We start from the raw sequence: 115343 nt of genomic DNA on the forward strand, positions 1-115343 counted from the left end.
TTAGTAGTTCTATACACTCCATTACCAACAACATCTCCCGCTGTATATTGTTCACCTGTACCAACATACCATGTATTTGAGTTTCTTGGATCTACAGTTATAGATGTTACCGATAAATTACCTGGTACATTTTGAACTCTCTGCCATTGTGAGTTGGCATTCGTTATATCATTATTCACCCATAATCCTCCACTTACACCTCCAGCAAATACTCTTCTATTTGAAGCATCATTAGGATCAAACATTATTGCTCTTGTTCTTCCTCCTACATTATTTGGTCCTCTTTCAACCCAAGCATTATTATCATCTCCTGGATTTCTTTTAGCTAATCTTTTAGCCATTAACTCCTCTCTAAGCTTTGTAAGACCTTGATCTTCTAATTTACCTGTTGCAGGGTTAATTGTTAACTCCCACATTTGTTCGAAGTATTTGTTTGGTGGAAGTCCGTTTAGTTTTCTCTTTTTCTTATCCCAAGTTAATGTTTCTGCATAGGGATTGTTTTTTAAAAAGTTTTCGTGAATTTGCCTATCTGTTTCAATCTTCTTTTGGTTGTTAAAAGATTTGAACTCTTTGTAGCCTACAGTAGAAACTAAAGCCAATGACAAACCACCAATTAAAAGTTTTAGATTACTTTTCATTGTAAAGGGTTTAAAATTTGATTAATTCTTAAGGAAATACTTAAAGAAAACTAAATATTTTCTTAAATTTTTACTTACATAATGGCCGAATATACAAAAAGCAACAATGTCTTAACCTTACCCCTTTATTTTTTTAACATATATCAATACTCTATGTTAAATTAAATAATTCTCAACATTACCCCAGTAAAACCAACAACTTTACAACCAAAAACAACTTTATCATTTTTATCAATTTTATCACTAAATAAATTAAACTTTTTCAACCTAAAAACACATATTAACACAATATACACAAAGAAAACACCTTAATACTATACATTGTTTAATTAAAAAAAAGAATAGGCTGCCTATACTATAGACAACCTACCTATTTTAACAAAACGTTAACAATTTATTTCACAATAAATCTCTGTGAGCTACTTTCAATATCATTCTTTAATTTGATGATATAAACTCCAGGACTTAATGTTCTTGTATTTATTAATCCATTTTTTATTGCTCCTTCTTTTAACGTTTGTCCTAAAGAATTTACAATAGCAAACCTTGTGTTTTCTATAGCTTTAGAAGATAAAATTCTTAAAGCAGTTCCTCTCAACACTGGGTTTGGCGCCAATGTTAAAGCAGACAATATATTCTCATCTTCATCCCCCAATACATCTTGCCTTGTACCAAATGCAATTACTGTCCTAGAACTACTCGAACAAGACGTTTCATAAATTTTAACATTAGAGAATGTAGAGTTATTACCAGAACCTCCATCATTATCATTTATAAAAACTAATCTATCCATTGTACCTGTATAAGAATCACCAACAGGAATTACATAAGTCTGAGTTCCGCTGGTATAATTATCAAAATTAGTGACTCCATAATTTTGAGTTCCATATACCTTGAAATATCTTGAAGAAGTTAAATTGTTATCATTTTCAAAACCTACTCCATGAATTTCACCTTCAGATGTACTACTAAATTCAAATTCAATTACAGTATTCGGAGTTACCGTATAGTTAAAATCAATAAACTTCCATGTGTTATTCGTTAACGTTAACGTAGCACCTCCAGAACCAATAGAGAAATTACCTGCTGAATCTTGATTTGAGAACGAACTAATCGTATAATCATTAAAATTTAATGTATCACATCCTGGATCTGGATTCCCAGTACCAGCTGTTAACGAAAGATTATCAATTGCTATATCACTAGACCAGCTTGTTCCAGTAGTTCCTACAAAACGTAAACTTACATTTCCACCAACGTAAGTATTCAAGTTTACAGACACATTATTCCATTGATTTCCTTTACTTCCTGAATCTGTCCAAACATTTATCCAATTTGTACCATTAGTTGAAGCTTGAAGGGCTAATGATCCTACACTCGTTCCAAACATATGATTACTAAATGAGAACGTAGCAGAAGTTACCGCCGTAAGATCAAAACAAGGGCTTTCTAAAATCGCTGTAGCATTAGATCCAATTTGTCCTGTACTACCATTAGTTGAAGCTTCTAAAAACATATAGAAATTACCATCTGTAGCTGAACTTGGTCCAGTACCGTTTGATGGCGTACCATTTGCATCTCTTACCCAGTTTCCGTCATCACCTGCAGCTTGAGTCCATCCATCATTAGCTTCGAAACTCTCACTGTAAGGTAAAGCTTGGCATGATGGCGCACTTGCTGTTGTAAAAGTTACTGATGAACTGTATGCTGAATTTGTATTTGTACTATTACATTTACTACGTACCTGTACCTCATATTGTGTAGATGCTGATAAACCAGTTAACGCAATAGAAGCACTAGTAACATTATTAGTTGTCCATGACGACGTACCAACTTGACGATACCTAACATCATATGTTGCTCCACCTACAGTATTCCAAGAAACCGTAGCACCATTAGTAGACACTGCAGAAGTAGTAACTCCTGTTGGTACTGTAGCAGTACATGAAACAGGACCTGTAATTGTAAAATTACTATTAGAAATATCAAAAAAGATATGATTACTTCCTTTTACCATAATTCTATTTTGTGTTCCTACTGCATTAGGCACTGTTATATTGTGTGAACCGTCATTTGTAACACCACTAGCTAAAACAGTTGTATAGGTATCTCCTCCATCTGTAGACAATAAGATATCTACTGTAGCTGCATTAACTCCATTTCCTGTAGTCCCTGCAACATTCCATGTCACTGTTTCTACACTTCCACTAGCTAAGCTTACTCCTGTATTTGGTGAAGTCACTACAAATGGCCCTGCAGAGGCATTTACGGTTACTCTCATGTCATCACTATCATTTGTTCCTCCTCCAGCTCTGTTATCCCTAACTGTGAGTCTAAAGTTTAAGTTTCTACTTACATTAGGCACCGCTTCCCATCTCCAAGATGTAGCACCTGTTTTTACTGTTTCTAATCTTGGAAAATACCTAGACGTATTTGCTGATGGTGGATAAGATCTGAATGCTACTCCTGAAGTTGCGTTTACACTTGGATTGGTAGTACTTGCATTATTTTCATCAATTTGTTCCCAACAATACGATAACACATCTCCACTATCCGCATCTGTAGCAGAACCTGTTAGCACAAAAGGAGTACCTCTTGGTATTGTATAATTACTACCTGCATTAGCCACTGGAACATTATTCCCCGTGTTTGTATTTGTTTGACAACTTGTTGTTTTAATATAATCTGTAATTTGTTCGATTGTAGCTGCATGAAAATAAGGGTCACTATTTTGCTGTACATCTGTTGAACCTGTAATTCCAGCATACCCCATTATTGTAGATCCACTTCCTGGCTCCATCTGTACATTCGTTCCTTCGTTTCCACCATGTGTCCAAGTATGATTTCCTCCAAATTGATGGCCAATTTCATGAGCTACATAATCCACATCAAATACTTCTCCTTCAGGAATGGAAGTAGCACTAAATCCACTACCTTTTCTACCATTTACACAGACACATCCAATACAACCTGCATTTCCATTATTTGAAGCTCTATGAAATAAATGCCCTATATCATAATTTGCTTCTCCAATTCTATTTGTTAATGTTGTTTGAAGTTGAGAGTTTAAACTACCTGTATAAGGATCGCTATTAGCATTCGTATAAATAACTCTGTCTGTATTAGCAACCACTACCATAGTTACATTAAAATCCGATTCATATAAACCGTTCACTCTTGTCATTGTAGTATTAATAGCTGCCAAGGTTTGCGCTACTGTTCCTCCATGATAAGAACCATATTCTCCTGTTGTAGAAACTGCTATACGATATGTTCTCAAAATACCATCATCTGCATTTCTGTGTGCTGCTGTATGTTTATGTTCTACTTTTTTTGAGCTAGGATCAGTAGTACAATTCATACCACCAATACGCTTCGGTTTATCTGCTCTATTGTATATGGAATATGTTTTCAAATCATTAGAATACGGCTCTATAAAAACAGTAGACTTATCCAATCCTAAGCGCATACTATGTAGTCCCTTTGGAGAAAGACTAAAACGAATTCTATCTGCAGGGTTATCAACACTAACACCAGCATAAGATTTAATTCCAGGATATTTTGCGGCTAAATCTGGATGTAAAACAGAAGCTTCAAAAACACGGAAGTTTTCTAGAACACCTTCTGCATTTGGAAAAGAAATGATTACGTTAGATTTTCTAGCCACACCTCTTTCCGGAGCTACAGATAAAGCACTTTTTAATGCTTCTAAATCTAATTCATAAATTTCTTTACTTGGTAAGTTTTTTGCTTGGGCTGATTTACTAGCTATCGTAGTAAAACCACTTCGTTTCGACCAAAAATTACTGTTTTGAGAAAACACCATCGAACTAGCCAAAAGAATGGCAGGGAGTAGTTTAAATTTCATTTTGAAAGGTTTATTAATGTTTTTGCTAATTTAACAAATCAAATGATTTTTGTTTAATTTTTTAACATTAATATACCTTTTTTATCAAAAACATAACGAATAACCCAATATATACACAAAAAACATCCACCTCTAATAAATAAATTGACTTTTTTATTATTATCAAAAAAAAGCGCTTCAAAATTGAAGCGCTTTTGTATTAATTTGTCTTTTATTTTTTACTGCATTTTCCTATTTGTGATATACATTCCATATCCTACTGATGCTACTATTTTGATTAGCCAAAAACTTACCCATTTTCCATTTGCAAAATGCTTTTGATGTATAGCCTCAAAATCTCTATTGGTAACTGCCTCCCAATTACCAAACATCAGAGAGAATAGTGTAAAAAAAATAAAAAATGGCAATGCTACTTTTAACATATTAATCCAAAATAGTTTTTGTTTAAATTTATCTAGTAATGACATTATTTTAATTTTTCATTGTTATGATGACGATCGTGATCTCGCTTTGTTTTTACATCTAATTTTTTATCAAAAGCTTCTTGTAAGTTAACTCCTGTTTGATTTGCTAAACATAATACTACAAAAACAACATCTGCTAACTCTTCACCTAAATCTTTCTGTTTGTCACTCTCTTTTTCACTTTGTTCACCATACCTACGAGCAATAATTCTCGCTACTTCACCTACCTCTTCTGTTAACTGAGCCATATTGGTCAGTTCATTAAAATAACGTACTCCATGATTTTTAATCCAATCATCTACTTGTTTTTGTGCGTCTTGTATATTCATATGTATTTTAGAAAAGTTTTCTTTTCAAAAATAATATTCTTATCACAAAAAGTAATGCTATTTTATTGCTTTATAAAACGAAAGCTACTATTACTTTCGTCTTTAATAATATAAGTTCCTGAAGAAAGGTTAGAAATATCCATAGTTTCAATTGTTGGATTTTCTATAGTTTTTGTTAAAACTTCTTCACCAGTTATTGAATATACTTTAATATCACTTCCTAGTTCAAAGTTTGTTACATATAAAGTTTCACTTGTAGGATTTGGATATACAACAACTTTCTTTTCATCTTTTTTTACATCTTCTACACTCAAAACTTTTTCTAAAGGATTGAAAAAATTACCTGATAATGTAAACATGTATATTACGCGTAATGTAGTTGCAAAATACTGTGTAGAAGTAACATTTTTATTCGTACTATATGCTCCATTCACTGTATTCTGATCACTAGAATATAATAACGAAGAAGCAAAAGAACCTGTAAATACAGGATCATTATAGTTATGAATTACTGATCCATCTTGATTATAACCTGCTTTTATATTTTGTATTCCTCCTTTAGTACTTATAAAGTTTCCACATTTTTTAAGATAATCTAAAGCTTCTGTTTTTCCATACCAAACATAATCTGTTGCTATTCTCCATGGTGTTCTTGCTGCGTCAAAATAGAACGACTTCCCTGAATTGTACGCCCATCCTACTATATCGGAATAAGAACCGTCTGCTTTACACCAATCAGAAACTAAGCAATCTACAGCATTATTTACTGATAAATTATCACTCATAATATCATATGATTTTTGAGCAACATTATTCCAATACTGTACATCATTTGTAAATTCTCCATATACTCTAAAATAACCAGGAGAAAAATATGAAGGATTTGTATTATTTGAACCTCCCCAAGCATCTCCAGGTTTTAAGACATAAGTATTGGCCTCAACTTCATGTTGTTTCATAATTGCTATTAAATCTTTAGCATCTTTGTGGTAATCTATACCTCCTGTATTACCAAATCTGTATCCTGCTACTATTAACGCAAATGCTGCGTCTAATTCTGCATCCGTAGCTCCATTTTGTCCATTTACAGTGTTACAACCTTCAATTTTCCAGTTCATAACACCATTAGCATTTGTATGACTTAAGTAATATTTCCATAACCCATCAAATAACTCCTTGTCATAAGCAAAAGCTGACAATAACATTCCATAAGCAATTCCTTCTGAAACTGTAAAATTTGGATCATCAAATTTTACTCTAGCTCTACCACCTCCACAACTGGTATCTACAAAAGCATTTTTCCATTGTATGTAAGCATCTTTGAGATCAGCATCTTGTGCATTATTCGGCATAGTACCAAAAGGATAAGTTGCATTAACAAATGCTATGTCCGCATTTTGAGCGAAAAGACAAGTAATTCCTAATAAGAAATATAAGGTTAAGGTTTTCATTTTAGTTTTGGGATTATAATTAATACACTTATAACTCTGTTTTTATGTAAAAATTATACTCCCAAAACTATTTTTTTAGCCTTTGGCAGTTTTAGATTTATTCTTTAAAATCAATAGAAAAACACCACTTAACAAAGATAATCCGAAGATAATATACCACGTATTATCAAAACCTAGTTTATCTACTAAATGCATCCCTGAAAAATGTCCAAAAACATGGGCTAAAGAAAAAGCTATAGCATACCAAGACATATACTGTCCTTGGTTTCCTTTTTTAGATCTTTCCATCGCATATGCATTAGAAAATGGGAACATAATCATTTCTCCTATTGTCATTAAAAACATTCCGACAACAAGAATACCGATCCAATTAGTCATATTCAACACAATAAAACTTAAGGTTACTAAAAGACCTCCCATAAGCATTAAAACGACTTTAGTACGTTTAGAATCTTCTAACCATTTTACTAAAGGCATTTCTAATACAAAAATGATAAACCCGTTAGCTCCTAGAAGTAAACCTATTTCAAGTTCAGAAAGATGATGCGCTTCTTTGTAATATAATGGTATGGTAGAAAAATATTGTAAAAACACTACTCCAAACAATAACATAGCGGCTAAAAATATCCAATATAATTTATCTGAATATACAGAAACAGGATGTTCATTCTTCACTTCATCTAAAACTCTAGTTTTCTTTGGGTTTAACACATTGATCAACAAAATAGTTGCTAAAATACATGTTACTCCATCCACCCAAAATAAACCTTGATACCCTAAAGTAGTAATAATTACACCTCCTAAAGCTGGACCTGCAGAAAACCCTAGATTAATTGCCAAACGAATTAATGTTACTGATCTCGTTTTATTTTCTGGCTTACTATATGAACTTAAAGCTACATACATTGCTGGACGGAAGGTATCTGCTACCATCATTAGTACAAAAATAGCACTACAGAATCCTACCAATGTGGTTACAAACTGTAATAGCACGAAGAGAACACCTGTTAGAAACAAACTAACTAACATCACTTTGTAGTAGCCTATTCTATCTGTTAGGTACCCTCCCAATCTAGACCCTATAACGGATCCTAAACCAAAAAACACCATAATTAATCCTACATCTGATAATGTAAAACCTAAACTTTGAGTTAGGTATAATGATAAAAATGGTATTACCATTGTTCCTGCTCTGTTAATGAGCGTAATTAAAGACAACCACCATACTTCTCTCGAAAGTCCTTTAAAGGTGGCCAGATAATTGTTAATTAACTTTTCCATAATTGTTTGATTTTAGTTGTTATTAAAAATAAAAAGTCCGGCTGGTAAGCCGGACTTTAAGCAATTGTATATTTTTATATCAAAATAAAATTTACACATAAAAAGCCCGACTAAACGATGGTCTAACCACCGACGTCCATTGCTTATATGTACAAATGTTTTTCATTTAATTTCTTAATTATTCTACAAACATATATAAAATATGAATAGGTTGTATATTAAATAATTGTTTATTATTGTTTTAATGTAAATTTGTTGATTATACATTCAATCAAAGTAAATTGAAATGAAAAAAACTATTATTCTTTTATTAATTAGCTCATTATTAACCTGTAATTCTCAAGGCAAGAAAAAGCCACTAGGAAAATCAGATTTCCAACGTGAAATGAATGCTAAGTTTAAAGATGCTTCAACTTCTCCATTAACAAAGAAAGGGTTGAAAAAATTTAAAGGATTGGATTTTTATCCGATTCAAGAAAAATTTAAAGTGAGCGCAAAACTTACTAAAACTCCTAAAGGAAAGATCTTCAATTTTCCAACTACAACCTCAAGAATTGCAAAATATAAACAATACGGCATAGTTAATTTCACCATAGATGGAAAGGAATTTAAGCTAGATATTTATAAAGACCCTAATCCTAAGTTAGCCTATACCAATCATTTGTTTCTTCCTTTTTTTGATGAAACTAGCGGAAAAACATCTTATGCTGGTGGTCGATTTATTGATGTATTAACTACAGATGAACAAAAAGATGGTACTATTATTATAGATTTTAATAAAGCTTATAATCCTTATTGTGCCTATAGTGATCGTTATTCTTGCCCAATTACACCTAGAGACAACTTTATAGCCATAGCTATTGAAGCTGGTGTTATGGCTTATAAAAAGGAGTAAAAGGATTAACCTTTAAGAAGATGTTACTTTTCTGTATACAACCTTTCATTTTACTGTTAAGCAACTTCTCTTTAAAAACCACTTCCGCTTCGATCTAAAAACCTATTTAACAAAACATAAACTTCAAATTATTCATAAAAAACACCTCTTCGTTTTCTTAATACTTATTTAATTCTAAAAGAATTTTGTACTCATATTTCAAGACTAGTTTTATGGTTTTTAACCTTAATAATTTCAATCATGAAAAAAATCGCAAAACTTTTAGCTTTAACTATCTTTTCGGGTGCTTTTATCATAAGCTGTACTACTGAAAATAACTCTTCTGAAACTATTGGTTTAGAAGCACAACAAGAACATATTTTTTCTGGTAAAAAAACAATCAATAATCATACTTTAGTTTATAAAGTAACCGCAGAAAATGAGTTTAATTTTACGGCAACTGTTCAAATTGATCATTTAGAGCTACAGGCTGTTATAAATTACAAAAATCAATCTATTGATTTTGATGGGAAAGACGCAGTATTAACTCTACATCAAAAAGAGACATTATTAGATTTAGGAGCAGAAATATCTAGTTATTTATTCAAAGGGGAAGAGTCTACAGACAAATTTTCTATGGCAGAGTATACTTTATTACGCTTATTAGAGTATTGGGCAAAATCTCCTGTAGGATTTCCTCATAAAAAAAGAAGTGTAACTTCTGAAGTAGACCCTAAACAAGCTTTAAAAAGTAGAGATGAAGGTATTACTTGTATTAGAAAGAACACTTATGTTACTGCTGAATATGATGATGACCGTGGAAATATTCGTGAATCTATTTTAGTAAATGGTAATGATTGTATCGGTAGATGTGGATCTGGATGCGGATCTTTTTTTACAATTGCTAGCGCATGGACTAAAGATTGTTTAGATCATGATAGATGCGGTAGAGTAAATGGAAGTAGTTTTAATCCTTTTGATAGCGAATGTGGTGACGAATATAGAGAAGCTGCTGATGATTATTTATTTGGGGTAATCAGAGGTTGTAGAGGATAAAAAATTTAAATATAAACGGGCGTAGTCTATTAGATTTACTACGCTCGTTTACAATATTTATTCTTTCTATTTATGCATTAAAGGATAGTTCTTCTGAAATATCTTGCTCAATAGCTTTTTCTAAACTAGCTAATAACTCTTTACGTACTTTAAGCTTTGTGTTTTTGTGCGCTGTTTTATTAATCTTACCGAATAATTGCGCTACTTTAACAGCAGTATTTAATACATATTTTTGAGGTACAACTTTATCTAAAAATCCAGCTTGAACAGCATCTTCTGGTGAATACATCTCTGCATTATTTACACTTCTTTCAAAAAATACGGGAGCTAATTTTCCTTTAGCTATTTCAATTCCTGCATTGTGCATAGTCATCCCAATCATCACTTCATTTAATCCAATTTTAAATTCTCCTTCAGCGCCCAATCTATAATCAGCTGATAATAATAAAAATGCGCCTTTTGCTACTGCATGACCTCCACAAGCCATTATTACTGGATAAGGAAATGATAATAAGCGTAATGAAAGTTTAGATCCTTTCGTTACTAATTCTTTTGCTGCCTCAGCAGATTGTGTCATTACTTTTAAATCATAACCACCAGATAAAATTCCATCTTGACCTGTAATAATTACCACTCTTTCCTCTTGCTCAGCTTTATCTAAACAAGCATTTAACTCCTCAATAACCTCATGTGAAATTGCGTTTACCTTTCCATTTGTAATTTTAATAAGTGCATAATTTTCTTCTGCATTATACTGTACTACATTACTCATATTATATATTTTACTAAATAAATTCCTAAAAAAACTGCAATAAAGCCTACTATAAAACTTGCTATAGTATATAATCCAAATGAAACAAAATCTCCTGACTTTAAGAACACATGATTCTCATGGGCAAATGTTGAAAACGTTGTGAATCCTCCACAAAATCCTGTTGCCAATAATAAAATATGGTTTTCAGATATCGCTTCATTTTTAGCTGCTAACCCTAAGATAAATCCAATACATAAACTTCCTAAAATATTCGCTAAAAATGTACCTACAGGAATTGAAGATGATGGAGTATTGAAAGTTTTACCTAATAAAAAACGTAAAACACTTCCAAAACCTCCTCCAATAAAAACTAAAAGTAATTGTTTCATTTACCCACGAAAATAAGAAAACCTCACAGTATTTGTGAAGTTTTCTTTATTTATATTCTTTTGTCTTCGATAAACTCAGACACCACCGCGATAGACTCCGACTCAGCAACGCTTTGGCAGACTCAGGTAACTCTTTAGTAAGCTTAAGCCACTAAAATTATATAAAGTTACTCTACCAAATAATAAATATCAGTTTGAATATCTTGCTCTTTTACTTTTGCAGGATCGTTTACATACATTTCATATAAAGGATACTTAGTGCTTAGTTTATTTTCTGCAATGTAATTTCCTATTTTTGTATGTGCTTCATAATCTCCAACTCCATAAGCTCCACACTTTGTAACCGAAACATACTTACCTCCTGCTACTTTTATTTTATCCATTCCTTCTCCCGCTTTGATATCTTTAGTTAGGAATAAGCCTATATGAAATTCTGCTTCATTATTTTTTTCATCCCATTTATAATACAAAGCTCCTGGAACAAAATCTCCTTCTCCTAATCCTGATTGCGCTGCATAAGCCCCTACTTTAGGCATAGTTTCTTCGAAGGTTTTCTGCATAGCATCCATGTCTATTTTCATTTTAAAGGGAAAGCCTATAAATGACTTTTCTTCATTTTCTACTACTTTAATTTTTCCTATGCTATAAGGATCCGGAGTTGATGTGATCACTCCATCTAGATTATCTAATCCTTTTTCTATCATAGGTCCTAACATGCCGTCCCAACCTCCAGAAAGTGCTGAGAAAATTTTGAAGAAAAACGGAGCTTTATCATCCTTCATTGTCCAAGTAATTTTTGTCCCACCTTCTGCTTTTTCAAAATCCCATAAAATTTCACTAGGCTCATTATCTCCAAATGTCATCTCTTGCTGGATAGATTTATTAGGTTCTACAGCTACTGTTTTCATTGCACCTGGCCCATCTTTACTCGTCCAGCTATCACTTGCTCCTACCCCAACAGTTTTATCTCCATAAGTTACTACAATTGTAGAGTCTTCATCATGCCAAGGCCCCCATTTCTCCCACGTTTTTAAATCGTTTACCGTATTAAACACTTTAGTTATAGGTTGTTTTATGACTTTAGATCGTGCTACATTATAATCAGAAGGCTGCATCGTTACATACAATAGCCCAATAAGCAATAATACCAATAAGAATAAAAGGGTATATTTTATGAATTTCATAGTTAAATAGATTAATTGTTAGATTTTAAATATAGGAAATATATTGAAAATGAAGTGGGAAGTGGGAAGTGGGAAGTGGGAAGTGGGAAGTTAAATGTTTTTATGTTTTCTCTTAAATACAAAAAAGACGAAAAACTTTCGTCTTTCGTCTTTCGTCTTTTCTTTATAATCTTTTACTTTTGATCTTTATCGAACTATAACTCTACATCCTCAGCATCCGTCCAGTTCCACTTTCCTACAATAGTTCCTTTTTGAACCGTTACGATTCCTGGATTTGCTCTGATTACAGTTTTTATAGCAGTACCATCGCAACTTCCAAATGTATATGGTAAGTTATATTTTTCTTTAAATGCTTTTAATGCATCATCATCATACATAATACCATCTGCTGTCAACACGTAAATTTCGTATCCTTTGCTTTTAGCATCAGCTGCAACTTTAGAAACTAAAGGGATTCCTTCTTCGTCTGCTTTATCAATTGTATTAATTAAAATCAACATTGCCTTATCTTTAGCTAACATCTCTTCTAATTTATCTCCTTCATCAGTATCAATCATAAAATCATGAATTGGAGGCACTTCTCCATCTCCTTGATACTTCATACCTTCTGCAATATTTGTTCCTACTGAATATGCTCTAAAATCAATTATTGGCAAATGGTTCAATACGTGAAATACGATTAATAGTGAAACGAATATTGAAGCATAGGTTGTAATCGATGCGATCTTTTTTGATGGAATTGCTTTTATATATTTTAAACCAGCAATTAGTATTCCTATAATACCAATAAAGATTACATTTTTATAAAAGGTTTGCTTCGGTGTAATTTTAATTGCATCTCCAAAACAACCACAATCTGTAACTTTATTATAGGTATAAGAATACCATGTTAGGAACAAGAACACCAAGGTTATTGCAAACAAACTCCAAACCGTAAATTTAGGCTTATACCCTACTAAAAGCATGATACCTAAAACGGTTTCTGCAACCACTAAAAGTATAGCAAAAACCATAGCCATAGGCGTTAAAAACTCTAGATCTAAAACTGCTTCACTAAAATATTCTTCCAATTTAAACTTAGTTCCCATTGGGTCTACTAACTTTACAAAACCAGAATAAATAAATAACAGTCCAACAATAACTCTTGAAACGTGGGTAAGTATTTTTAACATAATAATTGGGATTTTATGGTAATTTTTATTCACTCAGATGAATCATAGCAAATATTGAATAATTTATCATATCCTGATAATTTGCATCGATTCCTTCCGAGACTAATGTCTTTCCTTTATTATCTTCTATTTGTTTTACACGTAATAGCTTTTGTAAAATTAAATCTGTTAATGAAGACACCCTCATATCTCTCCAAGCTTCACCATAATCGTGATTCTTATTCTCCATTAATTCCTTAGTTAATTTTACGTATTTATCATATAAAACTGTTGCTTCTTCAGTAGTTAAATCAGGCTGATCTACAATTCCTAAATCTAACTGAATTAGCGCCATGATAGAATAGTTGATAATTCCGATAAATTCAGATTTCTCTCCTTCATCTACCTTTCTTACATCATTTTCTTGTAACTGGCGAATACGTTGCGCCTTTATGAAAATTTGATCGGTTAGCGATGGTAATCTTAAAATTCTCCAAGCGCTACCGTAGTCTGTCATTTTATTTATAAATAGTGTTCGGCATTCAGCAATAACCGAATCGTATTGTTCTGAGGTGTTGTGCATTTATATGTATTCAGAAAAAACTACGTAAAAATAGCAAATCAATTAAGTTTTCAGTTATTTTTACACAGAAATTTATACCAACAACCTTCAATAAGGTATCAATGACAATTAATTGCAAAGGAACTCTAATTGATTTATCTACCCCAAAAGTAATGGGTATTTTAAATATTACCCCAGATTCTTTTTTTGATGGCGGGAAATACAAGAACGATACAGACATTCTAAATCAGACTGAAAAAATGCTTTCTGAAGGTGCTACTTTTATTGATATTGGCGCCTATTCATCTAGACCTGGAGCACAGCATATTTCTGAAGATGAAGAATTACGTAGAGTTATTCCTATTGTTGAATTACTAGTTCAAAAATTTCCTGATATAATTATTTCTATAGATACGTTTAGAAGTACAATTGCTAAAGAAACTGTTCAAGCTGGCGCAGCTATAATTAATGATATTTCTGGTGGCAATATGGATAAAAAAATGTTTGAAACTGTAGCTCAACTTCAAGTTCCTTACATTTTAATGCATATGCAAGGGACTCCTCAGAATATGCAACAAAAACCCACATATACAAACATTATTACTGAGCTCATCTCATTTTTTGCTGAAAAAATCTTCCAATTACGCCAATTGCGATTAAATGATGTTATTATTGATGTAGGTTTTGGTTTTGGAAAAACTATAGCTCATAATTATGAGTTATTACAAAAACTTTCTTTGTTCAAAAATCTGGATGTACCTGTTCTTACCGGGGTTTCTAGAAAATCAATGTTATACAAATTGTTAGAAAGTTCTCCTAAAGAAGCATTAAATGCAACTACAGTCGCTAACACTATTGCTTTATTAAACGGAACACAAATCCTTAGAGTTCATGATGTAAAAGAAGCTGTAGAAGCAATAAAAATCACCAACATGGTAAAACAATAAGTTTTAAAATGGGCAAGAAAAAGATTAAAAGAAGATTCTATATTTTTAGCTTTCTCTTATTAATCTTTCTATGTAAAGGTCCTATTTATAGATACCTTATTAATTACACTATAATTGACTCTAGAAAGAACAACTTTTTAACAAACCAAAAATTAATTTTAGAAATAGAAGAATTCACTAATAATGAATCTTTAGATATTGACGAGATTATACGAATATCAAATTCTTTTACTGCCAAAAAACTAGCTTTTACCTTCTCTAAAGCTCCTAAAAATGCTAATAAATTTGTTGATCACAAAAAAGCAAATTGTATTGGTTATGCTGCATTATTTAATGCTGTTGGAAACTATCTGTTAGCAAAGAACAACTTAACTGATTCTTATGAATTTAACCATCTAGTAGGTCAGCTTCACCTTTTCAGTATAAACATTCATCTAATTATTAATCATCCTTTTTTTAAAGACCATGATTTCAATGCTATTAAAAATCTAAAAACACAAGAAATTATATATGTAGACCCAAGTTTATACGATTATTTAGGTATTAAATGGGTCTCTTCAAGGCAGTAGTTTATCACCCTATTTTTACTACATCAAGAATACTCGGCATCATTCTTGATTACTTTTTTCCAAACCAAAAATTGCAGGTAACCAAACCAATTATTAATTATTAAAACTACTTAATCATGAAAAGAAAACGTCTTTCAGAAATTAATGCCGGCTCTATGGCAGACATCGCATTTTTATTACTCATCTTTTTTCTTGTAACGACCACTATGGATATAGATAAAGGTATTTTTAGGAAAATGGCTCAAAAGGATGAAAATCCGAGTACATTAGAACTTAATAATAGAAATGTTTTGGAAATCAACATTAATCGAAATAATGAAATTTTGGTTGGAGACGACCTAATTAGCATTAAAGAATTAAGCGCTATTACACAAAATTTTATTGATAATGGTGGCGGAAAAGATACTAAGGGTAATGTGTGTGATTGGTGTAAAGGACAGAAAAAAAATAATCTATCTGATCATCCAACTAAAGCTTTAATTACGATTACTGCTGATAGGAACGCTAAATATGAAACTTATGTTGCAGTACTCGATCGTGTACATTATGCTTATACTAAGCTACGAAACACATTGGCATTACAGTTATACAGAAAAACATATGTAGAACTTGAAGAAAAATTTAAAAAAACTAGATCTAATCAGATTTTAGAAAAAGTAAAATTGATTCGTAGTAAATACCCCATGTTAATTGGAGATATTGAAACTACAATGGCTAGTAAATAAATTTAAATCACTTAACTCATTTATACTATAAACCTAGTTACATCTCTGTAACTAGGTTTTAATTTTCTCACAAATTTAAATACATTAAAATGCGCAAACACCTGAGATAAAAAATGGATCTCCATCTAAATCTATAGTAATTCCACAACCTCTACTACAGGGAGGACAATCACGATCCGAATCACATTGAAGTAATTGTGGTTGACACCCAAAAAAGCCTCCTTGAATATTCTTCTGCTCGTTTTTAGAAATCACTTTGCCTAAGTTCAAAATTTGTTTTTTCATAATAGTAAGGTTTAATTAAAAATTATAATAGTTACTTCAAAATACAAAATTCTAACTTAGCATGTACTTTCTCATCTATATACTATCACATTATTAGTTTCTTTATCTGTTATGATAACTAAATTAAACAACTAAATAATTAGTATTTTTACCCAAATACTAATTTCTAAATGTTAGATTTTTTAAATTTTTCTTTTTTAGATGTACTCGATATCATTTTAGTTGCGGTATTACTATACTACACTTATAAGTTATTGAAGGGTACTGTAGCTATTAATATTGTAATTGGTATTACACTTATTTTTTTAATATGGAAAGCTACGCAAGCCTTACATATGGAAATGTTAAGTGGTATTTTAGGATACTTATTATCAGGTGGGGTTATTGCCTTAATTATCGTTTTCCAACAAGAAATACGAAAGTTTCTACTCATGATTGGAACTAACAATTTTACTAATAAAAGAGGTTTTTTAAATCAATTAAAATTTTTACAATCTGAGATCAATACAGATACGGACACAGATACTATAATCAAATCATGTAAAAAATTATCTGTTTCTAAAACTGGAGCTTTGCTTGTTATAGAGCGAACTAATAAACTCGATTTTTTAGTGACTACTGGTGATCAAATGAATGCACAAATTAATGATGCCATTATCCAAAGTATTTTTTATAAAAATAGCCCTTTACATGATGGCGCTACCATTATCAGAGATAATTATATTATTGCAACACGTGTAATTTTACCTGTGTCTGAAAATACTAAAATACCTGCCAGATTTGGTTTACGTCATAGAGCTGCTATAGGTATTTCAGAAAGAACAGATGCTGTTTGTATAATAGTTTCTGAAGAAACAGGAGAAATTTCTTATATCAAAGATGGAGGATTTGTACTTCATAAAAATTTAGAAGAATTATCTGATAAGTTAAAACAGGATTTATCTAACTAACATAAAGTTTGTTTGAGATTTATATTTACTAAAAAATAAAGCCGATACTGTATAAATTAGTACCGGCTTAACACATACATATCACCTACATCATTCAATCATTATCTTCTTTGTTTCTAGAATTCCGGTTACTGTATTTCTAACTTCTAAAACATATAAACCTTGAGGTAAATTATACACAGGAATTTGCAACTTTTGTTCATTCATAAAACTTTGAATTAACACTTGTTGATTATTCATATCTATAATGCGAATAATTCCACTTTGATTTATACTATTTGATTTTTCTCCTTTAGATTGTAAAGAAACAGTAACGAATTCCGAAGCTGGGTTAGGAACTACAGAAACAGTAACTGCACTATCTGTCTTTGAAGTTGTAGTTTCACAATTTGGTTTTACAGAAGAGCTACTGAAGTAAATTGTAAATCCTTTTGTTTTAGACACTAACACAAAATTACTTCCATCCAAAGTTACCCAGTACTCTCCATCTAATTTTGGAATCCCTGAATTAGTAATACTAATACTTGGTTGAGCTTGGTTAAAGTTTTGAGTTATCTTAGGTAAGAAATCTATCCACCAACTTGGTGTTCCATTATTGGTATTCATAGAAAATTGCCATAATCCATTATTATTTAAATCCCAATTAATACCGAAATTTCTAACCATACTTAAATCTGGACCATTACCTAAAACAAAAATATGCTCAAACGAAGTGTTCATAGATGGTAATGCTGAACTTGATGGCGTATTAAAACTACATCCTGAAACTGGACCTCCTGAAGTATCTGAAACAGTAATTGTTATTGTTTGTGTATCTTCTAAACTTCCATCATTTACTGTTAGTGTTGCAGTATAGGCACCTGGAGTAGTATAATTATGTGAAACTGATATACCAGTACTGCTATTACTATCTCCAAAATCCCACGAATATGTTAATACATCGCCATCTGGATCAGAAGAACCTGACGCATCAAATTGAACTGTGAGTGGACTTTCACCAGAGTTAACATCTGTAGTAAAGTCTGCTATTGGTGCTCTATTTACCACTTCTTCGGTAACTGTAATGGTTTTTGTAGCTGTAGCTTGATCTGTTCCATCACTTACAGTAAGTGTGGCTACATAATTTCCTGCTTGTTGGTATTGATGAGAAGTTATTTCTGCATTACCAGTTGTTCCATCACCAAAATCCCAAGAATACGTTAATGCATCACCATCTGGATCAGAAGAACTTGATGCATCAAATTGAACTGTAAGTGGACTTAGACCTGAACTTACATCTACAGTAAACTCTGCAACAGGCACTCTATTCACTACTTCTTCTGTAACTGTGATAGTTCTCATAGCTGTAGCTTGATCAGTTCCATCATTTACAGTAAGTGTTACAATGTAACTACCTACTTGTTGGTATTCATAAGAGATTATTTTTCCATCACCAGTTGTTCCGTCTCCAAAATCCCAAGTATACGTTAATGTATCTCCATCTGGATCAGAAGAACCTGACGCATCAAACTGAACTGTTAGTGGACGTACACCTGAAGAAACGTTTGAGATAAATTCAGCTGTTGGCGCCCTGTTTCCAGTAATAGACCCATCAGGTTCTATACCCCAAACTAATTTACCTTTATGATATAATGTTACCATTATATGGGGCTTTAAAGATGTTTTACCTGAATCATAAGAAAAATCATTTACCTGATTATGTGATTGAAAACCTGCATGATGTAACCTGGTTTGTATAACTCCAGATTTACCTTTCGCTTTTATAGTTCCTGAAGTACTAGAGAACCCTAATTCTAAATAATTTTCTGATCCTAAAGTACCATATTGACCTGTAACTCCTTTTGGCTGTGCATAATCTATATTAAACGCCATAGATGCAGTATGTTCAGGAGTGAACCAGTACCTAATTTTAAAATCTTGCAATGCAACATCTGCTTCTGCATCGCTTACGATTTGGAATACCGGTTTTAATTCTACCGAAACTGGTCCAGAGCTATTATCTCTATATTCCACACTAAAATCAGTATCTGGTAAATTTGTTAAACGTTTGTCTACCGTTACAGATATTTCACTAAATGTTCCAGTAAGTGTACCATCTGCTTCTGCTAAAGCTAGCTTTATTGTATGCTTTCCTTCAGATAAACCTACTACAGAAATTGGAGCTACAGTAAAAATATCATCTTTAGCTACATCGTCTAAGAAATACTTAATATGTCGTCCTCCTGGAGTAATATCCCAAAGTATGGTAGAAAATTCTATAGAAAAGTCAGGACCGACCAATCCACCATCAGTTGGAGATTCAATAATTACAGTTGGATCTTCTGGAATAGGATCTTTGGTTACCATAACGGTAATAGTATCACTGAGCTCGGTTGGTGAATTATCACTACGTTCCATTTGTAATGTTAATTCATGTGGACCTTCAGATAAATTGGTTAAATCCTCGTGCATTCCTTCTTTAGTTATTAGTCCTCTATCTTGACCATCAATTCTATAACGTAATTGGAATTGCTGCGATGGTAAATCCCATCCTTCAGTTTCAAATTTGATAGAAATAGGCGCATTAACTAATTGACCATTAGTTGGTGAAGTAAAATATACATCTGGCAATGGGCCAATTGGCGTGTCTGCATCTCCACCATGTAATGTCCATAACACAGCAGCATCAAACATTTTTAATCCTTGCTCAGTTAATAAATGCATAAATTGATCTCTTAACGGAAATGCTGTTCTTCTAGATGGAATAGCAATACTTGCTTCATAACCAAACAATATTGGTTGTATTCCTGCTTTTGCTATTATTATAGCTTCATCAGAAGGATTTCCAAAAGGTAAACTTTGTGTAATTCCATATAAAGCTGTTTTCGTACCTGCAGCAGCAGCCATTGGATGATTTGGAGTCGTAATTGTTACTTGATCAAACCCTTCACTAGTAATTCCAAATCCAGTATTTAAAGCTCCAGAAGTCATTCTTAATTTATTATACATGAAAGGGTTCCATGTTAATAAGGGTACCCGAGCTCCTTCCAAATCATTACCTAATTCTCTTGGATCTACTGTTGAAGAAATTAGAACTAAATCGAAAGGATTTGCCGATTGTGGACTTGTAGTTTCTTCATCAGAAAACAAAGTAATGGTAAAACCTAGTTTTTGTTCTAATCTTGATTTTATACGTTGATCTTCGCTTGAAAGATTCAATTTATCACCAACCACAAACATCACATTTATGGTATTTTTAAACATTACTGATGATTCTGGTGTAATGGAAGCTGTTTTTCCTCCGTTATAAAACACCTTTGCTGTAACCGTATAATTTTTCCAAATAATAGGCTGCCAAGCACTTTCAAAAGGTGCAGTACTTGCTGTACTTACTAAATCATTATCTACGTAATATTCTATTTTAGTAATTCCTGTAATATCGGTATTCACTGATAATTTTACTGGATCTGAAGTATCTATTTGTGATCCATTTACTGGAGAAGCCACCTCTAATATTTGCGTATCAGTCGTATTTAACTCCTCTCCATCAATTTGATTTATATAAGCGACTAATTGATCTATTTGAGTATTACTTAAGGTAGAAATAGCTCCGTGAGCATCTCCAACATTTCTAGTTGTCAACACTTCTTTTATTGTTTTTGCTGAACCATCATGTAAATACGGTGCCGTAGCCCAAACATCTTTTAATGTAGGAACGTCTAACCCTAGTAATGGTTTTTCTAAACGATTTCCACTAGTAGTCTCTACAGTTCCAACATCGTGCATTTTTCCTGAAGGACTGTCTGTAAATTGTTCTCCGCTATGACAAGACGCACATTTTAAATCTCCAAAAATTGCTTTCCCTGCTATTCCATCTGCTGTTAATGCTCCATTTTTATTTTTATACGGACTTGGTTCAAATTCATCTAATGATTTAATATATGCTGTTAACGCATCTAAATCAGGCGATTTTCCTGCTTTTTTATCTCCAAGAGTTAATGCAGTTGTTCCTTCATTAAAATCAGCAGTACTCATAAACCCTTTTCCTTTAAAATGATTACGAATGTCATTTTCAAAATCTTGGATTTCATCAAAGTTTGCACTCCAATGTACTCTACCATGTGCTGTTCCTGCTCTACCTACTAAAGAAATAGTATTTCTCAATCCTTCTCCTCTATCGGTAAAATCCCAAGTTCTTCCATCTTGAGTTCCATCTAAATGACAACTTGCGCAACTCACATATCCGTCAGTACCCATTTTAAGGTTAGCAGCATCGTAAAAAATTTGTTTTCCTTTCAATACTTGAGCTGAAAGTCCCTCAGTGGTTACCGTATTTACTGTTCTGATATTATCTAATACAGTAGTTCCAGAATTCACCATCTCTGCAGCATCTAAAACAGTTACCGATCTATCCATAAAATTCTTTACAAATAATCGGTTTGTACTTTTATCAAATGCTAGACCTTGTGGTGATTTCCCAACATCCTTCTTTAAAATTTCAATTCCTGTTTTTGGATCTACTACTACAATTCTATTATTACCTTGCATAGTAATGAACAAATAGTTTCCTGTAGGACTGAATAAAGCAGAAGAAGGTTGACCATGATTATCAATATCTAATCGGTTATTCAACTCTTCTTTACTCGTAGTTAAATTAATTGGTGAAATAGCTGTACGAACACTATTATCAAAAGTCAAAGGTTTTCCATCTCTAGCTAATCCTCTTACTATATTATCTTTTTTAGCTACAGACCATGCTGATTTATTATTAGGATGAATACTTATTCCTGATACATAATTTGGTAATCCTCGAGCTGCATTTCCATTATCTACTGTAAAATTATCTAAAGCTAATGCTATTGTTTTTTGACTTTGTGTATTCAAATTAATTTCCCAAACCTGACCTTCTTCATCTGGAGAAATAAATCGAGTTACTAACAATTTAGCCCCATCACCTGTTATTGCTAATGCTCTAGGTGTATCCCCTACTGTTAAGGTATTTACTACACTACCTGTATTTGGATTTATTTCAATAATTTCACCTGAACCAAATGCGGACATAAATGCACGGGTTTGGTCTGGAGTAAATACAATTCCATAAGGTCGTGATCCACGGTCTAGGCTTATAATTTTTTGAACAATTCCTTGATCATTTAACACATATAATTCATCTGAATCTCTACAAGTGACCCATGCATTTCCTCCACTATCTAAAGCTACACTTATTGGATCTTTTCCTACACTTACTTCTTTAAGTATTGTAAAAGTATCTGCATTGATAAGTGTTACTGAATTATTATCAGGATTTACAGACCAAACAATTCTATTTGCTTCATCTACAATAATTGGTCCTGATTGGGTTGGAGCTGTACTCGGCAATTGTTCTGACACTACAATAGCCTGAGAAGCTACTGCAAAGCCTCCGTTATTATCAGATACTTGTACCTGAATTGTGTAATTTCCTGCTTCTGTGTATGTATGATCTATAATTTCAGTAGTCCATGTAGTCTTTGGAGAACCGTCACCAAAATCCCAACGATAACGTAATGCATCACCATCTGGATCTGTTGCATTAGCTGTTAAAGTAACTTTATTACCTGTAGTTATGGGAGAAGGAATACTTAGATCAACACCCGTAACTTCTGGAGATTGATTTGATGAGTTTCCTCCTGTTGTGAAATAAAACGTATACTCTTCCATTCCATTACCTACAGCATCTTTAATACCATCTTCTACAAACTTTACTTCATAAGTAGTATTAGGTGTTAATTTTTCTTTTGGTGCATAATTTATAACTTGATATGAAGTAGTGGTCACATCTCCTTTAATCAAATCTCCTCCTAGAGGACGCACCTGAATAGTTTGATCATTTAAGGTAAGATCATCTAAAGTTTCATTAATTACAAATCCAATAGTAGATGTGATTGGCTGATTAATAGCTCCTGATTTAGGAAAATGATGACCAACTGAAGGACCTTTAGTATCTAAACCGTCTTGATGTGCAAAAATTGATGTTTTATCATCTCCACTAGCTACTAAAATATGTCCAATAGGCATCCATTGATTATCAATAAACTGTAAGGTTTCATCACTTGATGGAGGAAAAAATTCATGATCTATTTCCATAGTTTCAAAGTTGAATTTCACACCTCTATCAAATCGTCCTGAAAATCCAAACTCATCTTGAAAAATCATATAACGTCCTAATGTGATCTGATCTGAATGCAAGCTAAACCCTCGTTTTACATTGGTAGGGTCACTAATATCAAAACCTACTAATGCATCTGGACCTTGGTTACCACTCATAAATACTAAATAGTTTCTCCATAATTGGATCCCTGTACTATATTGTTCATGAGGAATATCTCCTCCAAAAGCTCCTAAAAACTTGATATTGCTTGGATCTCCAAAATCAAACACTTTTATATCTCCTGTTTGTGGTGCATAGAACACATAATTCCCTACACGTACTACTACATCTGGTACAGATGCACTAACTGGAATATCATCTACTTGTTCACCAGAACGCATATCGAAAACCCTACTTCCAACTATAGTATGCGGAAAAGTTTCAAGATTATCATAATTGGCTTGTCCGTCTTGTACTGTGTATAAGATATCTGAGCTAGTTACTGGTTTTCGATCTAACATATTGGATAGATCTAAATATTTATAGCCCGTTCCTTGAAGTTCAGGAACTGAATATTCGCGATAAAATAAATCGCCTTCTAATTTCCACCATCGGTGTCCGTTATTTGCATCATCACTAAATTCTACTCTTCTGGGTGCTGTGGGGTTAGAGACATCCCAGACTCCTGTTCCTGCTTGGCCATTAATCATTAAGTAATTTCTGTGATAGGTATTGATTCTATCTCCTTCAGGAAAATTTGCTAAAAATGTTCCTTTAGGCCAAGTTTGTTTAGTCATTTCTGGTCCTTTTGTTCCATCATAACCAGCAAGTGCAGATTTGACGGCCAATCCGAATGAAATGAAAATAATAATGACATACCAAATGGGGTTTTTAATTCTCTGGCGAATTTTTAAAACACTCCATTTGTGTGTTTTTTGTTTAGGTTTCATGTTAAGTTTATAAATTTATTGGTGTACTATTATGCACAACGAAAGTCATTATTTTCAACTTTGTTGCTAATTCCTTTTTCATGTAAAAGGCAAATCGATTTTTAAATATCGACTTACCTCTACACGAAATACATTGTCTTAAGTGTTTATTATTTAATTATTGTTTGATGATTTTTTCTTGTATTACCTTTCCTGTAGTGTTACTTCTCACTTCAAGAATGTATATTCCTTTGGTCAAGTTTTGCGTTGGAAGTTGTAAACGCGATTCATTAGTAAATACTTTATTCACTAATACTTGTCCTCTTAGATCTGTTATTCTAACTTCTCCTTTTTGATTGAATTTATTTACTAATTCGTTATTAGTATTTAAATTAATTGTAATAAAATCAATTGTTGGATTTGGTCCAATACTATGTACTAAAGGCATAGTATCTTTTGTAGTATTTGTTGAAGTTGTACCCGCTTGACAATTGGGCTTTTTAGCTGATTTACTGAAATAAATAGTAAAGTTTTTAGTTTTGGACACCAATACGAAATTTCCTTGGTCTATGGCCGCCCAATAACTACCATCCAATCCTGGAAAGCCAGAGTTCGCGATGGTTACTTCTGGTTGCGGTTGGTTAAAATTCTGAGTAACTAAAGGCAAGAAATTTTGCCACCAGGCAGGCACTCCATTATTTGTATTCATAGAAAGTTGCCATAATCCGTTATTTTGTAATCCCCAATTAATGCCAAAGTTGATTACATTACTTAAATCAGGGCCGCCTTCGCCTAGTATATGTACATGATTATAAGAAGCATTAATAGATGGTAAAGGATTATCTAATGGCGTATTGAATGTACAACCTCCTGGAGATGAATCATCTGTTACTGTAACAACTACTGTTGCTGAATCTTGTAGTGCCCCATCATCTACCGTAAGTGTTACTGTATAACTTCCAGATTGTAAAAATGTATGCGAAACTGTTTTTCCAGTACCTGAATTACCATCATCAAAATTCCAAGTATATGTGAGTGTATCTCCGTCTGGGTCAAAAGAATTACTAGCATCAAAGTTTACCTCTAACGGAGCAGTCCCTGCTATTACATCGCTCGTAAATACAGCTGTAGGTGCTTTATTTTCATTAATTGCAGGTTTGTAAATTTTAAACGCGCCAGCTACATGCATATAACTCATCATATATAATAATCCATCATAATAACGATACTTTCCTGATGGAGGTGTTAACTCATATAATTCATCTACAAATGGCCAGACTTTTGCATCAGCGAGTGCTAAACTTCCTACTGCATTACAAGCTACTAAACCAGGGTTATGATCGAAAGTAATAGGTGTAGTTCCATCTAACGTCCATGAACCTTCATAATTTGGTTTATCTTTAAAGAAATCGATCTGATTATTAATAATACTTTGCGTGTTGTTTTTACTTTTTTGAAACCATGCAAAATCAAATCCCATATTCATAATTACTCTCCAAGCATCGAAACCAAAATGACCACGATTCAAATCATCTTTAGGGCTACCATCAAATCCAGAATAATCTGGGGTTAATCCGGTTACTGGATGCGCTGCTCTTGGTAATAAATAATCTCTACTTCTGGCAGCCATATCAATCCATAACGCATTATTATTATCTGCATACAGTGCCCATATATCATAGAATGCTGCTAAATGATACGATGGATCTGTAAATTGAGCTGAATCTCCACAAGGAGTAAATACTATTTGTTTCTCATTTAAATCGATGAGATTTGTTGGACATTGCCCACTATTGGCACTCGCCTTATTAATCATATTATCTAAAATATAATTTGCCTGTGCTTTATAGTTGAACACATCCGTTTCTGAATTAAAGCTTCCCGATCCTTGTTGACTTCCCCACCTAGCGTCAGCAAAAAATAAAGCAGTGATAAAATATTCTTCTCCATCAGGAGCTGAATTTGGATCTATCATCCCATAATCTGTAGTATTGAGTTGCCAAGAAAATAGTCCTTCTCTAGACGTACCTGGTTTGTGTTGGCTATACGTTTTAGCAAATTTCCAAAGTTTATCAAATGCTTCTTTTTTATCCAACTGTACACAAATCATCATTCCATACGACATTCCTTCAGAACGGATATCATTATTCCCAGTGTCTAAAATATATGCCATATCGTTGCCAACTTCATACATCAATCTTTCAGAATCAATATTTCCATTTACAAAATATCGATTCCAAAGTTGATCTAACTTTTGCTGTACTGCCACTTCATTTTTCCCTGACTCGACAAACATATTACGATAAACATCAGTAACGAATGAAGGCTGATCAGGGATAACTGGTGCAGGCCTTGTATCTCCTCCTGAATCTGACTCAAGAGTAAATGTTATCGTTGAGTAATTAAATGAACCTTTATCCATAAAAACTCTCATTACTTGTTCTCCTGCACTAAGTGTAACATTTGGTATTTTTTGAGTAACATAACTCGTCCATCCACCTGTAGAAGCTACATTCTGTACTCCTGTAACATCTGCTCCGTCAAATTCAATATGATAAGCACCTTCAGATACTGCTGAAGCCACCATAACATCTATTGAATACGTTCCTGCTTGGGTAACATTTACTGTGTATTCTATCCATTCTCCATCTGCTGTAAAGCCTATATTACCACCATCTCCACCAAATTCTGTATCTACGTCTTCTTCTTGTCGAATTCCATCACCATCATTTCCAATTGTCGTATCGTGATAGGCTACAACTTCTCCTCCCAAATCAAAAGATGTAGCTTTAATTTTACCTGGTATGGACTGCGGTTGCCCATTTACATAGGGTACTTGTGGCGGCAATGGTACATCTTCAAAAACAACATTAATAGTATGATTTGTTGTTACATTAGTAAATGTATAGGTATCTATTGCTCCAACTGAAACACCATCTACCAATACATTTCCTATTTTATATCCTCGATTAACCGTAACATCAAAAGTTTGATTGTCGTTTTCAGACACCACTACATTACCTGATGGAGAAATAGAGCCACCTACATTTGTTGTTGCTTCAATAGTATATGTTACTCCACAAGCAGCAATACTTGGATCTAACATAGAAGCCGGTATAATCGATGTATTTTTAATTGAATTGATATCAGTAACCGAAATTTCTTCTGCGAAATTAGTTGCCCAACTTCCATATTTCCCATCGGTAGTTACATCTAAATCACTATTAGGTGAACCACAATCATTATTGTCAACAGCTCCCCATGACCAACTTAACCAACCAATTTGTTCTTCTTGTAGTCTTTTAATCATTTCTACATATGGAAAACTCTGTCCACAAGCTATAGGAGAAGCTACTTTTTGTGGTCCTTCTCCTATGATATAAGGTAACTTTTTTGATTTTGCATCTGCAATCATTAAATTTAATCGATCTACTTTTGCTTGATCATCACCATTTGTCCAATAGGTATGTACTGCAAAAATGATGTTATGTAAAGGGTCAAACTCTAGTAATTCATTACCTCCTTCTAAGAAATAACTTTCACGATTTCCATATCCTCCACAATCAATCATTAAAGGCGTATCTATTCCTGCTTCACGTAACTGAGTAATAGCATCTTTATAATATGCTACCCATTGTGCCGTTGATTCAGAACCATTTCCAACTTCATTACCAATATTTACAATCAGCCATTTCTTATACTTTTGGATCGTTGATAATACTGCTGGACGTTTCCAGTAGTCTAGTAGCATTTGTAGTTTACTGAAATCCCCTGTAGCATCATGTAATTCTGCAACAGGTATCATCGAGTTTTTAATACTATTATTAATTAATTGATCAAATTCTGCTTCGTTTCCTTGAGTAGTCCAAACCAACCGAACTGCATTAGAACCTGTTTTCGCTATTTCTGGCAAAATAACCTCACCTGTTCTATCTTGAGACCAAATGAACATTTCATTGTAACCTCTCATTACAATTTCTTCATTACATGATGATAGGATTTTTCCGTTCTCTACACGAATAGTATTTTGTGCGTATACTGTTTGATTATATAAACCTAATAGTAGTATGATGGTAAATGCAGCTAACCGAATAGCTGCATTTTTTATATTTTTCATTTTAGATTAGAATTGTTTAATTACTTTTTTCATCACTATTGTCTCTCCTTTTTGTACTTGTACAAAGTAGACTCCAACTCCTAACCTTTCCACACTTAAGGTTTCAATGTTAGTACTTTTTTTCACCTCTTGTTCTAAGATTACTATTCCAGAATAATCTACTACTCTAAGTGTTGCGTTTTGTAAATCTGAAGATGATTGTACCACAAGCTCATTTACTACTGGATTTGGTGAAACTGCTACTTGAATAGTTGGTGCTGTTTGATCACAATTTGGTGCTTGATTTGTTGTACTGAAATAAATAGTAAATCCATTAGTTTTAGAAACTAGCACAAAATTCTCTCCATCTAAAGCAACCCAATAACTACCGTCTAATCCTGGAAAACCTGAACCCGTAATTGTAATTTCTGGTTGTGACTGATTAAAATTTTGTGTTATAATCGGTAAGAAATTATTCCACCAAGAAGGCACTCCGTTACTTGTATTCATAGAAAACTGCCATAATCCATTATTATCTAAATCCCAGTTAACAGTTAAATTATTTACATTGCTTAAATCCGGACCATTACCTAGCACAAAAATATTTTCATAGATTTTATTGGATATTGAGGGTAAAGGATTCGTAGAAGGTGTATTAAAATCACATCCATTAGGTATATCATTTGCTGTTACAATAATTGTTTTACTGTCTATAACCTCAAATGCGCCATCGCTTACGGTAAGTACAACTTCATAAGATCCTGGTTCTGTATATTGATTAGAAACAATTACACCAGTACCTCCCATTCCATTTCCAAAATTCCACAGATAGGTTAGGTCATCTCCATCTGGATCAGAAGAACCTGATGCATCAAAATCAACTGTTAAAGGTGCATTACCTGTAATAACATTTGTTGTGAAACTAGCTACTGGAGGATTGTTTACATCTATATCAAATACTTCAATATCTTGAATCGCTGTACTTTGTAAATCCCCATCACTTACAGTAAGTGTTACCCTATACTGACCAGCTTGTGAGTATGTATTCGATACTGTTACCCCTGTAGCTGTATTTCCATCTCCCAAATCCCAGGTATACGTTAATGCATCTCCATCTGCATCGGAAGAACGAGAAGCATCAAACTGTACTGTTAATGGTGTTCCTCCTGTTGTTGGCGTAGCATCTAACCTTGCAATTGGCGCTCTATTTCCTGATCCATTAATTACATTAGGAATTAATGGAGCTTGGTAAGGTATTAATACATCTAACTTCCATTGATTTACAGAAGCCCAGTCATCTTGTAAAATTCCTCCCGTATCTCCTGAATTTGGATTCATACTCCAGAAAGTCCATGAATAACGATTTCCCATAAACTGGGTGAATTCAGTAAACCAAGTAAAGGCAATTCCTCCGAATGCATTTTGATTTTTAATTCCAAATTCACCCAAGAATATAGGTGAAGTTCCCTCTTCATATAGGTAATCATAATTTGCTTGCCATATTGCAGGCATGTTCTGTGGAAAATCTGATGCAGTAAACCAATCTTGTGGTGCTACTTCTGGTCCGTACTCATGTGCCGAATACATTAGTTTACTTGGATCAGATAATTGAACAGGGTACTGTCTAGCTCCCATCAATTGTCCTCCCCACCAATATGAATTTCCTTCGAACTCTCCTACACCTTCTACAATAATTAGTACGTTAGGATTTACATTTAAAATAGCATTTCCACATCGTTCTGCAGCTTTGTTCCAATCTGTAGCTGGATTGCTATTTCCCCAGCTAGAACCATGTGGTTCATTATTCAAATCCATTCCTACTACTGCCGAGTAATTTTTATAACGCTCAGCCATAAAAATCCAGTCATTAATCCAACGCTCTTCAGAGTATTCAGCCGTATACCAAAATGCTTCATTTAAAAATCCATCCGCAGCTCTAGAGTGATTGTCTAATACAATTTTTATGTCATTATCTTGACACCATTGCACAAAGACATCTAAGAGTTCAATTGGTTTGGTAATTTTTGTTTCCTCTTCATTCATTGGAGAAATACCTGTGTACGCATCCGATCCATACGAAGGAATATCAATTGTAGCTCCTGGATCTAACATTTCGTTACACCAAGGAACTCTTATGGTATTAAAACCTAAATCTTTGATTTGTTGTAATACACTTTTCATATCTCTGGTCCAAATTCCATGAGGAAAATAGTTTTGGGTTTCGAAACCAAACCAATTCACACCAGTCATACGTACTTCTTGACCTCTAGAGTCAATTAATTTATTTCCTGACACAGAAAGCCAGTTTTGTTCTTGCGCTATTGAAATTATGCTGGTAAACAACACAACTAATAGACTTAATTTATTTAGTGTTTTCTTCATTTTGTTGTTCTTTTCGGTTAATTACTATCTTCTGCAAACAAGATTTATAGTCTAGCTTATCGTTTAACTATTAATCTTTTTCTCACCATTTCATAGGTGTTTTCATCTTGAATTTCAACAACATATATTCCTACAGGCAAACTTGCTATTGAAATTGTATTCGAAGTGTTACTTTCTACAATATTTCCACTAAGGTTTCTAATATTTACCTTTAAGTTATCTACTTTGCCATTTAGCTGAACAGTCACTTGATCTATAGCAGGATTTGGATATAGTTTAGCATTAGATAATGACATTGTAGTACTTGTTGTAGCTGAAGGTTCAGTACCCCAAACTAAACTTCCATTAAGATACATGGTAATGTTTCCATTAGGGGTATAATTTGTTGATGTAGCATCATATGAATAATCGTCGTTTTCATTAAATGGACTCCAATTTGCTTTAGCATAACGGAGTTGAATTGGCCCTGAATTTTGTGTCGCAGCAATTGAACCTGCTCCAGATGCAAAAGAAACTTCTATATAATTCATTCCATTTGCTAATCCAAAAGCTCCATTTACGAACTGACTCCCTAACTGAGCCCAATCACACCAGAAGTTTAAATCGTTACTATTTTCCGATGTAAACCAATAGCGAACAGTTAATGCATCATAAGCCACTGGTTGATCTCCGTTATTTACAATTCGTAAATGTGGATTAATCATATTGTCTGTAGCATTTCCTCTTCCTCCATCAATATATTCTACTACTAATGCAGCATTGGTAATTTCTTCTGTAACTTTAATTGTTTTAGTAGCTGTTACTGGCGCCACAACTCCATTATCTACAGTAAGCGTCACTGTATAATCTCCAGGAGTATCATATGTATGTGTAGCTGTTACTCCAGTTCCTGTAGTAGTATCTCCAAAATCCCAAGTATAGGTTAATGTATTTCCTGTTGGATCTAAAGAAGCAGAAGCATCAAAATTTACCACTAAAGGCGCTACTCCTTGTTCTTGATCTACGGTAAAACTTGCTATAACTTCTGTAGAATTTACAGTAATGGTTTCTTTAGCTTGGCTTGTTAAACTTCCATCACTAACTGTTAGTGTTACTTCATAGTTTCCGCTTTGCGTAAACTCATAATTCACTATTTGATCTGTTGACGTATCTCCATTTCCAAAATCCCATTCGTAGGTTAACGTATCTCCATCTGGATCTGAAGAACCTGAAGCATCTAAATTTACAACCAATGGCGCATCACCCGAAACCGGTGTAGCAGTAATAATTGCTATTGGTGCTTTATTAGAGGTTCCTGTTGGCTCCACTCCACTTACTAACTGTCCATTTAAATATAAACCTACTCTTTCCCATGTTCCGAAATCAGTTTGAACAGCACTATAAGAATAATCATTTGTTTGATCCATATCTGACCAAGTCTGATTTGCAAATTTAGGCTCTATTCTTCCTGAGTTTTCATTTCTACCTAGTGCCCCTGCTGCTTTGTCTAATGTAATTTCTAAATACTTAGTATCTGAATCTACTGTAACAAACTTTCCTTTTACATTACTGCTTCCTATCTTAGCGTAGTCAACAAAAAAGTTTATATCCTGATTATCATCAACATCAAACCAATATCTAATACTTAAGTCTTCATACCCAACATCTACCGATGAGTTATTTTGAATTCTAAAGTGAGGTTTTATAATATTGGTAATTGCATCTGGTGATGCATTTTTGTATTCCAATTCTAAAATTCCAGTTCCACCTACTTGTATATTTCTCCCACTAGAGGTTTTAGTTACTCCATTTACTCCTGTAGCTACTGAAGTGATACTATAATTACCATCAGGCAATATGGCATCAAATTCGAAAGGAGTAGTAGTATCTTCGCCTAATGATACGCCATTAGCAAAAAACTCTACTTTAGCTACCGTATTATTTGCGTTGACAAGATTGGCTGCTATATGAACGTTACTACCTGTTACGTATTTATCGCCTGCTTTTGGTGACATTAACGATAAGTATATTACTTCTCCACCAGACATATCTTCCATTTTTTGTGCATGACTTTTATAAATAGCCAGCTCAACATCTCCTTCGAAAACGCCAAATTTATCTCTAGGTGTATTATTATCTGGGAACCACCAGAAAGCACTTCCTCCAATTTTTTTATCTTCTATAAAACCATAAATTTCTTCCCACCATTCTAATCGCTCAATTCTTTCTACATTAAATTCTCCAATGTATAATGGTTTTTTGATAATATCATGAGATTCATCTGCCCACTGACAGATTAATGCCATAGTTTCATCTAACGTAAAATTAGACCAGCTCTCACGAATGTATGGATGCGCTGATGTAAAATCGATATATGGTGATTCATGAATTTTAATAAAGTCGTTTCCTTCATCTCCCCCAAATCCATATTTAAGTCCATGTGCTTCTAACCCTGTACCTAACATATGATTTGAATCTAAAGCTTTAATAAAAGCTCCCATATCGTCCACCCAAGCTCTAAGTGTATCTGAAGTTAAATCATCTCCAAAACCTTGATATCTTGGTTCATTCATTAATTCCCAAGCTAAAATAGTTGGGTCATTTCTGTATTCTACTCCATCATAGTGATTTTTACGTGTAATAAAATATTCCACATAATCTTTATATCCTTGTACAGCAGATGCATTGGTAAAAAACTGTCCTTGATCATGTGTTCCTGCTCCTTCTACATCTATTCCTTCCCATTTGAGACGATCTTTAATTCCTCCATAATCATTCCAATAATTTTCTAGTGCAATTATTAGTTTTAATCCATTTGCTTCAGCAGATTTAACCACATAGTCAAATAGTGAAAATTGCGCTTCACTATATACTCCTTTTTGTGGTTCAAATCCGTGCCAATCTTCATGACTAAATCCCCAAATACGGATAACTCTAATTCCATTAACATAAAGTCTTCTCATATGCTCATCAATACGTTGTTTATCCATAAACTGAGTTTCTATATCTCCACTTGATGATCCATACGTAAAAAAGTCATAAACGTTAGCTCCTGATATATAAAATGGTTGTCCATCTAACATAAACTTATCTCCTTCAGCATATACAAAACCTGAAGGTACATTTTTGGTTTGTGCTTTTATTTGTAGTGCGGTTAACAATAATAACGTACAAGTTACTAATGCTCTAAACATTAGATTTTTCATAGTTTGAGTACTATTTATTTTAAATTCGGTTGATTGCTTAATTGGTTGAAAAGAAAAAGGAGGAGCGTATACACCACTCCTCCTTTTAAACCCAATAGTTATTTGGTAACTATAATTTTCTTTCTACTGATGATAGCTGAACTTGCTATATCCTTAGTTTGAAGTATATATATTCCTACTGGAAGTCCTTTAACAGACATTACTGTTGATTGTTGAGCGCTTTCTAATTGTTGAGTTCCTACTACTCTACCTGAAAGATCTATTAGTTTTAGCTCTACTTTATTTTCATTATTTGAAACTGATACATTCAACATATCTTTTGTTGGGTTAGGTCCAACACCAACTACCATTCTTTTTACAGCTGGTTGATTTGTTGTTGTTTGATTATCTCCAAAGAAGAATCCGTATTCTGCATTTGCTAAAGCAACTTCAATTTGTGCCCAGCTTCTGTGGTAACGTTGCGTATACTCTTGACCAGTATTGTAAGCTTCTTCTAATCGAGCAAAATCAGGATCATTTCTATAATTAGATCTGATATCTAAGAAAGTAACACCTGGCTCAATAACATCTCCATTTGGCATTGTTCCTGAGAATCCAGAAGGTACAAATACTTCTTGTTCAAACATACGTGAAAAGTCTCCTCTAGACTCAGGAGCAGAAACACCTTTGTCATCTCTGTAAGTCACCCACATTCTATCTAAAACTTCTTTAGCTAAATCACGAGAAGCTGTATCTAATGTTTCGTACTTTTCGGTAGCTGCTGCATAGTAAATTAATGCTTTTGCCATAGAAGCTGCAACTCCTAAATCTTTACCATAGTCTGTAACTGTAACGCTAAGTCCACTATTAGAACCTGGATTATTAGGATCCCAAGTATCAGGCTCTCCTGTCCATTCTAATGTTGCTGGAATATCAAAATCATCATCACCAATAAGGATTACTACATTTTTCACCCAATTAGCCCATTTGTCCATTAGATTTTTAGCCATTGCATCATTTGTGATGTAATAGTACTCTGCAATACGCTCCATAGACCATGCTTGCCATCCAAACCAAGTACCACTTCCTGGGTCTTCATATACTGGATTTGTATCGAATGCCATGTCATAGAATGTAGATTTTCCTGCTGGATAAGTACTATAATCTCCATTCCAACTATTCGTAGCTCCACCAGCAATACCACCTTCTTTAGATTGTAACCAAGTATAGAATTCTAATTGTCTTTGTAAACTTACTCCCCAATCTCTTGCTCCATTTGGAGTTGCTGGTTTTAGTTCATCCACTTGAGACATTGCATAAGCTGCTACTGGGTTTTGGTATCCGAAATGACAGTGACTAGAACTAATTCTGAATGCCCAAGGTGCAGAAGTATCTACTGCTCCTCCCCAAGAAATATACCATGACATTAAGTAGTGCGCACTATCATAACCAGTACCTGCTCCTGTAGTTTCACTTTGTACTCCTAAAGGTTTAAAGTACTTATCGAACATTCCAATTCTTAAGTAGTCACCCATTTTAGTTGCTTTATCTAAATCTAAAACATTTAAACTAATGTTTTGCTCTTTAGCATATACTTGTGCCCAGTACATTGCCTGAACTGCTCTTGCATCTGCATCTGTTGCACTTGTGTATCTCCATTGTCTAGAATAATTTTGATCTATAGTGAATAATGGTAAATAACCATCAGCTCCTCCCCAATCAAATCCTTCCCAAGATGGATGTGGTATTGTTTCATAAACAGATTCCTGCTCTCCTCTTTGGAAAGTGTTGATATATGAAGGTGTACTCACACCATCTCCTCTGTTTCCATAACCATAGAAATTATCATTATCTAATAACCAGTGCATTTGATACACTTCTGGTCCGTAAGCAGCTGTTAATTCTGCTGATACTGGATCCACTCCCACAGGAGCTGAGAATTCTAATGGTGCAGGGTAACCGCTAGGTAATGCAAATTCTGGAGCATACGCTGCAGGGCTTGAAGGGTTATAAGCTGCATTAGTTGGTTGATCTGCTTTAGTAGGAATAATAAATTGTTCTATTTTATCCCAAACATCACTTAATTTTGACCAATCTTTGTTTACTCTACCATTCATTACTTCTAACCATAACCAGTATGAATATAACTCACTAGTTGATTCATGTCCGTGGTCTGGTGCCTCTACAATTAAAGACTCTATTGAGTGGTGCGGAGAACCATCTGCACTAAAATATCCATTTTCAGGAGCATAAAACTCTGCTCTTAATTCGTTAAAACGATCTAAGTATACATTTCCTGTAGGATCTGGATCTACAATAATCGGTGTATCTGTAGCTCTAATCACTATTGTTTTTTGAGCTTCACCTCCATTACCGTCAGATACTGTTAATACTACTGGAATATTACCTTCTGTAGTAAATGTATTATCAACTGTAACTCCTGTTCCTGTATTTCCATCACCAAAATCCCAGCTATACGTTAAGGTATCTCCATCAGGATCTGAAGAAGCTGATGCATCAAACGTAACTGTTAATGGAATTTGACCTGTTGGTGGTGTAGCTGTAAATTCAGCTATTGGATTATTATTACCTCCTGATCCTCCATCACAATTTGGAGCTGTTGCTGAAGTACTAAAGTATAGGGTATATGCTGCTGTTTTAGATACTAACACAAGGTTTCCTTGGTCTAAAGTTACATCATAAGCACCATCTAAACCTGGAAAACCTGAACCTGCTATTGTGATTGCTGGCTGAGCACTGTTAAAGTTTTGTGTTACCTTACTTTTTAAATCGTTATACCAATTTGGAGTACCATTATTTGTGCTCATAGAAAGTTGATACAATCCATTATTTCCTAAATCCCAGTTTATTGTCAAATTAGTTACATTATCTAAATTTGGACCTCCAGAACCTAAAACGTATATGTTTTCGTAAGCTTGATTTACAGATGGTAACGCATCAGATGATGGTGTACCAAATTTACAATCTCCACCTGTAGAAACTTGATTACGAATTACCTCAATACTGTTTGATAAATCAAAGGTACCTGCTAAACTACTTACATTGTTTCCAACTGCAGCTCCTTGTAATCCATCTTCAAAACTTAAATGCCAAATAAAACAACTACCATCACCAGCTGTATCAAAATCAACTCCCTCTAAAGCTGTTAATGTTGCTGGTAAACCTAAAATGTTTGATTGTGCATCAGTTACTACCCAAGTAGAATTTGCTCCTACATTACCTGTAAGTGTTATTCCTGAAACATTATCTACAATACCATCTCCAACAGTAAATGTAAATGGCCCTCCACTAATTGTTCCTCCATCTACTACTGGATTTACAAATGGATTACGGATAACTTCAATACTATTTGATAAATCGAATGTACCTACTAAATCGCTTGCATTATTCCCTACTGCTGCTCCTTGTAGTCCATCTTCAAAACTTAAATGCCAGATTAAACAAGTACCGTCACCAGCTGTATCAAAATCAACTCCCTCTAAAGCTGTTAATGTTGCTGGTAAACCTAAAATATTAGATTGTGCATCGGTTACTACCCATGTAGAATTAGTTCCTACATTACCTGTAAGTGTTATTCCTGAAACATTATCTACAATACCATCTCCAACAGTAAATGTAAATGGCCCTCCACTAATTGTTCCTCCATCTACTACTGGTGGATTCACAAATGGGTTACGAATTACTTCAATACTATTTGATAAATCGAATGTACCTACTAAGTCGCTTGCATTATTCCCTACTACTGCTCCTTGTAGTCCATCTTCAAAACTTAAATGCCAGATTAAACAAGTACCGTCACCAGCTGTATCAAAATCAACTCCCTCTAAAGCTGTTAATGTTGCTGGTAAACCTAATATATTAGATTGTGCATCGGTTACTACCCATGTAGAATTTGCTCCTACATTACCTGTAAGTGTTATTCCTGAAACGTTATCTACAATACCATCTCCAACAGTAAATGTAAATGGCCCTCCACTAATTGTTCCTCCATCTACTACTGGTGTAGAAATGGTGCCACAATCTGGTTTAGTAGCTGAAGTGCTAAAGTAAATTGTATAGCCTCCTGTTTGAGAAACTAAAGCAAAATTACCTTTATCTACTGTAGCCCAATATGCTCCATCTAATCCAGAAATCCCAGAATTTGTAAATGTTATTGATGGCTGTGCACTATTAAAGTTTTGTGTAGAAACAGATCTAAGATCTACATACCAATTAGGAGTTCCGTTATTTGTATTAATTGCAAATTGATATAAACCACTATTAGCTAAATCCCAATTAATGGTAAACATAGTTATGTTATCTAAATTTGGTCCGCCATTTCCTAATACAAATATATTAGTGTATTGTGTATTGTCTATAGAAGGTAATGCTTCAGCTGTTGGTGCTCCAAAAGCACAACTTACATTACCATCAGCTGCAGTTATTGTTTTTGTAGTTACATCTGTTTGTCCTGCTGCATTAGTTACTGTTAATGTCACAGTATATGTACCTATATCATAAGAAGCAGATGTAGTAACTGTATTAGCAGACTGACCATTTCCTAAATCCCAAGAATAGGTTAAAGTACCTCCAGCAGGATCAGAAGAAGCAGAAGCATCAAACTGTACTGATAATGGTGCTGCTCCACTTTCTGTACTTGCTGTAAATGATGCAATAGGACTTCCGTCAGTAACTTGTATTGTTTCTGTAACTGGTGAAGATGTATTTGTTCCATCACTAACTGTTAATGTAACTACATAATCCCCCACAGCTGTGTAAGTAGCTTTAGGATTTACTAAAGTTGAAGTAGTACCATTACCAAAATCCCAGCTATATGTCAAGTTATCTCCATTAGGATCAGAAGATGCAGAAGCGTCAAACTGTACTTCTAAAGGTGCAATTCCTGTTTTTGGCGTAGCTGTAAAAGATGCTGTTGGTGTATCTCCTCCATTCGGTTCTTTACCTCCAACTAATTTTCCGTCAGCATAAATTGGTACATTATCAACTATTTTTAATGTGTTGTTAATTCCTGTTCTTGAAAAATCATTTGTTGCATCCCAAGCACTTTCATCTGCTGTATTAGGAATCCCAACACGCATTTGAATTTCACTTCTGTATTCACCTTGTCCACCTGGGAATGGCATTTTATCTTGATCTACTGCTACTTCTACATAATAAATATTACTTGATGCATCCCATGCTTGTAATCCTCCTACTACGTTTCCTGCTCCTCTAGCTGTGATTTGATAGTCACTAGGTGATAACCCAGCAGCTACTCCTTCAGAAATATTAATAAAATAACGAGCAGTTAATGTATTCGGTACTCTAGCTGGCCAAGCAGATCTGTTATTTAACCAAATTGCTACCTCTGTAAATTTAGAAGAAGTACTATTTATTTTTACCTCATTCATAAATTCTGGACCTGGTACTTCTGGCTGAGGGAAATTCGCTAAAGGCGTTCCTCCAAACTCCATAATCATTCTTGCTAAAACTCCTTGGTAACAAGCATTATAATCTGTAGCTACTTCATTTTCTTGGAAATCAGAACGATCTTCATCATATCCATCATCTGCAGAGTTAGGACCACCTATTAATGCTCCCCATAATGTATGTCTAGATTCTACTGGGATAGCTTCACTACGTCTCCAACTACTGTGTTGTCCTCTGTGGTGAATTTTTGTTGGTGGATTGTTTCCAAAACCAGTTACATAACTTCTATTAATTGGATTATCTCCTAAAGCATATTTAATTTGATCTACTGCAAAATCATGGTATTGTTGCTTTTTTGATGTTGCTACATTATCACTATAAATTAATGCTGTTAATGCAGCATTCATAGAATGACGTAACGATCCCCATTGAAATAAATGTGCTTGTCCTCCTGGAGAATAGTTAATTCCTCCACCTGGTTGCCAAAAATCTAAATGACGCTCAGAATCAATTTTATATTGATCTTTTCCAGTTAAAATGGCTAATAATATCATATTTCCATAGGATTTATCATCCCAAACTAAACTCCATAAGAAGTCTGGTTGTGCATATTCTGCCTCGGCTTTATCAAGATATTTTTGTTCTCCAGTAGCTTGGTATAACCATAAAGCTCCCCAAACCACTTCATCTTCATAAGGACCAGCTGGATATGTTGGTCCTACAGGCGTACCTCCATCTGTATGGTAAGATCCTCTGTTGGTATCTCCAAATTCAAATAATTCTTTTGCGTGTTGTAATAATGTAGCACTATAAGCAGGATCACTATCTTTAAAAACCATACTTGCTGAGGCCAAAGCTGCTGCTGTTTCACAAGAAACTTCTGTTCCAGGATTAGATGGTGTTAATTTGTGTGCTTTTCTAACTCCATACATTGGATGTACATCTACCATTTCTGCTGGCATCCAATAGTTATGGTCTTGCCCTTTTTCTGATATTTGCACATAAAACTCATTTGGAGAAGGATGACACTTAATAAAGTAGTCTGTTACCCATTTTATGTTACGTTTAAAAATTTCTGTTTGGTTTGTATTGTCGTACCCTTCTTTATATTCTAGGTATCCCCAATTTAATGCTGTAACAGAAAAAGCCATTGGAAAACCAAATTTAATATGATCTCCTGCATCATGCCATCCACCTGTTAAATCTAGTCCGACATCTTGTCCGTCATTAACACCAGAATCACCCCGCCAACTAATTCTATTCCAGTCTGGTAATATTCCTGACTGCTGGGTTTCATAAAAAAGAAGTGATTTTTGCAAAGCTTCTCCGTAATTGTACTGCGAGAAAACCTTGGCTGATAATGTGAGAAATATTCCCACAAATAAAAGTTTAAGTTTCATAATATGATAAATTAATTTAGGTTACTATTGAATATTATCATCCCATTTCAATTATTAGTGTTTTTTATTAACACACTAATAATCAATCATTAGGATATTTAAAATATTACTAGAATGATGATGTTTACATGAAGAAATAGGGAATTATATCTTGTAAAATACTATTCTAGATTTTTACTTTCAATTAAGTACACGCATAGTAACATTAGCTATCACAATGATAATGATAGTAATATCTAGGCAAAATGATTTTTATCAATAATAAATTGGTAAACCAATTCAAAATCGATTGAAGACTATTAAACTATGTTACTAGAATGGATTGTATTTTTTGAAGAATTTATTTGGTTTTAGAGGGATTCTTTTAAAATAAAAATTCTAGGGTGTTAAATAAGGGTTTAGTCTAAAATGATTTACGGTTGTTGTTTGTACTTAGTTCTTTTTTTAATAGTTTTTCATACGCTCATGCTTTATATTACACTGTATAATGCATTAGTTAAAAAAATTAGACACATCTAATACGTATTGTAACATATTAGTTTTGTTTTATATGTAAATTGATCTAGTTGTACTTACTACTTAGTTATTCAAAATTGTGTTGAACTAATTTTAGAGGTTAATGTTATTTGGTTAAATTTATTTGTATTGCACATATTTTAATCTCGGGATTCTGGGGTTATTGATTAAAATATTTTATCATTAGAAAAGAGCTTATTGTTGGTAGCTACTTATATAATTAACTCTTTCTATTTTTGATCGTTTGTTTAATCAAATATACATATAAAACATTGTATTCCCATGCATAACGGGGTACATTGAAGTTTTATTTTAATAAAATGTTTGATTTGTATAAATCGAAAAAATTAGTAGAAATTAATGTGAAGTTTTTAAAATTGTAACTACTTATTTTTCAAATAGAAAATAAAAAAACCTTAGTGAAAATCACTAAGGTTTTTACTAAGAATCTTCTAGAAATTCTTAATATATTATTTTGCTGGTGCCATTTTAGATTGAATAGCTGTAATTACGCTATTAAACTTTTTAACACCTTCTTCATCTAAAGAACTTACGATCTCTTTTCCTTTAGCTAACAACTCTGCTCCTTTAGCTACTAAAGCAGTGTTCTTATATGCGTCTTTTCCTGCTTCGATGTACTCTTTAGCGTACTTTGAATAAGCTTTTAAGTGCTCTCCTACTTTAGGATCTTTAAATTCAGGAATAGTTACTCCTTCGATAGCAGACTCAACCGCTTTAGCTGCATCAGCAACAACTTCTTTAGTTTCTTCAACAACAGTTTTTGCTGCTTCTTCAGTTTTTTCTACAGTAGTTTCAGTAACTTCTTTTACCTCTTCTTTAGCTTCTTTTGCTTTTTTACAAGAAGTAGCGAATAAAGCTCCTACTACAAAGACTGATAAAATTACTTTTTTCATAATTTGTGTGATTTTAAGTTTAAGATTGTATAGCAAATGTACTATTTTGAAGTAATTAAACAAATTTATAGTGTATAATTACATCATTTCCACACCAAACTGCTTTTCATAAAGGTTTCTATAGTAACCATCTTCTGCTAAAAGCTGATTATGATCTCCTTGTTCTACAATTGTACCCTTATCCATCACAATAATTTTATCGGCTTTTTTAATTGTTGCTAAACGATGTGCAATTATTATTGAAGTTCTATTTTTGGTAATCCTATCTGTAGCGTATTGAATCATTTGTTCTGATTCTGTATCTACTGAAGAAGTAGCTTCATCTAAAATTAAAATACTTGGATTACTTACATAGGCTCTTAGGAACGCTATTAACTGTCGTTGTCCTGATGAAAGCATCGCTCCTCTTTCTTTTACGTTGTAATGATATCCATTTGGCAAGCTCTCTATAAAATCGTGAATACCAATTTGCTTTGCAGCCTCTTGTACTTCTGCTAAAGAAATAGCACTGTTTTTGAGGGTGATATTATTTAAAATAGTATCTGAAAATAAAAATACATCTTGTAATACTACAGCTACTTGATTTCTCAATGAATTTAAATCATACTTCTCTACTGGTAATCCATCTACTCGTATTTCACCACTATCAATTTCATAAAAACGACTGATTAAATTAATGATGGTAGATTTTCCAGCTCCAGTAGACCCAACAATAGCAATGGTTTGTCCTTTTTCTACTGTTAAAGAAATTCCTTTGAGCACTTCTTCTCCTTCAACATAACTAAAACGTACATCATTAAACACTATATCTCCTTTAAGATTTTCTGCTTTTTCCGTACCTGATTTATCAATAGAACTCTCTGTATCTATTACTTTAAAAACTCGCTCACCAGATACAATTCCCATTTGTAATTGATTGAATTTATCAGCAATTTGACGTAATGGTCTAAATAGCATTTGTGCGTATTGAATAAAGCCAATAATTGCTCCTACCGTAATGGCATCATTACCTATAACTTGTAATCCTCCATACCAAACAATAAATCCGATAGCTATAGATGACAATATTTCTGCTATTGGAAAGAAAATTGAATAATACCAAACCGTTTTAACATGTGCTTTCTTGTGCTTATCGTTAATGGCTTTAAAGTTTTCGTACTCAATTTTTTCTCTATTGAATAACTGTACTATCTTCATTCCGGTAACACGTTCTTGCACAAAACTGTTTAGGTTTGCTACTTCATTTCTAACATCTTGAAACGTTTTTTTAATAGCTATTTGAAATAACTTTGTCGCATAAATTAAAATAGGTAATACTGCTAAAGCTATCAATGCAAGTTTCCAGTTGATGACTAACATTACTACAACTACAACCAACATTTTTAACACATCACTTACAATCATAAACACTCCTTGTGTAAAAAAATTAGCAATGGTTTCAATATCTGATACCACTCTGGTCACTAATTTTCCTACCGAAGTATTATCGAAATAGGCCATTTTAAAATTCAGAATATTATTAAAAATCTTAGCCCGTAAGTCTTTTATAATATTTTGCCCTACCCAACTGGCATAGTATATAAATGTAAACTGTAAGATTACTTGTATTATTAATACGGCAAGCATGGCCATAGTAAAATACAATAACCTTGTTAAATCTTTATTTGCAGTAAAATCATCTATAGCTTTTAATAAAATTAAAGGACTAGATGCCGCAAATATTGCTAACATAATGGTAGATAATGTGGCTACCCAAAATTGAACTCGATACTTTTTTGCAAAGCTCATTAAGCGTGCAAAAATTTTGATATCAAATGCATTTCCTGTACTATTCTTACTCACAACTTAAATATAATTGTATGTTACCTCTGTTAAAAATAAACCTTTTGCTGGAACTGACACTCCTGCTTTGCTTCTATTCTTACTTTCTATAATAGTTTTAAAATCTGCTACAGACTTTTTTCCTAAACCAATGTCTAATAAAGTACCTACTATAGCTCTAACCATGTTTCTTAAAAAACGATCAGCAGAGATATAAAACGTTAACTCCTGATCTTTTAACTCCCACTTTGCATGTGTTACTGAACAATTAAATGTATGTACGTCTGTTTTCACTTTAGAAAAACATTCAAAATCTTCATACGCATATAATAATTCAGCCGCTGCATTCATGGCTTCAATATCTATGTTTTTATAGTTTAGCTGCCAAGTGGTATCTAATGTAAATGGATTTCTACCCAACCATATTTTATACTCATAACTTCTACTTACTGCATCAAATCTGGCATGTGCCTCTTCTTCTACATGAATGAGTTGATAAATAACGATATCATCTGGTAAAATGGCATTTAATTTATAGGCAAAATTACCATCTAATTCTTTTGTGGTATCAAAATGTGCATACATCTGAGAAGCATGAACTCCAGCATCTGTTCTACCTGCACCTACAATATTTATTTCTTCTTGTAAGATGGTAGATAATGCATAAGTTATCTTTTCTTGTACTGATATAACATCTGGTTGTATTTGCCATCCATGATAGTGTTTACCATGGTATGCTAACTCTAAAAAATATCGCAAAGCATAGACTTTTAAATGGCTAAACTACGGATTTTATTTGGTTAAGACTTTTGTTGAATTCTTAAAAAAAAGATAATAAAAATACGCCTTCATATATTTTGACATTTTCTCAACATTTAAACATCAGTTTTCTACATTTTCCTACTGATTTACAAATACATAATTTTCAAAAAAATGAAGTAAACCAACAAAAAAACTTCATTTTTATAATTTACACCAATACAAAAACTACTGTATTATAACACTTTATTCAACTGAACTAAACTTTTATCTCTTTGAATTTTGATTTCAATCAGCACTTTTTAACCTTCTTTTCAATCTAGTATTTAATTCCATTAAAACATCTTGAAGACTTAGCAAAATTTTTAAAATTCTAATTCGGTTTTTCTTTTGATTTCGATGAAGTTCAATCATCAGAAAAACTGAGTGATTCGATAATATTTTACCCAAAATGTATAACAGGTACCTTTATATTATTTGTACTTTCGTGTTGTGAAAAAAATCTTATTACTTTCAGATACACATAGCTATATTGATACGCAGATTTTGAAATTTGTAAATCAAGCTGATGAAGTTTGGCATGCTGGCGATATTGGAAACTTAAAGGTTACTGATACTATAAAAGAATACAAACCTTTACGTGCTGTATATGGTAATATTGATGATGCTGAAGCACGTGCCGAATTCCCTTTAGATAATTGGTTTGAAGTTGAAGGGGTTAACGTATGGATTACTCACATTGGTGGTTATCCTGGTAGATATAAACCAAGAGTATATGCTGAATTACAGAAAAAAACACCAAAGCTTTTTATCTGCGGACACTCACATATTTTAAAAGTACAGTTTGATAAGCAGTTTAATTTACTTCATATTAATCCGGGTGCTGCTGGTAAACACGGATTTCATAAAGTAAGAACCATGATACGGTTTGAACTTGATGCTGGTGAAATAAAAAATATGGAAGTGATTGAATTGGCTAAGCAGTAATTACTTTTTCTCTTGGCACTACTGGTATGTTTACCATTACTTTTGTACCTTTTCCTTTGGTAGAGTCTATAAAGAATTGTCCATCCATCATACGAATACGTGCTTTAATTTGGCTTAAACCAATACCCGTTTCTTCTTCTGAAACTTGATCGAAACCAACGCCATCATCTTTTACAATTAGGTTGAGCACCGCGTCCTCTTCTTCTAATATAATGTAGGCATTTTTAGCTTGACTATGTTTTAATACATTATTGATAAGCTCTTGTACAATATTAAATACTTTAATTTCATAATCTTGAGCATAACGGTGAATAGTACCTACAGCTGCATTGATTTTAATTTCTGAATTGGAGAATTTTTTGGCGGCATCTTTTATGGCAAATTCTAAACCGAATTTTAATAAAATTGAAGACACTAAATTGTGCGATAGATCTCTAATTTTTTGTGATGCTTCTACAATAATTTGTCTTGTTTTTTCTAGTTCTATTGGAATCTCATCTCCAAATTGTTTATGGCTGGCTTGTAAATGCATATTGGCAGAAGACAATAACGCACTTACATTATCGTGTAGAATTTCTGCGATTTGTTTACGCTCCGTTTCTTTACCATCCATGGTAGCATTTAAAATCTTCACTTGAGTTTCAGAATTTAAACGCTCTAATTTACGTTGTTGACGCAACTCATTTTGAGACAATTCTAAACTTAAATTACGTTGGCGCAATTTATACAGATTTGCTAAAAACAAGAATAACAAAGATACACCTACTCCAACTCCTCCAATAATCCACGTTTTACGTTCTAAATTATACTTTAGTTTTAATCGTTTATTTTCTTCAAACTTTTGCATTGTTTCAACATTATGCTTAGCTTCAATTTCTTTGTATTGTTTATTTAATCCATCCTCATTTAAACTATCTCGTATTTCATAAGACTGCGTAACATATTCGTAAGCTTTATAATCTTTCAAATTATACATAGCCCAAGCAATATTATCATATAGTAATTCTTTTTGTTGAATTGCTTTTAATGAGTTTTCATTATTCAAATAAGTCAATGCATTAAAATACATTTTCTTTGCTCCAATATAATCTTCATTCAACACTGAAATAGTTGCTAAATTTGAATAAGCCGAAGCCAATGAAATATTATTTTTTAATCTTTCGTGAATTCCTATAGCCTTATTCAAATTAAACTTCGCTAAATCAAATTCTTTATTCCTTATATTAACAGCTCCTATATTAGCATATGCTTTTGCTTTAATACTCAATAAATCATCACTAAGACCATCAATATTTATTATTTTATTTAAATATATATTACTACTATCTTTTTGCCTAAGTTGAACAAATACAACAGACATATGATGATATATATCTGCCTTCAAAATTGAATACTCTTTAGATACAAATTGATCTATCTTTTTAGAACCTGAAATTAAGGGTATACATTTCCTTAAATAATCCAGACTCTTTTCATTATCTCTTTTACCATAAATAAGAACTTTAGCTAGAAGTAAATTAACTCTAGTTTGGGTAATATAATCTAACTCCTTCTCATCAATCAATGGTAACAAAACCTCTAAAGACTTACTATATTCTTCCTGCTGAAATAAAACTTTAGCATACTCATATTTTTTATTTACGATCGTATCTTGGTCAAATCTATCATAAGTAGCAAAAGCCGAGTTGGTTGGCTCGGCTTTTGCTTTCAAACATAAAAATATAAAAACAAGGGGGACTATAATTTTATATTTCATAGGAAATAGATTATATCGTTTAATCACTATAAGTCTACAGAAACTCTTGGTTTGTTTTTCTTGGTGTAAGACACTGTGTAAAGTGTCGATTTAGAACTAGAATTTTTATCAGAACTAGCCAATACTTTATTAGCTATGTAATTTACAAAATCTATTCGTAAAGGTAAACTAGGTGATTTCTTATATAGCTTGGTAAAATTAGTACCATTAGATTTACCTTCTTTTAAATGTACTTCAAAAATATTTTCATCTGCATTGTATTCAAAACTAGCATTTACCCCATCTCTAATTGTAAAATCTAATACATATTCGTCTGAACCTAAGTGTTCAATACTATAGGTTTCTAAATAATTTGTACTTACTACTCCTTTTGCCAATACAATATTTTCATCTTCAACTGTAATCGATCTACGTTGTGCATCGTTCTCAAAAACACCTAACTTTAATTCTTTATTGCTTAAATTAAGGTTTGCATTTTTAGTCGTAGCTGAAGCAGCAGCATCTTCGTAAGCATAGAAATTGTTAGTGTTAGTTTCAACATCTTTAATAAATTCACCATTAGCACCATCGGCTAATTTATAATCAACGGTATATACACCATTAGCATCTCTACTAATTTTGTATGATTTTAGTAAAGGTTGGTTAGATTCATTTATGATAGGAGTGTCATCGGTTGAGCAAGAGGTTAGAGCGGTAACTAATACCAGTAGAAAAGGTATGTATCTATTTAACATGACATTAGGTTTAATGGATTAATGAACTTTTGTAAAGTAGATTAATGGGGGGACCACTATTCCGTTTAAGTTTTTAAAAGTAGAAGGCTTGACAATACATTTATAATACAGCTTGCGGGGGGGGGGAACATATATAAGGACGGGGAACCTCTATATAAAATTGAAGGGAGGTCGATTAAACTATATTATTTTTAACAGCATATATTGCCAAACCTACTACATTTTTAACTTTAATTTTTTTATATAAATTTCTTCTGTGTGTTTCTATCGTTTTAACAGTTAAACCAAGTTTATCTGCTATTTCTGATGTGCTTAACTCTTGTGTTATGAGCTTTAGCACTTCAATTTCGCGTTCTGTAAGTGGTTCTACGCTAGAACTACTTTTAATCGCTTCATCAGTTTTTGTATCGTTTATATATAAATCGAACAAACTGTCTTTAATATCATCGCTATAATACTTTTCTCCTCGATGTACTGCCTTAATTGCTTGTATAATGTGATCGCTTGCTGAGCTCTTTTCTATAAATCCCTTTGCGCCAAGGGTAATCATTTCTTGTACAATCTTTGGATCACTTAAGCCTGAAAGTATAATTGTTTTTTGATCTACATTTCTATTTTTAAATGCTTTTAAAACACCTATACCATCTAATTTTGGCATGTTAATATCAAGTATAAGAACGTCGGCTTTGTTATTCTTAGACCACTCAACTACATCTTTTCCCGTCAGTGAGAAGCCTTCTAACTCAATTCCATCTTCAGTATTAATTAACGCTGAAATTCCGTCTATGATGATTTCATGATCATCAGCTATATGAACTTTGATTTTTTGTATCATTGTTACAGGTACAAATTTATAAGGTTACTTCGATTACACCAAATCACAAACACCCTGAAAAGGCTCTCAGGGTTTACCCTGAACGTCTAAGGGTTTTCCCTTAGATGCTTGTTTTTTAGCCACATACAATTCTAGTATAATTAACTCAAAAATAGCGATTTATGTATAACAAAAAAACCGAGATATGAATCTCGGTTTAGTCGCACTAAATATATTAAGATGTTAGGTTTATCGTAATCTATCAACTGATTTTACAAGATCTTCATCCTTTTTAATGGCTTTGTTTGCTAATACTACTAATAGTATTGTAACAACAGGAATGAACATCCCAATACCTTTCTCAGAAACTTCCGTTCCTCCAGATAAATTTAGTGATACATATACCAACACCCCTAATAAAAAAAGGTTTGTCAAAATATTTAAACGGCCTAATACAAATTGTAGTTGTCTATTCTTAAATAAGAATATTGTTACAACAGATAATATAGCCGATATAAAAAACGATACTGGTATCGTTTTTTGTATAACTGAAGCAGCAGAAAATAAATCTAATGAGAAAATATTTTCATTTGCCGTACTCCAAAGATTAAATACAAAAGTTAATCCTCCAGAAATAATTCCGGCGATTAATAAATATATAGTTTGTATTCTTTGTATCATATTTAAAAATTGGAACGCAAATTTACTGTTTCTTTTTTTAAAAAGAAACTTTGCAAATCAAAATATTTATATATATTTGTCGTGTAAGGATACCTCACAACCCCTTGCTAAGTTACCGGCAAGAATTTAATTACTAAAAGATCTTAATTAAAAATTTCCCCAACCATATCATAGTTAATACATTATAATTTAAATAAACACTAATGTTCGAAATCTCGGATTTAAAAGCCAAAAAACTAGTTGAATTACAACAAATTGCAAAAGTAATTGGTTTAAAAAAAACAAGTCAGTTAAAAAAGCTAGACCTTATTTATAAGATTTTAGACGCTCAGGCTGAGGCTTCTAAAGACCAAAAAGAAGAGAAACCTTCTGAAGCTGCTGAATCTAGAACTGAGCAACCTGTGACTGCTAAAAAAGAGGAGACTACTGCAAAAACTGAAAGTACAGAAAAAGAAGCTAAAGTTGAAAAACCTAAAAGAAGACGTATTTCTAAGTCTGTAGAGCAAGCAGCAAGCACTGTGAAGACTGAGCAAAGACCACAGCAAAATACACAAAAGAGTTCTTCTTCTGAGCATAAATCACAACATCATAATCATCAGAACAGGAACAATCAGCAAAACAGAAATAATAATCAGCACAGAAATAACAACCAGAATAGAAACAATAATAACAACAATAAGCACCAAAATAAAAACCAGGGGCCTAAGCATAAAAGCGGTAATAAATATCGTGATCCTGATTTTGAGTTTGATGGTATTATTGAAAGTGAAGGAGTATTAGAAATGATGCCTGATGGATATGGTTTCTTACGTTCTTCTGACTATAATTACTTATCATCTCCTGATGATATATATGTATCACAATCTCAAATTAAACTTTTTGGTTTAAAAACTGGAGATACAGTAAAAGGAAATGTTCGTCCTCCAAAAGAAGGTGAGAAATATTTCCCGTTAATTAGAGTATCAAAAATTAATGGATTAAGCCCTAATATTGTTAGAGATCGTGTTTCTTTTGAGCATTTAACACCTCTTTTTGCTAATGAAAAATTTAATTTAGCACAAAAAGGAAGTTCTTTGTCTACGAGAATTATGGATTTATTTTCTCCAATTGGTAAAGGACAACGTGGTATGCTTGTAGCACAACCTAAAACAGGTAAAACCATGTTATTAAAGGATGTAGCTAATGCCATTGCTGCAAATCATCCAGAAGTATATCAAATTGTATTATTAATTGACGAGCGTCCTGAGGAAGTTACAGATATGAAGCGTAGTGTACGCGGAGAGGTTGTGGCTTCTACATTTGATGAGCCTGCTGATAAGCACGTACGTGTAGCTAATATTGTATTAGAAAAAGCAAAACGATTAGTAGAATGTGGGCATGATGTGGTTATTTTATTAGATTCTATTACACGTTTAGCTCGTGCATATAACACTGTTGCTCCTGCTTCTGGTAAGATTTTATCTGGAGGTATTGATGCTAACGCTTTACATAAACCTAAGCGTTTCTTTGGTGCGGCTCGTAATATTGAAAATGGAGGTTCTTTAACTATTATTGCTACTGCTTTAACAGAAACAGGTTCTAAAATGGATGAAGTTATCTTTGAAGAATTTAAAGGTACTGGTAACATGGAACTTCAGTTAGAGCGTAATATTGCAAATCGTAGAATTTACCCTGCTATTGACTTAATTAAGTCTAGTACACGTAGAGATGATTTATTATTAGATCCGAAAACTGTACAACGCATGTGGGTATTACGTAAATATTTAGCTGACATGAACCCAATTGAAGCAATGGAATTTATTCAACAACGTATTAAAACTTCTTTAAATAATGAGGAGTTCTTAATTTCAATGAATGGATAATTACCTATAACTTTTCATATAATATATACTGAACGCCTTGAGAAATCAAGGCGTTTTTTATGTTTATCTACTCTCATTATTCCTTATGAGAGTAATTAATTTTTAATAAGTGATTGATTTTTAGTTTATTTGTAATTAAATCAATTATCAACTGTTACTATGAAAAAAATCATATTACTTATTGCGTTTACTGTTTTATGTATTAACCAAGCGTTTGCTAAAAGAGCGCGAATTCCTGTTTGTTTTCCTTGTGAAAAGTTAGCATTAGTTGAGGATTTACCTGACGATGAAAACTTAAAAGAGGGAACTGATTTCCTTAATTTAGGGTATTTATATGAGGAATATAGCGCTGTTTGGATTCCTGCTTGGAACAAAAAAGGTAAATACGTTTTAGTTAATGAGGATGAAACATTGTATTACGATCTTACAGAAGCTCAACTGGCTGAATTAAAGACAAAATACAATTTAGAGTTATCTAGTCATCCTTTATCTCTTTGGAAGAAAATTGGAGGTAAAATTGTTTACATTTTACTAATTGGCTTTATTATTTGGAGTAAACTTTCTCCTAATGATGAAGACGAGGAAGTTGAAGAGCAACCTACTCAAGAAACAACAGAGTAAGTGTAGTCAATTTTTTAGTACAAAATTAGGAGCATGTCTGAAAAGTATTTTCAAACGTCATTACGAAAAATTTTAATTTTGAAGTAATCTTTTAACAGTAACTTAAATTTAAAAGATTCCTTCATTTCATTTGGAATGACGGCTTTTCAGACCTCTTTTTATGGAGTAATTACCACATCTAAAGGTACATCAAACTCATTTGTATCTGAAATACTGATAATGGGGGTAAAAAAGTTTAAACCTATGGTTTGTACTGAAGGCTTACACGCACTCAAAAAACGATCGTAAAATCCTTTTCCATATCCTACTCTATACTTCTTTTCATCTGAAATTAACAAAGGAACAAACACTAAATCAATATCTTTTACATTAATTTCTTTTGCTTCTTCGGGTTCAGGAATTCCATATTTACTTACATTTAACTTCGTATCATTTTCAAATAGAAAATGTGTAAGTGTAGAAGTGGTAAAATCACTTTTACTAATAATAATATTCTTATTTTTTGATCTTAAAAAAGCAATAATAGGATACGTATTGATCTCTTTTTGCTTTTCAATAGTCAGAAAAATATGGATATTTTGGACAGTAGAGAAATCATGTTTAAATATTTGAGCATAGATTCTTTCCTGAAGTTTCATTACCTCATCACTAGATAATTCCTTACGTTTTTGTTTGTATACTGCTCTTAGTTCCCGCTTGTCCATTGAAACAAATATAGCTAAGAAAATCTTTCTACGGCAAAAGGAGCTATATCCATACTTGTTTTTTGATTAGAAATGATTTGTGTAACCAGCTTTCCTGTAGCCGGACCTAAACTCCACCCCATCATAGCATGTCCTGCAGCTACCGTAAGATTTTTATAGCCTGAAACTCTTCCTATGAAAGGCAAACCATCTGGAGAACATGGCCGTAATCCACATTGTGCTAATTCTTTTTCTTCAGTACTTATCTTCAAATTTGAGTAATATTTTTCCGCTGCCTTTGCAATTGCCGCTACACGTTTTGGATTAATCCTATGATTTATTCCTCCTATTTCCATAGTACCTGCAAAACGCGTAAAACTTTTCATTGGTGTAACCGCCACTTTAGCCTCGATTAAAATGGAAGGAATTGATATTTCTGTTTCGTTTTTTACATCAATTCTATATCCTTTTCCTGCCTGAATTGGAATATTTACTTGTAGTTTTTTTACCAAGTTTTGTGTCCAAGCACCCGCTGCAATTACTACTTGATCAGCATATATTTCTCCTTGAGTAGTTTGAATCGATTGTATAGAATTTGACTGTAAAGTAAAATCCAAGACTTCTGTTTCAGTTTTAAATACAACACCTTTATGTAACAAATACGTTTTCATTTGCTGCATAAATTCATTTGGTGTCATATGCGCATCTGATAAGTAATGAACAGCTCCTTTTACTTTTGAATTTACTCTAGGTTCTAATTCTTGTAGCTCTTCTTGAGATAAATGATTGACCTTTAGCCCACATTCGATTGCTTTTTTTCCAACTTTCCATTCTTCTTCTCCGCCCTTATCAGTTGCGTATAACATTAACAAACCTCTATGCTGATGAAAAAAATTAAATCCCTTATCTGCTTTCATTTCTTCATACAACTTTCTACTCAATAAATTAATATCTCGAATCACAGGAATGGAACGTGTTACTTTTTGTTGTGTTGCTGATTTTTTAAACAACCATGTCCATTGTAAGAAATCATAATTTAATCTTGGCTTTACGTAAAACGGACTTGAGGAATTGAACATCCATTTCATTCCTTTTGTAATGATACCGGGAGCAGCTAGAGATATGATATGACTAGGAGTAATTAATCCTGCATTTACGTAAGAAGCACCCGAAGCACAATTGGATTGATCTACAATTATAACTTCGTGCGCCTCCTTTTGTAAATAATAAGCTGTACATAAGCCTATTATTCCCCCTCCAATTACTACTATTTTCTTACTCATTTTAAATTACTTGAAATCCATGTGCATACGGATCGTCTTCATCATCAATACTAATCGTATTATATCCGTATACTTTTGCCCAACCTTGAATACTAGGTACTATAGCTTTTTTCCCGTTGAGAATTGTTTCTTCTTTAATTCTTCCTATAAATTTACTTCCAATAAAACTCTCATGAATAAACTCTTCTCCAATGGCTAATTTTCCTTTAGCATATAATTGTGCCATTCGTGCTGAAGTACCTGTTCCGCATGGACTTCTATCTATGGCTTTATCTCCGTAAAAAACCGCATTTCTTCCAGATGAAGTATGCTCTAAAGGAGTTCCTGTCCATAACATATGAGACACGTCTCTAATCGTATTATTTTCTGGATGTATAAATTGATTTGGATATTTTTTATTTATTCTAACTCTTACTTCTTGGGAGTACTGAATAATTTTAGATGCTGTATAGTTTTGTATTCCAGAAAAGTTTTTCTGTGGATCTACAATGGCATAAAAATTTCCGCCATAGGCTACATCAAAAACTATTTTCCCCAGTTCAGGACAATTAATTGTTAAGTTTTCAGCAGCTAAATAGCTTTTCACATTAGTTAATCTAACCCATTCTACTTTATCTCCTTTTTGTTGATATTCAATTTCTACCAAACCTGCTGGGGCTTCCATTTTAATTTTACCCGGAATTTTCGGGATAATTAATCCCTCTTGTATACCAATAGTAATGGTTCCAATTGTTCCGTGTCCGCACATTGGTAAACATCCTGAGGTTTCTATGAATAAAATTCCAAAATCATTTTCAGGATTTTGCGGTGGATATAAAATAACACCACTCATCATATCGTGTCCGCGAGGTTCAAACATTAGTCCTTTTCGAATCCAATCGAATTCTTTTAAAAAATGTTGGCGTTTTTCACTCATGGAACTCCCTACCAATTCAGGTCCACCATGTTTTACTACTCGAACAGGATTTCCACACGTATGTCCATCAATACAGGTAAAAATTGATCTCATATCGTTACGATTTATTGAGTTCTCCGTTTACCAATCTTGTTATCTGTAATGGATTTTCATCTTTTAGCTCATCTGGCAATAAAGAGTTTGGCCAGTTTTGGTAACTAAATGGACGTACCCAACGTTTTATAGAATGAATCCCTACCGCTGTAAAACGACTATCCGTTGAAGCTGGATATGGACCACCATGAACCATAGAAGGACAAACCTCAACTCCCGTTGGAACTCCATTAAAAATTAATCGACCAACTCTGTTTTGCATTTTCGCTACCAACTCAGGGTAATTGGTAATTTCATCATCATCTGAAATAATAGTTCCTGTGAGTTGACCTTCTAACTTTGTAATTATTTCTTCTAATTCTTCAATGTTTTCACACCCCACAACAATAGAGAATGGTCCAAATACCTCGTGATGTAATGCTGTATTTTCTAAGAATGTTTTTCCTGAAACTGTAGCTACTACTTGCGATGCATAATTTGTTTGTACTTCAGTATCCAAACTCCCTACAACATTTACTTTTTCTTGTTGTATAGCTCGTTGTTTACCACTTTCATAAGCGGAATGGATATTTGGATGCAGCATACAACTAGGATTAACCTCTTTAATTTTAGTTCCCAACTCATTCATAAAATGTGTCAAATCTTCTCCTTCTACTCCTAAAATCAAACCTGGATTTGTACAGAATTGCCCTGTGCCTAACGTGATAGAGTTTGCATACGTATTTGCAATTTCACTTCCTCTATTGTGTAACGCTTTAGGCAATAACACTACAGGGTTTATACTTCCCATCTCTGCAAAAACTGGAATTGGTTCTTCTCTTTTGGCTGCAATATCTAATAAAGCTCTTCCTCCTTTGATACTTCCAGTAAATCCTACAGCTTTCACACTGGGATGACTCACTAATTGTTGTCCTGCTGAATAATCTTGAGAATTTATATTGGAAAAAATACCGTTTGGCATTCCTGTTTTTTCCGCTGCTTTAATAATTGCAGAAGCGATTAATTCCCCTGTTCCTGCATGCATTGGATGCGATTTTACAATTACTGGACAACCTGCTGCCAAAGATGCCGCTGTATCTCCACCTGCCGTAGAATATGCCAATGGAAAATTACTTGCTCCAAAAACAACCACAGGACCTAAAGGAATATTCATTTTACGTAAATCTGGTTTTGGAGCCGGGGTTCTATCTGGAATTCCAGTATCTATAGAGGCTTCTACCCAAGATCCTTCTTCTACCAAATCAGCAAAAGAACGCAATTGAAAAAGTGTTCTTCCTCGTTCACCTAAAGCTCTTCCTTCTGGCAAACCTGTTTCTGAACAATATACTTTTATTAACTTTTCTTCTAAATTTTCAATTTCATCTGCAATAGCTCTTAAAAAGCTTGCTTTTTTTGAACCTGAAAAAAGTTTGTACACATTAAATGCTTCATTTGCTTTAGCTACTGCGTTTTCAACTTCTTCTGTAGTTGCTTGAGTGAAACTATTTTGAATAACAGTATTTAATTCAGGATTAAAAGTTTTAAAAGTAATATCTCCTTCAGATGATAATTGATTTCCTATATAATTTTTTCCAGTAATCATTTTCTACAAGCTTTTATAATTTGGTAGTGTTGGTCTGTTTTGTAAACCTTGTTCAATAATCGCTAATACTCGCTCTCGTTCTTCTCCTACTAATGGTAATCTTGGTGCTCTTACATTTTCAGTTCCGATTCCTATAGCAACTTCAGCTAATTTTATATTCTGAACTAATTTAGAGTTTATATCTAATTCTAACAATGGTAAAAACCATCTATAAATCTCTAGAGCTTCTTGAATTTTTCCAGCTTTTTGTAATTCATAAATGGCTACTGTTTCTCTTGGAAAGGCACAAACCAAACCTGCAATCCAACCGTCAGCTCCCATTAATAAACTTTCTAACGCAAGTGTATCTACTCCCGTCATAATTTTAAGTCGATCTCCAAACTGGTTTTTAATTCGTGTTATGTTAGAAATATCTCTGGTAGATTCTTTAACAGCTTCAATATTTTCACATTTTAAGAGTTCTTCAAACATTCCTAAAGTTACTTCAATTCCATAATCTACCGGATTGTTATACACCATAATTGGTAATGAAGTATTATTTGCAACAGTTTTAAAATATTCAACAGTTTCTCTACCATCTGCCTTATAGCGCATAGGAGGTAACATCATTAGTCCTTTAGCTCCGTCTTCTTCAGCTTTTTGAGCTGTTAGTACTGCAGCTTTGGTAGTTTGCTCCGCTAGATTAAGCAACACAGGTACTTTATCATCTACTATACCAACAGTCACTTTCGTTAGTTCTCTTTTTTCATCATCAGACAAAGTACTTGCTTCTCCTAATGTTCCTCCAAGTACAATCCCATGAACACCAGCATTTAGTTGTGCTTTAATGTTTACTTCAAAAGTTTGTAAATCTAATGTATCTTCTAATGTGAATTTGGTGGTTACTGCTGGCATAACCCCTTTCCATTCTATTGCCATTTTATTTTGTTTTTTAGCAAATGTATTTTCAATTAAGAGATTTACAATTACAATTATTAACTAAAAATGATACTATATTAATCATTACAAACAACAAAGGTTTTTTAAAGAATAATATCACACTAGTTTTGTAACTTATGAAGATGAAAGCATTACCTTTTAAAATACCTAAACCTAAAAATTTAGGCGTCATTTATCAGGAAGATAAAACGAAAATCTTTTATGATAATTTTCATACACATGAAGAAATTCAAATCTCTTGTATTATTAATGGTAAGGGAACTTTAATTGTAGGAGACACCATTCATCGCTATGCGGAACATGATGTTTTTGTAATAGGTGGTAATTTACCTCATGTTTTTAAAAGTAGTGAAAAAGAACCCCACGATTCATTTATGATTTCCTTATTCTTTACTAAAACTTCCTTCGGAAAGCATTTCTTTGAATTGGACGATTTTAAAGAATTAACTCCATTTTTTAAAGCCTCTTTAAATGGTTTTAAAGTTATTGACGCTGAATATTTGATTCCTATTTTTCTTACACTCCAAAAAGCGTCTAATTTTGAACGTTTTATTATTTTTTTCAAATTATTAAAACAATTAAACCAAGCGATTACGTCTCCTTTAGCTAGTTTCATTTCAGATCAAAAGTACAGTGATGACAGTGGAAAACGTATGCAAACCATTATGAGCTATACAGTTGAAAACTTTAGTACTGAAATTAGTTTAGAAACTATAGCAGAAAAAGCCAATATGACTAAGAATGCATTTTGTAAGTATTTTAAAAAACGTACTAATAAAACTTATTTTACCTTTTTAAATGAATTACGTATTGAGAATGCCTGCGAGTTATTGACTTCTAAAAACGATATATCTGTAAAAGAAATTGCCTATAAATGTGGATATAATAGTCTTTCTAATTTTAATAGAAAATTCCTTTCCATTAAAGGCATTACTCCTTTAAAATACAGAAATACTATATTAAAAGCACTTTAATTGGTATTTAAACATGACAATTTCTTAGCACTTTTTTTGCTTGTGCTACATGTCTTTCATTATGATAAATTAAAACTCTAAATGTATCTCCTAATTTTAACTTTATGAGCTTAGATATAGAGATTGCTGTTTTAGTTTTATCTAAATTTATTTCTTTAGATTGCTCCAATATATCTATAATTTGATGCTGCTGATCTATAAATTTTTCAAGTGTTTTTTTATTCAATTTGGAGTGTAACGGATTCATAGATTTAAATGTTTTCATTGTATTTAAATTTTCCTTGTATGAAACCGCATTGCTAAAGTAACGTCCTAGCCAATTGCTTTTAAAAACTTTAGAACTTTGATAGTTTGAAGCTTCTATTCTTTTATTTATTTCAGGTATGTAAAAGTCACCATACCTATTTAAATGCTCAATACATTCTAAAATACTCCAACTTTTAGCATTTTCTCTCCAATTTAACGTTTCTATAGACTCCTTTTTAAAGTTTTCTACTAATTGTAAGTTGTTTTCCGTAGTTATACGTAAATCTTGTAATAACTGTGTTGATGTTAATTCCATTTTTTTATTACAAATCTCTAACTAAAATGTATGCAAAACATTGATTGAAATTAAGATTTTTTTATCCTTGAAAGTGTTTCTGGAGTCATTCTTAAATAAGAAGCTATGTATTTATTTGGTATTTCTTGAAAAAGTTGTGGGCTTCTTTTTAAAACTCTACGGTATCTTTCTAACGGAGATATCGTTAAAATATCTCTTTCTCTCTCCATTTGTTGCAGTACAAAATTTTTTAAAATTTCATTCCAAATTCTTTGATTTTCAGGTGAGGCTTCAATAAAGTTTATATACTCTTTTTTAGGAAGTACTTTTACCGTTGTTTGTTTTAAGGCTTGGATATAAAAATCTGAAGGTTGCTCATGTAAGAAAGAATCTAATGCAGCTATTAAATTATTTTGATAACCAAATCTGATTGTTTGTTCTTCTGACTCTTCTAGTAAAAAAATTCTCAAACTACCACTTTTAACATAATACAGATTCGTATCTATTGTTCCTTTTACTTTTAAGTATTCATTACGTTTTAATGTAATTTCTTTTTCCCAAAGATGTTGTTGATCTATTTTTTGTATTAGAAAAGAAATTATATCCATTACATTAATGTGTAAGTAAAGCTTTAAAGGTTTTTTAATTCCTCCTTTAGTTTTTTAGTTAGTCCTTTTACAACTAAATCATAAGAATGATCTATCAATTCAAATGCTAAAGGATCTGGAACATCTTGATTTAGTATAATCGTATTCCAATGCTTTTTGTTCATATGAAAGCCTGGATTGATACTTTCGTATGTTGCACGGAGTTCCAAAGATTTATCAGGATCGCATTTTAGATTTATTTTTTCTTCTCCTTGTTCCCAACGATCTAAACCTACCAAAGCAAACATTTTTCCCATCACTTTAAACACTAGTGTTACTTCATCAAAAGGAAAATGTTCTGTCACTCCTTTTTTGATAATACAATATTCTCTAAGTTGTTCTATGTGCATTTTCTTAATTTTATTCCGTTACTTTTTCAAAAGATGATATTTCCCATGATAATCTACTGTTTTTTTATTCACTAAAAACAATCATTATTCTAACAATTTTGTATTTGAATCCGGTAATTCTAAAGAAGAATAATCTAGCTTCCAACCTATGGTTTCTATTAAGTTTTGCATTAAAGCTATCGCTTCCAAAGCTTCAGTATTTGCAGCATGCATTAAGTTACTATTGGGTATTTTTTGTAACACATGTTCTTTGGCTGCCTGATTTACTTTAGTTAGATCTTCTGGTCCAAATTTGTTTAAAAATCCATCTTGAATATCATAAAAACTAATATTGGGTTCTACAGAAAGTACTTCAGGTCTTGGAAAGTTTGATAAAATTATTGTTTTATTCTTAGTATCTGCCTCCATTTTAATTTTTCTAAAATCGAAACCAATATGTGTTTTAGCATTAATCAAAATTATTGCTTTCTTTTTACTTGAAATTAACCCTAAAAATTTCCCTTGGGTATCTTCATGATGGTAAATTTCGGCGAAATCTCCTTCAACTGTTATTAGCTTAGTTACTTTCTTTATTTTATCTAATAAAACTACTGACTGACTTTCAGTTAAATTTTTGTTTTTAACATTAGAAAATTTCTGAAAAATAAAAAAGGACACGACTGCACCAAGTGCCAATCCAAAAAATAATAATTCCATAGTTACGAAATTAAGATTTTAGAAATACAATTATTCAATAAAATCGAATTTACTTAAAAACACTTCAAAAAAACATTAAAAGTGAACACTTGTAAACGCGACATATCTAAATCATAAAGCTTTTAGTACATTTATAGCAGAACTTAACTATAAAACTAAATAATTATGTTTCAATCTATTTTAATTATGGTCGTTGTTTTTGGAGGATGTTTTATGTACTACAAATTTGCAATGCAAAAAACACGCAATCTAGCTGCTAATTTTGACAAAAATGCTGTAGCTGAAAATATAGAAAACCATGTTAATGACCTCACCAACTCTAAACTAGATTACTTAAAAAAATGGATGAACGGTGCGCCAATTGATCTTTTTACAGATGCTAGCATTCCCGTTTCTGTAAAAGATAAAGCTAAAAATACTGCTGTTGATGCTGCCAAAAGTGTAGCTTGGGCTGCGGTTGGAGTAAAAGCAAAATATAAACGTGTTGAGGCTGTTTCACATTTAGTATTAAGCAATGATAACTTGCATTTTCTAGCAGCTGATATAGATGGAAATTTACAAACTCATTTAACTTTTACTCCTGATCAGTTAAATAATGCTAAAATTGAATATAAGGGACCTAAAAAAGGTGCTGATTTAGCAAGCGGTCTTACTGATTTCTTAAGTGAAAAGCTGAATAAAGAAGAAAATATGGTTAATGTATTTGCAATTACGCTTAAGCACGACAAAGAAGATTTTACTATTCAAGCACATGATAAGATTGTATTACCTTTTGAAATGGGAGATAGCGGTTATGCTGAAAAAGCTATGGTAGCTAATGTAATTGCTGAAAACTTTTTTGAAAAGCTAGGTGAAAGATATCCTAATCTGATTGCTTCTAAAGGGCGATTAGTTTCATAACTCAATATTTATGCAAAAGAAGCGCATACCACTCCTTCTCTTTTTAAGCTGTTTTTTGTCTACACAAATTATAGCGCAAGAAATAACTGATGAATGGAGTGGTATGTATCGTTTAGAACCTTATGGAAAAGTATCGGATAGTATAGCTCCAAAACAATTTTATAACATCCAAAAAATAGTTTTAGAACACGATAATAGTACTTCTCTTTATCACTTATCTATACCTGATCAATGGATCATTAAAAATATGGCTAATAATGATGATCAAAAAGTGTTACGTGCCTTTTCATTTTCTGAAAAGAAAAATGATTATGAAGAATTTGGCTGGACAACACTCTATAAAAAGGGTGCTATTAAATGTGTAGATGGCGGCAATCTTTTTATCTGTAAAACAAAGCCCAAGACAAAAATCTCATTTGGTAATGATCAATTCATTTCTAATTCAGGAACCTTTGGAATATTACTACACTATGGCATTTTTGAATTGTATAAAAGTTCTTCTTCGAAATAACATCCAAAGTAAACATATTAAAAGTACTTATATAAATTACAAAATACACTTCATTAGAAAGTAGTATTTTTATGTAAAAATGTTTACTAATGACATCTGAAATCATTGCGTTACGTAAAACGTTACATGCCTATCCTGAAGTTTCTGGACAAGAGTTTCAAACGGCAAAAAGAGTTCAAGATTTTATACAACAGCACTATCCTGGTAAAATTATTGATGAAATTGGTAGTCCTAGTTTTGTAGTTGTCTACGACTATGGAAAAGAAGGAAATACGGTAGCTATTCGTTGCGAATTGGATGCATTACCTATTGTAGAAGAAAACGATTTTGAATACTCTTCTATCCATTCTGGAGTTTCTCATAAATGTGGTCATGATGGTCATATGGCCATAGTAGCTGGACTAATTTTTTGGTTAAAAGAACAGAACTTTAAGCAAGGACGGGTAATTCTTATTTTTCAATCTGCTGAGGAGACAGGAAAAGGTGCTTATGAAATGTTAGGGGATCCTAAATTTAAAACCTTAGAAATCGATTATATTTTTGCCTTGCATAACATTCCTGGGGTTGATTTGAACACTATAATTACCATGAAAAATGGGTTTTCTGCTGAAGTAGAAAGTTTTGTTTTACAATTGAATGGTTTAGCATCACATGCTGCTGAACCTCAAAATGGTATAAATCCTGCTTTGGGCATAGCGCAACTGGTACAAGAACTCAATCAGTTAAATATTAACGATCCTAATTCGGAAAACTTTCAAGTACTAACTCCTGTTCACATCAAAATGGGAGAAGCTAATTATGGTATTTCGCCCGGTAATGCTGAACTACATTACACCGTTAGAACTTGGAGTTTAGACACTATGACTCAACTTAAAAAGGATATTTTAACTCATATTGACACTGTAACCGATCATAATAAATTACAATATCAAATTACTTGGTTAGAACATTTTCCTGCCAGTGAAAATCATCTTGATTGTAATGTTATTATTAAGGAAACAGCTGAAGTACTTAATTATGAAGTATTAGAGCGTAATTATCCTTTTAAATTTGGCGAAGATTTTGGCTGGTTTTCTAGATATTATAAAACAGGAATGTTTGGCTTAGGTTCTGGCAAAAACACACCTCCTTTACATAATCCTTCTTATGATTTTCCTGATGAAATTATTACTACTGGAATTTCCATGTTTGGGGGTATCATTAAAAAAGTTTTAATATCTTCAAAATAAAAAAAGGATCGTTACACTATGGATGTTGTTAATTTACCTGAAGATATATCAGTAGGACAAGATCAACTATTAGCTATTTATGACTACAAAACTTCTACAGAAAGTTTAAAGCAAATGGTTACACTTCAGAAAAATACTTTTAGTTTTTTGATTCAAGGACATAAAGAAGTTTTTTCTAACAAAACACAAACTATTATTAATAACAATAGCTTTTTACTGATGAAAAAAGGGCGTTGTTTAATGACAGAAAAAATAACAAATCCTAATCAAGAAAATTATAGAAGTATATTATTCTTTTTTAATAATGAAGTACTTACTGAATTTGTTCACAAGAATAAAATTGAATATCAAAAAAACAACACTTTAAAATCCTCAGTATTTTCATTTAACTATGATGATTTTCTTACCACATTTACGCAAAGCTTAATTGCAATTACTAAGTTAAATGCTAAAGTTCAAACTACATTATTACAGTCTAAATTTGAGGAACTGATTTTATATTTAATTAGTACACATGGAACTGATTTTGTAGCTTCATTACTTTTTGAAATTCAAAATGAGAACCAACACTTTATTGAAGTTATAGAGTATAACAAACTTAACAAACTAAGTTTACAAGAACTTTCTTTTTTATGTAACATGAGTATTTCTACTTTTAAACGTGAGTTCACAAAACATTTCAACTCCTCTCCTAGCAAATGGTTTGTAGCGCAACGTTTAGAACATGCAGCACATTTATTAGAGAATACCTCAATTCGACCTACAGATATTTTTGAAGAGATTGGTTATGAAAGTTTATCAAACTTTATTCAAGCTTTTAAATCGAAATTTGGTGTTACCCCAAAACAGTTTCAATTAAATTGAGCTTTTAGCAATACTTTTTGACCTATTTCACATGCTCAAAAAGTAAGTTCATAAGATAATTTTGCAACATATTTAATTTTAATCTTATGAAAAAATCACTGTTTATGATTAGCATTTTTATGCTAATAACTATTCATGTAAATGCACAAAACACATTTACTTTATCAAGTACTACTTTAGCAGGACAAGCAACTTTACAAGAGGAATTTAGCGGGTTTGGTTGTGTAGGTAAAAACGAATCGCCACAATTATCTTGGAAAAATGCTCCTGAAGGCACAAAAAGTTTTGCCATTACAATGTATGATCCAGATGCTCCTACAGGAAGTGGTTGGTGGCACTGGCTGGCTTTTGATATTTCATCTACTATACATGAATTAAAAGCCGGAGCAGGAAATATCAATTCAGGTTTATTCCCAAAAAATAGTATCCAAAGTGTTACTGATTATGGCATAAAAGGATATGGAGGTCCTTGCCCTCCGAAAGGACATGGATTGCATCAATATATTATAACTGTTTATGCTTTAAAAACAGATAAATTAGGATTAACTGCTGAAACAAATCCTGCTGTTGTAGGTTATTATTTAGGAAATAACACATTAGCTAAAGCAAGTATTGTTGCCTACTATCATAGAAAATAAATGTAAATCATATAGGCCTAAGTAATGCTATCACTTGGGTCTTTTTTATGATATCAAACTCAAATTATTTACTCTAAACTATATAAAATAGGTTTACTTGGTGTGGCATCATTCTCAAAAGGAGCTATCATTATATTTAAAAAATAAGTTCCATCTTCTACTTGATTTGGCACAAAAATAAATTCGGTAATCGTAGCATCTAATCGTAGTTTTCCTGCTGTATTCCAAAATGCATTATGAGACACTAACAAACCATCATCTCTTTCTTTATCTACTGATGGTAAATCAATTAACAAATGTTGTATCCCTTTTTCTCTTAAATACACAGCTCCTTCTTCTAATAAATACGTAGGATTTGTATTGGAATATCTTCTGGATTTCTTCTCGTTCAAGTTAGGGAGCGTACGAATAACTATGGCATCTCTATTTTTATTACCTAACGCAAATTGCAATTGCTTTTTAGAGATCACCAAATCATCACCATAACTTTCAGGGACTACAGTTATTACTTCTGCCAAAAAGAAAAACTGTTGTAAACTTTGATTAATAGAATACACTTCTTCTGTGATATGACCTACACATTCTGTATGTGTAATATGTGAATGTGGGTTAAAATGAATGCTATTAAAATTTACTGCTGCTCCTTCAGATACTTTAATCGTTTGGTCATCAAATTTTTCAGGAAAAATTTTCGGATCATCAATATACCAAGCATTTACATTTTCTTTGGTAACATCAATAGGGATTGAAATATCAATAGGTTTACTTAAGTCTATTTTATATTTCTTTGAATTATACTGGATTGTTGTAATCAAGATAAATTTAATTTAAATAAATCGGAAGCGATTCCGTCTGTTAAAAACTTGCCTTTAGTAGTTGTTCTTAGCGTATCATCTTCAATATACAACAAATCTTCTAGAATAAATTTTTCGGCTTGCATTTTTAAATAGTCTAAATACATCCTTCCAAACTCTTCTGCTACTCTATGAAAAGAAACTCCCCAAACCGTTCTTAAACCTGTCATTACATATTCATTATATCGATCAGTATTCGAGAGTTCTTCCACTTCACTAGGTAATTCTTTTTCTTGAATTTTCTTTATGTACAATGCATTATTTGCAATATTCCAACTGCGTTCTTTTCCATTGAATGAATGAGCTGAAGGCCCTATGCCTATATATTTTTTACCTTGCCAATATGCAGAATTATTTTTACTGAAATATCCTTCTTTTCCAAAATTGGACAATTCATAGTGCACAAAACCTGCTTTATCTAATTCTTCTACTAAAATTAAAAATTGCTGTTGTGCAACTTCATCATTTACATTATCAATAACTCCTTTTTGAATAAAACTTTCTAAAGCTGTTTTAGGTTCAACAGTTAAAGCATAACTCGAAATGTGTGGAACTCCAAAAGATAACGCTGTGCTAATATTTTCTCTCCATTCTTCATGGGTTGTATTAGGAATACCATAAATAAGATCTATAGATATATTTTCGAACTGATCAACTGCAAGAGACAAACACTTTTTTGCTTCTTCTGCATTATGTGCTCTATTCATTAGTTTTAAATCCTTTTCAAAAAAAGATTGAATTCCAATACTTAACCGATTTACTAGCGATTTTGCTATTTCAGCTATTCGCTCTTCAGTTAAATCATCCGGATTCGCTTCTAAAGTAATTTCGGGTTCATCAATCACATTATAATGTTGATATACTGCATCTATTATCGTTTCTATTTCTGATTGATTTAACACACTTGGTGTACCTCCACCAAAATAGATAGTTGCTACTGTATCTGAAACAAACTCTTGCTTTCTTAGTTCAATTTCAGTAAGTAATGCTTGAATCATTTCTTCTTTTCGTTTTAAAGAAGTAGAGAAATGGAAGTCGCAATAGTAACATGCTTGTTTGCAAAATGGAATATGAATATAAATACCAGACACTAATGAATCAATTTGAAAATTTGAAAATATAGCCATTGTTACATTTTCAAATTGTTTAATTATTTAATTTTCGAAGGATTTTGCTTTACAAATGCTGCCCAACCTGAATAGTTCTTTCCTCCTACTTTTACCCCTGAGTTATAAAAATGACATACTGCTGCCGCCAATCCATCAGTTGCATCTAAGTTCTTAGGTAATTCTTTTAAGTTCAGTAATGATTTTAACATTAAAGCTACTTGTTCTTTACTCGCTTTACCATTACCTGTTATGGCCATTTTTATTTTTAATGGTGCATATTCTGTTACTGGAATTTCTCTTGATAGTCCAGCAGCCATAGCTACTCCTTGCGCACGACCTAGTTTTAGCATCGATTGCACATTTTTACCAAAAAACGGTGCTTCTAGCGCAATTTCATCAGGTTTATAGGTTTCAATAAGTTGAATGGTACGTTCAAAAATGAGTTTTAGTTTCAGATAATGATCATCGTACTTTTTCAGAATCAATTCGTTCATCTGTACAAACTCCATTTTCTTTCCTACTACTTTGATGATCCCAAACCCCATAATAGAGGTTCCTGGATCTATACCCAATATGATTTTTTCTGTCTTCAAATATTCAAGCTTTCTACCAATACAAAACTAATCAATTCTTTTGGGTTCATAAAGTGATTTCGACAAGCTCAATCACCAGATTTCGAAAGGCTCAAGCATCAGAGTCAATAAAATCAAGCACAAAACTCAACAAACTCTAGTATAAGACGCAACAGGCTTAAGCAACACTTTTTGCAAAGCTCAATTATCTAAAGAGAAGCATCAACAACAGGGATTCCTCTTTAATAACACCTTGTCTAATAAACCTAAAAATTATTTTTCTGGTGATTTCGGCAAGCTCAATCACCAGAAAAATCTCTTTATAATTTTAATTTGTTTTTAAAATCTTTTTCACATATACTTCGTTTGTGCTACTTTTTAAACGAATGATATATGTTCCCTTCTTTATTTTTTGGTGTAAAGGTATAGTCAATTGTTCTTCTGTTCCGTCAATAGCTTCTTGATAGATTAATCTCCCTGAAAAATCGAAAATTGAAATCTCATTGATTTGCATTTCATCTTCATAATTCAATTGCAATACATTTTCAGTACTTAGAGTTGTAGTATACGTATCTTTTCCTAAAATAGGATCTATAGTATTAGCTGTTTGCCTTGATGCAACTTGATTACTTTCATACAAACGCACATTTTTAAATGTACTATTTCCATTTCCAGAATCATTATCATTGACCAATACTAAATGCATTGCACTCCCTGTATAACGCTGTCCTACAGGAATTGTGTATTTCACAAAATTTCCACTACCGTTATAATTATCATAAGTTCTAATTCCCCAATTTTGTGTTCCATATACTTTAAAAATACGATTACTACTCAAACCATTATCGGCATCAAATCCAATTCCCTGAATTTCACTTTCATTGGTACTTCTGTATTCAAACTCTACCACAGTATTGGGTGTAATTCTAAAAGTTTCTGCAGTTCTTTTCCAAGTATTTTGAGACATTTGAAGATTTGAACCTCCATTGGCTATACTAAAATTATTACTCCTATTTTGATTGGAATACGATTCTAAAGTAACATTATTAAAATTGATGACAACTTCTGTTGGTGGATTTTGAGTAGACAATGCATTATTGATTGCATTTGCGTATTGAGCTACTTGAGGAGAATTATCAAAATCATCATAAATCCACATAAAACCACCTGTTATTCCACATTGATCTTGCCAATTATTCATTCTACTTTCTACTCCTGCAGGGCTTGTTCTTCCACTTCCTCCCCACAATCCTGGATACACAGGAATACCAAAATCCCAAGTACTAGAACAAGGGTTATTAAAACTTCCTCCTGCATAACACTGTAAATAGTTTCGATCGATATTATTTGGAAATTCTGCATTTACGCCCTCTACTAAAGCTTTCCAAAAATCACTTCTTCTATACGGCACAATTGCATTTTTATAGCCTAATCCTGCTAACATTTTGGTAAATGCAATAGCAGAAGGAGCATCATAAGTTACCTCATCATCATTATTAAAAGCATCAATACCTGGAATGGCATTTTTTAGCACTAAAAAATTCTTGTACAATGTACTTTGAGGTCCTACTCCTTCCGTTTCATAGAATCTTTTTACTGCATCAAAAGTTCCAGAACCTGCTGCACTTAAACCAAATTCCACACGTGTTATAGAAGTTGGTGCTTCTTTTAATTGTCGTACGCGATCAGGAAAATCAGGGTGTGTATTGTTTCCCACATAAACTCCATTTTGAACTAAAGGAAACTCTCCATTAAACCCTAAGTCTCCATTTTGCTCAATATGAATGGTCCAGATGATTACCGTAGTAAATCCAGAACTCTTCAGCTCCTGTATACTATTGCTATTGTTATAAATGGGTCCCCCTCCGTATACGGCAGATTCTTGTGCTTTTACTCCTATACAAAGGCACAGTAGCATAATGCTACATAAAAGTTTACTTGTTTTCATTTTTGATTATAGTTAAGGTTAATATTTGAATAAGTTATAGTAAAAAATACAACATGATGTTAAGTTATATTTAAGAATAAAAAGAGCTACTCTATCTGTTAATTAGTGAATAGCTATAAAAGTAGATCTCGTACCTTCTACTTTTATCTTGCAACTCCTAGCTTCCAGCTTTTCGTATTTTAAAATGGATTTTGGATAAGAAATCCTTGTCTGTTCGAGACTCTCGACAAAAATTTTGTGAAACGGCTATAATGACATATTACTAAAAAACGGCCTATTGATACGGATTTTAAATAACAGAATATGTTATAAAGCGATTAAAAGCAGCGCTTTTGAATCTTCTTCGCAGAATAAAAATTTTATTTCGTTAAGAAATCTCGAAGCCTTGGAGAGATTTTAGAAGTGAAATTTGGTTTTTAGCATCGGCTAAAAAATTCATTGAAGAAGTGTCCTTTTTTTGGCTTGGTTTATCCTGAGCGAAGTCGAAGGTTTTTTTGGACAAGCAAAAAAATGAACAGTAAGCTTATAAAAAGTACGAATCTTTATAACTTGGTCATATGATAGACAGAGGAGATGAAATAAAGGTTATTTGCATACTAATATAAATATTTGTTTTTCAGCTCTTAACAAAAAGATGTCAATGATAATGATTTTTCTGATAATTAAGCTTAGTAGAAATTAAAAGTAATTTCACTCGAAGTGACACTATTACACTTAAATAAGATTTATGTAATTTTATTACAACCTAACTTTACAACATGTCTGTTTTTGGTTTACGTACCTCAAATCCTGCTTTTCATCGTTATTTCTGGCGAAAACAAAAGGTGTATTCAAAAAGTAAAATGAGTATTAGTGGTATCATTCTAAAGTCTTTTACCATGCTCACGTTAGTACTACTTGCTGCTGCGTATACTTGGGATCTGTTCTTTACTGGAGTAAATATTAAATGGTATACCGCTATTGGTATGTTTGTGGCTATTTTTTGTAGCTTGTTTATTTCTTTTAAACATAGTGCTGCTAAATATTTGCTTCCTATTTATGCTATTGCCAAAGGACTTTTTTTAGGAGGAATCAGCGCTTATGCTCATAAACGATTTCCTAATTTACCTTTCCAAGCTATTGCCGTGACCATTACTACTTTCTTTGTAATGCTGGTTTTATATAAAACCAAAATTATACGAGTAACTCGGCAATTTAGAGCTATTATCATTTCTGTTGCTACTACTATTTTTCTTTTTTATTTTATAGGTTTTGTGCTTTGGTTTTTAGACATTAATATTCCTTTTTTATGGGGTACTTCTTGGTTGGCTATAGGGTTTAATATTGTGGCAGCGATTGTGGCTTCTTTTTCTTTACTTCTTGATTTTTATTACATCGATCGACAAGTAGGACGGTATCCTAAAGAACGAGAATGGTTGGCTACATGGGGATTATTAATTACTTTAATTTGGTTGTATGTAGAAGTATTGCGCTTGATGCGAAAACTCGCGATACGGTTTTAGTTTTATTATTTCTTACATTACTTTCCTATATTTAACTGATCTTTCACTAAATCATAATAGAAACCTTCTTTTGTTATTAACTCCTCATGTGTTCCTTGTTCCGAAATTTCTCCTCTATTTAATACCACTATTTGATCGGCATTTTTAATAGTACTTAAACGATGAGCTATTATCACTACTGTTTTATTTTTAAAAAAAGAATTTAGTTTATTTACAATATTCTTTTCATTTTTTGTATCTAAAGCACTTGTCGCTTCGTCAAAAAATAAAAAATCTGGATTTTTATACACAGCTCTAGCTATTAAGATACGTTGCTTTTGCCCAGTACTTAAATCTAAACCATCCATCCCTATTTTAGTATTATAACTCAAAGGCAAACTCTCTATAAAATCTTTAATACTTGCTATCTCTACAGATTTTAATAGTCTATCTTTATGCACTTCTTCTTTTCCTAAAGCTATATTTCTAGCAATTGTATCACTAAAAATATATCCTTCTTGCATCACTACTCCACACTGTTCTCTCCATGATAGCTGAGAAATACTTTTTAAATTTATATTTCCTATTTGAATAGTACCTTTTTGGGCTTCATAAAATTTTAATAATAATTTTAGTAGTGTTGTTTTTCCACCACCACTTACTCCAACTATGGCGGTAACTTTATTATAAGGGATCGATAGATTTAAATTATTAAAAACAGGTGATTCCATTCCTGGATATCTAAAACTTAGGTTTTGTAAATGAATATCTTTTTGTGGTATTTCATTATTAAAACTTGAAAAGTCTTCATCCTCTTTTTCTTTGAAATGAATCTCTGAAAGTCTATCTAAAGAAATTTTAGCATCTTGAAGCTCTCTTATAAAATTAATAAGTTGTGTAATAGGCCCATTAAGCTGTCCAACTATGTAAGAAATAGCTAACATCATTCCTATAGTTATCTGCCCTTCGATAACTAATGTAGCAGAAATAATTGTAATTAAAATATTCTTGAGCTCATTTATAAAACTTGATCCAACATTTTGATATTGTTCTAAAGCTAAGCCATCGATAGAGACTTTAAACAATCTTGCTTGTAAATATTCCCACTCCCATCTTTTTTGTTTTTCAGCATTATGCAACTTTATCTCCTGCATACCATTAATAAGCTCTATCACTTTACTTTGTTCTTTACTTATTTCAGAAAAACGTTTATAATCTAACTTTGCTCTTCTCTCCAAAAAAAGTGTAATCCATAATACATATAAACCACTTCCTAAAAAGAAAATAAAAAATATTTTAATATTGTAGTATAATAAAATGAAACCAAAAACAATTAAATTAAAAAGCGAGAATATTACATCTAAAGAAGATGAAGTTAAAATTTTTTCAACCCTTTCGTGATCTTTAATTCTTTCTAATAAATCTCCTGTCATTCTCGTATCAAAAAAAGCAATAGGTAACTTCATTAGTTTGATGAAAAAATCAGAGATTAATGAAATATTTATTCTTGTGCTTAAATGTAATAAAATCCAAGATCTAATAACATTGATACTCAATTTACCAAAAAACAAGAATAATTGGGCAGTTAATACTAAATATATAAAATTAACATCTTGATTTTTAATACCAACATCTATAATACTTTGCGTTAAAAAAGGAAAAATAAATTGGATTATCGTACTAGAAATCAACCCAATAAATAGCTGAATAACAAATTCTCTATGTTTCAAGATATAAGCGTTTAAAAAACTTATCCCAAGTTTTTTATCTTTTTTAGACTCTAAGCTATCTTTTAAAAAATCTGGTGTAGTTTCCAAAAGCATTACCACACCTTCTTCTGTAGTTTCATCTGCTGTATTTCCTATCCATTGATTCAAAAATTCTCTCTCAGTATATTTTAATAACCCATAAGCAGGATCAGACAAATAGAAAATCCCTTTTTTAATTTTATATAATACCGTGTAATGATTATTTTTATTATAATAAACAATACACGGTAATGGTGCTTCTAACAACCTATTCAAAGATATTTTCACTCCTAAAGTTCTAAAACCTATAGCTTCTGCTGCAGTACTTAACCCTGTTAGTGTAGTACCGTCTCTTTGAGTCTCAGATAAAATACGGATATCTTGTAAAGACATATTTTTACCATAGTACTTGGTAACAATTCTCAAACTTGTAGGACCACAATCTTTACTATCAGGTTGTCTATAATGAGGAAATTTCTTATTTTTTTTCATACCTTTATACAAGAATATGAAAAATTGCAGTAAAATTTATTAAAGAAAGATAATTTATCTACTTGAAAACAGAAAACATACTCGCTTTTTTTCGTAATATCATAATTATTCAAATTTTAAAGATTCATGAAAAAATTTAAAAAAACAACAGAGAAAAAAGCATTAAACAACTTCAAAAAAGAGATTATCAACAAACCACAAACAATTAAAGGTGGACCGGATGGCTCTAGAGGTACAGAAATAAGCGTAGGAGGATAAGATGTTTAAAAAAATGTTCTGTTAATTCAGAACATTTTTTAATTCCTTATATCCTCCATCTTATTCCAAAAAAATCTCTTCTTGTACTATTTTCATTTTTAAAACCCCTAAATAATTTGTTGTTTTGTTTTACAATCTAAAATGTTTAACTAAACACTAATTTATTATGTCTATAATTACTTTACCAAATAATGTAACTCCAACAACTACACCTTACAAAGATTTACCTCAACCAGCAGCTACTGTTCATGATAAACTGGTTCCTCCATATAACATTACTATTAGTAAAGAAGGGGTAGCTAATTTTTCTGTAGCTGTAACAAAAGGGAATCCAGCTCCAACTACAGTACAATATATTCCTAATGACCCTAGTCAAAGTGGGTATAACATATTAAAAGTTACATGTACTTATCAGACAAATGGACCTGTAGATGGAGATAATGTAGATGTCTACACATACACTAATATATCATTAGGAGTAACTTTTCCTACTGGTGACACGGATATATATCCACTAAGTTATGCTCCTGCACCAAATAGCGAAAGTGACACAAATGAAGACCCAGAAACTTCTAGAGGTACTGTAGTTATTGTTAGAGGAGGAGATGGCGGCCAATAAGTGATTAAATTCCTACCCATAAAAAGATCGTTCTGATACAAATAAAGTATCAGAACATTTTTTTTAAATTTGTTGATAATCTAATTCTCTATTAGCTTATTATATGACTTTAAAATTACTTTCTTTCTTCTTTTTTCTCTTATCATTTATTTTACATTCTCAGAACAACAATATTGAAGACAAACTTTTTTCTGCTATTTTCGAAAAATCAAAAAAAAATCACTCAAATGATGATTTTAAAAAAGCCTCTATATTTTTCATACAAAAGAACTGGGACTCAACATTAATTTTTACTCAAAAAACACTAAAAAAATCTCCAAAAGAAAAATCAATAAAAAACCTTTCTTTTTTCTACAGAGGAGTCTCATTGTTTAGGCAACAAGTATACCATGAAGCTGAAAATCAATTCGGATTAATTTCAAATGATTTTGAATTTATTAATAAAGTTCAAGTGTATTTAGGAGCAATAAATTTAAAATTGAAAAAATATGAAAAGGCGATCTCTTATTACCAAAAGCTAACAAAACTTCCTAATAAAGAAAGCTTATATCTAAATGAAGCTATTTTATTTGATGACCTAGCATTATGTTACTTTTTCTTAGGTAATTATAACGAGGCTGAATCTTATTTTAAAAAAAGTAATGTGTATGAAAAAGATACTTTGAACTTAATAGATAGCTATATCAATATTGCTAATTTATATTATCAACAGTATAAGGATAATATTGCTATTCCATATTTTAAAAAAGCATACAACTTGTCTAAAAAAATAAATGTTGATAAGAAAAAGTTTTCAGAAAAAGATAGAAAAATATACTACAGAAAAAGTGTAGCTACGAAAAATATGGCAGTAGTTGAAGAAAATCAAAAAAACTTAAAAAAAGCCTTATTATATAGAAAAGAATACGAAAAGTATATTGATACATTAAATAATAGAAATAGAATTTATGAAGTCGCTCAAAAAGAAAAAGAATTCGCTGTAGCTACAAAACAAAAAGAAGTAGACTTTTTACAGGTTCAAAATGAATTAAAAGAAACCCAACGTAATAACTTTATTTATATCGCTAGTATTTTACTGGTACTTCTACTTATCAGTGGTTATTTTTATAGAGAGAAAGTAAAAACAAACCACATTATTGCGGCACAGAAGGAAACGTTGAATGAATTAAATGCTACAAAAGATAAATTGTTTTCTATTGTGAGCCATGATTTGCGTTCTTCTGTAAATGCGTTAAAATCGAGTAATGCTGTTTTAGTTGATAATTTACAATCCAAAAACTTAGAGGCACTAGAAAATCTACTACAAAAAAATAGTAGTATTGTTAATGGTGCCTATGGTTTATTAGATAATTTATTGAATTGGGCACTATTACAAACAGATCAAGGCTATTTTCATATTGACACCTTACGCCTGTTTATTATTATAGAACATGTAGCCTATAACTACAAACCCTTGCTTTTTGAAAAAGAGTTGACCTTTGAAAACTCGGTATCTAAAAAAGCCATGATTGCTGCAGATCAAGAATCATTAAAAATTGTACTTCGAAATTTGTTAGATAATGCCATTAAGTTTTCAAAACCTCATGGGGCTTTAAAAGTGTATGTTGAGGAGTCTGATGATTTTTGGAACTTAATTGTAGAAGACACTGGATTAGGAATGAGTGAAGAAACTCGATTGGAATTATTAAAGGATACTGCCTTACTGAACAAAAAAGAACATGAAGATGTACTTGGAACTGGTTTAGGCTTGAGCTTAGTGAAATCTATGATTCGAAAAAATAATGGAAAGTTCAATATTGAAAGTGAGTTAGGTAAGGGTACTAAAATGATTGTTTCTTTGAAAAAAGTAAGTCTTTCTTCTTAATCTTTTCTATTCGTTTTTAATCATTTATAGTAGAAGGAATGATAAACAGATTGCTTCAAAAACTACATTTTATTACATTTTTTCGCAGTGACATCGTTACTTTATTAAGTAAATTGAAGTCCAATTTTCCTTTTGATTTCGAGTAAGCTCAACCAGCAGAAAAATCAAAAAAATGTCACGTATTTTAATTCAGAAAAGGTAAAAAATGATCGTATATTTACCTAAAACTACGACTAAATGGATAAAATTAACGTGTTAATTATTGAAGATACTGTTACTGAGAGTACAAGACTCATTAAACTATTAGAAGAAAATAATTATAACGTTGTTGGAGTTGCTCAAAGTTTTCAAGAAGCACTTAATTTATTCTATTCAAAAAAGGTAGATATTTTAATTATTGATATTTTTTTAAATGGTGTTCCAGAAGGCATTACGTTTGCAGAAACGATCACTACTGTACCTGAAGCAGCTAAACCTTTTGTGTTTTTAACTAGTTCTAAAGATCGACAAATATTTGAACGTGCTAAATTGACCAAACCATTTAGTTTTTTGTTAAAACCTTTTAATGAATTGGAGGTTTTATATGCCATTGAAATGGCTATTGAAAAGTTCTATGAACAAACAGACGTATTCATTACAGATGAAGAAGATACTGTGATTAGCAATGATAATTTATTTATTAAAAAAGGAAAATCATTAAAAAAAGTATTATTATCTGATATTATCTATATTGAAGTAGAAGAGAAATATTGTAATATTATTACTGAAAAGGAAAAGTTTGTCATTTTAATCTCTCTAACTAAAATTTTAAAACTCTTAGATCCGAATAATTTTTGTAGAACACATCGAAACTATATTGTGAATCTCAATAAAATTGAAGAAATAGTTCCTTCAGATAATCTAATTCAATTACAAGGAAAGCATCATGTTACCTTAAGTGAGCGCTACAAAGATTTAATTAAAAAAGTGCGTACGCTGAAATGATATCAGTTAAGGTTTATGGTTTAAAGCAGCATTGTTACTCTAAATATTTTATTTAAGATGAGTTTGACATAATTTTACCTTGAAACCCCTAGTAAATAAGAATATCATTGCGAACTGACCCTGAACGTTTCCTGAGGTTCTCGAAGGAAAGAGAAGGAGAAGGGAAGCAATCTTTGTCTTAAAAAAACAAGATCTTCGTTCTTAAATGAACAGATTACTTCTTCACTTCACTATGTTTCGTTCATCGTAATGACGTCATTTACTAATCAAAAAAATAACTTCTTAAATCGAATTAATATATACCCCTATCAAACTATTTTTATTAAAAGTAAAAGACCTCACAGTGTCTTTTAATCTAGTCTGTGAGATCTTTGTGAATTAGTAATATTCTTTACTACTTTCTGTTATAATAAAATACAACCTGCCCAAAAACAACGACAAGGTTCTCTTAATACATAGCCGTTAGGTAAGGTACGACAACACATTGAACCTCCACAAGGCGTCCAACCTCCTTTTATTGATTTTTGATCTTCTTTATTTAAAATAGTTCCTAGTTTAGAGATGTTTTTTAACATGATTTTGGCTATTTAAGTTTCTTAAAAATAGCTTTTTAAATCAATTTTAACAATATTTATTCTATTCTTTTTAAATGAATGAAATGAGTATATTTTCAAGAACGCTTACTTCTGAATATAATATTATTCCTCTTTTTTCCATTTTTATGGAATTGATTTCCGCTCTTGTTCCATTTTAATCTTTTTCCTCTAAATTTCAATGTAGTTTTATATCAGAAATAACACGCTAGCTTATTTATTTTAACTAATCTAACTACCTTTTGTGGAGCAGCTCCCACTAAAAAAAACGAGGCGAAATCCGAAAAGCCTTACGAGTAGGAAAATAAAAATTAACCGTTATGCCAAACACAATTAATATTTTAAGCGTAATAGATGTAGAAACTATTTTAAGTAGTGGAATTACAAGAGGAACAAAAGAAGTACCAACTCTTTTAGGTTCTTGGGGCCAATCAGATTCTTATGTATATATGATTACTGCACAAGGTTTTGTTGATTCAAATAGCACTACTAGAGCTGGATCTGAATTAACTATTGATGCTAATGTTGGAGACACTATTCAATGGGAGCTTACTTGTCCAGGTTCAGGTTTACAGTTTAATGCAATTATTTCTGGTATAGGAGTGAATTCTAATTCTCATTCTTTAAGTACGCCTGCGGCTACACTAACAACAAGACATATTTACACAGAAGCAGGTAAGCCAGGGTACCAGATTGTTCAACAAACTGATTTTGTTTCTTCTGTAGTTGCAAATGGTACCGCTCAGTACACCGTGACTTTTCAAATTATGAGTAATGAAGGTGTAAGTTTAGGGTATTATTACTGGGATCCTTTTGTGAAAGTTTTAGATAGCGAGACCTATAAAGCTGCTAAAGCAGAAGCTCTAAAAAAAGGTGAACTTGTTTAAACTCGGTAAAAACAGGTTCTTATACATAAGAAACCTTCTTTGTTTGATTACAAAGGAGGTTTTATTTTTCGTTACTTTTTTTTCCATTTTTATGGAATAGATTTCCACTCTTATTCCATTTTAATCTTTCTACTCTCAATTCCAATGTAGTTTTACCTCAACAATAAACCACTAATGAGTTTATTTCAAAAATTAACTAACTAAACTTAAATAATTATGACATCAGTAGTAACAAAAACAGAAACACTCTACTACAAAGGATCTATGGGATTCTTAGCTAATCCATTAGATACAATGGTTGAATTTTCATTATTAGTGGATTCTGAAAAGCATACTGTAAATGGAAATGTAACAATTACAGACGGAGCAACTAAAGAAACATATTCTGGCAAGGTATCTGGAAGTACCTATCCTGCTGGATTAGGAGGCATTGCACGCTTAATCAACATTACTGGAAGTATCCCTAATAGCAATCCATTAACTCCTTTACAATTACCTTTTGAAGCAAACATGGCATTAAAAGCGGATTGGGATGGTAAAGGTGGATTTACATTCTTAGGAAAACATCATGATGATGTGGAAGTAAAAGGCTCTATATTCAAATTAGATGCTGTTAAATAGTATAAAATAGATTCATAAACGAGCTTTATTTTCTAAAGAATGAAGCTATTTAAAAGAACTTACTCAATTCGAAAATTTACTTTTAGTAGATTCGCATCATTGGCATTTTAGATTTTAGCGATGTCTACCTGTTATATAACAGATAAAAAATTCGGAACGTTAGTTTTTAAAATGGCTTCATTTATTTTATTTCCAAAGACGTAAACTTAAACGTATTTCCATCAAACAATCCTTTATCAGAAAGTTTTAATGCAGGAATCACTAATAAGGCCATAAAAGACAAGGTCATATAAGGCGCTCTTAGTGCACTTCCCATTTCTTTAGCCATCTGATCTAACTCCGCATATGCTTTTCCAATAATCTCAGCAGGCTGATCACTCATAATTCCAGCTACTGGTAAAGCCACTACTTTCTCCTCTGAATTATTGACTGCGCAAATACCTCCTTTGTTTTCAATTAATAAATTCACAGCTTTACAAATGGCTTCGTCAGAAACTCCTACTGCAATGATATTATGGGAATCGTGACCTACAGAACTTGCAATGGCACCTTCTTTCAATCCAAAGTTTTTAATGAATGCAATAGCAGGTTCAGCATTTTTATATCGATTTACCACAGTCATTTTCAAAATATCATTGTCGATATCAGAAACTAGATTTCCTCCTTTAATCAATGAATTTGTTTCTATTTCATTTGTCACTAATTCTCCATCTAAAGCTTCGATAACACGAATTTTTTCAGCAGCAGAATGAAATTCAAAATCAGTAACCTTCTTTATATCCGTATTAAAATTATTCAATACTTCAAACTCAGTTGATGAAACAAAAGAAGTTCCATTTTTAGCCACTAAGTCTCCGTTAATATAAGTTTCTAACACCTTGAATTTTTCTAAATCCTCAACTACAATAAAATCAGCAAAGTCACCTACTTTAAGTAACCCTACATCTAAATTATAATGTTGAACAGGATTTATACATGCTACTTTTAACACTTTAAATACATCTATACCTTTTGCTACTGCGCGCTCACATAATTGATTGATATGTCCTAATAATAAATCATCTGGATGTTTATCATCTGAACAGAACATCATTCGTTCATAATATTCAGGAAGCAAATCAATTAATGCTTCAAAGTTTTTGGCTGCACTTCCTTCTCTAATGATTACTTTCATTCCTTTTTGCAGCTTCTCTAAAGCTTCTTCATAAGTAAAACACTCATGATCAGTGTAAATTCCTGCAGCTATATACTTATCTAAATCCTCTCCTCTTAGACCAGGTGCATGACCATCAACTGGTTTCTTATAATGTTTCGCCCAGGCAATTTTTTGTAATACCTCTTTATCTTGATAAATCACTCCGGGGTAATTCATCATTTCAGCGAGGTATTTAATATCTGGATTTTCCATCATTTTTTTAATATCCTCAGCATCAATAATTGCTCCTGCGCTTTCAAAAGTAGTAGCAGGCACACAAGATGGCGCTCCAAAATTGAACTTTAATGGAACTTTTTTCCCGTTTTCAATCATAAAATCTACTCCCGCTACTCCTAAAACATTAGCTATTTCATGCGGGTCAGAAACCGTAGCTACTGTACCATGAATTACTGCAATTTTAGCAAATTCCGAAGGTACTAACATTGAACTTTCAATATGAATATGTGCATCTACAAAACCTGGTAATATATAATTTTCTACGTTATGAGTAGCTTTTCGAATTTCTTGAATTCTACCATTTTCAACGACAACTTCTCCTTTAAAAATGTTTTGTGTTTGGATATCAACTATATTACCTTGAATGATCATAAGAATATTTTTACTGTAGTAAAAGTAATTAAAAATGCTTCTACTTTCTCACTTTGTAAATAGTAAAAACAGATTAAAATGGAATAATTTTTGTATTGATTTTTAATAAAACTACTACTTATGACTAAGACTATCATTATAGGAACATTATGTATTATTGGGGCTTATCAATTGCCTAAAAAAGTAGAACTGAAATCTACCAATACACCTAACGTTAAAGATTCAATTATTCAGTTACTACAGGAGAGAATACAAACTATAGACAATGAACTATCAGAAATTAAATACTACAATCGTTCCTTAAACTCATATATAAAACAGCTAGAAGATAAAGTTGAAGAAAATGAAGACAATATTGATGATATTAAAGGATTTGGAATTTCTTTTAGCACAATAAACTCCTTAGAGTCAGATATTAATTCATTAAAATCTAATATCACTTCTCTTGAGTCCAATATTCGATCTTTAGAGTTTACATCTCATCAGCATTAACTAAAAAAGGATTGTTCAATGAACAATCCTTTTTTTCTGATAACTATCTAATTTTAATATCCATAACGTTGAGGACCACCGCGTCTAATTTCCTCACTTGCAAATTCTTCAAACTTTTTAAAGTTTTCTCTAAATGCATTAGTTAACTTAAACGCTGTATCGTAATATGCTTTATCGTTATTCCAAGTAGTTCTAGGGCTTAAAATGCTATCTGGAACTCCTGGACATTTTCTAGGTTGTGCTACACCAAATACAGAGTGGATATGGTAATCTTCATATGTATAGTCTCCTAAATCCCCATTTAATACTGCACTAATCATTGCTCTAGTATATTTTAAAGCAATTCTCTTTCCTACTCCATACTGACCACCAGACCATCCAGTGTTTACCAACCATACATTTACGTTTGCTTCTTTCATTTTCTTACTCAACATTTCAGCATAACGTGTTGGGTGCAATGGCATAAAAGGAGCTCCAAAACATGCCGAAAAACTAGGCTGTGGCTCAGTAACTCCTGCTTCTGTACCTGCAACTTTAGCTGTGTAACCAGAAATAAAGTGATAAGCAGCTTGAGCTGGTGTTAATCTTGAAATTGGAGGCAATACTCCAAAAGCATCTGCAGTTAAGAAGAAAATATTTTTTGGGTTTTCACCTATTGAAGGTACTTTAATGTTTTCAATATGGTGAATTGGGTAACTTACACGTGTATTTTGAGTAATTGAAGTATCTGCAAAATCAACTTCACCTTTATCATTCATGATCACATTTTCAAGGATAGCTCCTTTTTTAATTGCCCCATAAATTTCCGGTTCTTTTTCTTGTGAAAGATCAATTACTTTAGCATAACATCCTCCTTCAAAATTGAAAACTGTATTCTCTGAAGTCCAACCATGCTCATCATCTCCAATTAAACTTCTATTTGGATCAGTAGATAAAGTAGTTTTACCAGTACCTGATAATCCAAAGAAAATAGCAGTGTCTCCTTCTTTACCAACATTTGCAGAACAGTGCATTGGTAATGTATTTTTATATACCGGTAGGATAAAGTTTAACGCAGAAAAAATTCCTTTTTTAATTTCTCCTGTATATCCTGTTCCTCCAATTAAAGCTATTTTTCTACTAAAATTTAAAATAGCAAAGTTATGTTGACGAGTACCATCTATTGCAGCATCAGCCATAAAACCTGGTGCATTAATTACAGTCCATTCTGGAGAAAAATCTTTTAATTCATCTTCAGTAGGTCTTAAAAACATGTTGTAAGCGAACATGTTACTCCAAGGATACTCATTAACTACTCTAATGTTCAGTTTGTAATTTTCATCAGCACACGCATAACTATCTCTAACAAAAATCTCTTTATCTGATAAATATGCTGTTACTTTAGTATATAAAGCATCAAACTTCTCTGATTCGAAAGGGATGTTTATATCTCCCCACCAAATCTCATCTTTGGTTATATCATCTTTTACAATAAACCTATCCATCGGCGATCTTCCTGTAAATTCACCTGTATTTACAGCAATAGCTCCAAATGCAGTTTCTTTACCTTGCCCTTTTTCGATAGCTAGATTGTGTAACTCTTCAGAAGTTAACTGATAACGAACAGTTGTACTCTTGATTCCAAGAGTTTCTAACGAAATCGTTTTCGTATCAGGATTTATCATCTCTACGTTTTTTAAGTTGTGTTATATTTTTGACAAAAGTAAGTCTTTTTGTTTAAACAGATTGAAGTATTTTTTTTAATTTTTCTTTGACTTCCTTAGGAAAAGTAAAGCTAGATATACCCAACCTATAATTAATAACAAACCTCCTAATGGAGTAATGAACCAGATTGTTTTAGCTGGTATTTTTGCTAAATAAATAAGATAAATTGAACCTGAAAAAAATAGCAATCCAATTAAAAATATATAGGTGAGTATTTGCTTCTCCTTACCTGAAAAAACTTTATGTAAATTAATTAGTAATAGTAATATAACATGATATATCTGATATCTCACAGCTGTTTCGAAACTATTCAAAGCTTCGGCGGATAATGTTTCTTTTAAAGCATGTGCTCCAAAGGCTCCTAAAATGATCGCAAGTACTCCAATTAATGATACTATTGTTAAATTTTTATACATATTTAGTATATTTGTTAAATTTCAAACTAAAATAACTGGATTTTAATCCTTATTAACAAAAGTACTGCTTTATTTTATGAGAAAAATATTGATCATTGGTGCAGGAAGATCTAGCTCTTCTTTAATAAAATACTTATTAGAAAAATCAATAGATGAAAAATTACAACTCATAGTTGGTGATATTTCATTAGAGAATGCCAAAAGAAAAATAGACAATCATCCCAATGCAAAAGCTATAGCATTAGATGTTTTCAATGAAGAAGAACGAATAAATGCTGTTAAGGAGGCTGATATTGTTATTTCTATGTTACCTGCTCATTTACATATTGAGGTGGCAAAAAATTGTCTTGAGTACAGAAAACACATGGTTACCGCTTCTTATATTTCTGAAGAAATGAAAGCTTTGGATGAGGAAGTCAAAAATAATGGATTGATTTTTATGAACGAGATTGGCTTAGATCCTGGTATTGATCATATGAGTGCAATGCAAGTAATTGATAAAATCAGAGAAAAAGACGCTGAAATGTTATTATTTGAGTCGTTTTGTGGTGGTCTTGTTGCTCCTGAAAGTGATACAAACTTATGGAACTATAAGTTTACTTGGAATCCTAGAAATGTAGTTTTAGCAGGCCAAGGTGGTGCATCTAAATTTATACAAGAAAAGACTTATAAATATATCCCTTATCATAAATTATTTAGAAGGACAGAATTTTTACAGGTAAATGGTAGCGGGAAATTTGAAGCATATGCAAATAGAGATTCTTTAAAATACAGAAGTATTTATGGTTTAGATAATATTGCAACCATGTATAGAGGTACAATAAGAAAAATTGGTTTTTCTAGAGCTTGGAACGTGTTTGTACAGTTAGGTATGACTGATGACACCTATACTATAGAAAATTCTGAACATATGAGTTACAGAGATTTTACAAACTTATTCTTAGCATATTCTCCTTCAGATTCTGTAGAGTTAAAGTTTAGATCTTATTTAAAGATTGATCAGGATGATATTATGTGGGAAAAGTTTTTAGAGCTTGATCTATTTAATCCTGAGAAGAAAATTGGATTAGTAGATGCTTCGCCTGCGAAAATTCTTCAAAAAATATTAATGGATTCTTGGACACTTCAGCCTGAAGATAAAGATATGATTGTAATGCATCATAAATTTGGTTACGAAGATGCAACAGGAAAACATCAAATTGAAAGCAGTATGGTTATTAAAGGAGATGATCAAACGTATACTGCTATGTCAAAAACTGTTGGTTTACCTGTAGCTATGGCTACGCTGAAAATTTTAAATAGTGAAATTTCTTCATCTGGTGTTCAACTTCCAATAAAAAAAGAGGTTTATGAACCTATTTTAAAGGAATTAGAAGATTACGGAATCCACTTTATTGAAAAGAAAGTTCCTTATTTAGGTTATAACCTTGAAGGTGTAATTGGATAAACAAAAAAATGCAATTAGATCAAAAGTTTTGATCTAATTGCATACACAAACATTACATATTCCTAATTTATTCAGCAGCTTCACACTCTGCTTCAAAATCGATAAGAATATCTTCTTTCCCCAGCTTTAAATACCCTTCTCTATCTTCTACTATATACCATTTCCCATTATATCCTTCTAATGCTTGAGAAAGATTAGAAAAAATTACTTTTCCATCTACATACTCCCAACTTCCTTCATCTACAACATTTTCTTCACTATCATATACATGAATATTGTTCCCTGAAAAATCAATAGTTAACCCTTCTAAGTTAGCATCGTTTTCTGGTTTTAAACGATGAGGGAACCAACGACAAGAATCAGCTAAAAGGTTAGCTTTCAATTCTGCTGTATCATCTCCATAGCTGCAATCAGCTTCAAAATTAATAAGTACGTCATCTTTCTCTAGTTTTAAATAGGTTTCATTATCTTCAACAACACTCCAACTACCATTGTAATTTTCTAAAACAGTACTCAAATTAGAAAACTCTACTTTTCCATCTACAAACTCCCAGCTTCCTTCATCAACTACTGCATTGTCTTTATATGCATGAATATTATTTCCTGAAAAATCAATACGTAAACCTTCAAGATTTGCATCACTCTCTGGTTTTACTCTAGAAGGAACCCATAGACAATATTCGTTTAGTAATTTCGCTTTTAACACTGCATCATTAGTATCATCATCATTTTTACATTCGCTTTCGAAGTCGATCAATACATCGTCTTTTTCTAATTTTAGGTATCTTTTTCTGTCTTCAACAATACTCCAACTACCATTATAAGCTTCTAAAACTGCACTCAAATTAGAAAACTCTACTTTTCCATCTACATATTCCCAACTTCCTTCATCAACTACTTTATCATCTTTATATACATGTATATTATTTCCTGAAAAATCAATAGTCAGTCCTTCAAGATTAGCATCACTTTCTGGCTTTAATCTGTGCGGAAACCAACGACATGATTCATTTAAAAGTTCTGCTTTTAACGCTGCATCATCATCTGATTTACACTCTCCTTCAAATTCTATTATAGTTTCCCCTTTTTGTAATTTAATATACCCTATTCTTTCTTCAACTATTTCCCATTCTCCATTAAAAGGTTCAAAAATTGATTTTAGGTTAGCGATAATTAACTTACCGTCTTTTACTTCCCAAGTTCCTTCATCTAAAGCTTCAGCTATTTTATTGAAAACTTGAATACCATTATTTGAAAAATCAATTTTTAAAAGTTGATCTATATCTATGTCTACATCTAATTTTATTGCATTTAAGAACCAAGAACACTCATTACTATTTAATCGAGCAGCTATAGCGTCATCTTCTTGTGTAATTTCTAGTCCTGAATTATCTTCACATGAAGACAATATTAAAACTAAAGACAGTATAAGTACCGTGTACAAATTTTTCATCATTTTTTTCATAATTGGGTTTTGTTTTATGTTAAAAACTTCTTTCATGTTAATACAACAACTTGATATTAAAAACTCCTACCCTACAGATTTAAAGTGTAGCAAAAAATGAAAAACTAAATCCAGATCACAAGCTTTTTAGGATAAGTCTAAACCTAAGATTCTTATTCCTAAGGAAGTGAAAGATAAATTCTAAATAAATCTTATATTTAAATGACAAAACTTTAGCTGTAGTTTGCCTTATCTATCGTTATTTATTTTTCTCATGAAGCATTATCTTATTACTCTTTCTTTATTTCTATTCAGTTCTTTTACTATTTTCTCTCAGGAAAAATATAAAAAAGATTATACAGTTTTATTTGTTGGTAATAGCCTAACTTATTATAACAATTTACCTAAACTGATCACTAAATATGCTAAAAAGCATAAGGAAATTCATATTAAAACGAAAACAATTACTTTTCCTAATTATGCTATTGAAGATCATTGGAATGACGGAAAAGTTCAAAAATTAATTGTATCTCAAAAGTTTGATTTTTTGATTTTACAACAAGGTCCTTCTTCTCAAAAAGCAGGTAAAAAAATGTTAATTGATTATGGGAAAAAGTATGCTGAACTATGTGAGGCTAATAAAATTCAATTGTGTTATTTTATGGTTTGGCCTTCTCTAATGTATTATCATACCTTTGAAAAGGTAATTGAAAATCATACTGAAGCTGCTAAGCTTAATAATGCTATTCTACTTCCTGTAGGGAAACATTGGAAAGAACACATAGAAGAAAACAATGATTATTCGTACTATGGCCCGGATGAATTTCATCCTTCTAAAAAAGGAAGTAAAAAAGCTGCACAAATTATTGTGGAAACACTCTTTAAAAAATAATAACTTACCTCTAGTTTTTAGCATGATGTTCTAGAGCATAATCTCCCCATTGAGCAATGTTTTCTAAAAGCGGAATTAATGTTTTCCCAAATTCGGTTAGCGAGTACTCTACTTTTAATGGAGGTTTGTTATAATATACTTTCCTTTCTATTACGCCATCTTCCTGAAGTTGTTGTAATTGCAAACTCAACGTTCTTTCAGTAACTGATCCCATTTTCTTTCGTAATTCACTATATCGTAACTTTCCTCCAATCAAGTAAAATAAGATTACTGTTTTCCACTTTCCTCCAATAATTCCCATAGTTAAGCTTGTACAACAGGGATATTCCTTACCTTTAAATGTATGCATACTCTTTTAATTTTATACTATCCTTTTTGACCGTTATTGTAAAACTACAAAACTATAAATATTTTTGTAACTATAATTTTTATAGTATAAAACAATTATGAGTACACCTACAATTTCAAAAGAAGACATTCTAAATGCTTTTCAATTTAGACATGCAACTAAAGAGTTTGATTCTACCAGAAAATTATCTGAAGAAGATATTAATTTCATTTTACAAACGGCTAATTTATCACCTAGTTCTTTTGGTTTTGAGCCTTGGCATTTTATTGTTGTTCAAGATACCGAACTACGTGAATCTCTAAAACCAGTTGCTTGGGGAGCTCCTTTAAAATTAGATACAGCTAGTCATTTTATTTTAGGTTTAAGCATGAAAGCCCCAATGACTAAATGGGATGCAGAATACATTAGCCATATGATGAAAGATGTAAAACAATTACCTGAAGATGTGATTGAAATGTACTCTAAATTTTATAGAGAATTCCAAGAAAGAGATTTTTTACTAGACAGTGATAAGAAATTATTTGATTGGGCGTCTAAACAAACTTACATTGCTTTGGCAAATATGATGACTTCTGCTGCTTTAGTAGGTATAGATAGTTGTCCTATAGAAGGTTTTCATCAAGAAAAAACTGAGGCTTTATTACAAGAAAAGTTTGGAGTAGACACTACAAAATATGGTCTATCTTACATGGTAGCATTCGGTTATAGAAAACAAGAGCCAGCACATCCAAAAACAAGAAGAGATTTACAAAATATTGTAACTTGGAAATAACCCTTTTTTCTCCTATAAAAATTAGCTCTTTGTTCTGTAATTCTAGAAATATCCAGGACGGTTAGTTTTTTTAATTTTAAATATATAAGCATGAAAAAAAATATTTTTATAACAGGTAGTACGGATGGTATTGGTAAACTTACTGCTAGAAAGCTAGCTGAAGATGGGCATCATATTTATATTCACGGTAGAAATATTGATAAAGTAAATCATACTATTGGAGAACTTAAAGAGCTCAGTAAAAACCCAAATATTTTTGGATATACTTGTGATTTTTCAGATTTACATCAGGTGATAACACTAGGGCAAAAAATAAATGATGAGCAAATACACATTGATGTGCTTATTAATAATGCTGGAGTATTTAAAACTTCAACATCAAAAAATAATTTAGGGTTAGATCTTAGATTTACTGTAAACTATTTAGCTCCTTATATTTTTACACAACAGCTAATTTCTTTACTTAAAAAAAGTGACGCGCCAAGAGTTATCAATCTTAGTTCCGCAGCCCAAGCAGAAGTTTCTCTTGAAGCTTTAGCGGGTAAAACTGATTTAACAACCCAAGAAGCTTATGCAGAAAGTAAACTTGCGTTAACTATGTGGAGTTTTAACTTTGCAAAAGAGAACAAAGAAATAAATACGATTGCTGTTAATCCTGGTTCTTTACTAAATACTAAAATGGTTAAAGAAGCTTACGGGAATCATTGGTCATCAGCTGATAAAGGAGCTGAAATCCTTTCTGATTTAGCTATATCTGAACAATATGATGATAAATCTGGATCTTATTTTGATAATGATAGAGGGGCTTTTAATAATGCACATCCAAATGCTTATAATGAAGAAAAAATTCAGTCCCTTATAAACTTTACTGAAAACCTGTTAGATCAACTTATGTAGTATCTAACAGCTATTATTACAAACTTGGAATTTAACTCTAGATATTTAGTAGTAAGTATTTGAAGAATTACATTTTCAAATAAAAATCTTTAGTTAAGTTGACATAGGCATCAGTATATTGATGCCTTTCTTTTTCAATAATTAATTCCTCCTCTATAATATCTTTTGAGTGAAAAGAAAATTCTAACAAACTTCTTTTCAATTCACTTTCTGCATTTCCTCTAATTCTACAAACTTTATTCATCTGTAAATTGAATGTCTTAGCTAACGCAATAAATTCTTTTTCTTCCTGAAATGGTATTATGGTTGAGAAAGTTCCATTTTCTGATAATAGTAAGGAAACTCCTTGCAACAACTCTTTAAACGATAAAGATGAAGTAAATCTTGCTTTATTTCTAGCTTCGTTTTCACTTTGATAATCTGCATTGTAGAATGGTGGATTAGAAATAATAAGCTCATATGTTTCTTCTTCTTCATTCATTTCTCTACTGAAATCTTGAAATGAAGAATGATAACAAAACAAACGATCTCCCCAATCTGACTTTTCAAAATTTTCAACAGTTTGTTCATAGGCTTCATCATTAATCTCTACTGCATCAATAGTCATAGCATCTGAACGTTGCGCCAACATTAATGCTATTACACCAGTTCCAGAACCTATATCTAAAATAGAATCAGGAAATTGTTCTATAGAACACCAAGCACCTAATAGGACGCCATCAGTTCCTATTTTCATCGCTGCTTTGTCCTGATGGACTACAAACTCTTTAAATTTAAAAGGTTTCATTATAAAAGACGTCCTAAAATTTTTTCGGCATTAAAAAATAGATATAGTGCTATAGCCAGCAATACTATTAAAAACAATCCTTTTTTAGGATTCGATCTTTTTCTATTTCCAAATCGTTTTTGAAACTTCATATTTTAATCTATATAATTTTAATATTTAATAGCTCTTAACATTTCTCTTTTTCCTGGAGGGCCGGGTAATCTCTCTACAGAAAACCCCACCGCTTCCATAGCTCTTCTTACACTTCCTTTTGCTGCATAAGTAACTAAAATTCCATCTTTCTTTAAGGCTAAAAACATTTTCTTAAAAATAGCTTCAGTCCATAATTCTGGCTGTACTCTAGCCCCAAAAGCATCAAAATAAATTAAATGAAATGTATTTTCGTCTTCAATTTTTTCAAAAAACTGTTCGCGTTTAGTCAATAAAAAACTATTGCTAATTTTTTGTTGTTCTTCCCAAGGAATAGTATGAATCAAATTGAAAATATGCTCTTGCGATTCAGCTTTTAATTCAGATACGTAATTTAGCTTAGCTATTTCCTCTTTTCCTACTGGGTAGGCTTCTACACCCACATAATTTATTATTTTACTACTCTCCAAAAATGTAATAAAACAATTTAAACCAGTACCAAATCCTATTTCTAGAATAGACAACTCTTCTAAATCAATTTGTTCTAAACCATTTTTAATAAAAACGTGGTAAGCTTCTTGTATTGCCCCATGTTTAGAATGATATTGCTCATTCCATTCAGGTAGATGTATGGTTGTAGAACCATCAGAAGTTATTATGATTTCTCTTTTCAACTTATTTTAATAAAACACCGTGAGCTAAAAAAGCCATTTCTTTTTTAGGTTCAGTAATTTTTTCAATTTCTTCCTTCGATTTACCTGCATCCTCAGCATAATGACGTAATTCATCTACAGGAGTAACTTTTACAAAAGCTTTTCCTTCTACAATTACTTCTTTTCCTTGACTATCTAAAGGCATAAAAAAACCATAATCTTTAAATCGTACCATCACCTTCTCATTCTCTGTTAAAGGTAATTTCATCCAACATCCTTTTTTGGAACATACCTCATTGATTGTAGAAGTGAATTTGACGTTAAGAGTATCCCCTATTTTTAATGTGCTATAACTTTTATATATTTCTTCTTTAGACACTGCTTGGTTCTCACTTAATTTAGCTCCAAATAATTTGTATTCAGTTTGTGGCTCTTGTTTATCTGTCTCTTTTTTAGATTTACACGATTGAATAGCTAAAAAACCAATCAAAAAAAATATAGTTAAAATTCTCATTTATAAATAATTAAAATCACAATACTGCAAAGATACAATTTTGTCTAGGTTTTACTTGTTTATTTCAATTTTAAGTGATCTCTATTTTGTACATTTGTTTAGAATCAAACATTAGTTTTATGAGCTCATCTTCAGACCTTAAAATCACTCCGGTAACAGCATCAAAAATAGCAACAGTAGATTTTGATAATTTAACGTTTGGAACTGTTTTTACAGATCACATGTTTGAATGTGATTTTAAAAATGGTGAATGGCAAACTCCAGTAATTAAACCTTATGGAAATATTTCTGTGCCTCCTTCTGCAAGAGTTTTTCACTATGGACAGGCTGTCTTTGAAGGAATGAAAGCTTATAAAGATGAAAATGATGATATTTTTCTTTTTAGACCTCAAGAAAATTATGAGCGTATAAACAAATCTGCAGAACGTTTGGCTATGCCTGCTTTTCCTAAAGAATACTTTTTTAATGGCTTACAAGAGTTATTAAAAATAGATACTGATTGGATTAAAAAGGGAAAGGGTAATTCAATGTACATTCGCCCATTTGTTATAGCTACTGAAGGAGCTATTTCTGCTTCTCCTGCACAAGAATATAAATTCATGATTGTACTTTCTCCTGCTCAGTCTTATTATGCTGGCGAGGTAAAAGTATTGATTGCTGAAAAGTTTAGTAGAGCTGCTAATGGAGGTGTTGGTTTCGCTAAGGCTGCTGGTAATTATGCTTCTCAGTTCTATCCTACAAGCTTAGCACATCAAAAAGGATTTCAGCAAATTATTTGGACAGATGCTAACACACATGAATATCTTGAAGAAGCTGGAACCATGAATGTTTTCTTTAGAATTGGAGATAAACTAGTTACCGCTCCTAATAATGACAGGATTCTAGATGGTGTTACTCGTAAATCTGTTATTCAATTAGCACAAGATAATAACATTGAAGTTGAAGTTAGACAGGTTACAGTAACGGAAATAAAAGAAGCTGCAAAAAGTAATACATTATTAGAAATCTTTGGTACGGGTACTGCGACTGTAATTAACCCTATCATAGGATTTAGCCATTCAAATGAAGAGTTTGACTTACCAAAACTAGACAATTCTTATGCTTCTTTCTTTAAAGAAAAACTAACTAATATTCAGTACAACATAGAAGAAGACCCTCATAATTGGAGAATAAAAGTGAGTTAAACAGCTAATAATTAATAGCTATAACTTAACATTTGTCAAGGTTTTTCATATATTTGTCTTCTGGTGAACAGGGATTAGAAAATGAAAAATATACTTACTACAATACTTACAATGGGGGTAACATTTTGTGTAACGTATTATGTGTTAACAAATGTTATTGACAAAAAAGATCCAATTTTAGACGGGATATCGAATAATCAGACTACACCTAATGTAGTGGATAATAGTACCGTTATAAACACAGAAGAAAGTGGAGATTCAAATGCTTCTCCAGATAATGAAATGCTTCCTGATGACTTAGATAAGTTTTTAGAATCTTATGAAAATTGGAAAGATTACTACCAGGAAAACATCAACTTATCTGCTGACTTTATCCCTATAGATATTGATGGTGAGGAAGTAGAAAAAGAATTCTTTTTAACAGAACTTACTTCGGGAGATTATGCACCTGTAAAACTTTCATCTAGTGATGAGATGTATCAGTTATATGAACTTGATGAAACCCAAGAACAAATTGGAGATTCTATAAAAAGAAGCGCTAACGTAGCTTATACTTACTTTAAAAAAGAAGGAACAAAGTTTCCTAAATTTAATTTTGTAGACTTAAATGGCACTCGCTTTTCAAGCACAAGTACAGCTGGAAAAATTTTAATTATAAAGCTGTGGTTTATCAATTGTAAAGTTTGTGTTGAAGAATTTCCTGAGTTAAACAAACTTTATGACGAATATGAAGCATATGAAGATGTTATATTCCTAAGTTTAGCTTTTGACAAAGCTGAAAAACTTAAAAAATTCTTGACCAAAAAACAGTTTAGATATCCTGTAGTTGCAGATCAAAAGGTTTTTATGACAGACAAAATTGAAGCGAAACAATACCCCACCCATCTTATTGTTGATGAAGATGGTAACATAGAAAAAATGGTGAGCAGCTTTAAACAATTAAAGGAAGCTCTTAATAAAATAGCTTCCCCTGATTTAACTGACTTTGAAAATGAATCTTTCTAGTTTTTAAGATTCATTTTCTTCTTTGTAAAATAGATTCTACTTTTCTAAAATCGCTTTAATATTGGGTTTAAAATAATTAGGCCCTTTCATAACCTTACCGTCTTCTCTGTATATTGGCTTGCCATCTTTTCCTAATTTACTCATATTACTACGTTGAATTTCATTAAAAACTTCGTCTATTTTATATTGCATTCCATGTTCTATAATAGTACCACATAAAATATAAAGCATATCCCCTAAAGCATCGGCAGTTTCTACTAAGTCATTATTTTGTACAGCTTCCAAATACTCTTCATTTTCTTCTTTCATTAAATTAAAACGGAGTAATTTTCTGTCATCTCCAATATTTACTTTTGGTTCTTCATGCATCCCCAAACCAAAAGCGGTATGAAATTCCTTAACTGCTTGTATTTTTTCTTTCATTTTAGTTACTATTCGTTTTTATTTCATTTAAATTAAACTTCGTTCATGTATTAAGACTCACTATACAATCAATACTATTAGTTGATTACTCAATTACATTACTTTTTTAAGAATCCAAGTTGGCACTATTTTAAGTACAAACGCTATTATTTTCCAGCGTTTAGAAATGTAAGCTATTCTCCTCTTTCGCCTTACTGCATTAAATATTTGTTTTGCAGCTTTTTCTAATGGAACCATCCAGAATATTCCATCTCCTAGTGCCATGGCAGTATCAACAAAACCTGGTCGAATATCGGTTATGAATACCTTTTTACCTTTAATTGTTTTGGTTTTAATATGTAAACTTTCTAAATATGCTTTTTGGTAAGCTTTAGAAGCAAAATAAGATGGTGCTTGTCTATTACCTCTTAAAGATGCAATTGAAGTTATTCCTACTAAATGCCCAAATTGTTGTTTTCTAAATAAATTAAAAGCTAAATCATATAATTTAGTTACTCCAAGCACATTGGTAAGAATAGTTTCTTCTTCTTTATCCCAATCCAATGCTGTATTTACATGACCAATACCTGAAGATTGAATTATTAAGTCTATATGTCCAAATTCATCTACTACTTGATGAAACACTTCTTCAACATGATCTACTTTTTGAATATCATTTTGTTTAATTAGTACTCGATCAGAATACTTAGTTGCTAACTCTTCTAACTTTTCTAACCTTCTACCTGTAATAGCAACATAATAACCATCTGCTATTAATAATTCTGTTAATGCTTTTCCAATACCAGAAGTAGCTCCAAAAATAAGTGCCTTTTTCATTTATTTAGTACTTTTGCTAAATGTACAAAGTATTATGTACAACTAAATTAATTAATCTGATAATTTATGTTGATAATAGCCGCTAAAATGTTTACTACAGGTAGAATTATTTTTGCTAGTTTTTTTGTAATTGCTTTTACTGCTTTAATGATTTTTAGCTACAAGAAAGATGCTAAAAACAATCAAAAATATTACCAAAATGCTGCATTATACGTAGCTATTGGTATTGTAGCTACTATAGGTTTATTATTCTTAGCTAAATATCTTATTAAGCACTAAACCATAGGTTCAACATCGCTTAATTTCTCATGATCTAACACTGTATATCCATCTTCATCAAAATTTGAAGAAGGAGCGTATTTAACATCGGTTAGAATCTGAGAGAACTTATATGATGTTGCCTGATATACTGTTTGTCCAAAAGATTCTTCATGATATTGGATCATAATATATAATCCAGCATCTAAATTTTTAATCTCCTCATTAGTTAAATGATATAAAGGACTCATCTCATCTATCGGATGAACTATTGTCCAAATAGTTGGTAGATATGTAATTTTATCTCTTTCTAAAGACAACCGGAAAAAACTCCTTTTATATTGTCCTGTTTCATCTTGTTCATTTATTGATAAATTGACCGTTACTTTGGGTTCTATCATTAATGTTTTTCTACTGTTCATCAATCGAAACATTAGTGCCCTTCCATCATTAAAATCTCTTACAATTAAATTATTACTAAAGCGAATAGCAGCTTTTGGTTTTGAAAATCTACCATATAATAATCCTGTGATAAAAGAAAAACTAATCAAACCTATTAGAGCTTCAAAAGCTGCAATCATATTAGCCGTTAACCCTTTAGGAGCTATTCCTCCATAACCTACTGTTGTTAACGTTTGCGCGCTAAAGAAAAAGCCATTTAAAAAGTCTCTAAAAGTATTGCCCGTAGAAGGCGTTATTTGTTCAATACCTATTAGCGTGTAGATAATTCCAAAGACAATATTTAATGCGGTATATCCTAAAATGACTAAAAGAAAAAATTGCCACCAACTCAACGCTATAAAGAAGGTATATAAATCCTCAATCCCAAATCTCCTGTTTATATGAATAATGTTAGAACTGCCATCTTTATTAATAGTCCCCTTTACATTTTTCGCTGATTTATATCCAAACCCTGGATCTTTACTCTTTTTTGCCATAATTATTTATCCCTATCTATAAAGATTTCACTTCATTGTACCTAAAACAATCCACAGTATGATCGTTTACCATACCTGTAGCTTGCATAAAAGCATAAATTACTGTTGAGCCCACAAATTTAAAACCTCTTTTTTTTAAATCTTTAGAGATAGTATCTGATAATTCAGTTGTTGCGGGCACCTCTTCTCTAGTTACAAATGCATTTTGAATAGGCTTTCCATTGCAAAACCCCCAAATATATTTTGAAAATGTTCCAAATTCGTCTTGCACTTTCATGAAAGCTTGAGCATTGGTTATTGTTGCTTTTATTTTTAGCTTATTTCTTATTATCCCTTGGTTTTGTAATAACTCATTATATTTTTCCTCCTGATATTCGGCTATTTTTTTGTAATCAAATTTATCTAAAGCTGCTCTAAAGTTTTCTCGTTTCTTTAGTATGGTTATCCAACTTAAGCCGGCCTGAAAGGTTTCTAAAACTAAAAACTCAAATAATGTTTCGTCATCATACACGGGTACTCCCCATTCTTCATCGTGATACTTTATATATAATGGATCATTAGTTACCCAAAAACAACGTTTTTTCATGATATAAATTTTGTTTTAAATTTAGTAAAAACCTAAACAATACTATTTGTATGAAAAAGGTTATTTTTACGTCTTACAGTTATAAACTTAAGGTACAATGAAAAACGTTTTTTTTCTACTCGTAATATTAATCAACACATTAAGCCATTCACAAGTATTTGAGCCTGTGCAATGGAAAACTAGTATAGAAAAAATTACTGATGATGAATATAATTTAGTTACTACTGCAATTATTGATAAGGGATGGCATTTATATGCTCAGGAAGTTCCTAAAGGTGGACCTAGACCTACTGTATTCACCTATAAACCTAATGATGATTATGAATTGATCGGAAAAACTATTGAGGAAAAAGGTGTTACTGAGTTTGACAATACCTTTAAAATGGAAATTAAGTATTTTGCAAAGAAAACTTCATTTAAGCAAAAAATTAAACTCCTAAATAAAGAGGCGAAAATTGATGTAGAAGTGCAGTTTATGGTTTGTGACGATGTACGTTGTTTACCTCCAAAAACAGAAGAATTAATTTTTTCTACTTCAGGCAAGGTTGCTAGTAAGAAAGATACAAAAGCAACATTAACAGACAATGAAGCTACACAATTATTATATGGACTCTCTACTGATAATTTCCAACAACCTACAGTAAACTTAAATACACTAGATAAAAACGAAGAGGGCAACACAAATAATAGTATTGAAAATAAAAATGACAAATCTTCTTTGCTAAATATTTTCTTAATAGCATTTTTCTCAGGTTTTGCAGCACTACTTACTCCTTGTGTATTTCCAATGATACCTATGACTGTAAGTTATTTTACCAAACAGAGTAAGAATAAAGCTATAGGAATTAGAAATGCTATTTTTTATGGAATATCTATTATAGCTATTTATGTATTATTAGGAAGTTTAATTACCGTGGTTTTTGGTGCCGATGCACTAAATCGATTATCAACAAACGTTTGGTTTAATGTTATATTCTTCGCTATTTTAGTATTCTTTGCTTTTTCATTCTTTGGTTTTTATGAACTTACTTTACCTAGTTCGTGGTCAACTAAAATTGATGATCAAGCTGATAAAAGTGGACTTATAGGAATCTTCTTTATGGCATTAGCTTTAGCTGTGGTTTCTTTTTCTTGTACTGGTCCAATAGTTGGAACTCTTTTAGTACAAGCCGCATCTAATGGCGGATTAGCTCCCGTAATCGGAATGCTTGGTTTCTCTATGGCTATTGCACTTCCTTTTGCATTATTTGCTGCATTCCCTGGCTGGTTAAATTCTTTACCAAAATCTGGAGGCTGGATGAATACCGTAAAAGTTGTTTTAGGATTCTTAGAACTTGCTTTAGCATTTAAGTTTTTATCAAATGCTGATTTAGTTGCACATTGGAACATTTTAAAAATTGAACCTTTTTTAGTTATTTGGATCTTAATTTTTGCGGGATTAGCCCTATACCTTTTTGGTATAATTAAGTTTCCACACGATTCTAAATTGCAAAAAATTTCTTTCCCAAGAATTGGATTAGGGATAATAATAGCTGTATTTACAATTTACTTAGTTACTGGTTTCAGGATAAATAAAACAACAAATACGTTTACACCACTATCTTTACTCAGTGGATTAGCTCCTTCCGTAGGATATAGTTTTTTATATCCTAATGACTGTCCGAATAACCTAAAGTGTTTTAAAGACTTAAAAGAAGGTTTAGCTTATGCAAAAAAAGAAAACAAACCTGTACTATTAGATTTCACAGGATATGCTTGTGTAAATTGTCGTAAAATGGAAGAACACGTATGGCCAATACAAGAAGTAGATGATGTATTACGTAACGATTATGTTTTAATCTCTTTGTATGTAGATGACAAAAAAGAGTTACCCAAAGATCAACAAATAGTAGTGAATAGAATTAATGGAGGAACCAGAAAGTTAACTTCATATGGAAATAAATGGTCACATTTTCAAACTGTATTTTTCCAGACTAATACACAACCCTACTATGTATTATTAAGTTCTGATGGTAAAAAAGTACTGAATACACCTGTTGGATACACTCCAGATGAACAAGAATATTTACGTTGGTTATTGGACGGAAAAGAGCAATCAAAAAACACTATAGACAATCTCTTTCAACAAACTGATTTATTAAAATAACAAAACATTAACACCCTAATTCACATAAACATATATTTAAATTATGTAAATTATAGATAAACTATATTTAATATGAAAAATCTGGTTTATTATTTAGGAATAGGAAGTGTTATAGTACTGTTACTTGCAAATTGTAATTCGACAAATACAGCTGTTAATTCTAATAACACAAAAGAAGAACCTGTTGTAATAAAAAACGATAGTCTGGAATATGAAATTATAATTTTAGACCCAGGTTTCAATACCTATTTATTAACCATCGCAAGACCTGAAGGCTATTTTTCTAAAGTTTATTTGGAGAATAGAAATCAATTATACGTACCTGTATGGAATATGAGAGTGTCTAATCCTTCTAGATATAATCCAAACATTTATTGTAATCTTATAGACTATGATCCTAATATTGATTATGGGTACGAAGTTAACTTTAAATTATTCAACTATTTCCAGTTCGCAGAGCAAAAATACAGAATGCGTCTCCGTTAATTAACTCGCTTTAAAAGTGTATATTTGCTAGCAATTTTTTAATAAAGAAAATGAAATTTTTACGCAATTTATTAGCATCCATCGTAGGTTTTTTTATCAGTATTTTTTTAATCTTATTAGTATTCATAGGTATTGCTTCTTTAGTAGGAAAAGAAGAGGTAATTGAAGTAGAACCTAACTCTATTTTAGAATTAGATTTAACATCGGCTATCAAAGATTATGCTCCTAAAGATGATAACCCTTTTGTAAAAGCTTTTAAATTAGACAAACAAAAACTTGCTTTAAACAATATTCTAAACGCTATAGATAATGCACAATTAGATGATAATATTAAAGGAATTAGTTTAAATACTACTTTCATTAATGCAGGTTTTGCTCAAACTCAATCTATAAGAACAAAATTAGAAGAGTTTAAAGAGTCTGGGAAATTCATCTATGCTTATAATGATGTATACAGTCAGAAAAATTATTATTTAAGTTCTGTCGCTGATAGCTTATTTTTAAATCCTGTAGGTCAAATTGATTTCAACGGTTTATCTTCTGAAATACTTTATTACAAAGATTTTGAAGATAAATATGGTATTAAAATGGAAGTTATTAGACATGGTAAATACAAAAGTGCTGTTGAACCGTATTTAGACAACAAAATGAGTGATGCCAACAGAGAACAAATTTCTTCATTTTTAAAATCTATATGGTCAGAAGTAACTGCTGCAATAAGTAACAACAGAAAAATTTCTGTAGAAAAATTAAATACAATTGCTGATAATTCAGAGGCTAGAAATGCAGAACTAGCAAAGAAAAACAACTTAATTGATCAAATTTTATATAAAGATGAATATGATAAGAAATTAGAAATAGCTGCCGATGTTAAGAAAGTAGAAACTATTTCAATCCAAGATTATATTGCTTCCGGAAAAGGACGAAAATCTTCAGTAGCAAAAGATAAAATAGCAGTGATTTATGCACAAGGTCAAATCATGTATGGTGAAGGTAATGATCGTATTATTGGACAAGGGCTAATTAATAAATCTATTAAAAAAGCTGTAAAAGATAAAAACGTAAAAGCTATTGTTTTACGTGTAAATTCTCCAGGAGGAAGCGCCTTAGCTTCTGAATTAATTTGGAGAGAATTAGAATTAGCTAAAAAAGAGAAACCTATTGTAGTATCTATGGGTAATGTAGCTGCCTCAGGTGGTTATTATATTGCTTGTAATGCTGATTTAATTGTTGCTGAACCAACTACAATTACAGGATCTATAGGAGTTTTTGGAGCAATTCCAAATGCATACGAATTATCTAAAAAAATAGGTATCAATGCAGAACAAGTTTCAACTAACAATAGTGCTAGCTATAGTGTATTTGAACCGATGAATCAAAAGTTTTATGATGTTACTAAAGAAGGTGTAGAACAAATTTATACCACTTTTGTTACTAGAGTTGCTAATGGTAGAAAAATGACTTTTGAACAAGTAGATGCAATAGCACAAGGTAGAGTTTGGACTGGAAAAGAAGCGCTTGCTAAGGGGTTAGTAGATGAATTAGGAGGATTAGATAAGGCTATACTTGCTGCTGTTCAATTAGCAGATATTAAAACGTATAGAATACGAAACTACCCCAACTATAAAAAAGATTATAAAGAAATGTTTAAACTTTCTCCTTTAGGCAAAGTGAACAAAGAAGAAATACTTAGAGAAGCTTTAGGTAACGAAAGCTATCAGTTGTTTGATCAAATTAATCAAATGAAAAATCTAAAAGGAATTCAAGCTAGAATGCCGTATATAATAGATATTAAATAAAAAAAGAGGGTTTCGTTTGAAACCCTCTTTTTTTTCACTGTTCTTTACTAAATTATTCATATGAAAAATCTACAGCTGTAGACTCTGATCCATAGCTATTTGTTAGAACTGATATAGCTTTAGTTGGATAGTTATCTTCATCATAATTATAACTTACCTCTATAGTTGACAATACATTACTCTCTCCATCCTTATACACAAATTTCACAGGATTATTTAAAGGAAGTAACTGTCTAGCTTTTATTAGTTCAGCACTTTGCGCCGCCATACTAAAATCCAACTGAACACCATCTAAAATATCAATTATACCTGCAGCTTCAAGTGTATAAAAGTAAAAGTTAGGGTTTTCGTCATATTCTATTTCCGCTGTTAAACTGATTACTTTATACGTTTGAGTATTGTAATCATATACTTCTTCCTTAAATAAAATTTTAGAAGGGTTCTTTCTAGCATCATAATCTAAAACTTCTCCTAATTCAAAAGCCTTATATGGTGATTGATATAAAGTTTCTACATTTAATGTTTCATTTACTCCTTCACCTGAAACATTTAGTAAATCTCCAGTATTTGCATACTGAAACGTACTCTTTTCATTGACATTACCAGTTTCAATCTTTTCAAGTCTTCCTTTTGAATCATAAAAAAAAGTAGACGATAAGTTTTCTCCACCTTGATTTGAAGAAATTGTCTTAAGCCTTTTTTTAGCGGCATCTTTATTTACCTGTTCAAAATCTTCAGTAGCTGTTTCGCTACATCCAATCCATAAAAAACTTAATGATAAAATTGAAGTGATAATTGTGTGTTTTTTCATAGTTAATAAATTTAAATTTCCAGCAAATTTATAAAATCCTCTAAAACAAAAAAGGGAAATGTTATCTTAATCACATTTCCCTTTTTTCGATATACTAATCTAATTCTCTAGTTATTTATTGCATAACTTGCTGCCTTTCCAGACTCCGCTAGTGCTTTTAAAAATTTTCTAGTAAAATCGTTAATCTTAATAAGTAATAATTTCCCCATGATACTTAATTTTAATCCCCTTTTGGTTGTTATTTATCACAAAGATATATCAAATGTATGCCTAAATATTTCAAATTTGTTTCACTACAAAACAAAAAATCAAAACATTATAAATCAATCACATAGGTGTAATAGATTTGAAAAATGTAACATATTCGGATGTTTTAGGACTGCAAATAAAAAAGATGCTCAATCAAAATTAAGCACCTTTATATTATATTAAAAACGATTACTATCTATTTATAGATCAAATACGTTTTTCACTTTATCTACATAATCTAACTTTTCCCAAGTAAATAATTCTACATCTAAAACTTTCTCTTGACCATTAGGTTGAACAAATGTTTTAGAAACTATTTCATTAGCTCTCCCCATATGTCCATAAGCAGCCGTTTCACTATACATTGGAGTTCTTAATTTTAATCTAGATTCTATAGCATGAGGTCTCATGTCAAAAATTTCAGATACTTTTTCAGCGATTTCTCCATCTGATAATGAAACTTTTGAAGTTCCGTAAGTATCAACAAAAATCCCCATAGGTTCTACAACTCCAATAGCATAAGACACTTGCACTAAAACTTCATCTGCAACTCCTGCAGCTACTAAATTTTTAGCAATGTGACGTGTTGCATAAGCTGCACTTCTATCTACTTTACTAGGATCTTTTCCTGAAAATGCACCTCCACCATGGGCTCCTTTTCCTCCATAAGTGTCTACTATAATTTTTCTTCCTGTCAATCCTGTGTCTCCATGAGGTCCTCCAATCACAAACTTCCCTGTAGGATTAATATGATATTTAATATCTTCATTAAATAACTTTTGGATTCCTTCAGGTAATTTAGCAACTACTCTTGGAATTAAAATTTCCTTAATATCTTTTCTAATTTTATCCAACATCACATCATCAGCTCCAAATTCATCATGTTGAGTAGAAACCACTATAGCCTCAATACGTTGTGGTACATTATCATCAGAATATTCAATTGTTACCTGACTTTTAGCATCTGGTCTTAAATAATCTATGTCTTTTCCTTCTCTTCGTAAAGCTGCTAATTCTTTTAAAATTAAATGAGATAAATCTAATGCAAGAGGCATATAGTTCTCCGTCTCATTTGTTGCATAACCAAACATCATCCCCTGATCACCAGCTCCTTGCTCTTCTTTCTTAGCCCTATCAACTCCTCTATTTATATCATCAGATTGTTCATGTATTGCAGAAAAAACTCCACATGAATTCCCATCAAACATATATTCACTCTTAGTATATCCAATTTTGTTAATTACATTTCTAGTAATTTTTTGAACATCTAAATAAATATTAGACTTTACTTCTCCAGCTAAAACTACTTGACCTGTTGTAACCAATGTTTCACAGGCTACTTTTGCATCTGGATCAAACGCTAAAAAATTATCTATTAAAGCATCGCTAATTTGATCAGCTACTTTATCTGGGTGTCCTTCAGACACACTTTCTGAGGTAAAAAAATATGGCATATTTATATTGCTTCTATAATTTTAATAAATTGAAAAACTTTATGAGGTATAATTGGTCGTAAAAGAAAGCTAACATTACTGTTTTAGCATTTTTTTACGAGGTCGCAATCAGAACAAATCTTTCCTCAAAAAAGCGGGACAAATTTAATATATATTTATATCACTTTAAAAATTATACTCACATATATTTAAAAAATTGATATTTAGATAAAAAAAACCAATCTCTAGCGCATTGATAAAAGTGAAATAAATTACTACATTTGTAATTATAAATACATAAAAGGCAAAAGAATGGCATTAGAAATTACAGATACATCATTTGAAGAAATAGTACTAAAATCAGATAAACCTGTTTTAGTTGATTTCTGGGCAACTTGGTGTGGCCCATGTAGAATGGTTGGACCTATCATTGACGAAATTAGCGAAGAATATGAAGGTAAAGCAGTGGTTGGAAAGGTTGATGTAGATGCAAATCAAGAATTTGCAGCTAAATATGGTGTAAGAAATATCCCAACTGTACTAGTATTCAAAAATGGTGAAGTAGTAGCAAAACAAGTAGGTGCTGCTCCTAAAAAGGCATATACTGATAAAATTGAAGCTGCATTATAAGCTTGAATATTTAAAATTAAATAAAAAAGGTTTGACAAATGTCAAACCTTTTTTATTTTCGGATAATGGGAATAGAACTTTCACAACTTAAAGACTCAGAAATAAAAAATCTTGACCTACTTGCTAAACAAGTGGTTGAAGGTTTCATAACAGGAATGCATAAAAGTCCATTTCATGGATTCTCAGTTGAGTTTTCGGAACACAAACTTTACAACAAAGGTGAAAGTACAAGACATATCGATTGGAAGCTTTTTGCAAAAACAGAAAAACTATACACCAAAAAATATGAAGAAGAAACAAACTTGAGATGTCATATTATTATCGACAACTCTTCTTCTATGCATTATCCAATCAAAAGCACGCAACAATTAAATGATTTAAATAAAATTGGTTTCTCGGCTGTTGCTGCTGCTTCTCTAATTGAAATTTTAAAAAAACAACGAGATGCGGTAGGTTTAAGTATTTATTCAGACACCTATGAATATTATGCTCCAGAAAAAGGAAGTGAAAGACACCGAAAGCTACTTGTAAGCCAATTAGAGCAATTATTAATCTCAAAAGCTACATCTACTACCGAAACATATAAATATCTACATGAGATCGCAGAGAAAATACATAGAAGGTCTTTAATATTTGTTTTTACAGATATGTTTCAAACCAATAAAGATCATGAGGAGCTTTTTAATGCACTTAGACATTTAAAACACAACAAGCACGAAGTAATTTTATTTCATACTTATGATAAACAACTTGAAGTTAATTTTAATTTTGATAATACACCTAAAAAATTCATAGATATTGAAACCAAACAGGAAATTAATATCTATGCCGATACTGTAAAAGACAACTATAAAGAATCTATAGAGTTATTTTTCAAAGAATTAAAAAACAAATGTCTTCAGTATAAGATTAGCTATGTACCTGTTGATATTAATGAAGGTTACTCCAAAATTCTTACCTCTTATTTGGTAAGCAGAAATAAATTTTAATTTTTTTTTTAAAAAAGTTTGCAGAATCGAAAAAGCGTCTTATATTTGCACCCGCATTACAGCAACGGTCTGGTAGTTCAGCTGGTTAGAATACATGCCTGTCACGCATGGGGTCGCGGGTTCGAGTCCCGTCCAGACCGCGAAAAGCTTCTCAAATTTTGAGAAGCTTTTTTTATTTTAAATACTTCACTTCAAAAAGAACATATTTTTTTGTAGATCAAAATCTTACATTTTGTAATACTAAATATTTTAGTATTTTTAGTACTGTAATTTAAACAGTTGATACATAAAGTGGGAAAAGCTATAGCTATCTGTAACCAAAAAGGCGGTGTAGGTAAAACTACTACTTGTGTTAACTTATCTGCTGCTTTAGGAATACTTGAGAAAAAGGTTTTAGTTGTAGATACTGACCCACAAGCCAATGCATCTGTATCTTTTGGTTATTCTTCTAAAAAAACAAATAATCCTGCATTACAGTTTATGAATTTTATTTCTGTCATAAGAAATAACATCATTAAAACTAAATCTCCTAATGTTGATTTATTGCCCTTTATTGAAGATTTAAACTTTTTTGAACCCTCAGAAACATCAAAATTCAAAAAAGCAATTCAAACTATAAGCAATTCATACGATTATGTACTTATAGATTGTGTTCCTTTTTTTAAACGAAAAAACTTAGAAATCCTAGAAAGTTCTGATTCAGTAATAATTCCTGTACAATGTGATTATTATGCTTTGGAAGGATTACATCAATTTTTAAAGACTGTACGATTTGTACAAAAAAACTTAAATAGCAAATTATACATAGAAGGTTTTTTACTAACAATGTATGACAAAAGATTGAACCTCTCGAGAAAAGTTGAAGATTATGTCCGTAGCTATTTTGACAACCTTGTGTTTAACACACTTATACAAAGAAGTTCTAAGATAACTCAAGCCCCAAGTTATGGAGAAACCATTTTAGAATATGATATTAGCAGCAAGGGAGCAAAAGCTTATCTACAACTAGCTACTGAGATTATAGCTAAAGAGCCTGTTGCTGAACAAGTCCATGACTTTTCTATCCTTCCTGAAGAAAGTGAATGTATTTTTCAAAATAAAACATTAGCTAATCAAAATGGTTTAGAAGCTAAACATGATAGTATTTTTGAAAAAATCCTACACCCAAATGAAACAATCCCAAACCTAAACACTTCAAAATTCCCTAAAAACTTTGATGCATTAATCAATTTAAATAAATTCTATATTGAAAAAATAATGGGACCTTGCTACAAAAACCACTTCGGTAACATTTGGATTTATAGGATTAAAAATTCAAATATTTTTAAGAAGAGATTTCTATTCCTATACTTCAAAAATAATATTGTTACACACTTTGACACTAAATGGTTTATTAAGCTATAAAAGCACATTAAATAAACTCATTCTAATCAACGCTAAAGCACTGTAAACTTTAGCACAAACAAATTCCTTTATCTAAATTTGAAGTATAAAGAAATTAAATGCGTTTATACAAAACGAATAACAGTTAAAAAAAACACAAACAATTAGTTAGAGGATTTCTTTTCCATTAATATTTCTCGTAGTTTTATTTGATTAGGGATTAGTTTTTCTTTTCTCTTTTAAGCAGAGGACCAATTTTAAGATTGGTCCTTTTCTAAATATTAACAGTATTAGTTAAATACACTAAACTTTTGTGTAGTACAATATCACTAGCAAGCAATTATCTTTGATATAAACCATAAGAAATGATACAACAAACAGAACATCGCTATATCAGAAATAGATTATACATATCAGACCAAGAACAGCAACAGATAAAAGATTATTCTATAATTTTAGCTGGATCTGGTATTGGTAGCATAATTGCTGAGTGCGCATTAAGATTAGGTTTTGAACGTATTACTATAATAGATGGTGATCAAGTTGAGTTATCAAATTTAAATCGACAAAATTATACTGAAGAAGACATAACTAGAGATAAAGTAGAAGCCATAAAAGACCGATTATTAGCTATAAATAGCGAAGCTACTATTACCGTTTTTGATGAATTCATCACTGAAAATAATATAAGAGGTTGTATTGAGGGACACCAAATAGCTATTAATGCACTAGATTTCTCCTCTGAAATCCCTCTATTATTTGATCAAATTTGTCAAGAAAACAACATTCCTGTAATCCATCCTTATAATCTTGGCTGGGGCGGCTTGGTAACTGTTATTTGCCCTAAGGGTCCATCTTTGGATATTTTAAAGAGAGCAGATGAAGAAGAGTTTAATGAAATAAATGTGGTAAAATACGCTACTAGTTATTTAAAGTTCTGGGGAAGCCCACACGATTGGATCGATGATATTTTAGAAAAATATAGTAACGAGAAAAAAAATCTACCTCCTCCTCAATTACCAATTGCTTCTTGGACAGTGGCAGGAATGACCACGCATTTACTTTTTAATATAGCCACTCAAAAAGAATGTAAAACATTTCCAGAATTTTACATATCAACCATTATGGGAGATTTAAGCTAACACAAACCTTAAACAAGTTTTTAATTAATTTTATAAAAGAATAGTATTTCCCGATACGATCCAGTATCGGGATTACTTGTAGTAGTAGCATTCTCGTTAAATTAAATAAGCCTATTATTAGTTACATACACAATAGCTTCAGATATATTGACTACTTCTAGTTTATCAAACAATTTCCTTCTATGAAATTTCACTGTATCTGGTGATACAAATATGGCTTCAGCAATTTCATTAATTTTATAACCCCTGATTGAATAACGTAAAATTTCTTTTTCTCTACTGGATAACGTAATTCTTTCCTTTGTTCTCCAAAAGTCTCCATCTAGGTCATATTCAAACACTTTATTATCACCCTTCTTGTACACCTTAATATTTCCAGAATCTTGTTCAGCAGATAACGAAATAATACAAATAGCTTTCCAAATCTTCCCTTCTTTAGTTAAAAAAAGAGGAGTTAATTTTTGATTGATTAATAATTCTTTACCATCATTATTTTTTAAATGAAAATCGTAAGAAATCATATGATTTTTTCTTTCCTCTAATGGAATGGTTTCATAAAAATCAAAACCAATTGTATTTATTTTCAGTAAGAGATCTAAATCTGTTTTAGTTACATACTTAAAATAAAATGCATATCCCATTTCTACAACTTCCTCCGCTGTATGCCCGCACAAAAACAAAGGATTATCAGAAACATACTCAAAACCCTTTTTCTGATAATCTATGATATATATACTCTTATATGTTGTTCTTGCAAAAGCCTTAACAGGCTCTAAATAATTGACTGTTTGCATGTACTCAAAATCAGAAATCTGATTAACGGTATTTTTATTAGAAAAAAAATCGTTAATTCTGGCCATAAATAAGTTGCTGTAATAGTTAGACAATCAAAGATATCCTTTTTTTTACTCAATAACAATGATACTACACTTAAGTGTAGCAATTCACATATAATACCTAGATAGTTTTAAAGCCTAAATACTTAAAATTATGATTACTAAAAACTATCACTTAGAGAGATTATCAAAAAATCAGGTTTCTAATCTTGCAGAATTTATTGTTTTAGAAAACTTCAAACACCACACTAATCAAGTCCCTAAAAACTATCAAAATGAAGTAAACGACATCCATCAAGAAGAGATGAAATTCTTTCATAATGCTGAAATTTTTGTCTCTAAAGACTTACTCGGTACAATCAATGGTGCTATCAGAGTTTTAAAATGGAATTATAAAGATATACTTCCTATTGAAAAAATTTTTGGGATAAACCCACTAAACTATATTGTAAATAAAAATGTAAATCACATTTATCACATTGGAAGGTTTGCCATTAATAGTAGCTTAAGAGACATTAACCTATTTAAAAAATTAATGCTTTGTGCTATTGCTCCAGTTTGTAAAGACCAAAACAATATTGCTTTTGCAGAATGCGATAACAAACTTTTAAGAGTACTTAATTTACTCGGTATTAAAGCTGAAATTGTTGGTGAATCTATACATTACTTAGGGTCTGAAACTATCCCCATAGCACTTACCTATGATGGATTAATCAATTTTTTAAATACGAATAAACGTTTATTAAACGAACTCGAGCATGAAACAACAACTACTTTATCTAATAGAACAGCTTTATTAAATACTGATTACACTTATTCGGTAGCATAAATCATCTACACACAAACTATATGGTATTAATCAACTGAAAACAAAACATATGAATCATTATTCTTTTGCATAAAACATTATTTTACATGCAATTAAAGCGCTGTCTTTTCTTATTTTGAAATATTTTCACTCTTTTTTTATAATTATCGTAAAAATTAAAAAATCGAACACCTTTAATTTGTTTTTATCAATTTAATATATAGATTTGTTTCGAATTAATTAAAGAAATTATTATGTTCAATAATTTATGGAAAGCTTTTTATTTTAACTTTTACTATTTTAGTAAGAGTGAGGCTTTGTATCATAAATTTTAAAACATTAAAATTATATAAATATAAAGCCTCGGATTTCCGAGGCTTTTTTTTTACAATGAAAAGAATAGCGATACAAGGAATTGAAGGAAGCAACCACCATATAGTTGCTGAAAAATTTTATCAAGAAGACATTACTTTAGAAAAATGTTTATCGTTTGACGCTCTTGTCGAAAGTTTAACCAACAAGAATTCAGACCAAGCTATTATGGCTATTGAAAATACCATAGCTGGCTCTATAATTCCAAATTATGCGTTAATAGACAAATACCAACTTTATATTTCTGGAGAATATTACCTACCTATACATCATCATTTAATGGCATTACCTGGACAGGGAATTGAGCATATTACCGAAGTCTGTTCACATCCTATGGCATTATTGCAGTGTAAGGATTTTTTCAAAAAACATAGACATATCAAATTAATTGAAGATGTGGATACTTCTGCTATTGCAAAGAGAATTGCTGAAAAGCAATTAACAGGTGTTGCTGCAATTGCTCCTAAAATGGCTGCAGATATTTTCAACTTAGAAGTTATAGAAGATGAAATCCAAACCATTAAAAATAATGCTACACGTTTTGTAATTCTTCAAACTTCAAACCCTGAAAATGGAAAAGACCAAATTAATAAAGCATCATTAAAATTTGAGTTAGATCATAAAAGAGGGAGTTTAGCAACGGTTTTAAATGTAATGAGCGATTGTAAATTGAATCTAACTAAAATTCAATCTTTACCAAAAATTGAAACGCCTTGGAAGTATGCATTTTTTGTTGATGTTACTTTTAACACCTATGAAGATTATGAAAAAGCCAAATCAATTATACAAATTATGGCCACAGATTTTAAAATATTAGGAGAATATAAAAACGGAAGATTATGATACAGTTTGCAGATCGTTTAAATACCGTTCAAGAATACTATTTCTCAAGAAAATTAAGAGAAGTACGACAGCTAATTGCTGAAGGTAAACCTGTAATTAACATGGGAATTGGAAGTCCAGATTTACAGCCTCCTTCTACTGTAATAGAAGCTATTCAACAAAGTAGCACTGAAATTGGAGCACATAAATACCAAAGCTATCAGGGAATTCCAGAATTGCGTGAAGCTTTTTCAGAGTTTTATGCTACTCATTATAACGTAAATATTAATCCTCAAAACGAGGCATTGCCATTAATGGGAAGTAAAGAAGGAATTTTACATATTTCTCTAGCTGTTTTAAACGAAGGAGATCAGGTTTTAATACCAAATCCAGGATACCCTACGTATACTTCAGTAACAAAATTAATTGGTGCATCTCCCCTATTTTACGATCTATCCGAAGAAAATGAATATCAACCTAATTTTTCGGAATTAGAACAATTAGATCTAACCAAGGTAAAATTAATGTGGGTAAACTATCCTCATATGCCTACAGGTGAAAATGCAAAAAAAGATACATATACTAAGCTAATAGCATTTGCAAAAAAACACCATATTCTAATTGTAAATGATAACCCTTATAGTTTTATATTAAATGATAAACCTTCTAGCATTTTAAGCATTGAAGGTGCTAAAGATGTAGCTTTAGAACTAAATTCTTTAAGTAAAACATTTAATATGGCAGGTTGGCGTGTTGGAATGGTGTTAGGAAATGAGAATTTTCTCAACCAAGTTCTAAAAGTAAAAACACAAATGGACTCAGGAATGTTTTACGGTATTCAAAAAGGTGCAATTGAGGCTTTAAAAACTTCAAAACAATGGATTCAAGACCAAAATGAAACCTATAAAAAAAGAAAAGATTTAATTTTTCAATTGGCACAACAAATGCAATGCTCTTTTAGTAAAGATACAAGTGGATTATTTGTTTGGGCAAAGCTACCTGAAGCAAAAAAATCTGAAGAATTTATAGATCAATTACTACATGAACATCACATTTTTGTAGCTCCTGGTACTATTTTTGGCTCTCAAGGTGAAGGTTATATTCGTTTTTCTTTATGTATTGATGAAAATAAAATAAAAGAAGCTATTAACCGATTAAAAAAAGTAGCCGCTTTATGAATGTATTTATAATAGGAATAGGATTGATAGGTGGTAGTATTGCTAAAGATATTCGTAATACATATGGTAATGCTGTTTTATTTGGAATAGACAATAACGAAGAGCATATCAAAGAAGCCATAGCTTCAAAAATTATAGATAAACAAGCTTCTTATAATGATTTAAAGAATGCAGAAATTGTTGTTATCTCTGTACCTGTTGATGTGTCTTTACAATTAATTCCTGAAGTTCTCGATCTTATTCCTGATACTTGTTTAGTGTTCGATGTAGGATCTACCAAACAACAAGTTTGCGAAGTAATTAAAGAACATCCTAAGCGAAGAAACTTTTTAGCTGCGCATCCAATTGCTGGAACTGAATTCTCTGGTCCTTCTGCTGCAATAGAAAATTTATACAAAGGTAAAACCAATATTATTTGCGAAGTAGAAAAGACAGCTTTTAAACTTCAGGAAAAAGCACTAGAAATTTTTGCTGAATTAGGAATGAGGATACGATATATGGACCCTGTTTCTCACGATAAACACATAGCTTATGTATCTCATTTATCGCACATCAGTTCATTCATGCTAGGAAAAACAGTCATAGAAAAAGAAAAAAATGAACGAGACATTTTTGACATGGCTGGAAGTGGATTTGCATCTACTGTACGTTTAGCAAAAAGTTCTCCTGCAATGTGGACACCAATTTTCAAACAAAATAAAAACAATGTAGTAGAAACACTAAATGAATACATTCAAAATTTAAATCATTTTAAAACACTTTTAGAAAATGATGATTATTCAGCTATTTATGCTGAAATGGAAAACACAAATCATATAAAACAAATATTAAACGGAATACAAGAAATAAAACTCCACTAAACTATAATCAGATGGAAAACAAACAAGAATTAAGAACATGGCTAGATGATTTCAAATTAAATCATCCTTTAGTAATTGCAGGACCTTGTAGTGCTGAAACTGAAGATCAGGTATTAAAAATTGCTCACGAATTAAAAGATAGTGACGCTACAGTTTTAAGAGCTGGTATTTGGAAACCAAGAACTAGACCTGGAAATTTTGAAGGTGTAGGAGCTTTAGGTTTAAAGTGGTTAGAAACTGCAAAAAAAGAAACAGGTATGTTAACTACAACAGAAGTAGCTAACAAAACACATGTAGAATTAGCCTTAAAACATGATATAGACATCCTTTGGATTGGAGCTAGAACTACAGTAAGTCCTTTTATAGTTCAAGAAATTGCTGATGCTTTAGAAGGAACTGATAAAATTGTTTTAATTAAAAACCCAGTAAATCCTGATTTACCATTATGGCTAGGAGCTTTTGAACGTTTTTATACTGCTGGAATTACAAAACTAGGAGCAATTCACAGAGGGTTTTCTACTTATGAAAAAACCAGATATAGAAATAATCCTAACTGGCAAATTCCTATTGAATTACAAAATCGTTACCCTGATTTACCATTAATTTGTGATCCATCTCATATTGCTGGTAGAAGAGATATCATTTTTGATATTTGTCAAACTGCTCTAGATTTAAACTTTGATGGTTTAATGGTAGAAACACACTACGATCCAGATAATGCTTGGAGTGATGCCAAACAGCAAATCACACCAACTACACTTATCCAAATGATGGAGGATTTAAAAATCAGAAAAGAAACAGATACTGAAGCTGATTATAGAAATGCGCTAAATACATTAAGAACACAAATTGATGTTGTAGATCATCAACTTATTGAAATGATGGGAAAACGTATGAGAATTTCTGATTCTATTGGTGAGTTGAAAAAAGAGAAAAATGTAGCTATTCTACAAACTAAACGTTGGAATGAAATCCTTGGCAAAATGATTTTAGAAGGTGAAGAAAATAATTTAAGTGAAGAGTTTGTACTTAAAATATTTAAAGCGATACATCAGGAAAGTATCAATCATCAGAAAAAAATTATCAGTGCATAAAATAGTCAATAAAAAAAGCGCAGTATTGCGCTTTTTTTTATTTTCTTTATTGGACTAACCAAAGTCCTACCCTATGAAAACTATTTCTTCTATAGATGATGTGATTCAAATACTACAAGATATTATTGATGAATCTAAACAAAATAAATCTCCTTTAGGTTACTTTGCTGCCTTATACCAAAAAGTTACTATTAAGGTAAAAGAAGGAATTCATAATGGTATTTTTGAAGATGGACCTAGAATGGAACAACTTGATATTATTTTTGCAAAAAGATACATTGATGCCTATTATAATTTTCAGCAAAATAAACCTATCACCTCTTCTTGGGAAGTTGCTTTTAATTTATCTAAAAAATTCTGGCCCACCGTACTCCAACATCTTCTCGTAGGAATGAATGCACATATCAATCTGGATCTTGGAATAGCTGCCTATGAAGTTGTTGAAGGAAAGGATATTCAGAATCTTAAAAATGATTTTTATAAAATAAATGATGTATTAGCTTCTTTAGTAAATGATGTTGAAAATAATTTAGCTACCATTTGGCCTTTCTTACAAAAGATTTTAAAATTTACCCGTAAAGTTGATAACTTTCTAGTGGATTTCAGTATGGAAATTGCTAGGGATGGTGCTTGGGATTTTGCTGTAAAACTATCTAGTACTTCGCCTAATGAAATTGAAAATATAATACATAACAGAGATCTAAAAGTAACTGAAACAGCTTCATTAATAACCAATCCGGGATGGATAGCTGATCTTATTTTTGGCATTGTCAGATTAGGCGAAAGAGGAACTATTCCTCAAAAAATAAATGATTTAACCGAGTAATCTTATACCTAAGATCAATATTTTATTCTCATCTTTGTTATATGATTGGAACGGTATATAAATCAACTGGAAGTTGGTATTGGGTTAAATACGACAATACTTTCTATAAATGTAGAATTAAAGGGAAATTTAGAATTAAAGGAATTAAGAGTACCAATCCTATTGCTGTTGGAGATAAAGTTGAGTTTTCATTAGAAGATAAAAGTGATGAAGAAACAGGAATTATTACTCAAATACTTGAACGTAGAAACTATATAGTACGAAAGTCTGTAAATCTATCCAAACAAACCCACATTATAGCCTCTAATATAGATCAGGTATTTCTTATAGTTACTATAGATAACCCTCCTACTTTTACCACATTTATCGATCGTTTTTTGGTAACCGCTGAGGCCTATTCTATAAAAGTAGTTTTAGTATTCAATAAAATAGATACCTATAGTATTGAGCAAAAAGCAGAAATATTATACCTTAAAGATATTTATGAGCCCATTGGTTATAAATGTATAGAAAGCTCTGCTACTACCGGTAAAAATGTAGATGAAATAAAGGAGATGATGAAAGGAAAAGTTAGTATGTTCTCAGGGCATTCTGGAGTAGGGAAAACAACCTTAGTCAATTACATAGATCCTTCATTGAAT

Annotated in this window: 99 protein-coding genes and 1 tRNA gene (2 of these 100 cut by a window edge); 45 read left to right on the forward strand and 55 right to left on the reverse strand. The window is 31.7% G+C overall.

Annotation, left to right across the window (positions count from 1 at the left end):
- The 6 genes from BVC87_RS06790 to BVC87_RS06815 all read right to left on the reverse strand — a co-directional run.
- Positions 1-638: the start of a fibronectin type III domain-containing protein gene (locus BVC87_RS06790; protein ID WP_075341609.1), read on the reverse strand. 3475 nt of this gene lie to the left of the window's left edge; 638 of the gene's 4113 nt are visible here — the first part of the coding sequence; it begins with the start codon at positions 636-638; its stop codon lies off the left edge, out of view.
- A 394-nt stretch (positions 639-1032) separates the two neighbouring features.
- On the reverse strand, positions 1033-4506 hold the full coding sequence (locus BVC87_RS06795) for a reprolysin-like metallopeptidase (RefSeq protein ID WP_075341610.1): 3474 nt from the start codon (positions 4504-4506) through the stop codon (positions 1033-1035).
- 218 nt (positions 4507-4724) lie between these two features.
- Positions 4725-4973 (reverse strand): hypothetical protein, encoded by a 249-nt coding sequence (locus BVC87_RS06800; protein ID WP_075341611.1) that lies wholly within the window; start codon positions 4971-4973, stop codon positions 4725-4727.
- Entirely contained in the window at positions 4973-5299 is a 327-nt protein-coding gene (locus BVC87_RS06805) for a nucleotide pyrophosphohydrolase (protein ID WP_075341612.1), read from the reverse strand. The genes BVC87_RS06800 and BVC87_RS06805 overlap by 1 nt, the downstream gene beginning before the upstream one ends.
- 62 nt (positions 5300-5361) lie before the next feature.
- Positions 5362-6750: a glycosyl hydrolase family 8 gene (locus tag BVC87_RS06810; RefSeq protein ID WP_075341613.1), complete on the reverse strand. Its 1389-nt coding sequence runs from the start codon at positions 6748-6750 to the stop codon at positions 5362-5364.
- 75 nt (positions 6751-6825) lie between these two features.
- Positions 6826-8031, reverse strand: coding sequence for an MDR family MFS transporter (locus tag BVC87_RS06815; protein ID WP_075341614.1), 1206 nt, complete (start codon positions 8029-8031; stop codon positions 6826-6828).
- Positions 8032-8317: 286 nt separating this feature from the next.
- Between BVC87_RS06815 and BVC87_RS06820 the strand changes: the two genes are divergently transcribed.
- Both BVC87_RS06820 and BVC87_RS06825 read left to right on the forward strand, forming a co-directional pair.
- Complete coding sequence (locus BVC87_RS06820) at positions 8318-8926, forward strand: DUF1684 domain-containing protein (protein WP_075341615.1); 609 nt, start codon at positions 8318-8320, stop codon at positions 8924-8926.
- A 240-nt stretch (positions 8927-9166) separates the two neighbouring features.
- On the forward strand, positions 9167-9961 hold the full coding sequence (locus tag BVC87_RS06825; protein WP_075341616.1) for a hypothetical protein: 795 nt from the start codon (positions 9167-9169) through the stop codon (positions 9959-9961).
- 70 nt (positions 9962-10031) lie between these two features.
- Here the strand turns inward: BVC87_RS06825 and BVC87_RS06830 are convergent, their stop codons facing one another.
- The 5 genes from BVC87_RS06830 to BVC87_RS06850 all read right to left on the reverse strand — a co-directional run bounded on the left by BVC87_RS06830 (position 10032) and on the right by BVC87_RS06850 (position 14022).
- Positions 10032-10733 carry a crotonase/enoyl-CoA hydratase family protein gene (locus BVC87_RS06830; protein ID WP_075341617.1) on the reverse strand — a complete coding sequence of 234 codons (702 nt, stop codon included), beginning with the start codon at positions 10731-10733 and terminating at the stop codon, positions 10032-10034.
- Positions 10730-11104: a fluoride efflux transporter CrcB gene (crcB, locus tag BVC87_RS06835; protein ID WP_075341618.1), complete on the reverse strand. Its 375-nt coding sequence runs from the start codon at positions 11102-11104 to the stop codon at positions 10730-10732. Before crcB ends, BVC87_RS06830 begins: the two co-directional genes overlap by 4 nt.
- Before the next feature lie 167 nt (positions 11105-11271).
- A complete protein-coding gene (locus tag BVC87_RS06840) occupies positions 11272-12288 on the reverse strand; it encodes an SRPBCC family protein (RefSeq protein ID WP_083629323.1) in 1017 nt (338 codons plus the stop codon).
- A 194-nt stretch (positions 12289-12482) separates the two neighbouring features.
- On the reverse strand, positions 12483-13460 hold the full coding sequence (locus BVC87_RS06845; RefSeq protein WP_099098838.1) for a DoxX family protein: 978 nt from the start codon (positions 13458-13460) through the stop codon (positions 12483-12485).
- Between the two features lie 25 nt (positions 13461-13485).
- Entirely contained in the window at positions 13486-14022 is a 537-nt protein-coding gene (locus BVC87_RS06850) for a DUF1599 domain-containing protein (RefSeq protein WP_075341620.1), read from the reverse strand.
- Between the two features lie 101 nt (positions 14023-14123).
- On the opposite strand from BVC87_RS06850, the gene folP reads away from it, so the two are divergent.
- The 3 genes from folP (at position 14124) to BVC87_RS06865 (ending at position 16242) form a co-directional block, all read left to right on the forward strand.
- Entirely contained in the window at positions 14124-14948 is an 825-nt protein-coding gene (gene folP / locus BVC87_RS06855; RefSeq protein ID WP_075341621.1) for a dihydropteroate synthase, read from the forward strand.
- 8 nt (positions 14949-14956) lie between these two features.
- Complete coding sequence (locus BVC87_RS06860) at positions 14957-15517, forward strand: hypothetical protein (RefSeq protein WP_075341622.1); 561 nt, start codon at positions 14957-14959, stop codon at positions 15515-15517.
- Between the two features lie 116 nt (positions 15518-15633).
- A complete protein-coding gene (locus BVC87_RS06865) occupies positions 15634-16242 on the forward strand; it encodes an ExbD/TolR family protein (protein ID WP_075341623.1) in 609 nt (202 codons plus the stop codon).
- 84 nt (positions 16243-16326) lie between these two features.
- Here the strand turns inward: BVC87_RS06865 and BVC87_RS06870 are convergent, their stop codons facing one another.
- Positions 16327-16527, reverse strand: a complete 201-nt coding sequence (locus BVC87_RS06870) for a hypothetical protein (protein WP_075341624.1) — start codon at positions 16525-16527, stop codon at positions 16327-16329.
- A gap of 170 nt (positions 16528-16697) precedes the next feature.
- Here BVC87_RS06870 and cdaA point away from each other — a divergent pair, with 170 nt between their 5' ends.
- Positions 16698-17477 carry a diadenylate cyclase CdaA gene (cdaA, locus tag BVC87_RS06875; protein WP_075341625.1) on the forward strand — a complete coding sequence of 260 codons (780 nt, stop codon included), beginning with the start codon at positions 16698-16700 and terminating at the stop codon, positions 17475-17477.
- Positions 17478-17567: 90 nt separating this feature from the next.
- Here the strand turns inward: cdaA and BVC87_RS06880 are convergent, their stop codons facing one another.
- The 8 genes from BVC87_RS06880 to truA all read right to left on the reverse strand — a co-directional run bounded on the left by BVC87_RS06880 (position 17568) and on the right by truA (position 44997).
- Complete coding sequence (locus BVC87_RS06880) at positions 17568-24536, reverse strand: PKD domain-containing protein (protein ID WP_075341626.1); 6969 nt, start codon at positions 24534-24536, stop codon at positions 17568-17570.
- Positions 24537-24693: 157 nt separating this feature from the next.
- Positions 24694-28632, reverse strand: coding sequence for a glycosyl hydrolase family 8 (locus BVC87_RS06885; RefSeq protein WP_075341627.1), 3939 nt, complete (start codon positions 28630-28632; stop codon positions 24694-24696).
- Between the two features lie 6 nt (positions 28633-28638).
- A complete protein-coding gene (locus tag BVC87_RS06890; protein ID WP_075341628.1) occupies positions 28639-30993 on the reverse strand; it encodes a cellulase family glycosylhydrolase in 2355 nt (784 codons plus the stop codon).
- Positions 30994-31049: 56 nt separating this feature from the next.
- Positions 31050-34178, reverse strand: a complete 3129-nt coding sequence (locus BVC87_RS06895) for a cellulose binding domain-containing protein (RefSeq protein WP_083629324.1) — start codon at positions 34176-34178, stop codon at positions 31050-31052.
- 98 nt (positions 34179-34276) lie between these two features.
- A complete protein-coding gene (locus BVC87_RS23210; protein ID WP_075341630.1) occupies positions 34277-40987 on the reverse strand; it encodes a glycoside hydrolase family 48 protein in 6711 nt (2236 codons plus the stop codon).
- A gap of 986 nt (positions 40988-41973) precedes the next feature.
- Entirely contained in the window at positions 41974-42417 is a 444-nt protein-coding gene (locus BVC87_RS23215) for a hypothetical protein (RefSeq protein WP_075341631.1), read from the reverse strand.
- Positions 42418-42495: 78 nt separating this feature from the next.
- Complete coding sequence (locus BVC87_RS06910) at positions 42496-44205, reverse strand: ABC transporter ATP-binding protein (RefSeq protein ID WP_075341738.1); 1710 nt, start codon at positions 44203-44205, stop codon at positions 42496-42498.
- A 57-nt stretch (positions 44206-44262) separates the two neighbouring features.
- Positions 44263-44997, reverse strand: a complete 735-nt coding sequence (gene truA / locus BVC87_RS06915; RefSeq protein ID WP_075341632.1) for a tRNA pseudouridine(38-40) synthase TruA — start codon at positions 44995-44997, stop codon at positions 44263-44265.
- Between the two features lie 492 nt (positions 44998-45489).
- Between truA and BVC87_RS06920 the strand changes: the two genes are divergently transcribed.
- Positions 45490-45984 (forward strand): metallophosphoesterase family protein, encoded by a 495-nt coding sequence (locus BVC87_RS06920; RefSeq protein ID WP_075341633.1) that lies wholly within the window; start codon positions 45490-45492, stop codon positions 45982-45984.
- On the opposite strand, the gene BVC87_RS06925 is transcribed toward BVC87_RS06920, so the two are convergent.
- From BVC87_RS06925 to BVC87_RS06940, 4 genes are all read right to left on the reverse strand, one after another.
- A complete protein-coding gene (locus tag BVC87_RS06925; RefSeq protein WP_159439329.1) occupies positions 45974-47695 on the reverse strand; it encodes an ATP-binding protein in 1722 nt (573 codons plus the stop codon). The genes BVC87_RS06920 and BVC87_RS06925 overlap by 11 nt on opposite strands.
- A 71-nt stretch (positions 47696-47766) precedes the next feature.
- Positions 47767-48474: a hypothetical protein gene (locus BVC87_RS06930; RefSeq protein WP_075341635.1), complete on the reverse strand. Its 708-nt coding sequence runs from the start codon at positions 48472-48474 to the stop codon at positions 47767-47769.
- A gap of 175 nt (positions 48475-48649) precedes the next feature.
- Positions 48650-49309 carry a response regulator gene (locus tag BVC87_RS06935; RefSeq protein ID WP_075341636.1) on the reverse strand — a complete coding sequence of 220 codons (660 nt, stop codon included), beginning with the start codon at positions 49307-49309 and terminating at the stop codon, positions 48650-48652.
- A gap of 228 nt (positions 49310-49537) precedes the next feature.
- Positions 49538-49969 (reverse strand): DUF4293 domain-containing protein, encoded by a 432-nt coding sequence (locus BVC87_RS06940; protein ID WP_075341637.1) that lies wholly within the window; start codon positions 49967-49969, stop codon positions 49538-49540.
- A 203-nt stretch (positions 49970-50172) separates the two neighbouring features.
- Here BVC87_RS06940 and rho point away from each other — a divergent pair, with 203 nt between their 5' ends.
- Together rho and BVC87_RS06950 are read left to right on the forward strand one after the other, a co-directional pair.
- On the forward strand, positions 50173-51831 hold the full coding sequence (gene rho / locus BVC87_RS06945; protein WP_075341638.1) for a transcription termination factor Rho: 1659 nt from the start codon (positions 50173-50175) through the stop codon (positions 51829-51831).
- 159 nt (positions 51832-51990) lie between these two features.
- Entirely contained in the window at positions 51991-52452 is a 462-nt protein-coding gene (locus BVC87_RS06950; RefSeq protein ID WP_075341639.1) for a hypothetical protein, read from the forward strand.
- Positions 52453-52610: 158 nt separating this feature from the next.
- Here the strand turns inward: BVC87_RS06950 and BVC87_RS06955 are convergent, their stop codons facing one another.
- Genes BVC87_RS06955 through BVC87_RS06975 form a run of 5 tightly spaced genes read right to left on the reverse strand, consistent with a single transcriptional unit; the run spans position 52611 to position 57927 of the window.
- Positions 52611-53156: a 5-formyltetrahydrofolate cyclo-ligase gene (locus BVC87_RS06955; RefSeq protein WP_075341640.1), complete on the reverse strand. Its 546-nt coding sequence runs from the start codon at positions 53154-53156 to the stop codon at positions 52611-52613.
- A 14-nt stretch (positions 53157-53170) separates the two neighbouring features.
- Positions 53171-54418 (reverse strand): NAD(P)/FAD-dependent oxidoreductase, encoded by a 1248-nt coding sequence (locus BVC87_RS06960; RefSeq protein ID WP_075341641.1) that lies wholly within the window; start codon positions 54416-54418, stop codon positions 53171-53173.
- A 1-nt stretch (position 54419) separates the two neighbouring features.
- Positions 54420-55427: a 4-hydroxyproline epimerase gene (locus BVC87_RS06965; protein WP_075341642.1), complete on the reverse strand. Its 1008-nt coding sequence runs from the start codon at positions 55425-55427 to the stop codon at positions 54420-54422.
- A gap of 4 nt (positions 55428-55431) precedes the next feature.
- Positions 55432-57009 (reverse strand): aldehyde dehydrogenase (NADP(+)), encoded by a 1578-nt coding sequence (locus tag BVC87_RS06970; RefSeq protein WP_075341643.1) that lies wholly within the window; start codon positions 57007-57009, stop codon positions 55432-55434.
- Between the two features lie 3 nt (positions 57010-57012).
- Complete coding sequence (locus BVC87_RS06975) at positions 57013-57927, reverse strand: dihydrodipicolinate synthase family protein (protein WP_075341644.1); 915 nt, start codon at positions 57925-57927, stop codon at positions 57013-57015.
- 143 nt (positions 57928-58070) lie between these two features.
- Between BVC87_RS06975 and BVC87_RS06980 the strand changes: the two genes are divergently transcribed.
- Complete coding sequence (locus BVC87_RS06980; protein WP_075341645.1) at positions 58071-58922, forward strand: AraC family transcriptional regulator; 852 nt, start codon at positions 58071-58073, stop codon at positions 58920-58922.
- Positions 58923-58929: 7 nt separating this feature from the next.
- Here the strand turns inward: BVC87_RS06980 and BVC87_RS06985 are convergent, their stop codons facing one another.
- From BVC87_RS06985 to BVC87_RS07000, 4 genes are all read right to left on the reverse strand, one after another.
- Entirely contained in the window at positions 58930-59484 is a 555-nt protein-coding gene (locus BVC87_RS06985; RefSeq protein ID WP_075341646.1) for a DinB family protein, read from the reverse strand.
- 50 nt (positions 59485-59534) lie between these two features.
- Entirely contained in the window at positions 59535-60071 is a 537-nt protein-coding gene (locus BVC87_RS06990) for a Crp/Fnr family transcriptional regulator (protein ID WP_075341647.1), read from the reverse strand.
- Between the two features lie 23 nt (positions 60072-60094).
- Positions 60095-60460 carry an MmcQ/YjbR family DNA-binding protein gene (locus tag BVC87_RS06995; protein ID WP_075341648.1) on the reverse strand — a complete coding sequence of 122 codons (366 nt, stop codon included), beginning with the start codon at positions 60458-60460 and terminating at the stop codon, positions 60095-60097.
- Between the two features lie 84 nt (positions 60461-60544).
- Positions 60545-61156 carry a DUF4230 domain-containing protein gene (locus BVC87_RS07000; protein WP_075341649.1) on the reverse strand — a complete coding sequence of 204 codons (612 nt, stop codon included), beginning with the start codon at positions 61154-61156 and terminating at the stop codon, positions 60545-60547.
- A 165-nt stretch (positions 61157-61321) separates the two neighbouring features.
- Between BVC87_RS07000 and BVC87_RS07005 the strand changes: the two genes are divergently transcribed.
- The 5 genes from BVC87_RS07005 (at position 61322) to BVC87_RS07025 (ending at position 65298) form a co-directional block, all read left to right on the forward strand.
- Positions 61322-62056, forward strand: a complete 735-nt coding sequence (locus tag BVC87_RS07005; RefSeq protein ID WP_075341650.1) for a hypothetical protein — start codon at positions 61322-61324, stop codon at positions 62054-62056.
- A gap of 55 nt (positions 62057-62111) precedes the next feature.
- Positions 62112-62567, forward strand: a complete 456-nt coding sequence (locus BVC87_RS07010; protein WP_075341651.1) for a hypothetical protein — start codon at positions 62112-62114, stop codon at positions 62565-62567.
- 89 nt (positions 62568-62656) lie between these two features.
- Positions 62657-63796, forward strand: a complete 1140-nt coding sequence (locus BVC87_RS07015) for an amidohydrolase (RefSeq protein ID WP_075341652.1) — start codon at positions 62657-62659, stop codon at positions 63794-63796.
- A gap of 18 nt (positions 63797-63814) precedes the next feature.
- The gene (locus BVC87_RS07020) at positions 63815-64660 is read left to right on the forward strand and encodes a helix-turn-helix domain-containing protein (RefSeq protein WP_075341653.1); all 846 of its coding nucleotides are present in this window, start codon (positions 63815-63817) and stop codon (positions 64658-64660) included.
- 86 nt (positions 64661-64746) lie between these two features.
- The gene (locus tag BVC87_RS07025) at positions 64747-65298 is read left to right on the forward strand and encodes a YbhB/YbcL family Raf kinase inhibitor-like protein (protein WP_075341654.1); all 552 of its coding nucleotides are present in this window, start codon (positions 64747-64749) and stop codon (positions 65296-65298) included.
- Positions 65299-65366: 68 nt separating this feature from the next.
- Here BVC87_RS07025 and BVC87_RS07030 read toward each other — a convergent pair whose 3' ends face one another.
- The 4 genes from BVC87_RS07030 to BVC87_RS07045 all read right to left on the reverse strand — a co-directional run bounded on the left by BVC87_RS07030 (position 65367) and on the right by BVC87_RS07045 (position 69781).
- The gene (locus BVC87_RS07030) at positions 65367-66113 is read right to left on the reverse strand and encodes a cyclase family protein (RefSeq protein WP_075341655.1); all 747 of its coding nucleotides are present in this window, start codon (positions 66111-66113) and stop codon (positions 65367-65369) included.
- Entirely contained in the window at positions 66110-67243 is a 1134-nt protein-coding gene (gene hemW, locus BVC87_RS07035) for a radical SAM family heme chaperone HemW (RefSeq protein WP_075341739.1), read from the reverse strand. Before hemW ends, BVC87_RS07030 begins: the two co-directional genes overlap by 4 nt.
- A gap of 59 nt (positions 67244-67302) precedes the next feature.
- Complete coding sequence (gene ruvC / locus BVC87_RS07040) at positions 67303-67854, reverse strand: crossover junction endodeoxyribonuclease RuvC (protein ID WP_075341656.1); 552 nt, start codon at positions 67852-67854, stop codon at positions 67303-67305.
- A 307-nt stretch (positions 67855-68161) separates the two neighbouring features.
- Positions 68162-69781 (reverse strand): T9SS type A sorting domain-containing protein, encoded by a 1620-nt coding sequence (locus BVC87_RS07045; protein ID WP_099098836.1) that lies wholly within the window; start codon positions 69779-69781, stop codon positions 68162-68164.
- Positions 69782-70539: 758 nt separating this feature from the next.
- On the opposite strand from BVC87_RS07045, the gene BVC87_RS07050 reads away from it, so the two are divergent.
- Complete coding sequence (locus BVC87_RS07050; protein WP_075341658.1) at positions 70540-71283, forward strand: Bax inhibitor-1/YccA family protein; 744 nt, start codon at positions 70540-70542, stop codon at positions 71281-71283.
- Between the two features lie 17 nt (positions 71284-71300).
- Here BVC87_RS07050 and BVC87_RS07055 read toward each other — a convergent pair whose 3' ends face one another.
- Complete coding sequence (locus BVC87_RS07055; protein ID WP_075341659.1) at positions 71301-73502, reverse strand: peptidase domain-containing ABC transporter; 2202 nt, start codon at positions 73500-73502, stop codon at positions 71301-71303.
- A gap of 126 nt (positions 73503-73628) precedes the next feature.
- Between BVC87_RS07055 and BVC87_RS23850 the strand changes: the two genes are divergently transcribed.
- From BVC87_RS23850 to BVC87_RS07070, 4 genes are all read left to right on the forward strand, one after another.
- On the forward strand, positions 73629-73760 hold the full coding sequence (locus BVC87_RS23850) for a hypothetical protein (protein ID WP_262509521.1): 132 nt from the start codon (positions 73629-73631) through the stop codon (positions 73758-73760).
- Positions 73761-73926: 166 nt separating this feature from the next.
- Complete coding sequence (locus BVC87_RS07060) at positions 73927-74379, forward strand: hypothetical protein (RefSeq protein ID WP_075341660.1); 453 nt, start codon at positions 73927-73929, stop codon at positions 74377-74379.
- 103 nt (positions 74380-74482) lie between these two features.
- Positions 74483-76243 (forward strand): ATP-binding protein, encoded by a 1761-nt coding sequence (locus BVC87_RS07065; protein WP_075341661.1) that lies wholly within the window; start codon positions 74483-74485, stop codon positions 76241-76243.
- A 237-nt stretch (positions 76244-76480) separates the two neighbouring features.
- The gene (locus BVC87_RS07070; RefSeq protein WP_075341662.1) at positions 76481-77227 is read left to right on the forward strand and encodes a LytR/AlgR family response regulator transcription factor; all 747 of its coding nucleotides are present in this window, start codon (positions 76481-76483) and stop codon (positions 77225-77227) included.
- 404 nt (positions 77228-77631) lie between these two features.
- On the opposite strand, the gene BVC87_RS23365 is transcribed toward BVC87_RS07070, so the two are convergent.
- A complete protein-coding gene (locus BVC87_RS23365) occupies positions 77632-77802 on the reverse strand; it encodes a hypothetical protein (RefSeq protein WP_159439330.1) in 171 nt (56 codons plus the stop codon).
- A gap of 338 nt (positions 77803-78140) precedes the next feature.
- Here BVC87_RS23365 and BVC87_RS07075 point away from each other — a divergent pair, with 338 nt between their 5' ends.
- Together BVC87_RS07075 and BVC87_RS07080 are read left to right on the forward strand one after the other, a co-directional pair.
- Positions 78141-78707 (forward strand): AidA/PixA family protein, encoded by a 567-nt coding sequence (locus BVC87_RS07075; RefSeq protein ID WP_075341663.1) that lies wholly within the window; start codon positions 78141-78143, stop codon positions 78705-78707.
- 216 nt (positions 78708-78923) lie between these two features.
- The gene (locus BVC87_RS07080) at positions 78924-79328 is read left to right on the forward strand and encodes a DUF1842 domain-containing protein (RefSeq protein ID WP_075341664.1); all 405 of its coding nucleotides are present in this window, start codon (positions 78924-78926) and stop codon (positions 79326-79328) included.
- Positions 79329-79509: 181 nt separating this feature from the next.
- Here the strand turns inward: BVC87_RS07080 and ade are convergent, their stop codons facing one another.
- Positions 79510-81132, reverse strand: a complete 1623-nt coding sequence (gene ade, locus BVC87_RS07085; RefSeq protein ID WP_075341665.1) for an adenine deaminase — start codon at positions 81130-81132, stop codon at positions 79510-79512.
- Positions 81133-81252: 120 nt separating this feature from the next.
- Here ade and BVC87_RS07090 point away from each other — a divergent pair, with 120 nt between their 5' ends.
- The gene (locus BVC87_RS07090; protein ID WP_075341666.1) at positions 81253-81624 is read left to right on the forward strand and encodes a coiled-coil domain-containing protein; all 372 of its coding nucleotides are present in this window, start codon (positions 81253-81255) and stop codon (positions 81622-81624) included.
- A 53-nt stretch (positions 81625-81677) separates the two neighbouring features.
- Here BVC87_RS07090 and pckA read toward each other — a convergent pair whose 3' ends face one another.
- Positions 81678-83288 carry a phosphoenolpyruvate carboxykinase (ATP) gene (gene pckA, locus BVC87_RS07095; protein ID WP_075341667.1) on the reverse strand — a complete coding sequence of 537 codons (1611 nt, stop codon included), beginning with the start codon at positions 83286-83288 and terminating at the stop codon, positions 81678-81680.
- 75 nt (positions 83289-83363) lie between these two features.
- Positions 83364-83744, reverse strand: a complete 381-nt coding sequence (locus tag BVC87_RS07100) for a DUF423 domain-containing protein (RefSeq protein ID WP_075341668.1) — start codon at positions 83742-83744, stop codon at positions 83364-83366.
- Between the two features lie 76 nt (positions 83745-83820).
- Here BVC87_RS07100 and BVC87_RS07105 point away from each other — a divergent pair, with 76 nt between their 5' ends.
- Complete coding sequence (locus BVC87_RS07105) at positions 83821-85191, forward strand: saccharopine dehydrogenase family protein (RefSeq protein WP_075341669.1); 1371 nt, start codon at positions 83821-83823, stop codon at positions 85189-85191.
- 67 nt (positions 85192-85258) lie between these two features.
- On the opposite strand, the gene BVC87_RS07110 is transcribed toward BVC87_RS07105, so the two are convergent.
- Positions 85259-86647 (reverse strand): hypothetical protein, encoded by a 1389-nt coding sequence (locus tag BVC87_RS07110; protein WP_143569736.1) that lies wholly within the window; start codon positions 86645-86647, stop codon positions 85259-85261.
- Between the two features lie 262 nt (positions 86648-86909).
- Here BVC87_RS07110 and BVC87_RS07115 point away from each other — a divergent pair, with 262 nt between their 5' ends.
- Positions 86910-87527, forward strand: coding sequence for an SGNH/GDSL hydrolase family protein (locus BVC87_RS07115; RefSeq protein ID WP_075341671.1), 618 nt, complete (start codon positions 86910-86912; stop codon positions 87525-87527).
- 10 nt (positions 87528-87537) lie between these two features.
- On the opposite strand, the gene BVC87_RS07120 is transcribed toward BVC87_RS07115, so the two are convergent.
- Positions 87538-87876 (reverse strand): winged helix-turn-helix transcriptional regulator, encoded by a 339-nt coding sequence (locus tag BVC87_RS07120; RefSeq protein ID WP_075341672.1) that lies wholly within the window; start codon positions 87874-87876, stop codon positions 87538-87540.
- Between the two features lie 97 nt (positions 87877-87973).
- Here BVC87_RS07120 and BVC87_RS07125 point away from each other — a divergent pair, with 97 nt between their 5' ends.
- Together BVC87_RS07125 and BVC87_RS07130 are read left to right on the forward strand one after the other, a co-directional pair.
- The gene (locus BVC87_RS07125) at positions 87974-88648 is read left to right on the forward strand and encodes an NAD(P)H-dependent oxidoreductase (protein WP_075341673.1); all 675 of its coding nucleotides are present in this window, start codon (positions 87974-87976) and stop codon (positions 88646-88648) included.
- Between the two features lie 90 nt (positions 88649-88738).
- The gene (locus BVC87_RS07130) at positions 88739-89545 is read left to right on the forward strand and encodes an SDR family NAD(P)-dependent oxidoreductase (RefSeq protein WP_075341674.1); all 807 of its coding nucleotides are present in this window, start codon (positions 88739-88741) and stop codon (positions 89543-89545) included.
- Positions 89546-89612: 67 nt separating this feature from the next.
- Here the strand turns inward: BVC87_RS07130 and BVC87_RS07135 are convergent, their stop codons facing one another.
- From BVC87_RS07135 to BVC87_RS07145, 4 genes are read right to left on the reverse strand one after another with little or no spacing between them, the layout of a single operon-like run.
- Entirely contained in the window at positions 89613-90332 is a 720-nt protein-coding gene (locus BVC87_RS07135) for a tRNA1(Val) (adenine(37)-N6)-methyltransferase (protein WP_075341675.1), read from the reverse strand.
- Positions 90332-90463: a hypothetical protein gene (locus BVC87_RS23855; protein ID WP_262509522.1), complete on the reverse strand. Its 132-nt coding sequence runs from the start codon at positions 90461-90463 to the stop codon at positions 90332-90334. The genes BVC87_RS07135 and BVC87_RS23855 overlap by 1 nt, the downstream gene beginning before the upstream one ends.
- Before the next feature lie 18 nt (positions 90464-90481).
- The gene (gene mnmD / locus BVC87_RS07140) at positions 90482-91135 is read right to left on the reverse strand and encodes a tRNA (5-methylaminomethyl-2-thiouridine)(34)-methyltransferase MnmD (protein ID WP_075341676.1); all 654 of its coding nucleotides are present in this window, start codon (positions 91133-91135) and stop codon (positions 90482-90484) included.
- A gap of 1 nt (position 91136) precedes the next feature.
- Entirely contained in the window at positions 91137-91628 is a 492-nt protein-coding gene (locus tag BVC87_RS07145) for a DUF4920 domain-containing protein (protein ID WP_075341677.1), read from the reverse strand.
- Between the two features lie 119 nt (positions 91629-91747).
- Between BVC87_RS07145 and BVC87_RS07150 the strand changes: the two genes are divergently transcribed.
- Together BVC87_RS07150 and BVC87_RS07155 are read left to right on the forward strand one after the other, a co-directional pair.
- Positions 91748-92812, forward strand: a complete 1065-nt coding sequence (locus BVC87_RS07150) for a branched-chain amino acid aminotransferase (RefSeq protein ID WP_075341678.1) — start codon at positions 91748-91750, stop codon at positions 92810-92812.
- An 81-nt stretch (positions 92813-92893) separates the two neighbouring features.
- A complete protein-coding gene (locus BVC87_RS07155; protein WP_075341679.1) occupies positions 92894-93817 on the forward strand; it encodes a TlpA family protein disulfide reductase in 924 nt (307 codons plus the stop codon).
- Positions 93818-93853: 36 nt separating this feature from the next.
- Here BVC87_RS07155 and BVC87_RS07160 read toward each other — a convergent pair whose 3' ends face one another.
- Positions 93854-94240 (reverse strand): pyrophosphohydrolase domain-containing protein, encoded by a 387-nt coding sequence (locus BVC87_RS07160; protein ID WP_075341680.1) that lies wholly within the window; start codon positions 94238-94240, stop codon positions 93854-93856.
- A 93-nt stretch (positions 94241-94333) separates the two neighbouring features.
- Entirely contained in the window at positions 94334-95056 is a 723-nt protein-coding gene (locus BVC87_RS07165) for an SDR family NAD(P)-dependent oxidoreductase (RefSeq protein WP_075341681.1), read from the reverse strand.
- A 66-nt stretch (positions 95057-95122) separates the two neighbouring features.
- Between BVC87_RS07165 and BVC87_RS07170 the strand changes: the two genes are divergently transcribed.
- Positions 95123-95335 (forward strand): hypothetical protein, encoded by a 213-nt coding sequence (locus BVC87_RS07170; RefSeq protein ID WP_234974647.1) that lies wholly within the window; start codon positions 95123-95125, stop codon positions 95333-95335.
- On the opposite strand, the gene BVC87_RS07175 is transcribed toward BVC87_RS07170, so the two are convergent.
- Together BVC87_RS07175 and BVC87_RS07180 are read right to left on the reverse strand one after the other, a co-directional pair.
- A complete protein-coding gene (locus BVC87_RS07175; protein ID WP_075341683.1) occupies positions 95332-96252 on the reverse strand; it encodes an ion channel in 921 nt (306 codons plus the stop codon). The two genes, BVC87_RS07170 and BVC87_RS07175, sit on opposite strands and share 4 nt — an antisense overlap.
- A gap of 16 nt (positions 96253-96268) precedes the next feature.
- A complete protein-coding gene (locus tag BVC87_RS07180) occupies positions 96269-96838 on the reverse strand; it encodes a DNA-3-methyladenine glycosylase I (protein ID WP_075341684.1) in 570 nt (189 codons plus the stop codon).
- Positions 96839-96935: 97 nt separating this feature from the next.
- Between BVC87_RS07180 and BVC87_RS07185 the strand changes: the two genes are divergently transcribed.
- From BVC87_RS07185 to sppA, 3 genes are all read left to right on the forward strand, one after another.
- On the forward strand, positions 96936-98984 hold the full coding sequence (locus BVC87_RS07185) for a protein-disulfide reductase DsbD family protein (RefSeq protein ID WP_075341685.1): 2049 nt from the start codon (positions 96936-96938) through the stop codon (positions 98982-98984).
- Positions 98985-99056: 72 nt separating this feature from the next.
- Positions 99057-99470 carry a DUF6146 family protein gene (locus tag BVC87_RS07190; protein WP_075341686.1) on the forward strand — a complete coding sequence of 138 codons (414 nt, stop codon included), beginning with the start codon at positions 99057-99059 and terminating at the stop codon, positions 99468-99470.
- 50 nt (positions 99471-99520) lie between these two features.
- Positions 99521-101269 (forward strand): signal peptide peptidase SppA, encoded by a 1749-nt coding sequence (gene sppA / locus BVC87_RS07195; protein ID WP_075341687.1) that lies wholly within the window; start codon positions 99521-99523, stop codon positions 101267-101269.
- A gap of 52 nt (positions 101270-101321) precedes the next feature.
- On the opposite strand, the gene BVC87_RS07200 is transcribed toward sppA, so the two are convergent.
- The gene (locus BVC87_RS07200; protein ID WP_075341688.1) at positions 101322-102080 is read right to left on the reverse strand and encodes a hypothetical protein; all 759 of its coding nucleotides are present in this window, start codon (positions 102078-102080) and stop codon (positions 101322-101324) included.
- A 449-nt stretch (positions 102081-102529) separates the two neighbouring features.
- On the reverse strand, positions 102530-103783 hold the full coding sequence (metK, locus tag BVC87_RS07205; RefSeq protein ID WP_075341689.1) for a methionine adenosyltransferase: 1254 nt from the start codon (positions 103781-103783) through the stop codon (positions 102530-102532).
- 291 nt (positions 103784-104074) lie between these two features.
- Between metK and trxA the strand changes: the two genes are divergently transcribed.
- The 5 genes from trxA (at position 104075) to BVC87_RS07230 (ending at position 107906) form a co-directional block, all read left to right on the forward strand.
- The gene (trxA, locus tag BVC87_RS07210) at positions 104075-104392 is read left to right on the forward strand and encodes a thioredoxin (protein WP_075341690.1); all 318 of its coding nucleotides are present in this window, start codon (positions 104075-104077) and stop codon (positions 104390-104392) included.
- A 65-nt stretch (positions 104393-104457) separates the two neighbouring features.
- Positions 104458-105381, forward strand: coding sequence for a DUF58 domain-containing protein (locus tag BVC87_RS07215; RefSeq protein WP_200799173.1), 924 nt, complete (start codon positions 104458-104460; stop codon positions 105379-105381).
- A gap of 66 nt (positions 105382-105447) precedes the next feature.
- A tRNA-Asp gene (locus BVC87_RS07220) sits at positions 105448-105521 on the forward strand.
- A 139-nt stretch (positions 105522-105660) separates the two neighbouring features.
- A complete protein-coding gene (locus tag BVC87_RS07225; RefSeq protein ID WP_317041726.1) occupies positions 105661-106785 on the forward strand; it encodes a ParA family protein in 1125 nt (374 codons plus the stop codon).
- A gap of 344 nt (positions 106786-107129) precedes the next feature.
- A complete protein-coding gene (locus BVC87_RS07230; protein ID WP_075341692.1) occupies positions 107130-107906 on the forward strand; it encodes a HesA/MoeB/ThiF family protein in 777 nt (258 codons plus the stop codon).
- Positions 107907-108007: 101 nt separating this feature from the next.
- Here BVC87_RS07230 and BVC87_RS07235 read toward each other — a convergent pair whose 3' ends face one another.
- The gene (locus BVC87_RS07235; protein ID WP_075341693.1) at positions 108008-108766 is read right to left on the reverse strand and encodes a response regulator transcription factor; all 759 of its coding nucleotides are present in this window, start codon (positions 108764-108766) and stop codon (positions 108008-108010) included.
- Between the two features lie 130 nt (positions 108767-108896).
- Between BVC87_RS07235 and BVC87_RS07240 the strand changes: the two genes are divergently transcribed.
- The 7 genes from BVC87_RS07240 to rsgA form a co-directional block, all read left to right on the forward strand.
- Entirely contained in the window at positions 108897-109571 is a 675-nt protein-coding gene (locus BVC87_RS07240) for a hypothetical protein (protein ID WP_075341694.1), read from the forward strand.
- 369 nt (positions 109572-109940) lie between these two features.
- The gene (locus BVC87_RS07245) at positions 109941-110765 is read left to right on the forward strand and encodes a prephenate dehydratase (protein ID WP_075341695.1); all 825 of its coding nucleotides are present in this window, start codon (positions 109941-109943) and stop codon (positions 110763-110765) included.
- Positions 110762-111922 (forward strand): pyridoxal phosphate-dependent aminotransferase, encoded by a 1161-nt coding sequence (locus tag BVC87_RS07250; RefSeq protein WP_075341696.1) that lies wholly within the window; start codon positions 110762-110764, stop codon positions 111920-111922. Before BVC87_RS07245 ends, BVC87_RS07250 begins: the two co-directional genes overlap by 4 nt.
- A complete protein-coding gene (locus tag BVC87_RS07255; protein ID WP_075341697.1) occupies positions 111919-112782 on the forward strand; it encodes a prephenate dehydrogenase in 864 nt (287 codons plus the stop codon). The genes BVC87_RS07250 and BVC87_RS07255 overlap by 4 nt, the downstream gene beginning before the upstream one ends.
- 11 nt (positions 112783-112793) lie before the next feature.
- On the forward strand, positions 112794-113876 hold the full coding sequence (locus BVC87_RS07260) for a bifunctional 3-deoxy-7-phosphoheptulonate synthase/chorismate mutase type II (RefSeq protein WP_075341698.1): 1083 nt from the start codon (positions 112794-112796) through the stop codon (positions 113874-113876).
- A 73-nt stretch (positions 113877-113949) separates the two neighbouring features.
- Entirely contained in the window at positions 113950-114702 is a 753-nt protein-coding gene (locus BVC87_RS07265) for a DUF5995 family protein (RefSeq protein ID WP_075341699.1), read from the forward strand.
- A gap of 41 nt (positions 114703-114743) precedes the next feature.
- Positions 114744-115343, forward strand: partial view of a ribosome small subunit-dependent GTPase A gene (gene rsgA, locus BVC87_RS07270; RefSeq protein ID WP_075341700.1) — the 5' portion only. Its footprint extends 348 nt past the window's final position; the window shows 600 of its 948 coding nt (coding positions 1-600); the start codon lies at positions 114744-114746; its stop codon lies beyond the right edge, outside the window.

Source organism: Tenacibaculum agarivorans (assembly GCF_001936575.1).
GTDB lineage: Bacteria > Bacteroidota > Bacteroidia > Flavobacteriales > Flavobacteriaceae > Polaribacter > Polaribacter agarivorans.

Bases quoted from the DNA above. Each gene is read 5' to 3' on its own strand.
- BVC87_RS06795 (WP_075341610.1), bottom strand. From the start codon at position 4,506: ATGAAATTTAAACTACTCCCTGCCATTCTTTTGGCTAGTTCGATGGTG.
- BVC87_RS06800 (WP_075341611.1), bottom strand. From the start codon at position 4,973: ATGTCATTACTAGATAAATTTAAACAAAAACTATTTTGGATTAATATG.
- BVC87_RS06805 (WP_075341612.1), bottom strand. From the start codon at position 5,299: ATGAATATACAAGACGCACAAAAACAAGTAGATGATTGGATTAAAAAT.
- BVC87_RS06810 (WP_075341613.1), bottom strand. From the start codon at position 6,750: ATGAAAACCTTAACCTTATATTTCTTATTAGGAATTACTTGTCTTTTC.
- BVC87_RS06815 (WP_075341614.1), bottom strand. From the start codon at position 8,031: ATGGAAAAGTTAATTAACAATTATCTGGCCACCTTTAAAGGACTTTCG.
- BVC87_RS06820 (WP_075341615.1), top strand. From the start codon at position 8,318: ATGAAAAAAACTATTATTCTTTTATTAATTAGCTCATTATTAACCTGT.
- BVC87_RS06825 (WP_075341616.1), top strand. From the start codon at position 9,167: ATGAAAAAAATCGCAAAACTTTTAGCTTTAACTATCTTTTCGGGTGCT.
- BVC87_RS06830 (WP_075341617.1), bottom strand. From the start codon at position 10,733: ATGAGTAATGTAGTACAGTATAATGCAGAAGAAAATTATGCACTTATT.
- crcB (WP_075341618.1), bottom strand. From the start codon at position 11,104: ATGAAACAATTACTTTTAGTTTTTATTGGAGGAGGTTTTGGAAGTGTT.
- BVC87_RS06840 (WP_083629323.1), bottom strand. From the start codon at position 12,288: ATGAAATTCATAAAATATACCCTTTTATTCTTATTGGTATTATTGCTT.
- BVC87_RS06845 (WP_099098838.1), bottom strand. From the start codon at position 13,460: ATGTTAAAAATACTTACCCACGTTTCAAGAGTTATTGTTGGACTGTTA.
- BVC87_RS06850 (WP_075341620.1), bottom strand. From the start codon at position 14,022: ATGCACAACACCTCAGAACAATACGATTCGGTTATTGCTGAATGCCGA.
- folP (WP_075341621.1), top strand. From the start codon at position 14,124: ATGACAATTAATTGCAAAGGAACTCTAATTGATTTATCTACCCCAAAA.
- BVC87_RS06860 (WP_075341622.1), top strand. From the start codon at position 14,957: ATGGGCAAGAAAAAGATTAAAAGAAGATTCTATATTTTTAGCTTTCTC.
- BVC87_RS06865 (WP_075341623.1), top strand. From the start codon at position 15,634: ATGAAAAGAAAACGTCTTTCAGAAATTAATGCCGGCTCTATGGCAGAC.
- BVC87_RS06870 (WP_075341624.1), bottom strand. From the start codon at position 16,527: ATGAAAAAACAAATTTTGAACTTAGGCAAAGTGATTTCTAAAAACGAG.
- cdaA (WP_075341625.1), top strand. From the start codon at position 16,698: ATGTTAGATTTTTTAAATTTTTCTTTTTTAGATGTACTCGATATCATT.
- BVC87_RS06880 (WP_075341626.1), bottom strand. From the start codon at position 24,536: ATGAAACCTAAACAAAAAACACACAAATGGAGTGTTTTAAAAATTCGC.
- BVC87_RS06885 (WP_075341627.1), bottom strand. From the start codon at position 28,632: ATGAAAAATATAAAAAATGCAGCTATTCGGTTAGCTGCATTTACCATC.
- BVC87_RS06890 (WP_075341628.1), bottom strand. From the start codon at position 30,993: ATGAAGAAAACACTAAATAAATTAAGTCTATTAGTTGTGTTGTTTACC.
- BVC87_RS06895 (WP_083629324.1), bottom strand. From the start codon at position 34,178: ATGAAAAATCTAATGTTTAGAGCATTAGTAACTTGTACGTTATTATTG.
- BVC87_RS23210 (WP_075341630.1), bottom strand. From the start codon at position 40,987: ATGAAACTTAAACTTTTATTTGTGGGAATATTTCTCACATTATCAGCC.
- BVC87_RS23215 (WP_075341631.1), bottom strand. From the start codon at position 42,417: ATGAAAAAAGTAATTTTATCAGTCTTTGTAGTAGGAGCTTTATTCGCT.
- BVC87_RS06910 (WP_075341738.1), bottom strand. From the start codon at position 44,205: ATGAGCTTTGCAAAAAAGTATCGAGTTCAATTTTGGGTAGCCACATTA.
- BVC87_RS06930 (WP_075341635.1), bottom strand. From the start codon at position 48,474: ATGTTAAATAGATACATACCTTTTCTACTGGTATTAGTTACCGCTCTA.
- BVC87_RS06935 (WP_075341636.1), bottom strand. From the start codon at position 49,309: ATGATACAAAAAATCAAAGTTCATATAGCTGATGATCATGAAATCATC.
- BVC87_RS06940 (WP_075341637.1), bottom strand. From the start codon at position 49,969: ATGATACAAAGAATACAAACTATATATTTATTAATCGCCGGAATTATT.
- rho (WP_075341638.1), top strand. From the start codon at position 50,173: ATGTTCGAAATCTCGGATTTAAAAGCCAAAAAACTAGTTGAATTACAA.
- BVC87_RS06950 (WP_075341639.1), top strand. From the start codon at position 51,991: ATGAAAAAAATCATATTACTTATTGCGTTTACTGTTTTATGTATTAAC.
- BVC87_RS06955 (WP_075341640.1), bottom strand. From the start codon at position 53,156: ATGGACAAGCGGGAACTAAGAGCAGTATACAAACAAAAACGTAAGGAA.
- BVC87_RS06960 (WP_075341641.1), bottom strand. From the start codon at position 54,418: ATGAGTAAGAAAATAGTAGTAATTGGAGGGGGAATAATAGGCTTATGT.
- BVC87_RS06965 (WP_075341642.1), bottom strand. From the start codon at position 55,427: ATGAGATCAATTTTTACCTGTATTGATGGACATACGTGTGGAAATCCT.
- BVC87_RS06970 (WP_075341643.1), bottom strand. From the start codon at position 57,009: ATGATTACTGGAAAAAATTATATAGGAAATCAATTATCATCTGAAGGA.
- BVC87_RS06975 (WP_075341644.1), bottom strand. From the start codon at position 57,927: ATGGCAATAGAATGGAAAGGGGTTATGCCAGCAGTAACCACCAAATTC.
- BVC87_RS06980 (WP_075341645.1), top strand. From the start codon at position 58,071: ATGAAAGCATTACCTTTTAAAATACCTAAACCTAAAAATTTAGGCGTC.
- BVC87_RS06985 (WP_075341646.1), bottom strand. From the start codon at position 59,484: ATGGAATTAACATCAACACAGTTATTACAAGATTTACGTATAACTACG.
- BVC87_RS06990 (WP_075341647.1), bottom strand. From the start codon at position 60,071: ATGGATATAATTTCTTTTCTAATACAAAAAATAGATCAACAACATCTT.
- BVC87_RS06995 (WP_075341648.1), bottom strand. From the start codon at position 60,460: ATGCACATAGAACAACTTAGAGAATATTGTATTATCAAAAAAGGAGTG.
- BVC87_RS07000 (WP_075341649.1), bottom strand. From the start codon at position 61,156: ATGGAATTATTATTTTTTGGATTGGCACTTGGTGCAGTCGTGTCCTTT.
- BVC87_RS07005 (WP_075341650.1), top strand. From the start codon at position 61,322: ATGTTTCAATCTATTTTAATTATGGTCGTTGTTTTTGGAGGATGTTTT.
- BVC87_RS07015 (WP_075341652.1), top strand. From the start codon at position 62,657: ATGACATCTGAAATCATTGCGTTACGTAAAACGTTACATGCCTATCCT.
- BVC87_RS07020 (WP_075341653.1), top strand. From the start codon at position 63,815: ATGGATGTTGTTAATTTACCTGAAGATATATCAGTAGGACAAGATCAA.
- BVC87_RS07025 (WP_075341654.1), top strand. From the start codon at position 64,747: ATGAAAAAATCACTGTTTATGATTAGCATTTTTATGCTAATAACTATT.
- BVC87_RS07045 (WP_099098836.1), bottom strand. From the start codon at position 69,781: ATGAAAACAAGTAAACTTTTATGTAGCATTATGCTACTGTGCCTTTGT.
- BVC87_RS07050 (WP_075341658.1), top strand. From the start codon at position 70,540: ATGTCTGTTTTTGGTTTACGTACCTCAAATCCTGCTTTTCATCGTTAT.
- BVC87_RS07055 (WP_075341659.1), bottom strand. From the start codon at position 73,502: ATGAAAAAAAATAAGAAATTTCCTCATTATAGACAACCTGATAGTAAA.
- BVC87_RS23850 (WP_262509521.1), top strand. From the start codon at position 73,629: ATGAAAAAATTTAAAAAAACAACAGAGAAAAAAGCATTAAACAACTTC.
- BVC87_RS07060 (WP_075341660.1), top strand. From the start codon at position 73,927: ATGTCTATAATTACTTTACCAAATAATGTAACTCCAACAACTACACCT.
- BVC87_RS07065 (WP_075341661.1), top strand. From the start codon at position 74,483: ATGACTTTAAAATTACTTTCTTTCTTCTTTTTTCTCTTATCATTTATT.
- BVC87_RS07070 (WP_075341662.1), top strand. From the start codon at position 76,481: ATGGATAAAATTAACGTGTTAATTATTGAAGATACTGTTACTGAGAGT.
- BVC87_RS23365 (WP_159439330.1), bottom strand. From the start codon at position 77,802: ATGTTAAAAAACATCTCTAAACTAGGAACTATTTTAAATAAAGAAGAT.
- BVC87_RS07075 (WP_075341663.1), top strand. From the start codon at position 78,141: ATGCCAAACACAATTAATATTTTAAGCGTAATAGATGTAGAAACTATT.
- BVC87_RS07080 (WP_075341664.1), top strand. From the start codon at position 78,924: ATGACATCAGTAGTAACAAAAACAGAAACACTCTACTACAAAGGATCT.
- ade (WP_075341665.1), bottom strand. From the start codon at position 81,132: ATGATCATTCAAGGTAATATAGTTGATATCCAAACACAAAACATTTTT.
- BVC87_RS07090 (WP_075341666.1), top strand. From the start codon at position 81,253: ATGACTAAGACTATCATTATAGGAACATTATGTATTATTGGGGCTTAT.
- pckA (WP_075341667.1), bottom strand. From the start codon at position 83,288: ATGATAAATCCTGATACGAAAACGATTTCGTTAGAAACTCTTGGAATC.
- BVC87_RS07100 (WP_075341668.1), bottom strand. From the start codon at position 83,744: ATGTATAAAAATTTAACAATAGTATCATTAATTGGAGTACTTGCGATC.
- BVC87_RS07105 (WP_075341669.1), top strand. From the start codon at position 83,821: ATGAGAAAAATATTGATCATTGGTGCAGGAAGATCTAGCTCTTCTTTA.
- BVC87_RS07110 (WP_143569736.1), bottom strand. From the start codon at position 86,647: ATGATGAAAAATTTGTACACGGTACTTATACTGTCTTTAGTTTTAATA.
- BVC87_RS07115 (WP_075341671.1), top strand. From the start codon at position 86,910: ATGAAGCATTATCTTATTACTCTTTCTTTATTTCTATTCAGTTCTTTT.
- BVC87_RS07120 (WP_075341672.1), bottom strand. From the start codon at position 87,876: ATGCATACATTTAAAGGTAAGGAATATCCCTGTTGTACAAGCTTAACT.
- BVC87_RS07125 (WP_075341673.1), top strand. From the start codon at position 87,974: ATGAGTACACCTACAATTTCAAAAGAAGACATTCTAAATGCTTTTCAA.
- BVC87_RS07130 (WP_075341674.1), top strand. From the start codon at position 88,739: ATGAAAAAAAATATTTTTATAACAGGTAGTACGGATGGTATTGGTAAA.
- BVC87_RS07135 (WP_075341675.1), bottom strand. From the start codon at position 90,332: ATGAAACCTTTTAAATTTAAAGAGTTTGTAGTCCATCAGGACAAAGCA.
- BVC87_RS23855 (WP_262509522.1), bottom strand. From the start codon at position 90,463: ATGAAGTTTCAAAAACGATTTGGAAATAGAAAAAGATCGAATCCTAAA.
- BVC87_RS07145 (WP_075341677.1), bottom strand. From the start codon at position 91,628: ATGAGAATTTTAACTATATTTTTTTTGATTGGTTTTTTAGCTATTCAA.
- BVC87_RS07150 (WP_075341678.1), top strand. From the start codon at position 91,748: ATGAGCTCATCTTCAGACCTTAAAATCACTCCGGTAACAGCATCAAAA.
- BVC87_RS07155 (WP_075341679.1), top strand. From the start codon at position 92,894: ATGAAAAATATACTTACTACAATACTTACAATGGGGGTAACATTTTGT.
- BVC87_RS07160 (WP_075341680.1), bottom strand. From the start codon at position 94,240: ATGAAAGAAAAAATACAAGCAGTTAAGGAATTTCATACCGCTTTTGGT.
- BVC87_RS07165 (WP_075341681.1), bottom strand. From the start codon at position 95,056: ATGAAAAAGGCACTTATTTTTGGAGCTACTTCTGGTATTGGAAAAGCA.
- BVC87_RS07170 (WP_234974647.1), top strand. From the start codon at position 95,123: ATGTTGATAATAGCCGCTAAAATGTTTACTACAGGTAGAATTATTTTT.
- BVC87_RS07175 (WP_075341683.1), bottom strand. From the start codon at position 96,252: ATGGCAAAAAAGAGTAAAGATCCAGGGTTTGGATATAAATCAGCGAAA.
- BVC87_RS07180 (WP_075341684.1), bottom strand. From the start codon at position 96,838: ATGAAAAAACGTTGTTTTTGGGTAACTAATGATCCATTATATATAAAG.
- BVC87_RS07185 (WP_075341685.1), top strand. From the start codon at position 96,936: ATGAAAAACGTTTTTTTTCTACTCGTAATATTAATCAACACATTAAGC.
- BVC87_RS07190 (WP_075341686.1), top strand. From the start codon at position 99,057: ATGAAAAATCTGGTTTATTATTTAGGAATAGGAAGTGTTATAGTACTG.
- sppA (WP_075341687.1), top strand. From the start codon at position 99,521: ATGAAATTTTTACGCAATTTATTAGCATCCATCGTAGGTTTTTTTATC.
- BVC87_RS07200 (WP_075341688.1), bottom strand. From the start codon at position 102,080: ATGAAAAAACACACAATTATCACTTCAATTTTATCATTAAGTTTTTTA.
- metK (WP_075341689.1), bottom strand. From the start codon at position 103,783: ATGCCATATTTTTTTACCTCAGAAAGTGTGTCTGAAGGACACCCAGAT.
- trxA (WP_075341690.1), top strand. From the start codon at position 104,075: ATGGCATTAGAAATTACAGATACATCATTTGAAGAAATAGTACTAAAA.
- BVC87_RS07215 (WP_200799173.1), top strand. From the start codon at position 104,458: ATGGGAATAGAACTTTCACAACTTAAAGACTCAGAAATAAAAAATCTT.
- BVC87_RS07230 (WP_075341692.1), top strand. From the start codon at position 107,130: ATGATACAACAAACAGAACATCGCTATATCAGAAATAGATTATACATA.
- BVC87_RS07235 (WP_075341693.1), bottom strand. From the start codon at position 108,766: ATGGCCAGAATTAACGATTTTTTTTCTAATAAAAATACCGTTAATCAG.
- BVC87_RS07240 (WP_075341694.1), top strand. From the start codon at position 108,897: ATGATTACTAAAAACTATCACTTAGAGAGATTATCAAAAAATCAGGTT.
- BVC87_RS07245 (WP_075341695.1), top strand. From the start codon at position 109,941: ATGAAAAGAATAGCGATACAAGGAATTGAAGGAAGCAACCACCATATA.
- BVC87_RS07250 (WP_075341696.1), top strand. From the start codon at position 110,762: ATGATACAGTTTGCAGATCGTTTAAATACCGTTCAAGAATACTATTTC.
- BVC87_RS07255 (WP_075341697.1), top strand. From the start codon at position 111,919: ATGAATGTATTTATAATAGGAATAGGATTGATAGGTGGTAGTATTGCT.
- BVC87_RS07260 (WP_075341698.1), top strand. From the start codon at position 112,794: ATGGAAAACAAACAAGAATTAAGAACATGGCTAGATGATTTCAAATTA.
- BVC87_RS07265 (WP_075341699.1), top strand. From the start codon at position 113,950: ATGAAAACTATTTCTTCTATAGATGATGTGATTCAAATACTACAAGAT.